Consider the following 115,343-nt stretch of genomic DNA (forward strand, 5'->3'; position numbering starts at 1 on the left):
TTAAAGGATGATAGATATAATAATTACCCTCCCTACGATGGGTTAATGGAACTTAAAAAAGCAGTTATAAGGTACTATAATCAGGTTTACAGCGTAAGTCTAAGTTTGGATGAAGTAATAATTCTTATAGGATCAAAAGAAGGTATAAGCAATATAATACCAGCTGTATGTGATATAGGGGATTGTGTAATAGTGCCTGAGCCTGCATATCCTGTTTACAGTACTTGTTCAAAACTCTGGGGTTGCGTGCCATATACTGTAGCCCTAACACAAAACAATGGATATATGATGAATCTTGAGGTCATCCCCGAAGAAATTGTTAAAAAATGTAAGCTTATTTTTATAAATTATCCCAATAATCCAACAGGTGCAGTAGCGAGTTCTGAGTTCTATAAGAGGATTATAAAGTTTTCTTATGATAATAATATTGTTTTATGCAATGATTCAGCATATAATGAAATAATTCAAGTAAATAAAAAAAATATAAGTCTTATGCAATATGATTTAAAAAGGAAATGCGTAGAGTTTGGAACTTTATCTAAAACATACAATATGACAGGGTATAGAATAGGGTATGCTGTAGGTAATGCTAAGGTAATAAACTCTCTTTTAAAGATAAAAAGCAATTGTGACTCTGGTCAATTTATTCCAATTCAAAAGGCTGCTATTGCTGCTCTTAATTTAGAACGTGATTATATTCATAATACAAGAAAAATATATGATGAAAGACGTGAAGTTGCTAAAAGTGTTTTGCTACAAAAGAATGTTGATTTTTTTGATGCAGAGGGCACTTTTTATTTGTGGTGCAAAACACCTAAAAATTATACAACAAATGAGTATTGTGAAGAATTATTGGAGAATTATGGGATTGTGGTTACGCCTGGAAATGTATTTGGAAAACTTGGATACGATTATTTCCGTATAGCATTGACTAAAGATAAGCTTATTATTGAAAAAGCTTTAAAATCTCTAAAAAAATGTGGTGATTAATATTATTATTGGTATAATATAAATTATATAGGAAATATTTTAATATAAGGATGAGCTGTTTTTAAAATAAGTCGATTTATAATTTGATAACATTTCAGAAGGAAAATATCCTACTTATATAAGTGGGAGGTACATACTATAACAAAGAGAAAACTTCAGTAGAAGTATAAATTCCCTTCTGAATTCGTTAATATTGAATCACTTAAGTGAGAATTTAAAAGTATTTTTTTTATATGAAAATCGTAATAAAGTGAGAACTTATAATTTTAGCTTGAAACTTAGGTGATAGTTTATGTATAATTATAAAGATTCACAATGAACATTGGAAGGATGCGTTGTTATGATTAGGAGTATGACTGGGTTTGGAAGAGGAAGTTGTGAAAAAGATGGTAAAAGCTTTACCATAGAGATTAAAAGTGTCAATCATAGATATTTCGAAACTAATATAAGAATGCCTAGAGTATTAATAGCGTTTGAGGATAAAATTCGGAAGATAATTGGTGAAAAAGTAAAAAGGGGAAAGCTTGATGTTTTTGTAACTCAAGGGAATTATGATAAGGAAGATGTTGAGGCTTATTTGAATGAAAAATTAGCTGAAAGCTATATAAACTGCTTTCGAACATTAAAAGATAAATATAATCTGGATGGCGACATTCTAGTTGACACAATAGCTAGATTGCCGGAGGTAATAACTCTTAAACAAAAGGAAGAAGAGGGTTCAGAAACTTTTGATCAGATTGAACAATCACTAAAAAAAGCTCTTGAAGCTCTTCTTTTTATGAGAGAAAGAGAAGGCCAAAAATTATTAGCGGATGTTATCATTAAATGTGATTTAATCAATGGGTTAGTTGAAAAAGTCAAGGAAAGAGCACCGTTTATTGTTTGTGAGTATAAAGAAAAACTAGTTCAAAAACTAAATGCTTTGCATAAAGAAGTAGGGTTTGATGAGAATAGAGTTGCCATGGAAGTTGCAATTTTTGCTGACAAAGCTGGAATTGATGAAGAAATTGTAAGATTAAATAGTCATATAGAGCAAATGAAGGAAACTTTAATTTTAGACGAACCAATTGGCAGAAAGCTTGATTTCATTATTCAAGAAATGAATAGAGAAACTAACACTATAGCATCAAAAGCAAATGATTTAGAAATTTTAAATACAGTAATTAATATGAAAAGCGAAATAGAAAAAATTAGAGAACAAATACAAAACATAGAATAAACAGGAGGCACACGATGAGTATAAAATTGATAAACATAGGTTTTGGGAACATTGTTTCAGCAAACAGATTAGTAGCCATAGTTAGTCCTGAATCGGCTCCAATTAAAAGAATAATTCAGGAAGCGAGAGATAGAGGTATGCTAATTGACGCCACTTATGGAAGAAGAACCAGAGCAGTTATTATAACTGATAGTGATCATGTTATTCTATCAGCTGTTCAACCTGAAACTGTTGCGCATAGGTTATCTGTTAAAGATGATGAAAGGTTAGACGAGGTTGATGAATAATGAGGAGTAAAGGACAGCTAATTGTTATTTCAGGCCCTTCTGGTGCTGGTAAAGGGACTGTATGCAAGGCGCTTCTCGAAAAAAACAATTTTTGGATTTCGGTCTCTGCGACTACAAGAAGCCCAAGAAGCGATGAAATAGAAGGAATAAACTATTATTTCATAACTAAAGAGAAATTCCTAGAAAAAATCGCATTAGAAGATTTTCTTGAATACGCAGAGGTTTATGGAAATTGTTATGGTACTCCTAAATCTGAAGTTCTAAAAATATTAGATGGCGGTAGGGATGTAATACTAGAAATAGATATTCAAGGCGCACTTAAGGTGAAAAGGGCTTATCCAAGTGGCTTATTTATTTTCATTCTTCCACCGTCTATGGAGGAATTGAAAAATAGAATTACAAATAGGGGCAGTGAAACGCCAGAGTCCTTAATTACTAGATTTACATCGGCGCATGAAGAAATTAGTTTTGTATCAAAATATGATTATGCAGTTGTAAATGACACTGTAGATAATGCTTGTGAAAAAATTCAAAGCATTGTAATTGCAGAAAGATGTAGAGTCGATAGAATGAATGGAGATTTTCTAAAGGAGGAAATTAGTAATGAATAATTCAATGATTAACCCATCAATAGTAAATTTATTAGAAAAAGTAGATAATAGGTATTCGTTAGTTGTAGCAACATCAAAAAGAGCAAGACAAATAATAGAAGGTCAAAGCCCACTTGTACAGGTAGATTCCACAAAGCCAGTTACTATATCTATACATGAAATTTATGAAGGAGCTATTGTGGCGATGACAACAAAAGAAGGAATAAAATAGTATGGAAAACAAAAAGACAGTAGTTATTGGTGTAACAGGTGGGATAGCAGTATATAAGGCTTTAGATGTTATTAGTAGATTAAGAAAAGAAAATATTTGCGTACATGTTATCATGACTAAAGCGGCGTCGGAGTTTGTAACCCCTCTAAGTTTTCAATCTATGAGTCAGAACATTGTCATTCATGATATGTTTGATGAGCCTAAAGCATGGGAACTACAACATATATCTCTTGCTAAAAAAGCAGATCTATTTGCTGTAATTCCAGCAACGTCCAATATAATTGGTAAAGTTGCAAATGGGATTGCAGATGATATGTTAACTACTACTATTATGGCAACAAAGGCACCAGTGATTTTTGCTCCAGCAATGAATGTCAATATGTACAATAATCCAATACTGCAAGGTAATATTCAAAAGCTTAAGGCTTTTGGATATGATTTTATTGCGCCAACATCAGGAAGACTCGCCTGTGGGGACATAGGAGAAGGAAAGTTAGCACAAACTGAAGATATTTTTGAAGAAATCATGAGCAAGTTGTATCCTATAAAAGATATGAAAGGCACTAAAGTTTTAGTTACAGCTGGGCCTACAATTGCGCCTATTGATCCTGTAAGATTTATAACAAATAGGTCAACAGGCAAAATGGGATATGCAATTGCGAGAGAAGCTAGAGATAGAGGGGCAGTTGTAACTTTAGTATCTGGACCATCTGGTGAAAAAACACCTTTTGGTATAAATGCCATAAAGGTTAATACTAATGAAGAGATGAGAACTGCTGTAATAGATAATTTTTACGATAGTGATATAGTTATAAAAGCAGCAGCTGTATCTGACTTTAAGCCTAAAACATACTGTAGTAGCAAAATTAAGAAAAGTGGAAATGGATTAAACTTAGAATTTGTACGTGATAATGATATTTTAAAAGAATTAGGATCGCTTAAGAAGAATCAAGTATTAGTGGGTTTTGCAGCTGAGAGTAATGATTTGCTACAAAATGCGCAATCAAAACTTCTTAAGAAAAATTTAGATTACATAATTGCCAATGATATAACGGGAACAGATATTGGGTTTGGAACTGAAGATAATAAAGTGATTATTTTAAGCAAAGACAATAGTCCAATAACAATAGACAAAATGCCAAAAAAAGAAGTTGCTAGGGAATTGTTTGATTTAATAAATAAAAAGCGCTAATGCGCTTTTTTATGTTATATAAAATCATAAAATTAAAAGGGTGATTAAGTGTATCAGTATGCTGGAGTTGTGGTGAATAATGATTCGGTTCAAGTGGATAAGGTTTTTACATATAAAATACCTATTAGATTAATAGGCAGTGTCCATTTAGGATTTAGAGTTAAAGTGCCATTTGGTAGAGGAAACAGGACAGTGGACGCTTTTGTATTGGAACTTTATAAGCAATGTGAGAATGTGAAGAATATTAAGGAGATAACAACTATATGTGATGAAATGCCACTCCTTAAAATAACTGATATTGAACTTGTAAAGATTATGAAAAAAAAATACCTTTGTACATATTTGGAATGCATAAAAGTTATTATTCCAAGAGGTATAACAAAAGGTATAAAGAATAAGACGATGCAAGTATTAACTGCGAGCAAGGAACTAGAAGGAAAATTTTTAAATGAACCTTACAAAAATATTTATGAGATAATACAATTAAATAATATGAAATATAATAAGACTGAGTTCAGTAAAAATTTTAATAAATCACTGTCATCAATAAATACAATGATTAAGCATGGATTCTTAACCACGCAAGAGGTTATAATTAATAGGTATAGCGAAAAAAACTATTCTAGGTATGAAGAAAAAACACTAAATGAAAGACAACAGCAGTCAGTTGAGTTTATAATAAATTCTAAGGCGAAAAAATTCTTGATACATGGAGTTACAGGTAGTGGAAAGACTGAGATATACATGAATTTAGTTAGTTATATGTTAAAAGAGAATAAGCAGTCTATAATACTTATACCAGAAATATCGTTAACCCCACAAATGGTTGAAAGGTTCAAAGGTAGATTTGGACGTGATATAGCAGTTTTTCATAGTAGGCTATCAGATGGTGAGAGGTATGACGAATGGATGAGAGTAAAGCTCGGAAATGTTAAAATTGCTATTGGGGCAAGGTCAGCTATATTTTTACCTTTTGAAAACTTAGGATTAATTGTTATAGATGAGGAACATGAAGCGAGTTATAAATCCGACAGTAATCCAAAATTTGATGCTCGTGAAATAGCTTATATGAAATGTGAACTAGAAAATTGCAAATTAATATTGGGGTCAGCTACTCCATCTATTGAAAGTTATTATAGGTCTACCATAAAGGAATTAGAATTAATTACTATTAATGAGAGGGCAGATGGTGCTGCCATGCCAAAAGTAGAAATCGTTGACATGCGCGAAGAGTTAATGAATAACAATCGTTCAATATTTAGTAAGCCACTGCATGAGGGTATTATTGAATCTCTAAGCAGAAACGAGCAGGTGATTTTGTTTTTAAATAGAAGAGGTTTTTCGACCTTCGTATCCTGTAGGAAATGTGGTTATGTTTTCAAATGCAAAAAATGTGATATATCATTAACCTACCATAATTCAAGTGAATACCTAACTTGCCATTATTGTGGAGAAAAAGAAAAAATAAGTAAAACATGTCCTAATTGTGGAAGTAGTTATGTTAAATATTTTGGAGTTGGAACAGAAAAAATTGAGCAAGAAATTAATAGGATTTTTCCAAGTGCAAAAACTCTAAGAATGGATTTTGACACAACTCGGAAAAAAAATTCTTATGAATATATATATAATACCTTTAAAAATAAACAGGCAGATATTTTAATTGGAACTCAGATGGTTGCTAAAGGATTAGATTTTAAAAATGTTACTTTAGTAGGAGTAATAGCTGCGGATTTATCATTGAATTTACCGGATTTCAGGGCTTTTGAGCGGACGTTTCAACTACTTACTCAAGTCTCAGGAAGAGCAGGTAGAGGTAAGAAAGAAGGCAAGGTAGTTATCCAAACATATAATGCTGACAATTTGACCATACAGTATGCAGCGGAGAATGACTATGATAGTTTCTATAAAAATGAAATCATGATGAGAAAAGTTATGGACTATCCACCTTTTACAAGTATTCTAGTCATAACTATGAGTTCTGAGGATGAAAATTTGTTAATAAAAAGTACACAAAATGTTGGTGAAAATTTAAAATATAAGATTAAAAACAATGATAAAATTACATTGCTAGGTCCATGCCCTTGTGGAGTTTCAAAAATTAAAAATTTCTATAGATGGCAAATTATAATTAAAGGAAATATTGAACAAACAATTGCAGAGGAAATAAAAAAATCGGTTTATGAATTGCTTAAGAATGTTTATACTAGTATACGAGTTAGTATAGATATTAATCCAAGTAACATGATCTAACAGCACCTTTGGTGATAATTAATGACAAGGAGGTTTTCGTATGGCTATAAGAACGATTAGAACCTATGGCGACGACATATTAAGGAGAAAAAGTAGAGTGGTAGATGAAATTAACCCTAGGATTCTATTATTAGTTAAAGATATGAAAGAAACTATGTATAAGTCTAAGGGAGTAGGGCTTGCTGCACCGCAGGTTGGCATTTTAAAGAGGATAGTAGTTATTGATGTTGGTAATGGACCTATGGCAATTATTAACCCACAGATTGTAGAAATACAAGGTTCACAAATAGACAATGAAGGTTGTTTAAGCATACCAGGAGTACAAAAAAATGTAGATAGGCCAGAAACAGTAAAAGTGAAGGCATTAAGTGAAAATGGAGAAGAGATAATAATAGATGGAGAAGGTCTTCTTGCAAGAGCACTCTGCCATGAAATTGATCATTTAGATGGGATATTATTTATAGACAAAGCAATAGAGGGTGAGGAAAAATAATATGAAGATAATTTTTATGGGTACGCCAGAATTTTCAGTGCCATCCCTTTCGCAACTTATAAATGAATTTGAAGTTTCTGCTGTTTTTACTCAGCCTGATAGACCAAAAGGAAGAGGTAAAAATTTAGCAATGTCCGCTGTTAAACAGTTAGCTGTGACTTATAATATACCGGTATATCAGCCTTTAAGACTCAGAAATAATGAAGAAATGATAGAAATGATTAAAAACTTAAAACCGGATTTTATTGTAGTAGTAGCGTTTGGACAAATCCTTCCAAAGGAAGTGCTTAGTATTCCTAAATATGGATGTATAAATCTACATGCATCTTTATTACCCAAATATAGAGGCGCGGCTCCTATAAATTGGTGTGTTATTAATGGTGAGAGTAAAAGTGGAAATACAACAATGCTTATGGATGTTGGTCTTGATACAGGTGATATACTTTTAACAGAGGAAATGGAACTGCCAGGTGTTATGTCTGCGGGAGAATTGCACGATATTCTTATGAATAGCGGAGCACAACTTTTAGTTAAAACAATAAATGGTATAGTAAGTAACGAAATAGAGCCAGTTAAACAGGAAAATGAATTTAGTTCATATGCTTCTAAGTTAGGCAAAGAAATGGCAAAGATAAATTGGGAATGTAGTAATGTTAATATTCATGATTTTATAAGAGGATTAAATCCATGGCCAATTGCATATACTCATTATGAGAATACAGTAATGAAAATATATAAGTCAAAAGTAATAAACGAACAATCAAATAAAATGATTGGAAGTATTATAGAGGTTTCAAAAGAAGGATTAAAGGTAGCGACTGGTAGTGGTGTTTTACTTATTGAAGAGATACAATTTCCGGGTAAGAAGCCTTTAAAAGTAAGGGATTATATAATAGGAAATAAGATAAATGAAGGTTCGATTTTGAAATAAGAAGGGGTGAAATAATATGCTTTTTTATGATAATACTATGGTTGTATTATTGCCAGCTATAATTATATCAGGCTTAGCACAACTTAAAATTAAGTCTTCATTTAGTAAATACTCAAAGGTAAATAGTGCAAATGGATATACAGGGGAGAAGGTAGCTAGAATGCTACTTGATGATGCGGGGCTTTTTGATATACCAGTGGAAATAGTAGGTGGAAAGCTTACTGACCATTACGACCCTTCTAAACGAGTTATGAGGCTCTCCAAGGAGGTTTATAATGGGACAACAGTTGCAGCTATAGGGGTTGCGGCTCATGAAACTGGGCATGCGCTTCAAGACAAAGAAAAATATGCGCCTTTAAAAATAAGGAACGCTATAGTGCCAGCAGTTAATTTTAGTTCTAATGCATCCTGGTTACTATTTTTAATAGGAATAATTTTAAGTGTACCTTCTCTAGTAAATATTGGAATTATATTATTTTCAGCAGTGGTAGTATTCCAGTTAATTACCTTGCCAGTTGAATTTAATGCATCTAGTAGAGCACTTACAATTTTAGAATCCAAAAGTATACTTTATGGAGATGAAATAAAAGGAGCTAAAGCAGTATTAAGTGCAGCCGCTATGACATATGTGGCTGCAACACTTATGGCAGTTTCTCAGCTTATACGTCTTGTTCTTTTAAGTCGCGATAGATAAAATCAAATAGAAAATTGAGGTAATAACATGAACAATAGTAGGTTAGTAGCAATTGTAGTTATAGAAAAAGTAATAAATGAAAACGCTTATTCTAATATAGTTTTAGGTCTGGAACTTAATAAATCCGATTTAAATGATAAGGATAAAGCGTTAGTTACAGAAATAGTTTACGGTACTTTAAAATATAAATACACAATAGATAAAATATTGAGCAGTTTTTTAAAAAAAGGCTTTGAAAGGGTAGATAGTTTTGTTTTAAACATATTAAGAATATCAATATATCAAATTAGGTTTTTGGATAAAATACCAAGTTTTGCTGTGGTTAATGAGGCTGTAAACTTAACAAAAAAGATGAGTAATGTAGGAGCGGCACAATTTGTTAATGGAGTACTTAGAAACTATCTAAGGGGCGACACCGCGGTGTATTATAATGAAAAAAATGATATTGAAAGATTATGCTTTGAGTATTCCTTCACTAAGGCTTTAGTTAAACTCTTTATAAAGCAATATGGGATTGAAAGCGCTGAGAAAATTCTAAGTGGCTTAAATCAAAAACCTGATGTTACAGTTAGAGTTAATACTCTGAAATTAACTTATGAGGAAATATGGGAAAAACTTATAGAAAATGGGTATAATATAGAAAAAGGCTATGCGTGTTCTGAGGCAATACGAATTATTAAAGGGAAAAATATAGAGAATAACCTTTTATTTAATGAAGGAAGTATAACAGTCCAGGATGAAAGCGCAATGCTTACAGCTCTTTCTATGGACCTTTTGCCAAATCTAGAAGTATTAGATCTTTGTAGTGCACCAGGTGGAAAGACAACACACATTGCAGAAATTATGAAAAACACAGGACATATTTTTGCATTTGATTTACATGAAAATAAGTTATCATTAATAAAACAAAATTTAAATAGAATAGGAATTGTAAATACAACTTGTGATGTTATGGACGCTACAATTTATGATCCAAGTTTACTTCAATCTGCAGATAGGGTACTTATTGATGTACCTTGCTCTGGTCTTGGAATTATTAGAAAAAAACCTGAGATAAAGTGGAGTAAACATATAAAAGACATAGAAAATATAATTCACACACAAAGAAAAATAATGGAGAATGCTTCAAAATACATAAAAAAAGGTGGAGTACTTGTATATTCAACATGTACCCTTAATAAGGAAGAAAATGAAAGCAATATTGAATGGTTCCTAGAGTCTCATTCAGAATTTAAGATTGAACCAGTATTTTACGGTGAATTTGATAATATAAACTATAGTGATAAAGGGTATGTTACTATATTACCTAATGAATACATGGATGGATTTTTCATAGCCAAAATTATAAAATCATAGTAGGTGTATAAAATGATAAATATATTAGATATGAATTTAGTAGAGTTAAAGCAATGGATGAAAAGTAATGGGGAAAGTGAATTTAGAGCTAAGCAAGTATTAGACTGGATTTATAAGGGAATATGGGAATTCGAAAATATGAATAATATTCCGCTCAGTATAAAAGAAAAGTTAAAAAATAATTTTTACATAGGAATACCTGAGCTCGTAGAGGAATATACTTCAAAACAAAATGATACAAGAAAATATCTTTTCGCTTTAAACGATGGTAATTTAATTGAATGCGTTGTTATGAAATATAAACATGGGAACTCTATATGCATATCGACTCAAGTTGGATGTAGGATGGGATGTAAATTTTGCGCATCTACCATTGGAGGAATGATTAGAAATCTAACTCCAGGGGAAATGCTAGCTCAAATAATGAAATCACAGCATCTAATTAATGAGCGAATTTCTAATGTTGTATTAATGGGAAGTGGGGAGCCATTTGATAATTTTCATAATGTAATAAAATTTCTTGAAATTGTGAATTCAGAAAATGGGTTAAATATTGGTCAAAGACATATAACTATTTCTACCTGTGGTATCGTACCAAAGATTAAAGAGTTTGCTGATATTAACTTGCAAACGACACTGGCTATTTCACTTCACGCATCTACGGATGAGATTAGAATGAAGAGTATGCCAATTGCAAATAAGTATTCTATTGCAGAAATTATTGATGCATCTAAATACTATATAAATAAGACTAATAGACGCATAACTTTTGAATATGCTCTTGTAAAGGGTCTTAATGATAGCACGCAAGATGCAGAAAAATTAAGTGTATTGTTAAAGGATATGTTATGCCATGTTAATTTAATTCCAGTTAATGAAATAGAAGAGAATGAATTAAAAAGATCTTCAAATGATGACGTTGCTGAGTTTAAGAGGGTACTTGAAACTAATAATATCCAGACAACAATAAGGCGCGAAATGGGCCTGGATATTAATGCGGCTTGTGGTCAACTTCGGAGAAGCTATATTAAAAGTGAAAACTTAAATGAGGGGGTGTAAAAATGCTTGGGGTTTTATCTGATGTTGGAAATGTTAGAAAAACAAATGAAGACTCGGTAGGCTATTTTGAAGATACTGATTTTGGTATTTATGCTATAGCAGATGGTATGGGTGGTCATAATGCAGGAGAAGTTGCAAGTCAGCTAGCTATTAAGGTTATAATAGAATATATAAAGAAGAATCATCATGGTTTAGATCTCAAAGAAGTGCTTTCTGAAGGAATAAAATCTGCAAACAAGAAAATTTATGACATGGCAAGTGGTAATGATTCGCTTAAAGGGATGGGGACAACTATAACAATCTGCTTTAAAAAACAAAATGAAATGGTTGTTGCAAATGTAGGTGACAGTAGTTGTTATATTATTGATAATAACAAAAAATTATTAAAAATTACAAGAGATCATTCTTTGGTACAACAGCTTTTAGATAATGGTACTATAACTGAAGAAAAAGCTAGAACTCATCCGAATAAAAATATTATTACAAGGGCACTTGGAACAAATGAGTTAGTAGAAGTTGATTTATTTGATGTTAATTTGACCAATATATTCAAATGTATTTTATGCACAGATGGCCTTACTAACGATGTGACTTATTCTGAAATGTATGATATTATTATTAAAAATGAAAATGACAATATTTCTAGCTGTAAAATGTTGGTGGATTTAAGTAAATCTAAGGGTGGACGCGATAACATATCGGTTATCGTATTTGAAGGAGAGTGCAGAGATGATAGGAACCATATTAGGGAGTAGATATGAACTCCTTGAAAAAATTGGAGAGGGTGGAATGGCGATAGTTTATAAAGCTAAATGTCGTTTGCTCAATCGTTATGTTGCTGTAAAAATATTAAAAGAAGAATTTTCAAATAATATAGATTTTATGGATAAATTTAAAAAAGAGGCTTCATCCGTAGCTAGTCTCTCATCAAATAATATAGTTAATATTTATGATGTTGGACAAGAGCGAGATATTAACTACATTGTAATGGAATATATAAAAGGAAAGACTTTAAAGGAAATTATACTTGAAAATGGTAGTATGAATTATGATCAAATAATAGACTATGGAATGCAAATTGCAAAAGCACTTGAGTGTGCTCATAAGAATAACATTATACATAGAGATATAAAACCTCATAATATTTTAGTGACTGAAGATGGAACGGTTAAAGTTACAGATTTCGGTATAGCAAAAGCTGCTAGTTCTGTAACTATAACTAATACCAGCACAGTGATGGGATCAGCTCATTATTTTTCACCTGAACAAGCTAAAGCAAGTTTTGTAGATTGTAGAACAGATATTTATTCTTTTGGAATAGTTCTTTATGAGATGTCTACAGGGCAAGTACCTTATGATGCAGAAAGTCCTGTATCAGTAGCATTAAAACATATACAGGAACAAGTTGTGCCACCTAAGAAAATAAATGGTAATGTTCCTGAAAATTTGAACAAATTAATATTAAAGGCTATAGAAAAAGAACCTATAAAGAGGTATCAAACTGCGAATGAGATGTTTTTAGATCTGCAGAGAATACAAAAGAATAGTTCATATACTATCGCAACAAATAGCATGGAAAATGAATACACTAGGGTTATGGCAGCTGTAAATGTAGATGACTATGAAAAAGAAGATGATCATGAAGAAGAAAAAGAAGAAGTAGTAGAAAAAGAACAAGTAATTAAAAAACCGAAGTCTAAAAATAACAAAAAAAATAAAACGATAATAATGGCTTTTGTTGCAATAATTTTATTGATTGTTTTAGGTAGTGTTGCGGGAGTCACATTAAAGAACTATCTTACTGACAAGCAAGTTAATGTGGCAGATAAGATATTCGTGCCTAAAATTATTGGCTTAGATAAGGTAGAGGCAGAAAAATTAGTTGTAGAAAAAGGCTTGAATTTTGTAGTGGCTGGAGAAGAAAATAGCGAAAAACCCGAAGGCGAGGTACTGTTATGTTTTCCTGATGAGGGAACAGAATTAAAGGCTAAGGGTGAAGTAAGAGTTACGGTGAGTAAAGGGCCTGCAAGTTTCATAATTCCTTCTGTCAAGGGGACTGATAAAGCTTCGGCTACTGCTATTATTGAACAAAATGGATTGGTGCTAGGAAATGTAACATCTGAATTCAATGATTCCATTGCTAGTGGTTTAGTAATAAGCCAAAACCCAGATCCGGGTAGTTTAGTTCAAAAAGGCGATAAAGTAGATTTAGTAATAAGTAAGGGTGTAGAGATTAAATTAACAAAGGTTCCAAATCTAAATGACGTATCTTTGAATGATGCAGAGAGAGTATTGCAAAATGCAAATTTAAAATTAGGTGAGCGACACCCGGTGGTAACTCATGATAAGTCACTTGATGGTAAAATATTCAATCAAAGTATTGCTGCAAATACGGAAGTTACGGAAGGTAATTCTGTAGGAGTTAATTATTACAAGTATGAAGAACCTAAAAAAGAACAATTTGATGTTCCAGACTTTAAGGGGAAAACTGTTAAAGCAGCACGTGAGTCAGCTGCACAATCGAATATAAACATAGTAGTTTCTGGTAATGATGAAGATATCATTGAGTCGCAAGACAAGGAGCCAGGGACTAAGGCAAATGTTGGGGATACTATAACTTTAACATCTAAGGCTGCGGAAGTTCCAGTAACTCCTGAAACACCTCCAGCAACAACTGAAACACCCCCAGCAACAACTGAAACACCCCCAGCGACTCCTCAATAAGAATAAGTAATTACAAGATATATGAAATATATTCAAAAATATTAAATAGAAGGTAAATGGTGAGGGATATATGCAAGGAGTAATCATAAAAGGTGTAGGCGGGCTATATTTTGTAAAAGTTCAAGACAAAGTCATAGAATGTAAGGCAAGAGGGAAGTTCAGATATACTGGGCTTTCCCCTGTTATTGGTGATAAAGTGGAAATAATGCTTGAGACAGATGAGAGCAAAGGTGTAATTGAAAAGATTTTTCCAAGAGAGACTGAGATGATACGTCCAGTGGTTGCTAATGTTACTCAAGCTTTTGTAGTTTTTGCCTTTAAACAACCTGACTTAAATATGGATTTGCTCAATAAATTTCTAGTGCTTTGTGAACATTACAAGTTAAAGATAGTTCTTTGTTTAAATAAGTTGGATTTAGTTGAGCAAGTTGATGAGGGCCTTATAAAAGAATTAAAAAGCGTAGGATGTGACATAGTATTTTTAAAAGCAAAAGAGGGTGATGGACTTTCTGAACTTAAGACTAGAATAAAAGATAACATTACTGTTTTTTGTGGACCGTCTGGAGTTGGAAAGTCAACTATACTTAATAGTATACTTGGAAGAGAAGCTATGAAAACTGGAGATATAAGTAAAAAATCGCAAAAGGGTAAGCACACTACAAGGCACAGTGAACTTATTGAATATGAAGAAGGATTTTTGTTAGATACTCCAGGATTTTCAGCCTTAAGTTTAGATTTCATTGAGAAAGAACAATTACAAGATTGTTTCCCGGAATTTGAAAAACATAGATGTGAATGTAGGTTTTCTAATTGCATGCATTATAAAGAACCTAACTGTAGAGTTAAGCAAGCTGTAGAAGATAATGAAATTTACAGGGATAGATATAAATTTTATATAAAGACATTAGAAGAAATTATTGCTAGGGGGAATAAAAAATGATAAAAATATCACCATCTATACTGTCAGCGGATTTTTCAAGGCTAGGGGAACATATTAAGCAGCTAGAAGCGTGCGGTGCTGATATGATTCATATTGATGTAATGGATGGTATGTTTGTACCTAACATTTCTTTCGGTATTCCAGTTATTAAGAGCATTAGAAAACTAACAAAATTACCATTTGATGTGCATCTTATGATAGAAGAACCGTCTAGATATGTAGAAGACTTTGTAAATTCGGGAGCTGACATTATAACTGTCCATTATGAAACCGATAGGCATATTGATAGAACTATTAATTACATAAAAAGTTTTGGGATTAAAGCGGGTGTTGCATTAAATCCTGCTACACCTGTAGAATGCATAAAACATTTAATGAGTAATCTTGATATGGTACTTATTATGTCAGTAAACCCTGGATTTGGTGGGCAAAAGTATATTGAATACTGCTCGGATAAAATTAAAGAAGTTAGAGATCTTGCAGATATTTATAATAAAGACATTATGATTCAAGTAGATGGTGGCATTGATGTAGGTAATATTCAAGAAGTTGTTAATAGTGGTGCTAATGTTGTTGTGGCTGGGTCGGCAGTATTTAAGAATGATGAAATTGAGAAAAACATAAAAGCATTAAGATTAGGTATTTAACATGAAAGTCATAATAATCTCAGGAGGAAATCCACCATCACAACAATTACTCATGAATGAAATTACTGAGGATGCATTTTTAATTGGAGCAGATAGTGGTGCCAATTGCCTATATGACTATAATATAAATCCTCACTTACTTGTAGGAGATTTTGATTCTATTGATAAAGAGGCCTTGGATTATTTTAAAAAAAATAATTCTATAATAGATATTTATCCTACAGAAAAAGATTTTACTGATACTGAAATTGCAGTTAAAAAGGCTTTGAAAATGAAACCAAATGAAATAGTATTATTGGGGTGCACTGGAAGTAGAGTTGATCATCTGCTTGGAAATATTGGAATGCTAAAAAGTTGCTTAGAAAATGGCGTTAGTGCATGCATTAAGGATGAAAACAATAATATTAGGTTGATTGATGCCGGGACTTCATTAAGTGGCACCGTAGGCGATATATTCTCGGTACAATCTTATGGCGATGAAATAATAGGATTAACTATTAAAGGCGCAAAATATCCTTTAAATAATTACAATTTGAAAATTGGACAGAGTATAACTATTTCAAATGAGTTTGCAGGACCTCAGGTTCAGCTTAAATTTAAATCTGGAACGCTGATGATAATATTATCATCAGATTAATACTTCAATTAATAAATATTTTTATGCGCAAAAAAAGTATATATTACGTATAATGCATTGAAGCGAGCTTTAGAACTTCTTATTTTATTTTTAATTAAGATGCGTTAAGGAAAACATATGGTTGAGTAGAAATCGAGTTTATGTTTTTAACAGATTAATTAAAAATAAAATTAGTAGTTATTAGCGAAGTGAATGCATTAATAGTAATATATACTTTTTTATTTTTTATTTTTGGCAATATTATTGAAAGTAATTCATATAATAATATTGGAATACTTTGAGAGGGGATTAACTTACGAAAAGGTTTTATAAGTGTTTAGAAAAGCAGCTTGGAGTAATCATTGCATGTTTAGGCATAGGAATCATAACAGTAGTAATAGTCCCATTTTGGTGGTGGATAATTGTTGTAGGAGGAGGAATTGTTTATTATGGCTTTACTATAATGGATCATAACCATCATTGTTAGTGAGGTTCAGATAGATAGTGAAAGTTAGAAGAAATTTTACGGATTTCATGTTTGGGAGGTAAGAGAGATGAAAATTATGGCTATTAAGTTACCGAGATTTATATCTCGAATAATTAGATTTTTTTTAAAAAAATAACATAGAAAAACTCAGTTATTACAAAAAAAATCAGTTTTTAGAGGTGGGTTTAAAGAAAACAGCTTTTAAAGCTGGATTTAAATAAAAAATGCAGCTTTAAAAGCTGCATTTTTATTTTTTAATTATATAGCACGTTGGACTTTACCTGAACGAAGACATCTAGTACATACATGTATAGATTTAGGCGTTCCGCTAACTATAGCTTTAACTTTTTGAATATTTGGAGCCCATTTTCTTTTTGATTCACGGTGTGAGTGACTATATTGGCTACCTGAAATTACACCTTTATTGCATATTTCGCATTTTCTTGACAATGAAAACACCTCCTTGACTACGAAGAAAAAAATCTTCTCAATTGAAACACGCATAATTGTAACATGAATATTACTACTCTTGCAAGTTAAATAAGAAATTATTCGTAACTAAAGCAATTATAAAATTAATTTTGTTGAATAAATTAGTATTATACTATAAAATAATCTATATAGCGGTATAAGGAGGAATTAAAATGAAAGGTAACATTGCAAGAGAGAATGGTAATATATATTATTCAGAGGAAGCGTTAGCAAACATAGTTGGTATTTCTACAACAGAGTGTTATGGAGTTGTTGGGATGGCACTCAAAGATGCCAAGGATGGATTTTGGCAATTGATTAAGAGCGACGCTTTAAATAAAGGAGTTAAAATTAATTCTAAGGAAAACCAACTATTTATTGAATTATTTATAATAGTTGAATATGGCACGAAAATATCTGTAATAGCAAATAATATAATTCAAAAAACAAGATATAATGTTGAAAATTATACAGGACTGAAAGTTGCAGCAATAACCGTAAACGTCCAAGGTGTAAGGGTCTAGGGAGGTAGCAATGGAATACTTAAAAATTAACGGACAAAATTTTCGTAATATGGTAATAAATGCATCTAATAGGTTAGAAGAAGAAAAAGAATATGTAAATTCGTTAAATGTATTTCCTGTTCCGGATGGAGATACAGGTACTAATATGTCAATGACTTTTAAAGCCGCAGTGCAAGAAATTGAAAGTATGTCAACTAAGTCTATTGCTGAGATATCTCAAAAACTAGCTAGGGGCGCGCTGATGGGCGCAAGGGGTAATTCAGGTGTTATATTATCACAAATATTTAGAGGCATTGCAAAAGGGCTAGAAGGCGTAGACGAAGCTACTTCTGAAGAATTGGCTAAAAGCATTTTAGAAGGTGCCCATTTTGCGTATAAGGCGGTTATGAGACCCACTGAAGGTACGATTTTAACTATTATTAAAGCTGCGGGTGAAAGTGCAGTTAATAGCGGAGCAACTGAAGTAGTTGCGCTCATGCAAGAAGTTTGCAAGTGTAGTGAAATTATGCTAGATAAAACTCCAGATATGCTTCCAGCATTAAAACAAGCAAAAGTAGTTGATGCAGGTGGAATGGGACTTTTAATATTGTTTAAAGGAATGCATGAAGCTCTAAGTAATAATATGGAATCTCTAATTAGCAAATCGGAAAAGAAAAGTACAAAATCACAAACAAAAACACCTGCAGCTTTAGATATGCCTGTAGACATAAAGTTTGGATACTGTACTGAATTGTTAGTTATCGCTGAAAATGTTGATGCTAATGAATTAAAGAGATATTTAGAAAAGTTTGGAGACTCAATGGTTGTGGTTTCGCAAGATGAATTTGTTAAAATCCATATACACACAAATGATCCAGGGGTAGTGCTTTCAAAAGCAGTAACACTAGGGGAACTGTCTAAGGTGAAAATTGAAAATATGAGAGAACAACATAGAAATTTATTAGGCATTGCGGATGAGAAAGTTGAAGGACCAGTGAAAGAAAACATTATTGAGAATAAAAAATATGGATTTATATCTGTTGCGCTTGGAGAAGGAATTAAGAATATTTTTGAGGATTTAGGTGTGGACGTTGTAATAGAAGGCGGCCAAACCATGAATCCAAGTACACAAGATATATTAGAGAGTATTAATAAAGTTAATGCGGAAAATGTATTTGTATTACCTAATAATAAGAATATACTTATGGCAGCGCTGCAAGCGGTCGAACTGTCAGATAAAAATGTAATTGTTATTCCGTCGAAAACTATCCCACAAGGAATAACTGCTGTAACAATGTTTAATCCAGAAGTTAGTGTAGAAGAAAATGAAAATATATTAAAAGAAGCAATAAAAAATGTTGCAACAGCTTCTGTAACATATGCAGTTAAAGACACTGAATCTGATGGTAATCTAATAAAAGAAGGAAACATTCTAGGTTTAATTGAGCAAAAAATTAAAGAAGTTGGAACAGATATTTATAAAGTTTGCGAAGATACTATAGACAGTATGGTTACAGAGGATAGTGAGCTTATTACAATTTTCTATGGTGAAGATTGTATAATAAGCGAAGTGGAAGAATTTATTTCTGCCCTAGAACACAAATATCCGAATTTAGATATTCAACATTATAATGGAAAACAACCACTTTATTATTTTATTGCGTCAGTTGAATAAAAGCCTTAGGGCTTTTTTTCTTAGGTATTTAATGTACCTTAAAGATTAGTAACGAACAAAACTAATATTAAATCATCTCCTGCGGAGCTGCAACATCTTCGCAGAAGATGCATTGACGACTTCGAAAGGAGAGTTACCCCTTTGTAAACCTCTGGAGTAGATAACAATTCTCAATTGTTATTCCCACCACTGAAGTTTGCTATCTGTTAGGGTATGCGACTCCCACTTATAGAAGTGGGAGTCTTTCCTTCTAAAATCTCGTTAAAATCTTATTTTTGGAGTGGTATAGGTGGATATTCATAGCGATATAAAATATATAAAGGGCGTTGGACCTAAAATGGCAGAAAATTTGAATAAGTGTGGAATTTTTAACGTATTAGATCTGATATTATATTTTCCACGAGATTATGAGAATGTATCTGCGAATAAAAGCATTCTGAAATGCGCGGAAAGTGAAAAACTCATTGTAGAGTGTACTGTGCTAAATATATTAAAAGATGTTAGGTTAAAAAATAATAAAACTCTTTCTACCATAGTTTTTTGCCAAGGGGATAATAGATTCAAAGGTAAATGGTTTAATCAAACCTATGCAAAAAATAGTTTTAAAATTTCAAATAAATATATTATCACAGGCAAAGTTAATAAATTCAGGGAAGAAATCACAATTATGAATCCTAAGATAGTAAAAAATACGTCTATGGCTACAAATAACATTATTGCCAAGTATCCACTTAAAAATAATGTTACAAATAATTTTTTTAATAAAATTATATCTGACGTATTATGTGATGTTGAAATAACGGAGAATTTGCCTAAATGGCTTGTGGAAAAATATGATTTTTGTTCTTTAGATAATGCTGCTCGAAATATACATAGCCCTAAAAGCTTAGAACTCCTTAATAAATCAAAGAGAAGGCTTAAATTTCAAGAATTATTCACTTATTCATTAAAAATATTAATGCTAAAAGAGTTTATAAAATATCATAATAATGGTATTCAATTTAAAATAGCACCAGAGCTTATAATCTTAAAGGAGCAACTTCCATTTCAGCTTACTAAGGCACAAAGTAAAGTTGTAAGAGAAATTCTAATAGATCAAAAGAAGGATATAGGAATGAATCGAATGGTGCAGGGAGATGTTGGAAGTGGTAAAACTATAGTGGCTATAATTACTATGTTTAATGTTGTCAAAAATGGGTATCAGGCATCTATGATGGCACCAACTGAAATCTTAGCAAAGCAACATTATGAAGAAATTCAAAATGTATTAAAAAATTTTTCACTAAAAATACAACTACTAAGCGGAAGTGTTACAGCAAAAAATAAACAATTAATTAAACAGGAGTTAAAAGATGGAACCATTGATATTATTGTTGGAACTCATGCACTTATTGAAGATGATGTAGAGTTTAAAAACTTAGGAATGATTGTTACTGATGAGCAGCATCGTTTTGGAGTATCACAAAGAAATAGATTTTCTAATAAAGGTAAAAACATTGATATTCTTGTAATGACAGCTACCCCTATTCCCCGGACACTCTCTTTATATTTATATGGTGATTTAGACGTATCTATTATAGATGAATTACCTCCAGGCAGGCAGAAAATTGATACAAGCTATGAAAGTATGTCCTATAGTAAAAAGGTGTATGAATTTGCTTTAAACGAGATTAATATGGGGAGGCAAGTTTACATAGTTTGTCCATTGGTGGAAGAAAATGAAGAGATGAAGTTAAGTTCAGTCGAGAAGCTTTACGAAAAATTAAAAGAAGAATATTTTGACTCTATAGAAATAGGGATGATATATGGTAAAATGCCAAGTAAACAAAAAAATGAAATCATGGATAAATTTAAACTTGGAGAAATTAAAGCGCTGATTGCAACTACAGTAATTGAGGTTGGAGTAAATGTACCAAACGCTACAGTTATGATAATTGAAAACTCAGAAAGATTTGGAATTGCACAACTTCATCAACTTAGGGGACGAGTAGGAAGAGGAAAGCATAAGTCATATTGTATACTACTGGCGAATATTACAAATAATATAGTGAAAAGAAGATTAGAAATACTTATAAAAAGTAATGACGGTTTTTTTATTGCTGAAGAAGATTTAAAAAATAGAGGCGCAGGAGAATTATTTGGCATCAAGCAGCATGGTGAATCAGGGTTGATTTTATCAGATTTAATTGAAGATATAGATATTTTAAAACTTGCAAATAGTGAAGCAAAAAAGTTAATGCAAAGTAGTAATGTTGAAGACGTTAAAATAAAGGATGCAATAATAGAAAAAATCGAGCAAAGTTCTAACTACATTTGTTTTAACTAAAGAAAAAATTTCTTTGTATAAATTATATATATATGTTAAAATATTATCGAAACTGGCTTAAATGGAGGAATAAACATATGAGAATTATTTCAGGAAGTGCAAGAGGAAGAAAATTGTTGTCCCCTGTAGGGATGGGAACGAGGCCCACATTAGATAGAATAAAAGAAGCTATATTTAATATAATCCAGGATAGAACACGAAATGCTGTAGTCGTGGATATGTTTTCAGGTACTGGTAGCTTAGGTCTAGAGGCCGCAAGTAGGGGAGCTGAGAAATGTTATCTAATTGATATGGGTGATACTACATTTGATATGTTACAAAAGAATGTAGATAATTTAAAGTTTAACGATAAATGCAAGTGCTTAAAAGGTGACACATATAAATGCATGCAACAATTTGCAGATGAAAAGATTGTGTTTGATTTGATTTTTATAGATCCACCATATGCTAAAGACATGATTCCACCTGCTATTGAGATTATTGCATCAAATAGCCTTTTAAGGGAAGATGGGTTGATTGTTTGTAAAATAGATTCTTCAGAAGAAATATATGAAGGAAATTCTATTATTCAGCTTTCCGATTTAAGAAAATATGGTAATACTACTGTATTGCTTTACAAATATAAGGAACTAATAGTTAAGAATTATTAGTTCCTTAAGAAAATACATGAGGGTAACAATTTATAATTGTTACCTACCTCAGAGGAAAACGTGGAGGAATAAGATGAAAAAAGCAATTTGCCCTGGAAGTTTTGATCCAATAACTAACGGACATTTGGATATTATTAAGAGGGCGTCTAGAGTTTATGATGAATTAATCGTAGGAGTGCTTGTTAACCCTGAGAAAAAATGTCTCTTCTCTGTAGATGAGAGAATAGAACAAATAAAAAATGTAGTTAAAAATTTACCCAATGTACGCGTGAAGAAGTTTAGTGGTTTACTTGTTCAACTAATGAATCAAGAGGGCGCTAGTGTCATTGTGAAGGGACTCAGAAGTGTTTTAGATTTTGAATATGAGTTTCAAATGGCATCAATGAATAACAAATTGGATCCAAGTAAGGAAACTGTGTTCATGATGACAAAGACAGAATATAGCTATATAAGTTCCTCTTCAGTTAAACAGGTTGCAATGCTTGGAGGATGTATTGAAGAATTAGTACCTGAGGAAATTATTCCAGATATTATTAGGAAAATTAATTCTAAATAGGGGGGAAATATGGATGTTATAAAACTTTTAGAATACCTTCAAGAAATTGTTGAAAGTTCTTCTAAAATACCTGTTACAGGTAAGGTGGTTGTAAATAAAAGAGAAATATTAGATATAATTGATCAAATTATGAGTCATTTGCCAGATGAGTTTAAAAAGGCTCAGTGGATTTGTGATGAAAAAGAAAGAATTCTTGTTGATTCAAAAAAACAAGCTGAAATTTTTGAAGAAGAGACCATTGATAAAATAAGAAGAAGAGTTGAAAAGCAAGACTTAGTTAAAGAAGCACAAACTCGAGCTGAAGAAATTATAGCATCAGCTCAGAGAGATGCTAAAATTATGAGGCTTGGGGCTAAAGATTATGCGGATGAAATATTATCCCAATTAGATAAAGAGATTGAATTAAAAGGTCAGAAAATGCTTCATAAGATTAAGGGCGATGTTCAAGATTTTTTAATATCTCTACAAGGAGAAGTTACGGATACCACAACTTCAATAAGAGATAATGTAAAAGAGCTAAGAAGTATGAAATAGTTTAACTATATTTATAAGGAATATCGGGATAAATAAAATGATTAATATTAAAAAATATAAATTACTAACTTTATATATACTTACATTATTAAAAGTAAAAACCGATGTAGTATGTAGAAAAATACAATATAGAATCAGCGTTAAAATTGAGGAAATTATGCCTTGAATAAACTTTCGAGCAATGTATTTTTTTATTGAGACATCATATTTATAGGTATAGCTATAAACTTGAGAAATTATAGACAAACCACTAAAAGCAATTAAAAAACTCAAAACTGGAAGTTTTACATACAGATTTGAATTACTAGAGGATATTAAATAGCATCCGTTAGTCATCTCTAACATTCCTAATAATAACCCTTCTATAAAATTCCCAGAACAGCCAATAATTAAAGAAAACTTATTAAGGGCAATGTGAAATATTACATTGTCTTTAATTAATCCTGTTATTACGGAGAATATTACAATAAAACCACCGATATTTAAGGCATTCTTCATGGCATCTTCAATACTGTTTTTCAATATCATGCCAATATTTGTGGTGGGTGGATGGTTTCTTGAAAAATTGTCACCTCTATTTTTAATTTTAAAATAAGAATCTTTTGAGGGAATAATAAATCCCATAAACATGCAAGAGAGAATATTAGAGAGTATTAACATATAACCAATTTTAGCATTTGACATCATAGAAGCGCCCACTGCGCCTATAATAAAAAGTGGGCTTGCATTAGAAGCTATATTTAGCAATCGTTCACAGGTATTTAAATCAATTATATTTTTTTCGTACAAATCGCAAGTGTATCTCGCACCAAGGGGATAACCACATAGTAAACTAACTAAAAGAGCAAAGTTACATTCTTTTGGTAGCTTTAAGGGTTTACAAATTAGATTGCCTAACAATTTAGAATAAATATGAATGCCGTCGTAGCTTATTATAATATTTATTACAACTAAAAATGGAAAAAGAGAAGGAAAAATTGAATTGAAAAACAATTTTGCACCAGAGATAGTGTACTGGATACAAATATTAGGAGCTATTATTATTTGTAGAATAAAAAGAGAACAAATTAATGTTATTGATAGATTTATCTTCAAAGCTTTAAATAGTTCAAATAATAATAATATTATGAAAATTAATAATATAATTAATAGTAATTTCAATGTTAGACCCCTTTTTAAGTATTACTGTATTAAATATATTTAAATTTTCATAAATTTATGTGTTGGAAACACTAATTTTAAATATAATAAATGCTACTATCTATTTATGATAGCAGCATTTATTTTTACTTTATAATTATAGGCGATATCAAATAATCGCTATTATGACTTATACTACTATTTATAATGCTATAAGCCCTTGTAGACTGAGTATCTAGTTGCATGGTGTCATTGCACTTTTTAGGAATTTTAGTATAAAGCGGAATGCTACTGTTTGATTTTATAGATTTTAGAATTGACTTTCCATTTGAGTTAAATCCTAAAATTCGAGCATAAGGACAAGGCATTGATCTTAATTTTTTAGTATCAAAGATATCAAATCCTATAAAATATTGACATAATATTCTACTAATGCGAGTGTAAGTGTAGCGTTTGCTTTTTATATTGGCCAGTGCACTAGAGTAACTTAAACTATTTTGTAAGGAGCTAATAATCCTATTATCAAGACCCTCAGATACGTCTGGTAAATTTACTAAAGAATTTTTTGATGTAGCAGATTTATGTTTAATATACGGGAACATGGAATCTTCAAATGTAAATTCATAATTTTTCGAGTATAAGTTTTGAAGTTCAGTTAATACTGAACTTGGGATATGACCTGCAAGTTTTATTAAAGAACCATTTTCTTTCAAAAATTTTCTTATAGCTGTCGCGCTTGAAAATTCATTATGTAAAAGATCACTGTTATAAGATGCACCTTCTCTTTTTAATGTGTAAGGTGTAATAGAACTTTTTAACTTGATTAAGCTTTTACAATACTCTATACCTAGTATATTATTAGGTGAATTTAGGCAGTTATCTAATAATAAGTCTGATATGTCCAATTTTGAATTCATTAAATAATCATAAAGTGCATTAGATCTTGCTAAAGGGTAAGTGATACCTTTTGATAAATAAGTTTTTAACAGTGATTTAAATTCAATAGGTTCTTGAAGTAATATATTGGAAATATTATATAAATCATTAATATTTCCATGTTCACTACCAAAGCAAATATTATCCACTACTCCTAAGCTGTTTAGAAGACTTACAGCGCCAAAGGAAAAAAAATCTGCTGATGACACGCTGTAGATAGTTGGTAGCTCTATTACTAAATCTACTCCGTTATTTAATGCCATTTTAGTTTTTGTCCATTTGTCTATACTTGATGGAATACCACGTTGAGTAAAATTCCCACTCATAACACAAATTAAGGCATCACAGTTTGTGAGCTCCTTGGTTTTATTAATATGATATACGTGACCGTTATGTAATGGATTATATTCAACAATTATACCTGAAATATTCATTAAATCACCTCATGAAAGCTCATGTGCACTCTCGGAAACTCTTAAGGTACTGCTAACTCTTGATTCATTTTGCTCAAAAATCAACTTCACCTCAAAAATTCGTGGTGCCTCATATTGTACGAATAACCTAGAAAATTTAAGCTATTCGTATTACTTTTAATCTTTTTTACTTAAACATTGTGAAATAAGACTTGACAGCTAGTAAAAATTCGCAAAATTAAATATGTATATTTTTTTACATTATTTCATTTGCGAGGAGTGTTTTTATGTTAACTGTTAAGGTTTCTCATTCTCAATATCAATATTTTCTTGAAACATTTTTAGAAAAATTCTATATTCAAACCAATCAACAAATCACTTTGTTTGAGCGTAGTTCACAAATAACTAAAATCTGGTCTACCGACCTAACCGGAATTGTCCCTCTAATAGAAAGTACTTACTCTAAATCTAATCAAGGGGCTCCGCCCAAAGATGCGGTAGCATTACTCAGGTCACTTATTATCATGGCTTATTGTAAAGAAACTAGTATATCATCTTGGGTAAAAACATTACGTTCAGACCCTTTCTATTCAATTTTATCTGGCTTTATACCCGCTTGCTATTCAGACTCTAAAGCCGAAGGCATACATGTTGACCGAATTCCTGGTGTAGGTACTTTTTATGATTTTATGGATAGGCTGATTCATAAGGATAAGATCCTTAATAAATCCAAACTGCGTAAAATTAAACGTAAACCACGTAAAAAACAAAAGAAAAACCAAAAGATGAATAACTCCAAGTCTGGTGTAGTTGACCGTTTAGTTAAAAGAATCTTAAAATATGATAATTCAAAGCTCCTTGACAGAAGCGAATCCAAAATGAACAACATACTTAAAGAATTATTTGTTATTCCTTCTTTATCAATGGGTATTTTGGGCGATCCTTCTAAACTAAATATTGCTGGCGACGGAACCTGTATGCCAACACAGGCTTCGCCTTACGGTAAAAAAGTTTGTGATTGCAAACTTAAACCAGGAGAACATTGTGACTGTTATCGAAAGTTTACCGACCCCAGTGCTAGCTGGGGTTGGGATAGCTTTAATGAACATTATTACTATGGTCATACCTATCACGGATTTACTGCCTGTGATAGCTTTTACAGCCTACCTATCCATATTAAATTTGTTAGCGCGGCACGCCATGATGCTGTTACTGGCGTTTATGCACTTAAAGAACTTGTGGATTTATATCCTGAAATTAAATTTCATTCTGTAGCCTTAGATTCTGCTTATGATGCTAATGCTTTTTATCTTTTATGCATGCATTATGGAATAAATCCTATTATTGATTTAAATTCACGTTCTTCAAAACCTTCATCAAATAGTGAATTTGTTAAACTTGATAAGAATGCTATTCCACACGGAACTGTTTGTGGACATCAGCTTCGTAATTGGGGAATTATTAGTAAACAATATAGACATAAATGGTTATTCCCAGTTCAATGTGAAAACTGTGAAAAATGTCCTATGAAAAGCAATAAATCTTATTACACTAAAACATTAGACAACCCAAGGTATTTCACTCCAATATTAAGAGGTTCAAAACAATGGAAATCTCTTTATAAAAGACGTTCAACTACTGAAAGATGTTGGGATAGAATAAATAACAATTTTCATGCTGAAGATGCAATTATTTATTCTGTTGGGTGTAGAATAACAAGGGTATTTCTTGGTGCATTTTGCTGTTTCATAGATGCTTGGGCATCAGAAAGATTAATAGCCCTTGCCGATATTTTCCCAACTCTTAAAAATATAGCTGCGTAATTTAAAATAAATTTCAATTCAATAACCAGCCTACGGCTTTTTTAAAATAGTGTATAAAAAAGTCTTTTTGTCATATCCGTAATTAATTCAAATATAACTTTTCATTCAAATAAGCACTTTTAATACTTAAATATGGAAATTGTTAATTATTGTTTTCCGACTATACTAGCTCATATAAATATAAGCTAATAATTTATGTCTAAAGAGAAACCACTAAAAATAATGCAATAATTATATTCTGAAATGTCGTTAAAACTTATATATATTATATAATATAAAATGAATTAATTAAAGTACATATATTTCAAAAAAGACAAAAAGGATGAAAATTAAGAATATTTAAAATATAATATATGTAAATGATTTTGTAGTTTTATGTTGAAATGTATAGGGCAAAGGGTGTATATTATTATTGTATATTAAGTTGATAATAAACGAGAGGGGCAATAAGAATGGCATTTATAGCTAGAATGTGTAAATTGGCACAGGCAGATAAAAAAAGAATAGTACTTCCAGAGGGAGAAGAAGAGAGGACTATAAAAGCTAGTGAAATCATCAAAAATAATTCACTAGCCGAGGTAATATTAATAGGAGATAAAAGTGTAATACAAGCAAAAGCAGCTAAGTTATCAGTTAGCATTGAAGGTATAGAAATTGTAGACCCAAAAACTTCTGAAAGAACTGATTTTTATGCAAAGGAATTTTATGAGATAAGAAAAAATAAAGGAATGACTCTAGAAAAAGCGTCTGAAACAATGCAAGATTGTGTGTATTTTGGAACTATGATGCTTAAGATGGGAGAAGCTGATGGAATGGTTTCCGGAGCTGTACATTATACAGGAGATTTACTTAGGCCTGGAATGCAAATTATTAAAACTGCACCAGGAATTAAGATTATTTCAAGTTTCTTTATAATGGAATTGCCTCACGATGAATATGGAGAAGATGGACTGCTTTTATTTGCAGATTCCGCTGTTAATATAAACCCTAATGCGGAGGACCTAGCAGCTATAGCTATTAGCACTGCAGATAATGCAAGATTGTTATGCGATTTTGAACCTAAGGTTGCAATGTTGTCTTTTTCAACTAGAGGAAGTGCAAAGCATGAATTAGTTGATAAAGTAGTAAATGCTACTGAAATTGCAAAGAAGGCTAGACCTGATTTACAAATTGACGGAGAACTTCAGTTAGATGCAGCGATTGTTGCTAGTGTAGCAAAACAAAAAGCACCAAATAGTACTGTAGCTGGAAACGCAAACGTTTTAATATTTCCAGACATACAATCTGGAAATATTGGATATAAATTAGTGCAAAGATTTGCTAAAGCAAAAGCTATCGGACCGGTTTGTCAAGGATTTGCAAAGCCTATAAATGATTTATCAAGAGGATGCAGTGTGGATGACATAGTTAATGTTGTTGCAGTTACTGCGGTTCAAGCTCAAATTCAAAATAAACTTATATAAAACATATAATTTAAATATATATTATTAGGAGGAAAATTTAATGAAAGTATTAGTCATAAACTGTGGAAGTTCATCACTTAAGTATCAATTAATAAACATGGAAAATGAAGAATGTTTAGCACTCGGATTAATAGAAAGAATAGGAATGGAAGGTTCAAAATTAACGCAAAAGGTTAATGGGGAAAAATATATTATTGAAGAGACTATGAAAGATCATACAGATGCTATTAGATTAGTAATTGGCGCACTTGTAGATTGTGATCATGGTGTTATTAAAGATTTATCAGAAATAGATGCAGTGGGACATAGAATTGTTCATGGTGGAGAAAAATATGCAGAATCAGTTATAATTAATGATGAAGTGATGAAGAACTTAGAAGAATGTGCAAAACTTGCACCACTTCATAATCCAGCTAATATAATCGGGATTAATGCTTGTAAAGCATTAATGTCTAGTACGCCTATGGTAGCTACATTTGATACCGCGTTTCATCAGACAATGCCAGAAGTTGCATATATATACCCACTTCCGTATGACCTTTATACTAAACATGGTATTAGAAAATATGGATTCCACGGAACATCTCACAAATATGTTTCAGATAAAGCTGCAAAAATGATGGGTAAAGACATAAAAGATCTAAAATTAATTACTTGTCACTTAGGAAATGGAGCAAGTATTTCTGCAGTGCAAAATGGTAAATCAGTAGAAACAAGTATGGGATTTACTCCACTTGAAGGAATAGCTATGGGAACTAGATGCGGAAATATAGACCCAGCTATAATAATATATATAATGCAAGAATTAAAATTAACAATTGATGAAGCTAATGATTTAATGAATAAAAAATCAGGCGTTTTAGGAATATCAGGGGTAAGCAGTGACTTTAGAGATATAGAAGATGCTGCATGGAAAGATGGAAATCATAGAGCACAGTTAGCGCTTGATATATTTGTCTATAAAGTTAAGAAATTTATAGGATCTTATGCTGCAGTAATGGGCGGAGTAGATGCAATTATATTCACTGCCGGACTTGGTGAAAACTCTCCAGAAACAAGAGAAGATATATGCAAGGGACTAGAGTTCTTGGGAGCAGTCTTAGATAAGGCAAAGAATAAGATTCGCGGAAAAGAGGCAGAAATAAGTACAGAAGATTCTAAAACTAAAATACTTGTTATACCAACAAATGAAGAATTAGTAATAGCAAGAGACACGAAGGCTTTAATAAAATAAAATTATTGCTAATGTCTATAATAAATAATTCTTGACTTTTTACTGTATTGTTTATATAATTAACTGTGTTTGATGTAAGTAAAAAACTATTTAGTTAGGAGGGACGCGGAAGCTTTGCTCGAGCTGTGTATTTTTTTATACAAGGTATAAAGATTTTCTTTATATGAGAAGAACTAGAACTAAATAGTATTTAGTTTTTCAGAGTGGATAATATGGTAATAGACGTTTCAGAATTATTTAGTAATAAAAACAAAAGAAAAGAACTTCATTTAGATTTGGAAAAAGATAAGTTTTTCTATGATAATGAATTTGTACAATTTTCTAAACCAGTTAAAACGCATTTAATTTTAAAATCTATCGATGATGAAATAGATTTAACTGGAAGTATGGAGACAGAACTATTACTTGCTTGTTCTAGGTGTCTTGAGACTTTTTCTTATTCAATACATATTGAATTAAATGAAAGATTGTCAAAAACTCTAAAGAGTGAAGATGAGGATATTATTTTTATTGAAAATGATAGATTAGATTTAAATGAAATTATGGAAAATAATATCATTTCTATGCTGCCTATAAAAAAACTTTGTAATAAAGATTGCAAAGGGTTATGCCATCATTGTGGAATCAATCTAAATCATAGTGCATGTAAATGTGCAATTGACGATGTTGATCCAAGGTTGGCAAAACTAAAAGAACTGTTTTTAACTGATTAAGGAGGTGTTACAATGGGAAATCCTGCTAGAAAATTTTCTAAAGGTAGAAGAGATTCTCGAAGAGCGCAAACATTTAAACTTGGTTTACCAGGAATAGTTGAGTGTCCTCAGTGCCACGATATGAAACTTTCGCACAGAGTATGTAAAAACTGTGGATATTACAAAAATAGAGAAGTTGTTTCAATGGAGCAAAAATAAAAAGGAAAGTCGAAAGACTTTCTTTTTATTTTTTAAATACAATTATATTTGTATTCTGGTATTATTAATACTAGAATTATTTGCGCACTATGGTATATAATATAAACAAACAAATAAATATAAATAAATATTTATTTGTATTTATTTGTTTGTTATAATGCACATTTAAAGTGAGGGTTTAAAATGGTAGTTGTTGTAGATGGAATGGGTGGAGATTTTTCTCCAAATGCTGTGGTTGAAGGTTGCATCGCAGCTATAAAAGAATATGATATAGATATAGTAATAACTGGTCCTGAACAATTAATTCGCGAAGAACTAAAGAAGTATACTTATGATTGTAACAAAATAAAAATTGTTGATGCTATAGAAGTTATTAGTACAAATGAACATCCTGTAATGGCGGTTAAACGCAAAAAGAATTCAAGCCTCGTAAAAGCATTGAATCTTGTGAAAAATGGAGAGGCAGATGCTATTATTTCAGCTGGAAGTACAGGTGCTTTTTTAGCTGGATGTACACTTATAGTAGGAAGAATAAAAGGTATAGATAGACCGGCTCTAGCACCAATAGTGCCAGGTAAAAAAGGCCCCTTTATGATAATTGACTGTGGAGCAAATGCAGAATGTAAACCTCATTATTTAGTGCAATTTGGACTTATGGGGAAAACATATTTTGAAAACATTTTAAAAATAGCTAATCCATCAGTAGGTCTTGTGAATATAGGAACTGAAGAAGAAAAGGGTAATGAACTTTCAAAATCAGCTCATAAACTATTAAAAGAAGCAGATTTAAATTTTGTAGGCAATGTGGAAGCTAGAGAAATTCCAACTGGAGACGTCAATGTTATAGTTTGTGATGGGTTTACAGGAAATGTAATTTTAAAGCTATATGAAGGTGTCGTTGCTAGTGTATTTGATTTATTAAAAACAAGAACAATGGGATCCTTCAGAACTAAATTTGGAGGAATGCTATTAAAACCAATTTTTAAAAGCTTTAAAAAGGATTTCGACTATAAAGAATATGGCGGAGCTGCATTTCTCGGAGTAAATGGGATTTGCATAAAAGCTCATGGTAGTTCAGATTCTAAAGCTTTTAAAAATGCAATTAGACAAGCTACAATATTTTATGAAAATAATGTTGTAGATAAATTAAAATTAGAAATTGAAAAATTATCTCAGCAGGAAAAGAACATAAATGAGAACTTGTAATAATTGTTAGGTATAATATAGAAAGGTAAGGAGGTGAGTATATTATGTTTGAAAAAATTAGAGCGTGTATAGCATCGCAATTAAGCATAGATGAAGAAGAAATAAAAATGGAATCATCTTTTATGAATAATTTAGGCGCTGATTCTCTTGATATCGTAGAATTAATTATGGCACTCGAAGAAGAGTACGATATAGAAATTCCGGATGAAGATGTTGAGAAAATTGCGACTGTTGGCGATATAGTGGAATATATTAAAATTCACTCAGAAGAGTAACATAAGGTCCCGCAGTATTGCGGGCCTTTAGCTTTTTCAAACTTATTTTTGAATTTACTATAAAAGTTATCTTTCTAAGATAACCAGTAAATGTATTGTTTTATTTGTCAGGCTAAGTAAATTGAATAATAAACTTGAAGAATCTTGCGAATGAAGAAAACATTGTTTAAATAAACTTCCGAAAAGGAGGAATGATTATGAAGTACGATATAAAATTACAGGAACTTGAGAAGGAACTGAAATTGAATTTTAGTGATAAAGAGTTATTGAAAACAGCAATAACCCACAGTTCCTATGCAAATCAGAAAAAGAAGGTTGAATTTAATGAAAGGCTTGAGTTCTTGGGCGATTCTGTATTACAACTTGTAATATCCAAATACTTATACAGTCGCTTTACGGAAAAACCTGAAGGATACTTAACTAAAATTAGGTCCCTAATTGTTTGCGAAAATTCGCTGTGCGATATTGCAAACGTATGGGAACTTGGAAAGTACATGAACATGAGCAAAGGTGAAGAAATTACTGGTGGTAGAAATAGAGTTTCAATATTGGCTGATTGTGTTGAAGCAATAATTGCTGCTGTATATTTGGATAAAGGAATAGAATATTCTAATTCATTTATACTTAACAACTTTAAAGAAATCATTGAGAAAGCAATTAGCAACGAGATAGTTTTGGATTATAAGACTAAGCTTCAGGAAATATTTCAGCAGAATGGGGAAGTAAATATTTGCTATGAACTTGTGAAATTTGAAGGGCCACCACACAAGAGAAAATTTTTTGTAAGCCTATTAATAAATGATTGTGTAAAAGGCTCAGGGCAAGGTTATAGTAAAAAAGAAGCAGAGCAAAATGCAGCAAAACAGGTTATGATGAATCAGGAGGATGTGCATGAGTAATTTGCATTACATTATTCCTATTTTCGTTCCACATGAGGGTTGCCCACATGATTGTGTATTTTGTAATCAAAATAGCATAACAGGAACATCAACAAAAGTTGATGCAATGTATGTGGAGCAAACGGTAAATGAATATTTGAAAACAATAAATAATGATGATGCTATTATTGAGGTATCATTTTTTGGAGGAACTTTCACAGCTATAAAAATGGAAAAGCAAATAGAACTTTTAACTGTTGCTAAGAAATTTAAAGATGATAATAAAATAAAATTCATTAGATTATCTACAAGGCCAGATTATATTGATGATAAAATATTGAGCAATCTAAAAAAATACTCTGTAGATATTATAGAACTCGGAGTACAATCCCTTGATGAAGAAGTGTTATTAAAGTCTGGAAGAGGTCACACTGCAAGTGATGTAGTGAATGCTTCAAAACTTATAAAGCAGTATGGTTTTGTTTTAGGACACCAAATAATGATAGGCCTTCCAGGAGATAATATAAATAAAGATATAGAGACAGCCAAAAGAGCGATTGATCTTAAGCCAGATATTTGTCGGATATATCCGGCACTTGTGATTAAAGATACACCTATGGAGAGCATGTATATAAAGCAAGAATTCAAACCTTATTCATTAAGTGAAGCAGTAAACATAAGTAAGATTATTTACATTATGATGGTAGCAAACCAAATAAATGTGATCAGGATAGGATTACAGCCAACTGTTGAAATCTCAGAAGGCAATGATTTAGTTGCAGGTCCATTTCATCCTGCATTTAGAGAATTAGTTGAAGGCAGTATATATAATGATTTATTATATGATGTTATAGTGAATAATTTTAAAAGTGACACGGGCGTTAATAAAGTTTTAGTGAAAATAAATCCAAAAGACATTTCAAAACTTTACGCTAATGGCAAAAGTTTTTTTTATGGCATAAAAAAACAAATAAAAACAGTTTCAATAGAAATATCCCAAGATATTACCATTAGCCGTGGAAGTATTAGTATATCTAAAGAAGAAAAATGCATTATTATGACCATACATGAGTATGTGTCCTCAAAGTATAAAGAAGGATTTTAATTTGGTGTATAGAATATAGTGTCTATCCTTGCACGTTAAATAAAGTATATATTACGTTAAATTATTTGTAGTAATATATACTTTATTTATATTAAAGAAAAAAATAAAAATATGAGGTGAATTATGAAAAAGAAGACAAGAGATAAATATACAAAGGTATTCATTTATAGTATAGTTGTAATTTTTATTATAGGATTTATATCGCCAATGCTATTTAGGTAAAATAGGAGAGTGTTTTAATGTTCTTAAAATCTATTGAAATAAGAGGATTTAAATCCTTTGCAGATAAAACAGAGTTAACATTCACAAAGGGAATTACAGCAGTAGTTGGACCAAATGGAAGTGGTAAAAGCAATATATCTGATGCTGTTAGGTGGGTCCTCGGAGAACAAAGTGCACGAAACTTAAGAGGAGATAAAATGGAGGATATTATATTCGCTGGCACACAGTTTAGGAAACCAGTTGGCCTGGCGCAAGTTTCCTTGACTTTGGATAATAGCGATTCTGGACTTGACATTGATTATTCTAATGTTACAATCTCGAGAAGATTATATCGTTCAGGAGAAAGCGAATATTTAATAAACAATACATCTTGTAGATTAAAAGATGTTCAACAGCTTTTTATGGATACTGGTATAGGAAAAGAAGGATACTCAATTATTGGTCAAGGTAAAATTGATGCTATTTTAAGTGGTAAAACTGAGGAAAGACGAAAATTGTTTGAAGAGGCTGCAGGAATTGTTAAGTTTAAAACAAGAAAAGAAGAAGCAGAAAAGAGATTAGATAGTACAGATCAAAATTTGATTAGAATAGAAGATATTTTAAGCACTTATGAAGAAAGACTAGAACCATTAATGAATGAAAGCGAAAAGGCAAAGAAATTTTTAAAACTTTTTGAAGAATTAAAAAGCAAAGAGGTTAGCATAATTATTGACTCCATTAATAAGGTTGAAGAAAAAATTAAAAGATTACACGATGAAGGCACTGAATTAGATGGCGAAGTAATACAAAGCACAGAGGGAAAAACCCAATTTAAGAAAGATGTTGAATACTGGAACAGTGAATTTGAAACATTTGAAAATAAAAACCAAGAAGAAAAACAAATATATTACAACAATAAGTTGATTTACCAAAATAATGTCTCTGAAATAAAGATTCTAAATGAAAGAATAGATAATTTAGCAAAAGCAATTGATAAAACATCAAATGAGAGCGATATTATTCGTAAAAATTTATTAGAATTTAAACGCAATAAGGATGTATCAGAAGATTCTTTGAATATTATAAAAAATACTCAAATGGAAATAGTAGAAAAAATTCAATATGAAGAAATAAAAATTAAGGGTATTGAGGGAAATATAGCGATTGAAAGTGATGAAGCTAAAACTCTTAAGGAAAAAGAGCAAAGTAGCATTGACAAAACTATTGAATTTACCAATCATCTATTAATTTTAAATAATAACATGGATATCTCTAAAAAAAGAATTGATACTTTGAAAAATAACATTGAAAATTTCGACAATTCAATAAAAATCAATGCGAATACAAAAACAGTATTTGAAAGTCAAATGGAAGAATTTAAAGATAAAATAGTTCGCTATGAAAGCAAAGTTAGGGATAATAAAAAAGAAAGCGATAAATTACAAAACATTCTAACATTTAATGAAAGAACTATGAAAAATTGTAATTTTAAAATTAATAAAACAGAAGCTAATTTTAATGTACTTACAACTTTGGAAAAAAAGCATGAAGGTTATAATAAATCGGTAAAAAATTTGATGCAACACGTGAATGAAGGTAAAGTAGGAAATATTCGTGAGTGTTTTGTACTTGGAGAAATTATAAAGGTTGAAAAGAACTTAGAAGTAGCTATAGAAATTGCTTTGGGGGGATCTATATCACATATAATAACTAAAGATGAAACCGTGGCAAAATTATTAATAGATTTTTTGAAGGCAAATAATCTCGGAAGAGCAACATTTTTACCTTTAAACATAATTAAGGGTAAAAAACTTGCAATTGATAATGAAACTAAAAACAATCCTGGATTTGTTGGAATGGCAAATGAATTAATAAGTTATGATGAGAAATTTAGTGAAGTTATTGCATTTATTTTAGGCAGGACAATTATATGTAAAGATATGAATTCGGCCTTCCAAATATCTAAAAAAAATAATTTTAGATATAAAATCGTTACATTATCAGGAGAAATTATAAACGTTGGTGGTTCATTAACTGGTGGAAGCGTATATTCAAAGACTTCAAGCATAATTGGTAGAAAAAGAGAAATAAAAGAGTTGGCTAAGGATTTAGATATGTTAAAAGATGAATCACTTATTTACTTGGAAAAAATAAAACAAAGCAAATCTGAAATTTTAAGATTAAACGAAGAAAACTTATATTTAAAGGATAAGGCTCACTTTGAAAATATTGAAGTAACGAAGATGGAAGCTAAAGTAAGTTCAATAATAGATGAAACAAACAGATTAAAAAACAATATAATGGCTCTAAACACTGAAAAGTCATTAGAAGAGGGTAAACTTGAAAAGGGAAATAAAGAAATTGATGAAAAAAATGAATCTGTTGTTAGATTTATTCATGCGAAAGATGAAATACAACAAAGTCTTAGCAAGGTTGATTTTAAATTAAAAGATAAATTGCAAGAAATTGAAAATATAAAAGAATCAATTATTGATGCTAAGATAAAAAAAGCTCAAATTGATGAAACAATACATAATAAGGGCTCTGAAATTCAAAGATTAAATGATGAAATATTGGTATATAATGAAAAAATAATTGTATTTTCTAGAGAAATAGAAGAATCCATGAAAAATAAAAACAAAAATTTATTTTCAATTCAAAGTGCCGAAGTAAAAGTAAAAGAAATAATGAATGTACTAGAAAAAACGGAAAAAAAATTTGAGGACAATGAAATTAAAAGAATTAAAATTAAAGAGCATATAAAAATAAGTGTGGAGCATTTAGAAAATATTTCGCAAGTGCTAGAAAAAATTGAAAAAGAAATGCACAAATGTGAATTAGCTCTTGCAAAAGTTAAAATGGAAAAGGATACTTACTATCAGAAATTGAATGATGACTTTGAATTAACATATGCGGAAGCATTGCAATTTAAAAATGAAATTGAAGACATTGATAAGCTTAAAAAGGAAATAATAGCACTAAAAGCGGCAATATCAATGCTTGGTAAAATTAATGTAAGTGCGATTGAAGAATATAAAGAAGTTAAAGATAAATTCACTTTTATGAATGGTCAAAAAGAGGATTTGGTTTTAGCCAAAACCGAATTATTAACTGTAATAGGTGAAATGACTGAAAAAATGAAACAAATATTTGCAGAAAATTTTATTATACTAAGACAAAATTTTAATGAAACCTTCACGGAATTATTTAAGGGTGGAAGTGCGGATTTAATACTTACAGAAGGCGACGAACTTACTGCCAAAATTGATATTAATGTTCAGCCACCAGGGAAAAAACTTCAAAACATAAGTTTAATGTCTGGTGGAGAAAAAGTTTTATCCGCAATAGCATTATTATTTGCAATATTAAAGATGAAGCCAACACCTTTTTGCATTTTAGATGAAATTGAAGCAGCACTTGATGATGCAAATGTAGTTAGGTATGCTGAATTTTTAAAGAGATTTTCGGATAATGTTCAGTTTATTATAATAACTCACAGGAAGGGAACAATGGAAGCTGGAGATGTATTATATGGGGTTACCATGGAGGAAAAGGGAGTGTCAAAAATAGTATCTGTGGATTTGAATAAGTAAAAATATTTATAATAATTATTTTGTTACAAAAAATAAACAAGGAGGAGTAGAAATGTTTGGAAATTTTTTTGGAAAATTAAAAGACGGACTAGCAAAAACAAGAAATAGCATCACAGAAAAAGTCAGTGAGGTACTAAAATTAGCCATTACAATTGACGATGAATTATATGAGGAACTAGAAGAAATATTAATCACATCAGATATAGGGGTAGAGACGTCTATTCATGTCATTGAAAAGCTTAAAAAAAAGGTGAAGGAAGATAAAATAAAAGAACCGGAAGAAATCTGGCCATGTTTAAAAGAAGTTTTGATTGACATATTAGGTGAAGATGAAAACCCAATACAACATGCAAATCTACCGGAGGTACTTTTGATAATTGGGGTTAATGGTGTTGGTAAAACCACTTCCATTGGTAAAATCGCTGCATCGCTAAAAGACAAGAAATATAAAGTTCTTATTGCTGCAGCGGATACGTTCAGAGCGGCAGCAATTGATCAGTTAGAGATTTGGAGCAGTAGAGCAGGCGTGGAATTAATAAAACATCAAGAGGGGTCTGATCCTGCAGCTGTGGTTTTTGATGCTGTTCAAGCGGCCAAAGCAAGAAAAGTTGATGTGCTAATTTGTGATACGGCAGGTAGGCTACATAATAAAAAGAATCTTATGGATGAATTAGCAAAAATAAATAGGGTAATTAAGCGGGAGTATAGTGAGGCCCATATGGAAACTTTATTAGTAATTGATGGTACAACAGGACAAAATGGAGTTGAGCAAGCTAAACAATTTATGAAGATATGTCATATAGATGGTATAATACTAACTAAATTAGACGGCACGGCTAAAGGTGGCGTTGTAATATCAATAAAAAATCAGCTTGATATACCGGTTAAATATATAGGCGTTGGTGAAGGTGTAGATGATTTACAAGAGTTTAATTCAAAAGATTTCGTAGAGGCTTTATTTTAAAATGTAGATCTAAGACACTGGTTCATATAAAAATATTGACCTGTTAAGTAAAACTACTTGACACTGCATTTAAAATCTGATAATATATGACTTGTGAGCAAGGTGATGAAATGGAAAAAAGATTTGAAATTTCTTTATTATTAGATTTTTATGGTGAATTGCTTACTGAAAAGCAGAGAAACATAATGGATATGTATTTTAATAATGACCTCTCTTTATCAGAAATAGCAGAGATAAATAATACTAGCAGGCAAGCTATTCATGATACCATTAAAAGATCTGATAATGTGCTTTTAGTATATGAAGAAAAATTAAAGTTATTAAATAAAAATCATGAACTAAAAGAAAATTTAAAAAACATTGTATCGGAATTAGATAACTTACAAATTAATATAAAAGATGAAAATATAAATAAGATTATATGTGATATAAAAACCCAGATTATTGAAAACATTTAGGAGGTTTATTATGGCTTTTGAAGGGTTATCTTCTAAGTTACAGGATACCATAAAAAAATTAAAAGGTAAGGGTAAGCTTTCCGAAAAAGATATTAAAAATGCTATGAGAGAAGTGAAATTAGCATTGCTTGAAGCAGATGTTAACTATAAAGTAGTTAAAGATTTTGTGAGAAATGTTAGCGAAAAGTGTTTAGGTAATGGAGTATTAGAAAGCTTAACACCAGGGCAACAGGTCATCAAAATTGTTAATGATGAGTTAACTGATTTAATGGGTAATTCAGAAAGTAAGTTAGAGTTTTCTATAAATGGGATAACAGTTATAATGCTTGTTGGTCTTCAAGGTGCCGGTAAAACCACAATGGGTGGGAAACTTGCCCTTTCACTGAAACGAAAAAACAAAAAACCACTATTGGTTGCTTGTGATGTATATAGGCCAGCTGCAATTAAACAATTGCAGGTAGTAGGAAAACAAATTGATGTTCCGGTTTTTACCATGGGAGAGAATGTGAGTCCCGTAGATATAGCAAAAGCATCATTAGACTTTGCTAAAGATAATGGTAATAATGTAGTTATAATAGATACAGCAGGAAGACTTCATATAGATGAAACTTTAATGGAGGAACTTCAAAATATAAAATCAAGTGTTAAACCAAGCGAAATAATGCTTGTTGTAGATTCTATGACTGGTCAGGATGCAGTTAATGTAGCAGATAGTTTTAATTCACAGCTAGATATAACTGGAATAATTTTGACTAAGTTAGATGGTGATACAAGAGGTGGTGCAGCTTTATCAATTAAAGCAATAACTGGTAAATCTATAAAATTTGTTGGTGTTGGTGAAAAAATGAATGATTTGGAAGTTTTCTATCCAGATAGAATGGCATCAAGAATACTTGGTATGGGAGATGTGCTTTCATTAATAGAAAAAGCACAGGAAGCTATAAATGAAGATGAAGCAAAAGAACTTGGAAGCAGAATGCTATCTCAAGAATTCAATCTAAATGATTTTTTAGCAATGATGCAACAGATGAAAAAGCTTGGACCATTGAATAAATTGGTTGAAATGATGCCAGGTGTAAATAAAAAAGAATTACAGGGTGTAGATTTGTCTCAAAGCGAAAAAGAAATGGGAAAAGTTGAAGCTATCATAAAATCAATGACTATATCAGAAAGAACACATCCTAGTTTAATTAGTGGTTCTTCTTCTAGAAAAAAGAGAATTGCTAATGGGTCAGGCACATTGGTACAGCAAGTAAATAAGCTGTTAAAAGATTTTGAAATGGCAAAGAAATTTATGAAGCAAGCAAAAGGATTCCAAAAACCTGGTAAAAAAGGTCTGTTTGGTAAAATGCCTTTTTAATAAAACTACTTGAGCAATGATTAAATTTAAATTTAAGGAGGTGATTATACATGGCAGTTAAAATAAGATTAAAAAGAATGGGTGCTAAACATGCTCCATTTTATAGAGTAGTAGTTGCAGATTCAAGAGCTCCTAGAGATGGAAGATTTATAGAAGAAATAGGATACTATAACCCAACAACAGAGCCAACTACTATTAAAATTGATGTTGAAAAAGCAACTAAGTGGATGAAAAATGGTGCACAACCATCTGATACAGTTAAAAGGTTACTTAGCAAAATAGCAGTCAACTAGAAAAGTTTGTAAGTAATGAATGGAGGAGTTTTCCATGAAACAGTTACTTGAAGTATTGGCAAAGTATTTAGTTGATAAACCAGAAATGGTAGTAGTAAACGAAGTAGCACATGAGCATGCAGTGCTTCTTGAATTATCTGTAGCTCATGAGGATATGGGAAAAGTTATAGGTAAACAAGGTAGAATAGCTAAAGCTATTAGAACGGTTGTTAAGGCAGCTGCTGTTAAAGAAAATAAAAAAGTAGTTGTTGAAATAAAGTAAGAGTTAGGTTCTGCCTAACTCTTATTTTAATTAAATTTTGAGTTTTAGTTATTTATATAAGTGATTTTGAAAGGAGGATTTTAAATGGAAGATTTTATGAGCGTAGGTAAGATAGGTAAGACACATGGCTTAAAGGGTGAAGTTAAAGTCTTTTCGCTAACTGATAGTCTTGAAAGATTTAAAAAATTAAAAAGTGTGTATATTGATGGTGAAATTAGAAAAATTGAAGGTTGCAAACTTCAAGCAGCTAACGCAATACTTAAAATTGAAGGTATAGACAGCATAGAGCAAGCAGAATTGTATAGAAACAAGTACTTGATGGTTAAAAGAGAAGATGCAGTTGAACTGACTGAGGATAGCTACTATGTGGCTGATTTATTAAATTGCAATGTTTTCGAACAGGGTGGAGAAGAGCTTGGAAAAGTATATGATGTTCTTCATACTCCGGGTAATGATGTATATTGGGTTAAGGGAAATAAAGAAGTGCTAATTCCAGTGCTTAAGGATATTATAGTTAGTATAGACATTAATAAACGCGAAATAATAATTAAGCCAATAAAAGAATGGCAAGAATGAAAATAGACATTTTAACTCTATTCCCTGAAATGTTTGATATTTTTAATTATAGTATCATTGGAAGAGCCATAGAGAAAAATATACTGGAGATTTCTCCTCGTAATATTCGGGACTATGCAATAAACAAACATAAAAAAGTAGATGATACTCCTTATGGTGGAGGAGCAGGTATGGTAATGCAAACTCAACCGCTAGTTCACTGTATTAATGATGTTAAATTGCATAATGGTGGAAAGGTAATATTTTTGGGGCCACGGGGTATTACTTTTACCCAAGATATTGCAAAAAAGCTCAGCGCGGAAAAAGAATTAATATTTGTATGTGGACATTACGAAGGTATTGATGAGAGAACCTATGACTATATAGATATGGAGATTTCTTTAGGTGATTATGTTTTGACAGGTGGAGAAATGGCATGTATTCCTATAGTCGATAGTATTTGTAGATTAATTCCAGGGGTATTATCTTGCCCGGAGAGTTTCACAGAGGAATCTTTTTATGATGGCGTACTAGAATATCCTCAGTATACAAGACCAGAATGCTTTGAGGGTAAAAAGGTCCCAGAGGTATTGACATCAGGACATCATGAAAACATACGAAAATGGAGAAGGGTGCAGTCACTCTTAATAACTAAAGAAAAAAGACCAGATTTATTTCAAAAACTTAATCTTACGAAGGAAGATAAAAAACTATTAAGTAAGGCTTTTGAAAGAAAGCAATAAGTATAAATGTACTAGTTATACTGACTAGTTATTTTTTACAGGTGGTTAATTAATTTCCAGACAGTTATTTAAAATTAAAAATATCTTATATATAAGCATAAAAAGTGTTTTTATGTTGATATATATATTTTTTTATGATAAAATATAGTTTGTGCTAGTACGGACGGTCCTCTGTTATATTATAATAAGCATGAACGTCACAATAAAATTTTAGGAGGGAATGCACATGTTAGAAATTATAAGAGCAATAGAATTAGAACAAATCAGAACTGACTTACCAGAATTTAGTGTAGGTGATACTGTTAAGGTTCACATCAAAATTAGTGAAGGTAACAAGGAGAGAATCCAAGTATTCGAAGGAACCGTTCTTAAAAGACAACACGGCGGTTTAAGAGAAACTTTCACAGTAAGAAGAGTAGCATCTGGTGTTGGTGTTGAAAAAACATTCCCAGTAAACGCTCCAGTAATCGAGAAAATTGAAATTGTAAGACTAGGTAAAGTTAGAAGAGCTAAACTATTCTACTTAAGAGATAGAGTTGGTAAGGCTGCAAAAGTTAAAGAAAGAATGAGAAAATAAAATTGGGGCTGAAAAGTCCCTTTTTACTTTTAAAGATAATTAAACTTAGGTGTAAATATTCTTCATAAGTTTTCAATTAAGTAATTTAAGTAGATTAAACTACTTTAGTAGTTTATTAAGTAGGTGAATATATTGACAAAAGAAGTTTTTGCAGTAGTAAAATCTATAGCAATTTCACTTTTAATCGCTGTATTTATTATAAATTTCGTATTCCAAATAGTTACAGTGAGTGGTGAATCTATGGTTCCTACGGTGCAAAATAATGATAAATTAATAATTGAGAAAGTATCATATAGAATAACATCGGCTAAGAGAAATGATATTGTAGTAATAAAGTACCCTGCTGATATAAGTCAAAGAATAATAAAAAGAGTTATAGCAGTTGCTGGAGATAAAGTTAAAATTAACAATAATATATTGTACATAAATGATGAAATTATCAATGAGCACTATAAAAATGAAAATTTTATGGAAGACTATGATGAAGCTTTGGTGCCACAAGATTCAATTTTTGTCCTCGGAGATAATAGAAATTTCAGTAAAGATAGTCGCAGTAGTGATGTTGGGTTTGTAAAACTCAATCTGTTGGAAGGAAAAGCGGTTGTAAGGCTTTATCCGTTCAATAAAATGGGAGGGATTAAATAGTATGGCAATGACAATAAATTGGTTTCCAGGTCATATGGCTAAGACAAGAAGACAAATAGGAGAGAGTTTAAAACTTGTTGATGCTGTAATAGAAATTAGAGATGCAAGAATCGTTAAATCAAGTGCCAATCCACAGATCGATGAGATATGTAAAGATAAGCCTAGAGTAATTTTACTAAACAAAAGTGATCTAGCTGAAGACAAAGTAACCAAAGACTGGATAAAAAAGCTTACAACTGATACTATAAAGCCATTGGCTGTAAATTGTATTACAGGTCAAGGTCTAAAAAGTATAAAGATTACGCTTGATGAGTTATTAAAAGAAAAGCATGATAGACAAAGAAAAAAAGGATTAGTTAACATAGTTACGAGGGTTATGGTAGTTGGTATACCTAATGTTGGTAAATCTTCTTTTATAAATAAATTAGGAAAAAATAATATTGCTAAAACTGGTGATAGACCGGGAGTTACTAAAAGCAAGCAATGGATAAAAACTAGCTTAGGTATAGAATTAATGGATACTCCAGGTGTATTATGGCCTAGATTTGAAGACGAGACAGTTGGACTTAATTTGGCATTTACAGGTGCTGTAAAAGATGAAGTCATAGATATAGAGGAATTAGCACTTAGATTAGTAGAAAGACTCCAAGTTAATAATGGACAAAGGCTAATGGAAAGATATAAACTTGATGAGATTATGGAGAATCCTTTAGACAATCTAGATAATATTGCTAAAAAAAGAGGATCAGTGATTTCTAGAGGTAATATTGACTATAATAGAGTCGCAGTTATGCTTTTAGATGAATTTAGAGGTGGGAAATTAGGACCTATATCATTAGAAAGACTAGATGAAGTTTAAATTTTTATATAAAAAAATCATATGCAATCCCTATTTGAAAACAGGTAGGCATTTTAAAAAATAAATAGAGCATCTTAAAAAAATGTTAGTGCTATACTTGTTTTTTAAGATGCCTAAATAACACTATTAAGAAATAGTAAGGAGACAATACCATGGAATTTAATATTAAATTTTCAAACATGAGTTACAAGGAAATATCTACATATATGTTGAGTTTAGAGAATACTGAAAACGTTTTCTTTGATGGCGATAAGCAAATCATATCTAATATGCTATTACAAGACAACAGGAAAACCGTTCAAAAATTAGGTATTAAAATGTCTAGAATGATTGAGCTAAAAGAAAAGGAAATTCAGAGAGTAAAAAAAATGTACGAATTTGATAGAAGCTTTGGGGACTATAAATATGTTGCTGGAGTAGATGAAGTTGGAAGAGGCCCTTTAGCTGGACCTATAGTTGCAGCAGCAGTAGTATTAAATTTAAAATCAAACGAGGATAGAGATTTAATCTTAAGAGCTAACGATTCTAAAAAATTATCAATATCTAGCAGAAAAGAGCTAGCTCATATTATTAAAGAAAAAGCCTTAGCCTATAAAATTATTGCTATCGACAATAAAGAGATTGATGAAAAAGGCATTGGGTGGTGCAATAATCAAGTATTTATAGAATGCTACGCGGGGCTAACTATTAAACCGGAATTAGTATTATCAGATGGTTATAAAATAAAAAACTTTTCAGATTTAAATGAGTTTGTAATAAAGGGGGATACATTAAGTATAAGCATAGCGTGCGCTTCTATAATTGCAAAAGTATATAGAGATGAACTGATGGTACAGTATCATAATGAATACCCAAATTACGGATTCGATAGAAATGTTGGTTACGGCACAGAAGAACATGTGCTTGCAATAAAAAAATACGGAACTATTCAAATACATAGAAAAAGTTTCTTGAGAAATATTTTAGATGAAAATAAAAATTAAAGTATAATTTAATTTTTATTTTCATCTAAAATTATAATTGAAAAGCGTCCTCAATATGATTAATTAAAAAATTATTATTATCACTATTCAGCATAACTTCTACAACATCAAATCTGAAATTATAGTTAATAATATTTTTTTGGGAAATATATACCTGAGCTGTTTTATAAATTTTCTTCTGTTTAGAAGAAGTAACCGATTCAGCGGGTGTTCCATAATTTATCCCATATCTAGTTTTCACCTCTACAAAGCAAATATAGCCTTTATTTATTGCTATTAGATCTATTTCACCACATTTGCATCTGAAATTTTTATCTAATATTCTATATCCTATATTTTTTAAATAATTTTCTGATATATCTTCACCAAGTGCTCCGATATCTTTATTGAAAGTTTTCATTCTAACATCCTTCCATAAATCTCTATATATACTAATATAAATTAAAATAGATTAAAAATCAATATAATGTTTATAAATTCAAAAAGTCTTTAGATTGTATAATCTTCTAGTTTGTACCTCAATCCATTTATCTATGCTATGTATTAAAATAAAATTAGTTTAGAAAATATTTATATATATTATGTTCTAATATCTAGAAAAAGGAGTAACAATTAAAGTAAATGAATTTATTAAAATAAAGGAGATTTTATGATAAAAAACATTTCTTATAAATTTAGGAATAGATTTTTTTCGAAATTTAAGATTGGAAAAATAATAATTAGCATTATTGTAATGGTAGGTGTAGTTATATTCTTTCCGCATTTTTTTAGAAATACTTATACAGTAACCATTGCAAATAAACGAATAATAAGACGCGATAATATTGATAGGTATTTAATTTATGCACAAATGGAGAATGGCGATATAAAGGTATTTGAGGATGCTAATAGTTTATTAGAATTTAAAATTCATTCTGAAGATGTGTACTGGGGATTGACAATTAATAGAAAATACGAAATTAAAGCATATGGCTTGAGTATACCTTTATTATCGTATTATCAAAATATCACAAAAATTAAAGGGTTAAATAGGGAAAAATGAAGTTATATATTGATTCATTGTTACGATATCAATTTTTGTTCTCTTTTTATTTCATGAGACATACATTTATTTTATATATTTGTGCATATTTATACAGTGAGTTAATGCTCTTGCTTTTTATTAGGCATGATTACTTTAAACTGTCATAAAATTCTTTTTTTATCATGGAAAGCAGGTTGTTATCAGTAATAACATCGTACCCAGTACAAGCGAGTGCCGTAGCCCCTATAATCAAAGAATTATGGGCCTTATGCGTTATTGTTGCTTTAGCCATTTCATCGGTATGTAAGTTCAATTTTGGGTTCCCTATTCCAAGCAGAGGGTGTATTGATGGTACAATGTAACTTACATTTCCCATATCTAGTGAGCCGATATTTTCTGGTGGGTTGATATCTGTTATACCGCACATTCTCAAGTTTTCATTAAATGCATCAGATAAATTTTTATTAGTATTCATATCATCAAAAGAGGGCTCATACAAGCTGATTTTTACACTCGCTCCAGTCATGAGTGCGGCTCCATTTGCAATGTTTTTTACCTTTTGTATCACTTTTTTAAGATAGGCCTTTTTCTGGGCCCTTATGTAGAATTTTGCAACAGCCTTATCGGGCACTATATTGGCAGCTACACCACCTTCGCTGATAATGCCATGTATTCTTACATCTGAAGTCACATGTTGTCTCATTGCATTTATACCATTGAACATTAATAGCACTGCATCCAGTGCGTTGATTCCATTTTCAGGTGTGCTTGCAGCGTGGCTTGACTTTCCTGTAAAATCAAACTCAAGTGCTTCCATAGCCAAGGATGATCCACTTGAACATGTCTTGCCATACGGATGAATCATCATAGCAACATCAACATTGTCAAATACTCCTTGTTCAACCATATCAACTTTCGCACCAAATGTTTCTTCAGCAGGGGTTCCATATACTTCTATTTTCCCACCAACTTGGTCTATTACTTTGCTTAAAGCAACGGCCGCTCCAGCACTAATTGTTCCTATCATGTCGTGACCACAGCCATGTCCTATTCCTGGTAATGAATCATATTCACACAAAAATACAATGGTTGGACCTTTTAGGTTACTGTCATATATAGCTTTAAATGCAGTTTCCCTGTTTGCTATATTAATATCGACTTTGGAAAAATGTTCTTCAAGAAAAGATGTTAATTTTTCAACCGCTTTAAATTCCTCACAACCTAATTCTGGGTTATTATATATATAATCATTTATTTCCAATAGATCTTCTTTTATATTTTCAATTTCATCAATGATTTGATTTTTCATCTTGTTATACTCCTTTGTTCTTAGACTTATATAATATAATAATTAAAATAGTTGTAACATTTGCTGTATTTAAAATGGGAAATATGCATAATTATACGGCGATTAATATTTTTTGTTAAATGTAAGTATGCATGATACATTTTCTGTGTTCACTTTATAAAGTTAATTGGGCATAAAGTATAAAAGAATTTTTAAAATGTAGTTGTAATGGAAGGTAGAAGCAATAGAGCTGGAATTGGTTGAGGTTAATCATTATTTAACTATATTTAGTAACGATATAAATTTGTTCATCCGGCTGTACCCCTACAAAAATCACATCTTTGATATTATCAATATTTCTTGCTTTTAATTGTGCCATTACCCAATCCTCATCTTTTTGAATTAAAGGTAAGTGTGAAGATAAAATATTCCCATCTAAAACAATGTCTACCATCATTCCAGTTTTAGATTTTTTAATATTCATATCTCCAACGGTTACTGTGATTTGTTCTGCTTTTTTCAAAACACTAAGCTTACCATCAGGCTCTAATATTGCTATTTCTACGTCAGTAATATAAAAAATATCTTTATTCCTTAGTTGCATCAATAAATCACCTATATTGTATCTAGCCTTCTTCATATTCTTATAAATAGCTTTTCCTTTATCAATGATTAATAATGGTTCACTATCTATTAATAGTCTTAATTTAATATTTTTAAAAGTTATTTTTGAAATGAATATTGTAAGAATACTCCATACTGCAATGGAAATAATGATATCAAAAATTCCAATATTTTTATTTACAGCTGCCTCTCCTGCAATAGAGCCTATTGATATGCCAACTATATAATCGAAATATGTTAATTGAGATATTTGTTTTCTTCCCATAGCTCTAGTAAAAGAAAGAAGACCAAAATACGTAATAATTGATCTAAATATTATTATTAAATGGTCATTCACGGTAACACTTCCTTATTAATTACTACTTATATTATTGACAGTTTTTATTAATTTATAATTTTTATTTTGATGGTAATAGTTAGTGAAATAATGTTTGTTTATTTTTCATAATAAAATTTCAGCTTCTTGGTAAACATATAAGTATAAAAAAATTTAAATAAGGAGGTAATTTAATTATGGAAAATAAAGAGAAAAAAGGTGCTTTTAATAGCTTAACAGGTATGATAATAAGATTTGTAGTAACTTCAATTATATTAGCTATAACGTCATTTTTAACACCAGGTTTTGTACTTGTGGGTCTACGGTCAATTATATTAGCGGCGGTAGTTATATCTTTAATAGATTATTTAGTGGAAAAACTTATGCGCGTCGATGCATCACCTTTTGGGAAGGGAATAAAAGGGTTTGTAATAGCGGCTATAATATTATATATAGCGCAATTCCTAGTTCCTGGGATGAGAGTATCTATGATAGGTGCAATATTTGCTTCAATAGTCATTGGAATACTAGATGCTATACTACCAGGAAGAGCAATATAATCGCTGGAGTGAGAGCATTAAAAATTGAAATTTATAGTTAGTACATTTTTGTAATAAACAGCAAATAATAAATTATATTTGAATATTGAATATTTTTAAAATGGTTAGGAGGAGCTTATGCTCCTCTAAACCATTTTCATCACATTAAATCAATACAGATACAATATTATTCACCCGTGACATGCACAAACTACTTTTATATTTTTTATAATCTTTTTTTTAAAATTTGTGACATAATTTTTAATGTACATATTTTTAGTTTGTAAACACAAAATAAAATTGTTCTTTTATTCTTAAAGGGAGGAAGTAATTTTATGGATGAAAAAAATGATGTATGTATTAATAATCAATTAAAATCAAAATCTTATTGGATTGATTCAACTAATGAAACAAACTATAAAGCTTTAGAAAAAGACGTTAAAGTTGATATAGCAATAATAGGGGGAGGTATTACAGGCATAACAACTGCTCTCCTTTTAAAAAATGAAGGGTTCAAAGTTGCGTTAATTGAAGCAGATAAAATAGCCAAGGGAGCTACAGGGCACACCACAGCTTATATTACTTCACAACATGATATAATATATAGTAATTTAATTAGAAGTGTGGGAATTGAAAAAGCTAAACAGTATGCAGATGCTAACGAAGGGGCAATAGATTTTATAGAATGTATGGTAAAAAAATATAATATTGATTGCGATTTTTGTAGGCTACCAGCATACATCTATACAACAGATGAAAACTATATAGATACTATTAAGGAAGAAGTAGAAGCGGCTAAAAGGCTAGGTATAAAAGCAAAATATGTTGAAAAGTTGGATTTGCCATTTTCAATAAAGGGTGCATTATGTTTTGAAAATCAAGCCCAATTTCACCCTAGAAAATACCTCCTTGAAATTGCTAAAAACATTTCTAGCAATGATTGTAACATATATGAAAATACCAGAGCTGTAGATATTGAACATGATGATTTATACACTGTAATAACAGACACAGGCTTTAAAGTAATAGCTCCAATAGTTGTTTTAGCTTCACATTTTCCTTTTTATGATGGGTTAGGGCTATATTTTGCAAGGCTTCGACCACAAAGGTCATATGTAATAACTGCAAAAATAAAGGATGAATTGCCAAAAGGTACATTTGTAGATGCAGGGGAGAAAGGTTGGTATTTCCGTTCACAAAAGTATAAGGATGCTCAGATGATAATTATCGGGGGCCAAGATCATAAAACTGCTCATGGTGGTGATATGATAAAACATTATGTTAATTTAGAAAAGTATGCTGAAAAAAACTTTAGTATTGAAAAAATTTTGTATAGATGGTCGACTCAAGACTATATAACAATAGATGGTGTGCCATATGTAGGTAATCTTACTTCTTCATCAGAAAATATTTATGTTGCTACAGGTTATGGTGAATGGGGAATGACAAATGGAACAGCGGCTGCGAATATACTAAGGGATATTATAGTTAATAAGGTAAGTCCCTATCAAGACGTATATAATCCATCGCGTAATATTTCAACTGATGGGATTAAGAATTTTGCTAAGGAAAATTTTGATGTTGCAAAGCAGTTAATAAAAGGAAAACTTCAGGTTGGACAATATAATATTGAATTAAAAAATGATGAGGGAAAGATGGTAGAGATTGATGGAGAAAGGTATGGAGCATATAGGGATAAAAATGGAAAACTGCATATAGTTGATATAACATGTACGCACATAGGTTGTGAACTGAAATGGAATAGTGCGGAAAAATCCTGGGATTGTCCTTGTCATGGATCAAGATTTACTTTTGAAGGTGATATTATAGAAGGCCCAGCCGTTAACAGGTTAAATCACTACAAAGGAAATGATAATATGGAGTGAAAGATCCAAGTCAAAATTCAACAAGCTTCATCTATAAAATTAGTATACTCCATACAATAATGGTATGGGGTTATTTTACGGTGAAATCCTTCTCTGATTTATTGCGCATCAGAGCTTTGGATTCCACAGTTTCATCAAAAGTATTTTTTTTGAAATAAAAATTGTTGTAAAATATTATTTTTATAATCATTTAAAACATTTATTCTGAATATATTATTAATTATAAAATAATAATTTAGGAGCATGTTATGATATCAAATCAAAAATTTATTAATCAATCTTTAGAGTTAAACCTATTCTTTCTAAGAATAATGAAGGAGCACTCCATATTTTTGGAGGCAGCATTTGTTATAAAGGATAGGAATTTAATCAATCAAGCAGATGCCTTTAAAAATGAATTTACTAGATTGCTTTCACATGCAATATCATTGTCTGATGGAGTAATTCCTGTTAGGGTATTAAAGGCAAATGAAATTTCGACTAAATATACAATGGATGCTGAGAGGGCAACTCAATTTGCTACTGGAATTTTTATAGACTCAAGCGTAACCGCTATGGAAAATTCATTAGTACCTGGAATGAATAATATGAACCCATCCATGCTAACTGAATATGTTTATGCGCTGAATTACAATTCTATAGCAGCGACTAATATGATTGCTAAATTCAAAGCCAAACTTAAAAGCGATGTTTTATCCTGCAAGGTATTTACTACCTCTTATCCATTGTTAATAGATCATATACTTAGGGAGGCAATATTCTTTGCAACGTTATTAACAAGATTACAAAATGGTATTGAGATTGATGTGCAAAGAGATATAGTTGAACAGGAAACCTTTTGGAACAGAATAATGTCAGAGCATTCTTACTTTATTAGAGGGTTATTAGATCCTACTGAAGTGGAACTATTCAATATATCAAATAATTTTGGGAAAGAATTTGAAACACTAAGAAAAGAAGCATCTGCTGTGAATAAATCTTCATTAGAGTTATCTGGCCTTACGGATAACACTTTAAAACAAACTATTAAGATTAGAGACTTTAAGACTCAGGCTACTGAAGGGCTCTTAAATTGTAAAATCAAGTCAATAATTGTTCCGCTTTTGGCAGATCATGTCCTTAGAGAAGCCAATCACTATATAAACCTTTTAGAGTTATTCCGTGACAAGTAGAACATTTAATATGTTAAGGACATAAAAAATAAAATAAGAATCATATTATACATGTATAATATGGTCCCTATAAGGTAGATATTTAAAAAAAAGGCGTAATTGTCTCAAAGTTAATTGACTCTACTTTGTAGGGTCTTTTTGTCATAATTGTATTGAACCACATGGATAGCCAGGAATACGAGAAATTAATTCCATAAATGACCTTTCCCCACTGTTTTCCCTATGCCACTATAAATCAAATATTTCTTAAACGCAACAAGAGGAGGTCTTATTAGGGGAAGTAATTTATGTATAATTATGGTTCTTATAATTGAAATTATGTTATAGTAAGTATGTAAATGAAGTATAATTTAGAAATACTTGTTAATATTTCTAGGGTATTATTTATATTATACGAAGGGAGGATGTCCAATGGAATTAACAGTTGGTATATTTTTGTTATTATCGGATGTGTAATGCTAATAAAGCCTAAAGCAATGTGGAAAATTGCAGAATCATGGAAAACAAAAACTAACGCAGAACCTACTGATTTATATATGGTAATTATACGGATAGGTGGTTGTATTTTAGTTATAGGTGGTATTTTTGCAATTTTCAAAATGTAATATTTTCTAAAAACACCAACTAAGGGAAGCTAAAGGGATTCCCTTAGAAATTGCCATGTTTTCAACACTATGCTTGTGACTAAATAATATATATAAAGTAAAATAAGAGTTATATTATATTTCTATAATATAACCCAGACCGTTGACAAACATAAAATGTAAAACACTCTAATTTAAAATTGGAGTGTTTTTTTCATATTCAAAAAGGATTTTAGGACATCAATGTCGAATATATATAGTATACAAACTTTATAATTCGGAGGGCATTATTATGATTAATGAAAAAAACTTCACACAACAAAAACTAGAAATGGTGTATTTAGAAGATTTAGTTCCTAAAGACCATATTTTGAGAAATATAGATAAATACATGGATTTCTCTTTTATAAGAGAACTGACTAAAAAATATTACTGCTTAGATAATGGAAGACCTGGCGTAGATCCCATTCTACTTTTTAAAATGCTGTTTATTGGGTACTTATTTGGAATAAAATCTGAACGACAACTTGTAAAGGAAATTGAAGTAAATGTGGCTTATAGATGGTTCCTAGGGCTAAGTCTTACTGATACTATTCCAGATCATTCAACAATTAGCCAAAATAGACGTAGACGATTTAAAGGAACAGATGTGTTTCAAAAAATATTTGACGAAGTAGTATTTAAGGCTATAAATCTTAAGATGGTAACCGGTAAAATACTTTACACAGATTCTACACACCTAAAAGCAAATGCTAATAAGCGAAAGCTTGTGAAAATTGAAGTTGAAAAAACGCCGAAAGAATATGTAGCTGAACTTAATAAAGCAGTGGAAGAAGATAGAATAAACCATGGTAAAAAACCTTTAAAAGAAAAAGAACCTGTTACCAAAATAAAAGAAACTAAAGTTAGCACAACCGACCCCGACAGTGGATATATGATGAGAGATGGCAAGCCGGAAGGCTTCTCATATTTAGGCAGACATAATATAATTACTGATGTGTATGTTACTCCTGGAAACATAAATGATGTTGATCCTTATATCGATAGATTAGATGTGCAAATAAAAAAGTTTAATTTTAATACAAAATATGTTGGTGCAGATGCTGGTTATGCTACAAATCTTATATGTAAAAAACTATATGAGAGGGAATTAAAATCTGTAATGGGATACCGTAGGTCTCCACATACAAAAGGAATGTACACAAAAAATAAATTCCAATATGTTAAAGAGCAGGACATTTACGTATGCCCTGACTTAAGGGCTTTACATTATAAAACAACAACAAGAGAAGGATATAAAGAATATGTTGGTAATGCAAAATATTGCGACATATGTCCAAACAGAGCTCAATGCTTTTCTGCAAAAAGCAAGTTTAAAACTATTAGAAGACATGTTTGGGAAACGTATAAAGAAGATGTTGTAAAGTTCACCAGAACAGATAAAGGCAGAAATATATATAGAAGAAGAAAAGAAACTATAGAGCGAAGCTTCGCAGATTCAAAACAACTGCATGGGCTTCGCTATTGCCATATGCGTGGATTAGAAAATGTGCAAGAGCAGTGTCTGCTTACAGCAGCAGTGCAGAATATGAAAAAGATAGCTAGCCTGCTATCTTTAAGGTTTTTTGATTTTCTAACTAAGAACATAGTTGTTATTTTAAATTTATCCATAACTCAAAATGCTATCGCATAATTGCATGTAAAAAGCCCAGTATAATAAAAAAATTATACTGGGTTTGTAAACAACCTGAGTTATATTATATTTCTATAATATAACCCTTATTTATTTTCAAATTATGCCTGCCGCTTTTATAGGAATTAAAGGGTTTTACATTCTTTTATAGAAGTTAAAAGAGTGGGAGGTTAGGGTGTGGATGTAAATGCTTTGAGGGATATAAAGAATTTTATGTATTGTATTACGGGCACTATAACTCATTTTATATAATAGCAAAATTATGAAAACTTAATAATTTAAGAAAGGTTTGATTATTTTATGAAAAAATTATTTAGCGTATTTGGCCTCTTGGTATTACTTATAGGTTCAGTATTTATTACTTATAAAATACATGCTCCGATTAAAATAACAGAGACACAATCTTCTGTAGATAAGACTACAGATAAAGAAAACATAATTCAACCTACTGCGAGTGAACTCACGCTACCTCAAAATTCCTCGGACACAACTACGAAAAAAGCTCAAGTCATTTATGATATTTTAGGTACAAGTAGTAGACCTACAATCTATCCCGATGCAGCAATGACAAAATGGAGAAAAAATGTAGTGAACTTAGCTAAAAAATATCCTTCTGACTTATATATTAATGGCCAAAATGAAAACAAGGTAGTAGCACTTACATTTGATGATGGTCCAGACCCCGTAAATACTCCTAAAATTATTAAAGTATTACGCGAGAATAATATTCAAGGCACTTTTTTCTGTATTGGTAAACAAATCGAAGCATGCAAATCCATAATTAAAGAGGCCTATGAAGATGGAAATGTAATATCAAATCATAGTTGGGCTCATAAAGACTTCGCCACTATTAATGCAGCTGAAATTAGGAATGAAGTAACTTTAACTGAAAATGAAATCAATAAGGTAATAGGAAAAACGCCTGCATTAATAAGAGTACCCTATGGTGATACAAATGATGCTGTTCAGAATTCTTTAACAACATTAAATTACAAAAACATAATTTGGTCCACCGATACCTTAGATTGGGAGCAATGTGAAGTTGATAATATTGTTAAAAATGTAGTTGAAAACGTACGTCCTGGAGAAATAATCTTAATGCATTGTAATGAAGATAAAAAAGTCACTACCGAGGCACTGCCACAAATTATTTCAAAGCTTAAAGAAATGGGATACAGCTTCGTTACTGTTGATAAGCTTTTAGAGATATCAGCATATAAATAATTAAAACTTAACTGGATGTCAATTTGATTTAGTCAATTACACTGTATCCATAAGATATCAGGATCATATGCTACTATTTCTTTGATAATTCATTTGAGCACCTCAGCCTGAAATAAATTCATAATGATTAACAATAATAAATACATTATAAAAGTATATGAATATTATTTAAAGGAGAGTCTATGCATAAAATAAATAATATAGGTAAAAGTGTGCCTAGAAAAGAGTCTTTAGATAAAGTAACAGGTATGGCTAAATATACCAATGATTATCAAATTCCAGGACTTTTATATGCAAGAATGATAACAAGTCCTCATGCTCATGCAAAAATAAAATCTATTGAATATGCAGATTCATTAAAATCTCCAGGAGTTAGGGCGGTAATAACAGGCAAGTACTTTCCGCAGCTTATAGGATCAACTATTATTGATAGACATCCTATTGCAATAGATAAAGTAAGATACAATGGTGAACCCGTGGCGGTGGTGGTGGCTGATAGCGAAATCGAGGCTGAAAAAGCGGCTTTGCTTATAAAAATACAGTATAAACCTTTGCAAGTTGTAAATTCTCCTGGCGAGGCTCTTAAAAAAGATGCCCCATTGGTTCATGAAAATCTTGGTCAATATACAATTATAGATGATACGCTGTCAGAAGCTAATACAAATATTGCTAACAGAACTAAAATAAGAAAAGGTGATATTAGAAAGGCTTTGGATAAAAGTGAGGTAACTGTTGAAGCTAGCTTTTCTTTTCCGCCCTCAGATCATGCTGCTATGGAAACCAGGTGTGTACGGGCAGAAATATTACCGGATGGTAGGGTTATTATATACTCTGCTTCTCAGGCACCCTTTGTAATAAAAAAGCTTATAAGTGATTTCTTTAAAATTGACCCTGGTAAGGTTATTGTTAATGTACCTTTAGTAGGTGGGGCTTATGGAGGTAAAACAGCTGTACAGCTAGAATTCATTGCTTGTTTGTGTTCAAAGGCGGTTGGAGGAAGACAAGTTAAACTTACAAATACAAGAGAAGAAGATATGATTACATCTCCAGTTCATATAGGTCTTGATGCAAAAGTTAAGCTAGGATGCACAAAATATGGGAGGCTAACTGCTGCAAAGATAACATATTTATTTGATGGAGGTGCATACTCAGATAGAGCGGTAATTATAAGCAGGGCAGCTGCTATAGACTGTACAGGGCCATACAATATTGAAAATGTATGGTGTGATTCATTGTGTATGTATACAAATCATCCTTATGCTGCAGCTTTCAGAGGCTTCGGTCATGCGGAGCTTACATTCCCAATAGAGAGAATAATCGATATACTAGCGGATAAGATTGGGATGGATCCTTTAGAATTAAGATTAAGAAATGCAATATTACCAGGGGATACTAGCCCTACTCAAACTTTACTCACTAGAAGTAATTTGGGAAATTTACCAAAGTGTATTGGAAGGTTATCTGAACTAATACATTGGGAAGAGGGAAGAATAGCTGAAACCGAGGATGGTAAAGTGAAGGCTAAAGGTATAAGCTTCTTCTGGAAGAATTCAAATACAGCTTTAAATGCAGGAGGAGGAGCAATTCTTACCTTTAATCCGGATGGAAGCATTAATCTTATTTGTGGTGCAGTTGAAATGGGGCAGGGAACTAAAACAGCTTTGGCACAGATATTAGCAGAAAAAATGAAAATGGATGTAGATCAAATCCATGTAGTGATGGATGTTAATACTCAGACATCTCCAGATCACTGGAAAACAGCTGCAAGCAGGACTATTTTGCTGATTGGTAGAGCAATACTTAGAGCAGCTGAGGATGCCATTGATCAACTATGTATAACAGCAGCTATTCCTTTAAGGTGTTCCACCGATGAACTGGAAGTTGGTTGGGGAAGAGTATTTTTAAAAGACAATCTCCAAATAGGAATAAAAATAAGTAAAATAGCATTTGGCTATACCTATCCCAATGGAAATTCAGTTGGAGGACAGGTTATTGGAAGAGGAAGTTTTGTTTTAAAACATCTAACAGGATTAGATCCTGAAACTGGCAAGGGTAATCCAGGTCCAGAGTGGACTGTTGGTGCAACAGCTGTAGAAGTAGAATTTGATAAAAAGGAATATACCTACAAAATTACAAAGGCAGCTTGTGTTATAGATGCAGGGAAGGTTATTAATCCAGCGATTGCAAAAGGTCAAATCTCTGGTGGTATGAGCCAGGGATTGAGTTTTGCTAGTAGAGAAGCATTTTTGTTTACGGATAAAGGCATTATTCAGAATAAGCAGCTAAGAACATATGAAATTACGAGATTTGGAGAAACTCCAGAGTATCTTGTAGACTTTATAGAAACTCCACAAATAGACGCCCCATATGGTGCAAGAGGAATTGGAGAACATGGTGTAATTGGAATGCCAGCAGCGCTTGCAAACAGCTTATCTTATGCGGCAAATGTCCCCCTTAACCAATTGCCGTTAACTCCTGAGTTCATATGGAAAGCAAAAGAGGGAGGACAATAATGATTGCATTGAATTTTGAGTATTATAAACCTGATTCATTAGATGAGGCAGTAGAACTGTATCACAATCTTCGCCAGAGCGGTAAGGAGCCTTTATATTATTCGGGTGGTACAGAAATAATCACTATGGCAAGGAGAAATGATATATCTACAAAGGCAGTAATAGACACTAAAGGAATTTCTGAGTGCAATGTATTTGAAAAAAGAGGTGACCAGCTAGTAATAGGAGCTGCAGTTACACTTGCTCGCATTGCCGAGAATAAATTAATCCCATTCCTAAGTAAGACAGCAAACTTTCCGGCAGATCATACATCGCGTAATATGATAACTGTAGGAGGGGATATTTGTGGCAAAATCATATATAAGGAAGCGATTTTAGGCCATTTAATTGCAGATAGCAATGCAGTTATATATGGAGAAAAAGGTAAAAGGATAGTTCCAATAAATCGTGCTTTTAATCAAAGTCTTCAACTGGAAAAAGGAGAATTGCTTTTTCAATTGACAACAGATATGAGTTATTCCGATTTGCCTAATATATGTATAAAGAAGACCAAACAAGAAAAGATAGGGTACCCTTTAATTAGTATGGCTGCACTTAGTAAATATAATAATATTCAAATGGCATTTAGCGGGGTTTGTGCTTTTCCATTTAGGTCTATAGAAATGGAAGGGTATATAAATAACAAAAATATTTCAAAGGAGGAAAGGATAGAACAGGCGATAAGTCATTTGCCTGCTCCTATACTAGGCAATATGCAGGGTTCCTCTGAATATAAGAAGTTCGTATTAAGAAATTTACTAGATTATACTTTGGAAATACTGGATGGTGAAGGGAAATGATATCATATATTGAAACATCAGAAATAGAACTCAATATTAATGGGGAAAAGAGAAAGTTAATTATTAGGCCTGCGGATACCCTACTTAGAGTGCTTAGAGAACAATTGGGACTAACTGGAGCAAAGGCTGGGTGCGAAAATGGAGATTGTGGTACATGTACTGTACTCTTAGATGGATTGCCTGTTAAATCATGTATTATGCTAGCTGTTGAAGCTATTGGACATAAAGTGACCACTATTGAAGGCTTAAAAGAAGAGCCAATTCAAAAAGCTTTTATAGATAAATGGAGTTTTCAATGTGGATATTGTACTCCAGGTTTCATAATGAACTGTTATGGACTTATAACCATTCACCCGGATGCAGATGACGAAACTATTGAGGAATGGCTTCAATCCAATATTTGCAGATGCACGTCATATGAAGAGATTAGAGAAGCTGTAAAATCAGTATTACTCTTAAATAAAAAATGAGGGTTATGTAAAAATTAACGGAATAAGTAGCATGGTATCTAAGTTTGGATGCGTTGTCTTAGGTCAGATTTAACCCAACTTATAGCACAGGTAAAGTTATTATGCCTGTGTTTTTGTTTTTTGTTTAAAATAAAAAGCTTTAATGAACTAAATTATATGAATAATGAGTTTACAGAAAATTATTTTGTCAATAATTATGAAATAGAAGGAATAATAAAGGTTAAGGTGATAATATGGCAATACAAATTATGTCTGCTGCTTTTACAGGAATTAAAGGGGTTATAGTTACTGTTGAAATTGATATCACTCGAGGGTTACCTGCTTTAAACATTGTTGGACTTGCAGATATTGCAGTTAAAGAATCAAAAGAGCGAGTACGTTCTGCAATACTAAACTCAGGGTTTGATTTTCCAGTAAATAGAATAACTATAAATTTAGCACCAGCAGATTTGAAAAAAGAAGGTTCTCTATTTGATTTGCCTATAGCTATAGGGATACTTCTGGCAACTAAACAAATTATTGTTAATGATATTAACGATTACCTTTTTATCGGAGAATTATCTTTGTCTGGAAAGTTAAGGAAAGTAAGAGGCTCATTACCTGTGGTTATGGAAGGAATAGAAAACGGAATTGAAAAATTTATTGTTCCTAGTAACAACGCAAAAGAATGTAGTCTTGTTAAATCTGCAAAGATATTTCCTTTAGATAATTTAAATCAAGTAGTGAGTTTTTTAACTTATAAGGACTTGTTGCCTTATAAGAAGTGCAATGATTTAGAAATATTAATAAATGAAGAGTTAGATTATGAAGACGTTATGGGACAAGAAAGCTCAAAACGTGCTATTGAAGTAGCTGCTGCAGGAAATCATAATTTACTTATGTATGGTCCACCTGGTTCAGGTAAATCCATGATGGCTAAGAGAATTCCTACTATACTACCATCTTTAAGTCAAGAGGAATCACTTGAGGTTACTAAAATTTATAGTGTTTCTGGAAATCTTGGTGATAATGGAGGGATTATTCTGCAAAGACCGTTTAGGAGTCCGCATCATACTATATCACGAATTGCTTTGGTTGGTGGTGGAAATAAGTTAATACCTGGAGAAATCTCTTTAGCACACAAAGGAGTATTGTTTTTAGATGAAATATTAGAATTTAAAAAAAATGTAATAGAAATACTAAGACAGCCTTTAGAGGATAGAAAAATTAATATTTCAAGAATAAATGGAACCGTAGAATATCCATCAAACTTTATGTTTGTAAGTGCTTTAAATCCATGTCCTTGTGGATATTATGGATCTTATGAGAAGCGATGTAGCTGTAGTGATTATGAAAGAAGAAGATATTTGAGTAAACTATCAGGCCCACTACTCGATATAAATGGTCACACACAGACCTAGATATACCATATGTTCGTTATGGGGTTGCTAGAACTAAAACCTTTAATGTCGACATATATATTAATATATAGGGTTTGACAAATTCATTGGTTATGTTAATAATATAGTTAAGGTATATGCTTGGCAATGATTATTTAGAAGTAGGTGACATGATAATGAATTTATTTAAAGGACTAATAATATGTAAATCATGTGGAAAGAAATTTAATGGAAAACAAGAGGGGAAAGCATATAACTATGTGTGCGGAGGATATAAAAATTACGGATCCTCGTATTGCCAGAGAGTCGTTGTCCATCAATCTGATATATTACATATAATAAAATTGCATCTGTATACAGATATTATATCAGACGAGATTATCAAACAACATATATCCAGGATAGAAGTAAGTGAAGAATTAATTTCTATATTTTATAAAGATGGAAGTATTTCTACTTGGGATCATTCTCTCCTCTCAATTTAATAATTTTAGGTCGAAGAGTTTTACAATAAATATTGGAAGGGGAGAGACAAAATTGTATTTATAGATGTATAATTTACCCTAAAAAGGTACATAATATAAATAAAGTTATATGATATAAACTAGCAATCATATTAAAATTAGCGAAAAAAATAAGGATACATAGTAAAGTAGAAATTAATCTACAATATTATATATCCTTATTTTTTTACATAGTAAAAAGGAACCATAAATTAATATGACTCCTTAAACTTCTTTTAAAATTCATCTTTTATATGATGTTAAACACATCTATTTTTCATAGGTATATTTGCTTGTCCTTATTGCTATACTGCCTATACAGACTCCACAGGAGCTTCTACTGCTATTGTAGCTGGAGTTGCTATAACTTCTATGACATTCTTTTTAAAGTCATCACATATCTGTTTATTAATTGCATCTAATTCTGTAACACTAAGTTCTGGAATTAATTGTAATAATCTACTGTCCATTTCAGCCTTCTTTTCTAATCCAGATTTAGAAATTTCTTTAAATTCTTGTTCTAATACTAAAAACAGACCTTGAGCTATCGTAAGTCCACGATTATAATTTGAGATACCTTTTTCTGCAACAGTTTTCTTTTTCTTTTCCTCCAAATATTGCCCAACCTTAGCTAATACAAATGCTGACACCAAGCCTAGTGCTCCTAATGCAAAATTTACAAATTGACCGATTAATTGTTCTTTCATTATTAATTCCTCCTAGTATTTTATTATTACTTGTATACTTATATTTATTTTATATAATCTACAGAAACCCAGCCACCATGATTCCCATAATAAGTTTCATAGAAGTTTCCAACCTTTCTAGCTATTTGAACTGTATCCCCTTTATTATAGCTACCGATAATACTGTAGTTTGTTCCCGCACCTGACCTCACATTTAAAACGCTTGCAGTAACTATTCCTGTTTTTGGAACTGAAGGATTTACTACAGAAGGAGTTATTGTGCCCGTTGCGTCTTTTATATAATCACAACCAACCCATGCTCCATGTTCTCCAAAAAATATACTATAAAAATTACCAACCTTACCAGCAACTCTAACTTTATCGCCATTTTTAAGAGTTCCTACAATAGAAGAATTTGTGGTAGCGTGTTCTCTAATGTTTAAAACGGAAGCCGTAACAACGCCATTTTTAACGGAAGTGTAAGTAGAAGGTTTATCTACAGGAGGTTGAGGCGTAGAATTATCTATTACATTACCATCAATGCTTTGTGCTAAAATTTCTGCTATTCTGTCTATTCCTACTTTATTGTATATATCTGAATCTGATTTGTTATCACAAAATAAAATTTCTGCTAGGCAAGTTTGTCCTTTTATTGCTCTTGTATCATGAAACCCTGTACTAAATTTCACACCTCTGTTGGATAATCCTAAAGAAGATAAGTTTTTGTTTATATTGTTGCCTATTTCTATTGCCATCTTACTATTAGAACCATAACACCAGCATTCTACACCATGAGGTTGACTAGTCTCCGACGCATTCATGTGTAAGGGAATATATAGTTGACAATTATTAGCGTTTGCCTTGTCTGTTCCTTCACTTAATTCACCATTCACTGACCCGCTATTACTATTACAATCTATAACGGTATATCCTCTTTGTTTTAGTTTTTCCATTAACTTATAAGAAATTTTCCTAACCTCTGCTTGTTCATTTAAATAACCACAAGCACCAGTACAATTTGGTGAATGTCCACCTCTAACACCTATTATCATTTTACTCATTAATAATCTCTCCTTTTATGTTTATTATTTTTTTTATTTGACAAGCAATATTTTTAATGTTAATATAAAAAATATTGAGATATGAAATTACATTTGCAACTTTCATCGGTGGCATTTATAATGGATTATCTCTTTTTTAAAATTATTCATTTGCAACCTCACACCTCAATTCTTTTAATCTATTATTAAAATACAAACTTCTCAAGAATAACTGTAATCAATGCGAATAATCCTAAAATTACTGAACTATATAGCGCAAGCTTCCCTTTTGTTACTTCTGTTTTGTTTTTATTATTATTAGACATAGCTTCTAAAACCCTAGTTAATACTGCATCTTGAGACGTGAATACTTTATCAAACAATTTCTCATTCTTATCTCTTGAAGCTCTATCTAATTCTAAAGTTAAAGCTTTTTGTTCAGCTTGATTATGCTTTAAATTAGAGAACTCAAGTGTAATTTGCGTTTTGTGTTCCTCAAGTAATTTTATTCTTTTATCGTGATCTTCTTTTGCTTCTAACAGTTCTTTAAATTGATATTCATGAAGGGCGTTTATGCATTTTTCTTCTGCCATTATAAATTTCTCCTCTCGTTTTTAAACATTGGATTCCACTTCTTTCCTTAGATTCTAGTTAATCTGTAAATGCCTCATCTGCGTCGTCAGTATCTTCACGAATTACATAAATTTTTGTGGTTTCTACGCTCTGATGACCCAATAATTTTTGAGCAGTTTCTAAAGTTTTTCCTGAATGTAGCACTAAATTTGTAGCCCGGGATTCTCTAAATAAATGTGGATGTACTCTTCGACCTACAATTGAAGTGAACAAAGTATTGCACCAATAATTAAAATTCTGTGGAGGTCTTCCATGAATACTCCCTTCGCTTCCTGTTATAAACATATAAGGGCAATCATCTTCTCCACGAACTTCTATCCATTTCTTCAAAGCTTCCATAGCTTCTTCTGAAAACTGCAATTTTCTTATTTTACCAAGCGAACTTTTGCCTTTGCAACGGATATCATGGGTTCTGTATGAGCACACTTCTATTGCTGTTTCGTTTCCTTGATCATCTTTCACTTTAACTTTCGATATTTTAGGAGAATAAGTTATTACTTCTTTTAGGAGTAAAGAACTTTCTGTCCTACGACATGCTGTTGAATATGTGAATTTTAGATAAGCTAACTTTTCCCATTCTTCTAATTCTTCTAGTTTGTCACATAGATTTGTATATTCTACTGGAGTTAAAGGTTTTTTAACATTTACTTCTCCAAGACTTGGAACTTTAATTCCTTTATTAACAAAATTTCTAAAAGTAGGATACTGAGTTTGGTAATAAAGCATTATATAATTATTCAATGTACTTACAGCAGCTCTCTTGAATCTAATAGCGCTTTCACCTAAACCATTATTGAACAGCCAACTTTGAAATTTTTTATAATCCATACTTTGAATCTCATAAAGTGGTTTATTGTTGCAATATTCTCTAATGTAATTTATCCAGATACGAAGTGATGAACGATATTGTGGTTTAGTTTGTGGAGACAATTCGTCACTACTATCTATAAATTCTTCAATTATTTGCTTATTGTACTCATTGCATAATTCATACACTTCTTCTGTCATGTTCTTTAATTTCTTTGCCATATACAAATCACGTCCTTTTACAGTATTGTTTATTTTTTTACATAATAAAAAGAGACAGGAATTAACCTATCTCTTACTTGTTTTTTAACATTTAAAAGAGTTATTTTAAAAGAATACACATTATTGTTTGATTGTATAATTCTATTTAAATCATTTTGCCATATTCTTGTTTTACTCTGCTATCACACATTTTGGCATAAATTAAAGTAGTCTCCATCGAAGAATGCCCCATTAATTTTTGTAAAGAAGCCAAATTCCCTCCTCGATTAATAAATTCACAGGCATAGCTATGCCTTAAGATATGTGGATATACTTGTCTCCCAATTTTACTAACTGTACCTATATTCCCAATTGCATTCTCTACCGATCTTTTACCTAATCTATTTATTGGGAATTTGCTTGTAACAAATAGAGCATCTTCATTGTCTGTTCTATCTTTTAAATATTTTTGCAATAAGACTTTACATCTAACAGAGAAATAAACCTTACGTTTTTTTGAACCTTTCCCTATTACAAACAAACTTCTTTCGTTCCAGTTTATGTCACTTATATTTACAGAATAAACTTCACTCAATCTGCATCCAGTGGAATAAAAGAACTCTAATAAACTTGCTGACTTAGATGTTATTAATTTTGGTACTATTTTTGTGCAAACATTCCTCATTTTCTCTAGTTCTTCTTGAGTCAAGGCTTCTCTTACATTATTATCTTGAGGTGGTGTGGGGATTGATTTCATTGGATCTTTTTCTATCATTTCTTGATTAGTCAACCAACTGAAAAAAGTTTTTAATGTTGTGACCTTAGTGGCATATGTGTTCTTTTTAACTTTACCAAAGAATGTTGATAAATATCTTCTGCAATCAAATGTATTAATCATATTCATTGGTTTGTAAATTGTTTGTGAAAACTTCATTATTTCCCTTTGATATCCTTTTAAAGTTACTTCAGCTAATCCATCTAGCCGTCTTGTAACAAGATACATGTACAATTTCTCTTCCAATATTGCAAGACTAGATATAATAAACATATTGGAAAGCCAGTCTAGTATTTCCTGTTACTTCAATGATTTTCACGTTTCCAGAGCTATACATTGTCATTACTCCAACACTGTTCGTAGTACCATCATTTACGTGAACAGTGAATATGGAAGTATTTTTTGGTGGATATGGTAGTACTAGTAATGTTGACCCTCCTGCTATTGTTCCGCCATTGCAATTTACGGTTAAAGTTACTTTATTCCCTTCTCTAACATATTCATTTATATTGTCAGGAGTTGCAACCCAACTGTTAGAAAATGTTAATGTCCCTTTTTCTATATAATTTTTTAATAAGCTTTGATTACCACTTGGCAACACGTCAATTGTTGTTGGAACTGGAATCATTTTTATAATAGCACTACTACTTTGCATGTCGTATACGGTCGGACTAATAATATACGAGTCAAAGCTAGAAATAGTATGAACTAAATATATATTAACTGTATTAACATCTGTTTGAACCGATACTAAACTATAACTTCCAAAAGAGCTATCGCTATCATATGCTATCGTGGATGAAAATTTGGTTACTACGGTCGATGCATCTAATTTAAAAATCTTTATTACTGCCAATCCAATTTTACTACCTGGGTTACCGTTACTCATCCCTGCTATTAAGAGCGATAGAGTAACACCTTGGGATACAGCACTAACTGTAACCGTAGCTATTTGACTATATCCTTTAACAGTTCCATCAACTTTAATTGTATTTTTACTTAAAGTACTAACATTTCTGTTAACCAATACGTCTTTAACAGGGTATGTTATAGTAGTGAAATCACTATAACTAAACTTAGAAAATGGCAATTCTTCTATAAATCCCTTATTGTCCGCTCTTGTAAATTGTACAAAAATAGATTTACCTGCTATTTTACCTTTTACGTATATCGTTAGGTATTCATCCTTTAACTCTGCAACGCAATCTAAATCTAAATTTTCGGGTGTTAAATCCTTAAAAATTACTAAATCTACTCCGCCATTTCTATTTGCTGATACATAATATTCTTTAATAAACACTTGTGTTTCATCATAATGGTATATTTTAAATGTACAACTAGCGTGTGTATATTGATTATAAATATAACTTGTTGTTTTTAATCTAAAAATAGGTGCATACCCTGTGTATGATGCACTCCAATTACGTGTAACCAAATCATTTTGTAATAATACATTATTCATTTATATACACTCCCTTTATATATTCCGATATAAGTTTTTTTACTGGTGGGAAATTTACCGAATACCACACCCACACTTCTTCAATCCCACTATCCTTTAGATATTCAAATAATCCATATAAGAATATAGACTGTGCCATACCATTTGAAATCGTCATAGTATCCCATGTATAATTAGAAGGTTGTAGTAAAGCTTCCCAATAATCCTGTGTTCCTGCTTCACTTATTATTATAGATTGGTTAGGGTATTGAGTTTTGAAGTATTTTATCCAACCTAACGTTATATTTGCTACCCAACCATAATAGCCGTCCTCAAAAGTTGTATTAACGCCCTTGTTAGATATTGGTGGATATAAATTTACAAATAAACAATCACTTGCACTTTTTATACTACTTGGTAAATTATCAACTGCGTTAAAATCAGAACAACTAACTCCAACTTTATACCCTTTACTTTTTAGAGTTGTAAACATATTTAATATATAACTTTCGTATCCTGCATCTCCACAAATTTTAGGTGATTCATTTATAATAGTAAAATATTTTATTCCATAAGTCTGAAACGTGTCTGACAACAAAGTTATATCTGATGTGTGAGCTGTTGCCCATTTCGCTTTATCAAGCGTAAGCCAACCATCTTCTGCATTTTTAGTATGATATTTTATGCAACTTACTCTAAGCCCCAAACTTTGAGCTTTTTCAATTAAGTATTGTATTTTAGACAAACTTTCGCCTAAGCTCCATGTATTAGTAGTTGAATTGTAAACTTGATGAACGACTACAGGCATAGAATCAAATCCCAAATCTTTATAAATGTTTAATGAGCTATCTATTTGTCCAGTTGTATAATTACCATCTGTATCACTTCCTACTAGAATAAATGGAGATATCCCTAATCGTGGTTTAAATTTTCGTTGCGTAATATCTGCTATTTGTTTCGCCGTTTCAGACAATTGCGAATCAATTTTTTGCACCTGACCTATTATTTTTGTTATACTCATAATTAATTCCTCCTTTTTTTATTATATAGCGATTATGATTTACATTATTGTTTTTATTTGCACGTAACACTTAATTTTCGGAGATTCTGTTGAAACATACTTAGATGTTTCAACAGAATAAAAATATGTTGTATTATCAATCATTAAAGGTGTACATGGCATAATGCCAATGCCAGCATACTTCTGTTGAACGCTTGTTTAACATTTTTGCAAGTCAGCACAAGTTTATTAGTCGACCATGTAGCCAACACAAAATCATTAACAGTTTTGTCTGCATTGTATACGTACTCCACGCTAACAGTTATTGTATTAAAATTAGTGGTGATATTATCTTTTAGTGTGGTATAGAAGGACATTGGGCGGTAAGTTAAATCAGGGTCAGCCGTTAAGGTGGAATAGTCGCTACCAATACTAATTGTATCCATGTATTTATTACAACATTTAAAGTTAGTTATTGTTAGACCAACTACGTAAGTTACTTAATTATAAAATCTAGTCCTTTTGACCACGTTAAGCTAGGAATAACCGTTCCCAATGCATATCCTCTAACTATTCCATAATAATGTTTTTTATAATTATCAGTTGACCATATTTGATTAGGAAAACGATTATATCCATTGCTAAACTGTGTAAATCTGCTTATAACTTCAAGTTTTTTAACTGAATTATATTGTGCAACCATGCCATCTACGACACCGTTTAAATTCATAATCCCTCCACCATCTAGTTTATCTGCTACAGTTGTAAATGTTGGATAACTTAAATAATCGAAACTTGGTTGCACACACGTCAATGCAGTATAAAAATAATCTGTTTTAATTGTATTATTTGTAATACTAAATCGCATTTCTACAGTTCCATCAATTGAAAAATCAAAAGTTGAACACATATTTGCCTTTGCTAATAAAGTTGATACTTGAGTAATTTGGAACTCTTTGGTTAACCAAAACGCCCCAATACCTATACTTGACATATCTATAGAACTATCATTATAAACATATGACATGCCTAGATTGTCATTGAAGGTACATATTGCATTCGAAACAGTTTCGCCACCATGATAACTACCTATCCACTTATCTGTGTCCATATCATGAAAAGCATAATCATTTGCGCCTGAACCATTTATAAAATCTTCAGAGGTAGGAAATACTTTAAAATTGTTTACCGCTTGTGATTCATCATAGTCTTTTAAAAGCGAAAAATTGAAACATATAGGTCTTAATTTTCCTGTACCACTATTTTTTAAAGTTACTTTATATGTTTTAGCAGATTTACAAAATGGAATTGGAATGTCTATAAAAATATATTCACCACCAGCTAGATTCGAATTTAATTCAGTAAGGTCAATAGTTTTGGTTAATATATCATTTAATGATATATCTAACGCATTAGTTGAATATTGGTCAACTACCAAAGCTAATGTTATTTTTTTCTTTGCCCTTGATGTCATGTTCCAACTTGCAGAATCAGCAGGAGCAATATTCCATAACGCTAGTCCGTTTTGACCTTGACTACCAAAAATTCTAGAGGTATTTGCATTTGTGGTATTTGCAAAAGACGAATCATAAGCACCCATTATCCCAGGCGCAACTACTTGAGTTAAATTTCCACTAATAGGTGCATCCCACCAATAAACAAAAGCATCGGCCACCTTTGTCACTTGTTGTATTCGCGTTAAGTCCCATATACCGCCTGTGTCTCCAACATTACCACCACCATCACCTTTTTTTAATACATATAATACACATTGTTTATTAGCAACTTGCACTATGTTATATTCTGTATCTGATTTTTTATAAATTATTTTGTTGGAACTTGTCATAATGCCTTGTTTTGGTGGTCTACTCGATTGTGCTAATGCTTCATATTGTTGCGGAATATCAGCCAATTGCGCATCAATAGAACTTAATTTTTCATCTAATTCTGGTAACATAAATTTTTACCTCCCGTATATTTAGTAAAATTTGTAAATAAATATTTATTTATTATTTTCATAATTTCTCCTTCCTATTTACCATTTTTAGATATTTTAAAGTATAATTTTTGACCTAAGTCTAATGACCAACCAATTAAATTAATACTTTTACTGTCTGAGCTTATATCATAATGACTACCAGTTCTTAACAGATTCCCATACCTTAAGCTTGTTACTTCTAAGAAATCCTTTGCTTTGTCATATCCTTTAATTCCGATTATAATATTTGTAGCATTGTTAACAGTTGCAGTTGCTGTATTTTCTAATGTCTTTTTATTTGAAACTAAGGTCTCAAAATTTTCTAGTCTAGCATCTACACTTGGGTAAGCTATTAATAGTGCAGTAGAATTCCTTGCATTAACTATTTCTGTAATGTTATTATGAACTATAATTGGAGCGTCTGGAGATTCTGTAATATTAATCCACTCTGCCCCAACTCTTTTCTGAAGGCCTGTCCTATTTAGAAAAATTATTTTATTTTCAATTAGCTCAGAAGCATTTGTAACAAAATATCCATCTCTTTCTATAGTTGTTTCAAAATAGTCGAATGAGCAATCATCAGAATACCATTGTTCTATGAATTTTGTACTGCTACCTATAAATCCCTCAAATAAGTATTCATTAATTCCGATTTCTTTTATAATCCCAACATTTCCTTTAGCATACATTTTACCTAATAATTTCATATTAGTCACTCCTCTATTTTTTATGTTTTTTAAATTCTAAACTTACCCGTTTATATTGATTTATAAATGGGTAAAATAAAAAGAACTAAGAAAAGTTCTTTTCGTGATGTGTTATTTAATTTTGTATTTACTTTAGATTATTATCCAATATCATACTAGACAAATAAATTGTAATATTGAATTTCCCCACCGTAGCTTTTACCATTTATACCTCTTAATCTCATGAAAACCACCTCTTTTATAACATTATTCTATATAAAAGGTGAAATTCCTTCAATTTACATATATAAATCTTTATGCGCTTTTATGCTAGAAGGTTTATTTGTAACACAAGCCCACCCTTTGCAACCTTTTTCTCCACACTTACAATGCAATGTTACAAAATCTACATGATAAAATTCTAAAGTTATATTTGATTTTTTACAATATTGCTCTTCAAAATTTTCTTTTGTCATAAAAACACCTCCCGTTATTTGTATATCATTATATTATACGTTAATTCTAAAAAAGTGAACACATAATATATATGCGTTCATTAGTTATGTCGTCATATTATCCAAGCCCGAGGTAAGTGTGTCTAATTTTTGATCTAATTCTGGTTTCATAATTTAATCCTCCTTAATATTATTGTTTAGTTGTTACATATCTTTTAAAATACTTATTTTATATTTTTTAATAGCATAAATTTAATCCTATTGCCTTTTTCTAGACTCCATGAGACCAAATCTATTGACACATTATTACTATTTTCTGTGTAATGACTTCCCTTTGTTAGCTCCTCTCCATATTTACCTGTTACTATCAACTGGTCATGACTTGGATTGAAACTTAACAAGTGAGTGCAATTTGTAGTCAAACTTGCTACCGCTACAAACTCAGCAAAGAAAACAGAAGACAAACCATCTGCCCCTTTTGATGAAAAGCTTCCGAATAAACTCATAATTTAATTCACCTCCTATATAGCACCTATAAAGTTAAAGATAATATTTGCTTCCACTATCACGAAAGAATGAATCTCTTTATCTACCTCATCTGATTCAAATCCTTGTGATGCTCTCAGATAGATTAGATTCCCATTATTAATTTTGATGTGACAAATTTGATCATTTCTAAATGAAAATTTGTATGCTGCTAATCCACTTGGAATTATTTCTAAATTTGTAGTTGATGTTTGCAAATTTGGTGAGCCTATAAATGAACTTCCTAATCTTCCCATTGATTATTCCTCCTAAAATTGATATTTTTTTCTTGCTGTATATCCTTTAAATCCTGCACTATTACATATTCTCACCTCATTTTTAACTTTAAAATACTGTTTTTATTGTGTTTTTGGACATAAAAAGAGAAAGCCTAATCGGCTTCCTTAATTGATAATTTATTTATTAACTTTTTATTGATACATTTTAATTTTATATTTTTCACAACTATATTCTTATATTTTTTGAAAATCACAGCCAAGTAAACAGGCACCAATACTCCTAATATAACATATATAAACCAATAAGATTCAAGTTTATAACCAAACCACACACTTCCCAATAACCCTAAATCACCATGAGTAAACTTTAATATTACATAATTGATTATAAAGAATACAAACAAATGGTTTATCATAATACTTAATGTGTTCTCACCAATTTTGTATAATATATCATTGTCTTTAAGAATCTTTGATAAGGCTTTAGATAAAAATAAATATATATAAATTGCAGTAATACCAACTACAAAAGGTAAAACTATATATCCATTGAAAAGTCCCCATACTAAACTATATGTTATATCTTTGAAATTCATTAATAAAATAACTTGTATGATAAGCACAATCAATCCCACAACGGAATTAAATATATTTCTATTTTCATTTTGCTTATAATAAAATCCTAGATAATAAAAGAATAAACCAACACAAGTCCTTATTAAAATTAGTATAAGTGGTTTATTTGCAAATGTAACATATTTGGCCGTATATGTTCCTAATATTCCTATTGCAAGGAAAAATATAAAATGTATGTGTATATTTTTATTTACCTTTTTAATGTATTTATATATTATTATAAAAGCTATTTGTATAATTAGTAAAGCTATCATAAACCATGAAGCTAAAAACAAATGAAATTGATGTCCGTTTTCAAATGGTACGAGAAAAAATGACCTTAAATTAGGTAAACTTCCTAATAATATTTTATACTTTTTATAGAGTACAAAAGTTACTATCATATAAAATAAATTGAATGCAAAATATACTGGGATAGTCTTCTTTATTTTTTTAATTATATAAACTAAAACATTATCCTCATATTTTTCTTTGTAAAAATATCCCGATGCAAAAAAGAACACTGCCATGTGAAAACTATATACTGGAAACCACGTAAATGGATCATATTTATGACCGATAACTACAAATATAATACCTAAAGCTTTTAGAATTGTCATTTCCTTATTTTTCAATTTGTTTCCTCCTAAATTTAAACACCGTTATATTATATAATAATTATGAAAGTATTGCAAATTTGTCCTTTTTCATGTAATACATAATTTTCTATAAACTTATGATGCTATAGGAGGAAATTGATTACAATCGTTTTGTAAATGTTTATTATTCATTTTATAATATGAAGTATTAAATGGGTTTAAATTTGAATCCATGACCCTATTGTTGAACTATATATAAGTTCTATTGCATCATACATACCCATCATTAATGTTTTAACTCCAGCACGTAATTTTACATTACTATAATATGGGGCTAGACTATCATCATTCAAAGTTATTGATGGAACTCCATTATTTATAATTGTCATTCTTTGTCCATTAAAACCATCCTTTATTAACCTACTTGCCATAGTTACATTAGATTGACTAGAGATGTATGCAGTTCTACACCAGTATGGTATTGCATCATATTGATTTAAAAATTCTTTTCCATAGACTATATCAGTGTCAATATTATCTATGGAGTTATTTTCATCAGCACTATCAGTATATCCCCCTGCTATTTGGTAACTCATACATCGTCTATTATTTTTGATTTTAACATCTCTAGTTATACATTTTCCTTGAGTTACTAGAGAAATTTTTATCGAACAGGAACTTGTAAAGTCATTATCGTAAATTTCGAGTCCTTCAAATAATGTACCTTTTTCTAAATCAGCTGTAGACGGATTTCCTCCGTCTACATTATTAGAAAAGCTTCCATATGAAGTTGCTTCAATGCCATAATTATTTAAATTCCCACATATAGTATTATTATGAACTTTTATAGCATTAGATTTGCCTTCAAATACTGACTCACCGTAAGCTAATATTTGAGCTGAAACCCAAATTATACTATGTGACTGTCCTCTGAAAGTATTATCGTGAATGTCAATATTTGTATTAGTTTCAAATCTTATATTCCCCGTATCAATTTTTGTAGTATCTCCAAATGTATTGTTATAAATTTTCCAATCTTCACAACCATTTACCCACATATTAAGAGAATTACCGCTAAAATTACAACCAGTTATTTTTACTATATTTGTTGCCAATGGCCCAAATGCAACTCCTAACACATTTCCGATAAAAGCACAGTCTACAATATTTACATCGTGATGGAAATTGTTACCTCCCCACTGACCACCAATGCCTGTATCTGTTGCTCCTATAAATATACTATTTGTAACATTTGTATACGAGCTTCCAAGAGCTAAAGTATCATTTTGACCTGTTGTATCAACAACTATTTTGTCTATTTTATTTTTATAAGACTTATTTTCGTCTCCCCATACAGCTATACCGCCACCAGAAGAATGATAAACCATAACATCTTGAATTTTGCTATTATTTACGTTTTTAAAAGTAATACAATATATTCCATTCGGTTTATATGCTGTATTTTTTTCCATATTACCATTCACAGATAAGTCAGATACTGTTATAAAAGTATTACCATTAATAGCGTCTTCATTTGTGATTACGGGCACACTACAATCATTACTAACTTTCAGAGTTGTAACTCCTTTCCCTCTGCCTAATAATCCCACATAGGAAGGTAGTAATATTGAGGTATCATCTGCACATAGCAATTCTCCTATTGGTAATATTACTGTACCTTTCCCATCGTTATCTTTTATGTGATTTATGGATAATTGTATAGCTAGTGTCCAATTTGCCATTCCTTCTATCCAAAAATTCTTTGCATAAATTGCTATATCAGTTAAAGCTGAATCAACTTTTTCTATTTTTGTAGTTAAATTATCTATATTATTTTTAACATCACTTTTCACGATTTCTAATTCTTTACCAACCTGTACTATAGTTGTTGGTTTTCCCATTATAGAACCTCCTTTGCATATCATTGTTTAATTGTTGTATTTTATGTCACAGCTATTTTTGTATAATTAAATGTAATAATCGGGTCTAAATTATCGCTCGATATTACTACTGATTGCATGTTCTTACCATTTAAAATGTATCCTTTAAGTTCTTTAGCATTATGAAAATATGTCCCTGCATTTAAATCTGTAAGTATTTCAGGAACTTCTAATTCTATACCATTTTCATCCACATATTTTATAGTTATAGAGCCAATAATAACAATTTCTGGTGGGTTCAATCTAAGATTAATCGCATCTACTGTTACACTATTTGCTGCTATTAAAGATAAATCTGTAGGTAAGACTACAAAACTTTCTTGAACATTTGATTTTGTTACAATTCTAGTAACATCATCTATAACGTTGTACGCAAAAGTAATTGTTAATCCGGAATTTCTTATCATTGTGTTATGTCCTATATATTCGTTCATTCAATTTCCTCCTCTAAATTTGTTCCATTGTATAATTCTTTAAATAGCGACTTATTTAGTAAGTCCGTACTATCATTATTTAAACAATTTAATAATATATTTCTTTCGTTTGGGACTGTCAATTTCTCGTTTAAATTATTTGTATATTCCAACTTTAAATTTTCAAGTCCTCGTCTCTTTCCCATAATGACCCATGAAAATTCGATATCCTTATCCGCAGTAATTACAAAATATCTTGGAGTAATTGTCTTTTTCCAATTGCAACTCTCGTTTGGATTAAACTCAACTTTATATTCTTCATCACCGATACTTTCTAAAACAATCGGATTAATTGCTATCACACATTCTCCATTAGTAACTTTGCCAAATCCATGATCTCCCAACATTGCATCTCCAAATTCAAAAGAATGAAATAGTCTTTTGCCAAAATTCTTAGTATCTTGAGTACAATTTTTAGAACCTGAAACAGCTAAGTTAATGCATTCTAGTGAATTGATTCCTTTTATATTTCCAAGTTTAAAATTAACATTTCCATAAGAATTTGTGACTGTTTCAGTAATTTCTAACCCTGAGTTTCCAGTCCCATTTGGATAAATGTTTGTAGGAAGTTTTATATCACATTTCCTAACATTGTCATAAGCTTTGTTATTTATGGTTATTGCTTCATCAAAAGTTTTCCCGTCTAGGTTCCTCATCCCTATTTTAGTTGAGCAACCTAGCTCTGAAATGATATTTAAACTAGGGCTATCAGTTTTATTACCACCTGGATTAATTCCTCTATCTGTAGAAATAGACGCTATTTTTAGTGATGTCTGTAGAAAATCGTAAAGGTTTATTGAGTGTCCTTCAATCTCTATTGCTGGGGTTGGTGAATTTCCACTCATAATCTGAATCAAACCAGCAGTATTATTTTCTCCACCGATTGTTAAAACCCCAATTAAATGTGCCATATTTATTAAAGCATTAGCGTTTTGGTTCTTGTCAATATACATATCTGATAGATCACCCATTGGGGCTGTTAGTAAGACTATATCACCAACTTTTAAAACAACACCAGATTTGTTAGCTATATGCGTGAATACTGTTGAGCTAGTTCCATAATTGCATTCTACATCTGCGTAAATATCTGAGTACACTTGCATTACTTTGCAATAGAAATATTTTGGCATATTCATAATACTTATTTCTTGTTTTACCAAAGATCTAATTTCTGATATAAAGTCATTCATTTGCCTTAAATCTGCTATTTTTTTCTGTTCCATTCGTCCACCTTCTTTTAAGTTGAAGTATTTGTTGTTTCTCTATCCATAAAATCTATCGAATCAGAATACAAGAATGCAGTAATTGTCATTGCAGTTTTAGCCGTTAAATCTAGGTTAAACTGCTGAATAATAAATTTTATATAATCTAATCCGATAGAATAATCTGTTACCAGAACTGCTTTGTTTGTCTTTATCCGGAATAAAGTTTTGCTGCTAATGGATATTGTCTCTTGTACACGCCTAGCTTTTATTCCTTCCATAACTGCATGTTGATTACATAAGTCATTATTATATAATTTTGCATTTGTAATTACAGGCATAGGCTTGTCTCCTATTAATTGTCGTCTTGTGTTAGAAGTTAAATCGTCATTAACATATTCTCCTGTGTATACATTTCCAGAGTTCATGCTTGCTCCAGTTACATAAATATGATTGAATACTTTAGAAAACTGCATTGTTCTAACTCCACCCATATATGAGTTTTCTTCCGTACTAAATGTATGAATTGTCTCAACTACATTTGCATCCCTAAATTCTTGGAATACAAAATGTCCTGTATCATCGTAGTATCCTTCTCTTGAATAAACATTACACAAATCTCTAATAATAGTCCCATATGTTGCACTAGAATCCCAGTGGAGATCAAATGGCGCAATATCTGGAAGTGATTGTAGAATAGGGACTTTCTTATCTCCTACCATTAATAAAATACTTCTTATAGCATCATCAATTCTATTTCCCGATGGGATAGTATGAACATGACCAATTGGAATTTGTAATAATGCAAATTTATCATCAACTTTTATGGAAACTGTTTTATTTGAACCAGTACTAGTTATAGTAGGGTCATTATTGTGTACTACAAAAATACCTTCTGGCTCCCAATATTCATTATCTTCTTTATCTTTATATCCTAAATATAGTTGGAATTTAAACCCCATCCAAAGTGAATCTACCCCTGGTAAAAAATCTTTATTACTATTATCTAATACTAGTGACAAACTTCTCTTAACTCCAGTGGAGGAAGAGTCAACGGTTAAAGAAGACCCATCAAGTGGCATTTTAATTAAAGAACTTTGAACCGATTCATCCTCATTTCTTAATACCTCAATTCGGCATAATGGAATAAGAATGCTTTCGTCTAGCATCTCTGTATGTTCCTCACAATCCGTTATAATATATCACCTCCTAGTATTGTTTAATTGTTATTCTACTTCTCCAATTTCTGTATAATAAATTGTCACATCGCAATACTGATTTTTATTTCCATTATCTTCGCCTATTTTAATATCATCATTATATTTCACATCAACAGTCGAACCTGAGCCTTCACTCATAATTTTTATAATATCTCCATTTCTATTTTTAAGATATTTATATTTCTTATCATGTAAGAAATTTGTTAAATCGACCACATAATCATTCCAAGCAGCTAGACCTTCAAAATCATAAATACCTTCGATTGTAGGGAAATAAGAGCTTGTAAATGTTCCAGATCTAAAGTTTCTATTTCCAACCACAACAGTATCAAATTTTGTATAGTTCTTTAAATACGTTACATCATTATTCACAGTAATTTTATCAGACGATAAGTTTAAGTCGAACATATATGTTTCTACATCAGAATTGGTTTCTGGGTCTTTACTATCTGCATTAGAACTGATAAGGTAATATCCATAAAAGCTTGTCTTTATTTTGTCAGTAACAATAGGTTGGCTGATTTGTGAATCAGAATGTGCATATAATAAATATTCATATTCTGTATTCCCTCTGCATTTATAGTCTGTCCATGATTTTACACTGACAGCTAAATCGGCTAACTTAATAACTATACTATCTTGGTATTTCCTTCTATATAAACTCCAGCTTGTAGGATTAGATGTCATTCCAAACACATTACTTCCATCAACTTCTCTATTATCAAAATTTGCTAAAAATTTAACATCAGGAGTCCAACTCGGTAGCGTACTTACACTTGTATTCAAAATTTGTATATCTGTCTTTTCATAATTATGTATCATTATATTATATAAAATACAATCTCCATTAATTGTAAATCCAACGTGAGATTGAATAGTATTTTTTGCAGTTGATAGAATCGTAGATGAACTCATTAAAAACCCATTTATTATTGCCATAATATTATCTCCCTTTACTTGCCGATAGCAGTATAATTAGGGGCATATGAACTTCCTGCTGTTCCAAGTCCTACACATGTGCACCATTTACATCCAACTTTTGTGATATTATAGAACCCGAAGGACATTCCAAGCCCACCAGCATCTGATCCGGTAACTTTTGAACAAACTTTTGGAAACGGCGTTTTAAACACGATATCACCAGTTACTTGCTTTCCGTTTGAAGTCATTTTTACAGGTTCTGCATAACCCCAAGCCGTTATGCATCCATCGAGAGCCTTATTCCATCCTTCTGTATAATCACTTTGAATATCACTCATTTCTCCTTGCATTACGAAAAAACTTTCCATAACTAATGCATTATTTTTTACTGCATTGAGTAAATCGGAAAACTTCTCTATGACTTCTGAAGCGGTTCCTTCTAGAATCATTATTCCATTTTCTGTAGTCTTCATTATATCTCTCCTCCTTTTATATTATTGTTTAATTATTCTCTTGAATCATAAAAGCAATTGGAAAATCATACATATCTTCAAGACTAATATCATAAATATTCTTAACTAAGTTATAGATATTGAATTGTCTAATAACTACTCGATCTGCTAATAAAGTAAAATAAAAAGGATTCTCCGTTATTTTAATTACCTCGCTATAATCAGTTATTCCATTAATTGTCGTATAAAATTTTTGATTACTTAAATCATATCCAAACTTATAAGTTCCGTCGTTGAAAGAAAATATTATTCCATTACAATTTTTTTGTAGTTTTGTACTAAATGGTAAAGTAAAAGGGAAATTTACAACTGTAGTGTTATAATTCAAAGAAGCCCCAGCCTCTAGTTTTAAAGCAAGATTTCCAAACTTTATAAAATTATCCACATAACTATGTCTTCCATTAATTATTCCTGGGTTTAAACTTATTTCACCCCAATCAATTTGCACAGCTGATTTGTTAGGAATTTCAGTTGCAATAGGTTTATTTGTTACTCTCAAACTTGGATAATTGACATTAAAAAGATTCTCAGTAGTTAGTGTCATGCCTAATCCACCAGCAATATTTTGTGATTCAGCCTCTAATTCAACTACATAACTGTTCGTAGTATTAAGCCCGTCAAAATTGTATTGTAGATACGAGCTAAATACATCTTTTGATTCAAATATTAATTTCTTTGTCGTTTTTATTTTAAATCACCTCTATTAGTAAACTCTATATACTATTTTTTCATCTTTTAAAAGTGCCCATCCATTTAAAACTATTGTTTTATTTGTTGTATTAATTGAATAATGGTCTGGTGTCTCTAATGGAGTGCTTTCAAATCTTATATCCATGTTAATCTTCGCAATATCTACTTGAGAAAGTATATCGGGTGATATTGGAATTGCAGATATATTGTTTGTAGGTGCTGTATAAACTTGGATATTTTTTAGAACATCATTGGACTTATCAATATCTCTGATATGTTCACCAACTGTAGCAAATACTTCTCCGTTAGCATCTATTCTACTATCTATTACCTCAGTGTCTTTTGTCCCGTCTCCGTTGCTTGCAATTATGTTTGCTATTTGATTTTGTACATCTATCACTTCTTGAAGAGAACTGTTCGCAGTTAGTTTCGCCAAGTTAGCTATTTCCAAAGCAAGGCTAATATTCGACGATGCAATATTGGATGTATCTATAGCTCCAGCTATTTTCACGTCTTGTTTGGAAAGGTCTTCAGTATTTGGGACTGCTATATTAACTCCATCTACATTTCCCACGTACAGACGTTTCGTATCCACTGCTAAAACTGGCTCTCCTGGCAGAAAACTTACTGCGTTTGCATCTAGTCCTATCTTAAATTGTATTAAATCTATCTCTTTCTTTGATAAAACTGAATCAATTACTGCCATTTATATCCCTCCTTTACTATTTACTATTAAAATGAGCCCCCTGTTATTTTGAAACGATTTGGGATATCACCAAATGTACCTCCATAAATAGATTCCCCATTTTGACTTTGCCCTATGAAGCCACCATGGACTTGATAATGGACTGATGATAATTTATATTTATATCTCTTTATAGGAATATTTTCCTTTTGATTATAATCACATTTAAATACAAAGTCCTTACTTGCCAAAGTGTCTGGCACATTTAAAATGGCCGTTGGTGTACTCATATTAGTGAATAACATTTCACCACTTGAAACACTTTCGCCGCCATTACTAGAATTCCAATATATTAATTGCCATTTTAAAGCTCCACGAGTAGTAACTGTTCCTCCTTTTAATGTATACCTAAACACTTGCTTGTCATAAAGCATAACCGGTAGTACAGTCTTGTTTGATATTTTTAGGCTTTGAAAATAAACAAATGAATTACTAGATAAATTACTTTTATCCCCAGTAATCACCATTTTAATTGTATGACTTGAATCAGTTAAATCAGTATTTATATATGCCGAAGTATCCATGTTATAAACTGGAGAATATAAATCTACATTTTTACTTAACACTCCATCAATATAAATATCCACAGTTCCAGAATCAGGGGTCATGTCCATATATAATTCAACTCCGTTAGAAGTAAATGTATATTGAATATCATCTCCTTTTACCTTAGAGTTCTTTGAAGCACTTGTATTTAATACATTGAAATAATCAAATTCTATACCCGCTTTTGTCGAAGCACTATATTTATCTCCTGTTACTAATACTTTTATTATGTGACTTCCATAAGCTAAGCTATCAATAGAATAAGCTTTTTCTTTAAATTTATAACCTGTTGAAAGATAGGTATCCACAGTTCCATAGTCAACTTCGTCGATAAAAACGTGAAATATTCCTTTATCTTTTCCTTCTGTAAAATAACATTCTATCCCAGTTCCTACAAATACGAATTGGAAATAATCATTTGCAGTAGATGATTGGTGAACCGAATTATTATAATATCCTGACGTGGAGCTTGTTAATGTTATCCAATCGTTTCCGTAGTATTGAATATTGGAATTTGAATCATCTATAATTTGATTGGAATTTTTAGTAAATATACCAGAATATTTGATGTTAGGATCAGTATTCAAAATTCTTGCGCTACTTCCACTATCATATTTAATATTGTTATCTGTATCTAAAATTAATAATTGATAGGAATCGATTTGTAAACCATTTACAATACAAGAAAATTCAGTATCATAAGATAGGTCTCTGCATACATTATGGGGAGATTGCTTTGAAGATTGATAAATTGTATTAATTGCCATATTTTCACCACCTTTTATTATTGTTTTTTAATGCAAAAAGAGGTGTAATAATAAAATTACAACTCTTTTTATATTTGTTTATTTAGTTGTCTCTTTGTGTGTGTGAAACCTCTCTCATGGTGTTCAGAAAGCCATCAAAATTTCCTACGTTTGGTAATTCCATATTGGCAATATGAATAATAGTGTCGCCTTTCCCTACAGGTGCTACTGTCACATTTAATTTAAGATTAGACAAATCTGGCATATTAGTATTAGGCATGATACTAGGTATAACATTAGGTATTAGAGCGCTTGATTTTAACTTCCCCAAATTCATCAAATCCGGTGGCAATATTGCACCTTTACTATTTTTATATGGATTTTCTGATTTAGGAACAATCATTTCGCCCTCATGCACCTTCGTAATTTCATCCTCTACAATATATCTTGAACCAACTGCATATCCTTTGTAACTGCCTCCATTTTTAAGAGATTTAATTCCAGGAACGTTATCTATGCTCCCGTATCTAGAAATCATATAACGAATAGCAGAAATTGCGTTATCTACAGGATCTAATATATCCCCATGCCCATTCATCATGTGCGTCTTGAAGGTTTCGTCTATCATCTGCATTAAACCTTTAGAGGGATGTCCGTTTTGAGCATTAATATCATAGGTATTAATATCCTTGGGATTTCCACTAGATTCGTGCATTGCAATTGTTTTTAATGCTTCGAAGTTACTCATACTTGTCCCAGTTGCCAACATTGCTGTTTTTATCCAAGAATCTAAATTACCACCTACAGTTTTTGTAGTTTCCTCTATAATTCTTCTTGCTCCAGCATAGTCACTCCTTGAATCTAAATCTGTTATTTTTATATTTTGTCCTGTGGCTGGGGCTTGAATAAATTTACCATCTCCAATATACATTCCCTCATGATGTGGCGATTGAGGATCTCCGAAGAATACAATATCGCCTGGCTGTAAATCTTTCTTAGCTACGGATTTTCCTTGTTTTACTTGGTCATAAGTTGTTCTACCTATATCTACACCTAATTGCTTATATACATATTGTACCAATCCTGAGCAGTCAAACCCTCCAGGAGAAGCCCCACCCCATACATAAGGTGTTCCAAGATATTTCATGGCTTCCGTTACTAATGAACTTCCCATTACTCCACCTGCACCACCAACCATACCTGCTACTTTATTTGTAATAAATCCTTCTATATCAGCTTGTGTCATTCCGTTTATCAACCCTTGCATTAAATACTCACCGATTTTAAACATGACTTTTGAAGGACTTGCAATACCGAATCCTTTATTAAATTGGTCTATAATCTTTTTTGTAAGCTCATCAACAATATCTGTCATGACTTTTGAACTATCTGTTACACCTTTTCCTAATTCATTTACTAATCCTGTACCAGAATTATAAGATTTTTTTACAAAATCATCAATTCCAGTTCGTATTTTTAGTATCAAAGAATCAACAGGGATTGTAAGCAACGCTTTGTTTGAAGCAACAGCATCCCCGATGTTTTTATCAGTATTTTTACCAAAATCTTTCGAGTTATTTACAAAATTTTGTATATCAGAGGTAATTTCTTTTACTAGATTTCTAACAGGATTTTTAACAAATGCATCATTAGCAGTTATGGATTTTCCTATATTCTTGTCAGTATCAGAAGCATATTTAGGTGAAACATCAACAAATTTTTGTATGCTATCATCCACACTAGTGAGTAAATCTTTAACTGATTTTGTTGTATCATTTTTATTACCCGTTAAAATATTATCTAAAATCTTACCTGAACCATTATTGACTGGGTTATTAGCTGGATTGGCATAAGTTTTTAGATTATGAATTGGAACAATATTGTTATTTAACTTATCGTTAGAAATAACTTGATTCCCTTTAGATAATCTTACCCTCTCGGGGCCGTTTTCACCAACTAAATATTCACCGTCTTTTGGGACATAATCTGTTCCATTAGCATAACCGGTTAGTTTAGCTTGTTTATCTTGTTCTGCTTTAATTAAATCATTGAGCCTGTCCACTTTAGATTTATCAATATCATCTGATTTCGATTTAGCAATCTCAGTTTGTGTTGCTTGTAATGCTTCTTGCGCAGACTTAACGGCAGATTGACTTGCTTGATATTGCCATTTGCCATTTACAAAGATTTTGTCAGTTTTTTGCTGCTGTGCGTCATATAAATTCTTTTGTTTGTCTATTAAATCGTTTTGTTGCTTTAACTGATCCGTAATTTTTGATTCTGCTGTGGCTTTTTTATCAATTACTTCAATTTGCTTTTGATAAGATTCAATTACCTTATCAGATGCTTTTTTGATGTCTTCTATAATATGCTGTCTTATTTCTACAGCAAGACTAGATTCAGTTTCTTTAATTTCAAGTAATTTATCATTCATGTCAGAAACTTGCTTTTGAGTATATTTACGACTTGCTATCTCAGTCTTTATATATATTTCTCTTTGTTTAGCGATATCCATTTCTTGTTTAAGAGAAGAAAGTATCTCACCATTTAATCTGTTACCTGTTTTTGAATCAGTTGTTATGGATAACTCATTTTTAAGAATAGACATTTTTTTAGATACAGAATTGACTCTGCTATCATATTCTTTTAATTTTGATTCAAAAATTTGATAAGGAATTTCTGTTAGCTGAGTTTGAAGCTCTATTATTTTCTGTCGTGCAGAAGCGACTTTGCCTAATAAATTGTCAGAACCAGAATCTATGGTGCTTTCGTCACCAGAACCCGATATATCATTATTCTTCTTCTCTTTATTTGCGTTTGCGGCAAGTCTTTCTAAAACTTTAGCATTAGCTTCATTTGTAGCAATTGATTTTTGTTGTAAGGCTATTTCTTGTTCGATAATTCCTTTTTTTGATGCAATCCCATTTCTATAATCTTCAGAACTTTCGTTAAGTTTTGATTGGCTGGCTTCAAGTCTCTGCATTTTTGCGTCAAGTGAAGCAAGTGAATTTTCGTAATCTTTATTTGCGTTTGCGGCTTGTTTTGTTGCATTGGTGAGGATTTTCTGTTGTCTTGTTTGCTCTTTTTTTGATTCAGCATCAGCTTTGTCTTTCTTAGATTTTCCTTTATCTGTCCCATTATAATAATCAGCACTCATACCCTTGAAGTCTACTTTAGGAATTAATGAATTTAGTGAATCTGAAATAGCTTTATTCTTAGCCTTAATCTTCTCTGCCATTCCATTTGCCTTTTCCATCGCCTGTTTTCCACCGGGGGAGTTAAGTCCTATTCCAGAAGAGTACAAGTCTCCCACGAGTTTATTGCTATCAACTTTTCCCTGAGCGTCAAAATAATCTGCCCAAGCTCCTGCAATCATCTTTATGGTTTCTGCCTCAAGCGCAATCTTGGCTTCAGCTAAATTTTTACATTTCGTAAAATCCGTTTTATAACCTTCAGTTTTAAGATTGTTTAGCAGGTCATTATTTTTACTTATAGTATTATAGAAATTTGCGTCCAACATCATAATATTTTCATAAGTAGTTTTTGCAACATTTTCTTCATTTCCTATTGCTTTAGAAATTTGCTCGTAAAGTTCCTTTGTATTGCCAAGATAAGGAGCTAATTCTTTGTGACTAGCAATTATTTCATTTGTAGTATCGGCTGATAAAGAACCATTATCATCTATTTCTTTTGAAAATTTATTATAAGCTTGTAGTTTGGAGATTGCATCAGCGTAGGATTTATCTAGTGCTTCTAAATCGGCTAGTGCTTTTGCTGCACCGACCCCTGCTTTAGAGGCTGCGTCTTGAGCAGACGTACCAACTCCATCCATAGAAGCCTCTATTTCTTTTAAAATCTTATTGAACAATTCAAACTCTGTTGCTGGCATAGTCTTTTTTAAGCTACTCTTAAGAGAGTCTAAAGCAGTCTTCTGTTTATCAATTTCTTCTGGAGTATGACTTGCTTTTTTATTAAAGTCATCTACCGATGCGGAGAATTCAATAAATCCAGTATTTTTACCTAATTCTACTAATGAGTCTGAGTAACTTATAATTTTATCTTTACTAACATTCTCTGAGTTACCCATTTTATCAAAAGCACTTATTATTCCATTTGCAGAAGCACCCGTGATTCCAGCTGCAACCACTCCGTCTTCGGCTAATTTCTTGAACCATGCAGAGTAAACAGCAACTATATCTTTTGATTTAGTCATGCTGTTATAAGCTTCGTCTCTAGTTTTATTAGCCTCTTCTAACACAAAAGTGTTTATTGCTTGAAGATCTTTTGCAGTAAGTTCACCTTTGACTCCTAACTCGACCATATATTCTGCTTTTTTAATAGCATACGCTTTTTCGTAATCATCACCACTGCCTTTTGCTACCTCTGATGACGAATTATAAATATTTTGTTGTTTTAATGAATTATTCTTTGATTTATCATAATTGCCTGCCGCATCCTTAATTGCTTGTTTTACAGCTGCTTTATCTATTTCTGCATTATTTTTCTTCATTGCCGACGTTTGTTGCTCTATAGATAAAGTTTGATCTCTTATTATTCCAGAAGAGTCAGGTAATGATTTATTTAATTGTTTTACAACTTCTCCATATCTCTTTGTTTCTTCAGCAGTAAGATTAGTTTTTTTTGCTAATTCCTCATGTTCATTTATTAAATCGTCTATTGAACTAGTTTTACTATTTATAGAATCTAATGCAGCTTGCATATCTTGGACTGCATTTTTTTGTTTTTGGACATATGATACTATTGCAGTAATGGCAACAGTTAATACAAGAACTCCGGCTAACATTGCTGCTTTCATAGCCCAAGCTCCCATTGTAACAGCCTTCTGAGAAGCATTCAAAGCTGCATTCGATGCAGTTTGACCTGCTGTGCTTGCTGTAGAAACATTCAAACTAGCACTCGTTTGAGCTATTACTAGATTGTATTGTTCTTGTGTAATAATTTTTTCCTTTAATAAAATATCAGCTTGTGCTTGAGTTATTGACCCAGAAGCAACTTGTCCTTGTAACCCAGCTTCATACACAGAACGTCTTCTTAAAGCTAAGTTATACTCCTCTTGTGTTATCATTCCTGATGCTAATTGTGTTTGTAGTTCTGCTTCTGTAAACATACGTTGTAAGAGTTCAGCTTTTCTTCCTTGCTCAGATAAAGTTCCTTCTGCAATTTGAGCAGACAAACTAGCTTCTACTTCAATCCCTCTTGTGAGACTTGCTTGAAGTCCAGTTTGTGCAGCACTAAATATATTCGTGCTCGTTGAAGCCAGTCCTAATTTCGTTCCAACTACTTGCAATATACCAGCAGATTCTGTTGCTGTTATACTTCCTGCTGCTACTTGCGCAGACAAACTAGCGGATGCTGCTTCATAAGCTTTTGCCGCAGTTGTGGATTTTTGAAATCCTCCAGTGAGAGAAGAAAAACTATTAATTCCTACTTTATCTAACATTTGAGTGAAATTCATACCAGATACTATTTTGAAGCCTGAAGAAAGTGCTTTGACTGCAACACTAACTTCAAGTAATGTGAATAACCATTTTTTCATTCCTGGGTCTGCTTTAGAAAGAGCTTGAGCAAATGACGTTGCTCCATTAACTATACCTTTTAGTGAAGATAGTAATCCAGCTTCACCAATAGTGAGATAAAGTTCTTTAACTGAGGCTTTGAAAATCTCAACTTGTTTCGCATAAGTTTGCATAGCTTTCTCATTTTCTTTTGCAGAGTATCCTACCGAGTTAGCACTTTCTTTTGCTATTGTATCTATTTCACCCCAACCTTTGGCGAGGATAGATATATCATTCTTCCTCCATGCTCCACCCATCGCATCTAATATATCATTTGAAGATTTTGTACCTTCTCCAAACTTATCTAGTGCCACATTAGTTTGTGTCATAATATCCTTAAAATTATTAAAATGCTCTGCGTCTTTCATAACTATTATACCGTAGGATTCTAAAACTTTAATCGTATCAGGTCTTAAAAGTCTTGTTTCCATCGTTTTGATTGCATTTCCAATTTCTTGACCAGATTTTTGAGTTGCTTCGCCTAAAACAACAGTCATGGCATTTAAATTATCTAAATCAATTCCTAATGCTTTACTACTTGATCCACTCTTTTGCATAGCTTCTGCCATATCATTTGATTGGACAGCATATTTATCTCCTAATTTATTCCAACCATCAATAATCTTTTCTGAATCTTGAAAACTCATTCCCAATTGCTTAACGGCACTTACTAAGTAACCTGTCATCTCTGTAGCACTAGTTATTTCTGTTGTATTTAACCCTAACATTACAGATTTAGACATCCCCATTAAGTCAGATTTGCTACTAACTCCAGCTCTTGCCAACTCTGTCATTGAATTCTGGACTTCCTTCAACGGCAGTCCGAATTCTTTAGAATATTGAACTGCGGCTGCGCCATATTCTTTTAATTCGTTGTTGGTAATATTTTCTAATGTACGAGAAAGATCATTTAATGATTTTTCGTAGTCGGAATTCGTCGTGATTAGTTCTTTTATACTATTCCTTAATAAATATATATTAGCTGCGGCAAATGCATACGCTCCAGATATTTTTACACGATCCATCATAGCGTTGCCAGGCGAACTACTTGACATTGCCAATTGTGTTTCACCACTTATCTTAGCAAGTTGTTTGCTCATAGCATTATATTTTTGACTAGAAGCCTCTTCTTGCGTGTATGCTTTCAGGCTTGATAAAGCTCTTTTCTCATTATCTGCAATAATTCTAGCTGTAGCTTGCTGTCTAGCTTGGACTTCTTGATTAATAACAGATTGTATCCTTTTCACTTCATCCGTATATTTTTTAGCTTGTGTAGTAGCTTCTACCCTAGCAGTCCCTTCTAAATGTAACGAAGATATTAAAGCCGTAGTTCTAGTCGCTAGGTTATTTAAGTCCCCAATTCTTGCTTTTTCAGTAGAATTTAATCCCAAATAAGATTGTTGTACTTCTTTTAATTTACTTTTATAACTGTCTAAATAAGCAGTAGTGTTCTGTCCACCTGCTCTTTTCTGAGCGTCTGCTTGAGCCATCAATGTCCTAGTGGTACTTTCTGATGCAGTTTTATAAGCTAGTTGTTGACTTTGGGCACTCTTTAAAGCAGCACCTTGTAACCCATATTTATTAATTGTATTTTGTACCTGAACTGCCATGCCTGCTAAACTGGCAGAAGTCGCTTTGCCTTCAATATTAACTCTTTGATATGCTGTTGCTATTTTTAGTAATTTAGCAGCAGATTCGTCAGTTACTATTTTTGTAGTAGGTTGACCTTCTGTTATAGTACCATCCTTATTTTCAGTAATCTTTTTTGTTGCGGCTATTTTTCTACCAAGTGCATCATAGGATTCTATGATAGTTTTGTTTGCAGCTATTTTTGCCTTGCTATCAGCCAAAGCGTCAACTTTAGATTTATTATAAATCTCCGTTGTTTTCTGTTGTACTTCTACTTGTTTCCTTCCTAGCTCATCAATAGCTTTTAAAAAACCTTTTAAGTTGCTAGTATCTACTCCAACTTTTGTCATATCTTCAAGACTTCTCTTAATTAACTTTGTGGACTCAAGAAGTTTTGTCTTTGTTTGTGGGTCTATTATATCTAAATTTAATTTCTTTATGTTAATACTTGATAATATCTTATTAGCTTCTGTAGCATTGGTTCGAAGTAAATCCAGACCAAGGCTTAATCGTCCAATTAATTTTTCATTTCCTATTGCCATAATAGTGCCTCCTTATATTTTTACAAAATAAAAAGACGACTATTATTTAGCCATCTTTTAATATCATTGTTTAATTGTTGCGATTTGTTTGTATATTATGTAAAAAAAGCATATAATCATTTTAGAGGTGATTATTTTGATTGGTGTGTTAATATTTGTAGCAATATTATATATTGTCTTTTATTTCTTTTCTAAAGAAATATTCATGTTTATGAGCTTAGTTATATTTTCATTAATTTGTAGTGTTATTGCTTCTATGCTAGGAATACCTAGTGATAGTTTACCTAGTGTTATAATGGTAACTCTTTTTTTGATTATAGGATCAGCTATAATTACAGGTAGAATTTATAATAAAAAGTTAGATTATAATAAAAGGGCAGAGTTTAAGAGAGAATATGAAGAATATAAAAAAATAAAATTAGTAATCGGAGATTTAAAATTAACTGATCCTAAATATAGTATAGAATACCAAAACGAACATATTTCAGGATTAGAGAATGAAATTAAAAAATTCTTACCACAGAAAAAATATTGTGCTGTTAAAATATCCGAATGGAAACAAGACATAAAATTAAGCAAAATGTATCTTGAGGTTTTAGAAAATAGAGAACCAGAGCAAGGATCTAATAATATCTCGCAAAAATTAACTAAACTATTTAACAAATAGTATAAACTTTTGCCAGGTATTATATTTTAAAATAAATATTTTATAAGATATTTGTTAAAAAAATAGGAAGACGATTGTTAGTGTCGCTTCCTATTTTTGTCTATTTACTCTGATCCATAAAAGCTAATGCCATTTCCTTTGTCATTCTTTGTGGCTTGGAAATTTTCTTCTCTGAATAGTTCATTGGATTTGCTGCATTGACTAACTCTGAGCCATCCATATTGCTATTCCCTAAGATATGAGAAATACTATCGAAACTAAGTTTTAATCCCAACTCGTTTATACATCTTTTATAGTCTATATAATAGAACTCATCAAGATCCCACGGCCTAAATCCGCAGTGAACGACTAATAAAGAACATCCTCTGTCTAGGGTTATTCCTTCACTGTCTCCACTGCTGGATCGTTTTTTATTTCTTCCTCATCTAAAATTTCATTTAGGCGTTTTGTTATGTCTAAAATTCTATTCATTGTGGGTGAATCTAAATTATCATATATTTCTTCATTAATTTCATCTTTGTCAAGAACTGCTTTGAGTAGTCCTTTTACAATGTCTTCAGCATCTAAGAAGTTAAAAACTTTTGCAAAACCGACCTTCTTAATCGTCATATAATTTGCATAAAAACCCTGTTTCATGTATTTTACTTTTACTGGCTTAAGCTCTGTAGCCTTTCCTACGATAAGAATTTCATTATCTTTTAATTTGATTTCTTTTTCTACTGCCATTTTCCTTCACTCCTATATTATTATTTAATTGTTGTTGATATGTTCAATTCAAAACCACGTCTACTTCAGTTGTTAATATGCTCATTGCCGTGCTCCTTTTAACTCCAAATATATAAGAAGAGAAGAGCAGGGAGTTATCTGCATCATCGGTTAATTACTTCCGACTTATCTTCTCTGTAAATTTTTTAACAGTATTGTTTATTTGTCAATTGTTATTGTGTATTTGTTACACTACTGGTAAAAAAGTGAAAGCCCAGGCATTACCGTCCTCACGTCTTGGATCTAATCCTGTCAAAGCAATATCAACTGGAGAATGTGACTTATAAGCTCCACCTAATTTATTGTTTTGATTAATTTTTGCCTTAAATATAGTCAATTGACCATAAGCAAAAATCGCTGAGTCATCTTCTTCGCTTTCAAAAATTGGGAATGTCATTATACAACTTCCACTCTTTGGTACATCTGTAGTTTTTACTTCAAGACTAACTGCTGTAGCTGGAGTTAATATATCATATATTGGTTTAATTTCTGTATTTACAAGAACGTCGGTAAAAAACTGCACTGTAGTAACCTTATCAGCTATTGTAACTTTAAAAGTTTTAGTAGCAATAGGATCAGTTGTAACCTCAGTGAAACCATCTATAATTAATGACTTGGGTACTATTTCTTCTTTAATTATAATTTCGTTTGAGTCTGTGACACTATAAATATTACCAAATCTTGTGTAGTTTTTAGCTCCTACAGTCGTTTTACCGCCTGAAGATAATGCAAGTTGTGATAAATCCATTACTGCATTTGAGATTTTAATTTCTATTTTACTTGATTTTGGAATCTCTGCTAAAGCAAGAGCTGACCAACCACCTGAGATTGAAATGTTATCTGAAGAAAATGTAATTTCGGCCGTTGTAGCACGATCAATTATAAGGTTACCTGCTTTAGTTTTTATTAAACATTGTGGTACATCTACCACAAATCCTTGAATGTTACTCATTAATATTCCTCCTGTTTTTTAATATTATTATTTAATTGTATATATTTTTGTATGAAAACTGTATATACATTCTTACAAATCCAACTACCGAACTCGCTAATTCATGTCTAGCCTCTAAAAAAAGATTTCTGTCGTTTACTCTCTCTTTACGAAATATCTTAATAACTCTATCCACAATTTGATTCGATTTACGTTCAAAGCCAGCGACCCTATCTTTGTCTGATGGAACATAAACTTCAATTACAAGATTATCTTCTTTAACAAAAGGATTCATTCCAATAGGAGATTGTGGAGAAGACCTAATTATCAATCTACAAATACCAGTAGTGGTTATTGCAGTCGAAGTATAAGCCTCAACAAAATAATCTTTCATAAGCTTAGTGTAGTCCCCTCTTTCTAAAACTGGAATTAGCATTTGCTCCTTCAATATATCGTCGTGCATCAAAACTTTCATTACTGCACCATAAAACTTAGCTGAAGCCATTTTATATCACCTACTTTACAATCAAATAATTACTAAAATCTATCTTAGCGATAGCTGCATCAATACCTTTGTCGAAATATGTTTGTGCCATTATACTTGAATTCCCAAATATGTTTGTCCAAAATAAAGAACCTTTTTCTTCTAAAAAAGGTAAGGGAATCCTTTCTTCTGCATTACTTTCTTTCCATGTTCCTGAATCAGCATCATAAACTTGCTCTCCTGGTAAACTGTAAATAGATTTTCCTTGACGAGAATTGTGATAGAACTCAGAATTTAGATATTCTTGTAGCCAAGGATTAACAGATGATGATTGCATTTTTTCACCTGTCCCGAATTCAACAGCCATAGCTTTATACAAACTAGGGTCAGACTGGTCAAGTATTCCTACCTCACGAACTAATTGACTAGCTACAGCAACAGACCTCCAGCGTAAAGCATCTATTACATCCAAACCCCATTGAGTAAAACTTGGGTTCTTGTTAGACATCATGGATATTTCGCCAATCATAAATTCCATCAGGACTTTTGCTGTCTTGTCCATTTGAATATTCAAATTCTTGATAATATCATTAATTAATCTATTCTGATCAAACTGAAGTTGCGTTTAAACCACCTTCTCTGCATTAAAAGTCAATATTCCATAATTCTCACTAGTATTAATATCAACTTGACTATAATCTAAATTTATAACTTGATATTTACTTCCATATAAAGCGAAAGTATCACCAATGATTATATTCTTTGTATCAACATTAAATTGAGTATTAACTGATATAGAATTATTTGGAACTATTCCAATCCCGCCTGAACTTGCTTTAAATTCAAAACCTCCAACTAATGTAGTGCAATACATATCACTAGCTACAGTTTGATCTCCTTCTTCAGTTAACACATTTCCATCACCATCATAAGTAGCCTCTTGATATCTTAATATGCTAATTTTAGTATTACAAGTTCCAACACTCAGTTCAAAACATTTTGGAAATTCATTTGTTACTAGTTGGTTTATTAAAAGTGTCTCATCTCTATATTGTAGATAATCTCCCATTTTCAAATTAGAAGTTAAATCTGCAAAAACAACTTCATCTGCTAAGACCTGGTTATTCTTTGTTCTGTAATTAACTTTATCTAACCTAACTTTTATTATATTTAGTGGATTAAAATTAACTATTGCATCAGAACCTAATTGATCTAAAGAGTCTGAGAAGTCCTTTTGTAAGTTTGGCGGTATATAAAATCTCACTTTTATAACACCTTCTTATCGTCTGCAAAAGTTAGATTTTGAGGTAATCTCTGTAAATGACCTGCTAAACTTAAAACATTTTTTCTTAATATGTCGTGTCCGATTAAATCGAGTTTGTAATCTTCCATTGAATATAAAAGACTCATTGTTTTACTTGCCAAGTAATCAAAGTAGTCTTGAAATTCATATGTCTTTTCATTTACAATATCCATGTCTCTATCTCTCGTAGTAATGTTTACTTTCATAATTATGTCACCTGCTTATGGGTGAATTTGAAAGCTAGTTTTGATAAACGGGCTTCTAAGTCTTTTACATTACCATCAATCGACTTGAAAACATTACCTGAACCAGTAACACTCAGAGCGTTAGTTGTGTAACTTAAAAGGGTAGTCCAAAAATTCTTGATCTGATTTAGAAACTCAATCTGAGAAGCTACTAAAATATATTCCTGTTCGGTTAATGTGCAAATTCTATTTACTTCGGATGAGGTTTCGTTATAATCTATATCCCAAGTTTCAAGACCAGCATCAACATATAATCGTTTAGCTCCGTCTGTAACGAAAGATAAATAATCTGTATCGTCAAGGACTATTGGAGTTTCTTGAAATCTCATTGTTATTTTCAATTTGTCCTTAAAATCAACTAGCGATAACATTATTATTTATCTCCTTTACTTCTAGAATTACTTTATTTAATATTTGTACAACATTTTTAAAATCCCAATATGGAATCTTTATCAAATTAATGCCCTTGTCTCTACAATATTGTTCTTTTATATTGTCACTTTTTACAACATTCCCAAAATTAACAATAGCTCTTTCCATTGAAATTCCACCAAAAGTCCTAGGTTCGTAATGTTGTTGCCCTTGATATTCTATAGCAAATGAAACATTTGAATCATTGTCTAAAACAACAAAATCAAATGGTAGCTCGTTAATATTTCTGCAATCTGGGAATTTATGTTGCCAATCATAATTAACATTTAAACTTTTTAACACTTCTTCTACTCTTGTTTCTCCGTAAGATTTATTACAACTTGCACATCGTCTTCCTTGTAGAAAATCTCTTGGAGCAACAAAATATTCTGTTGCACAAGATATATGTTTCATAAGTATTGGAGTACCACTAATGATGTATTCTCCTAAAACTTTGTAATCATTACCAACTAAATCAAAAATCTCTTGTTTGAACTGTTCAGTAGTTTTTTTATTTTTACCAAAACAACTAGGGCATCTTTCTCCTGCAAGAAAAGCACTGGAGTTAACTTTATATTCAAACTTACATTTTTCATGTCTAAGTTTTATTTTAATATTACTGTTGATATATTTACTAAGTAATGAATATTCATTTCCAACTCTTCTTTTCATTTTCTCAATAAAAATATCTTCTCCATAATTTGTTATTATGCTACTACAAACTGGACACTTTTTATCTCTTTCAGTAAAATTAGTTGGTTTTTCCCAAAACTCATATCCACATTCGGGTACATTGTGTTTAAATAATATTTTATCCCTACAATTCGTATATTTAGACAAAAGAAGAAATTCTTCTCCTATTGATTTTTGATACTCTTCCTGAGACATTGTATTACTTTTTGTTATTTTTTTACTAACACATTCTGGATTAGAGCAACAATGACCATTCAAAAAATTTGAAGGGAGGACATCCCACTCATTCTGACATCCGGAATCGTTGTGTTTTACTTTAACTTTGCTTGTGCTATTGGTATATTTTCCTGTAACCGAATATTCTTCTCCGTATAAATTAAATACTTTTTCACAAAATTGTTCATGTGTTATGGAATTCTTACGCTTTGGTTTTAAAGGAGTGACTTGATACTCTTCTAGGGAGGTCATGATATATCACTCTCCTATTTAACCACTTTTTTTGATCTTGACTTTACAACTTTTACTTCTTCAACTGGTTCAATATCAGCTAATTCTATTTTCTTTCCAACTATTTCTTCAATCACTTTCAATCTTGTTACACTTAGATCGCTTCTCTTAGCTACTTCACCGATTCTAGCAATAGCAAACATTTCTGTTACTCCCGATAGTTTTTCTTTTATCTCAGAAGCAGTTAATTTAAATATTTCTTCAACTTCTTTGTCTGTTAATATATTAGGATTCTTTCCTTCATATCCTAATGATACATTTATTACTGAATCATCAATTACGAGTTCTCCAGAGCTAAATAAATCATAATCAGAATCTAATTCCCTAACTTCTTCCTCATTTAAATAGATAAATGAATTAGGTCTAACTTGTCTATGTTTATTCCATTTTTGACACAACAGGCCTACATTATATAGGTTATTGTTTAAAACTTTTATACTTTCTTTCATCTTTCCCTTATCTCCTTCTAGTTAAAATTTAAGAGGGAATAATCCCTCTTACTGCTATTTTGCATTATAAACACCCATGTATAATTCTGAACCTACAACTTTCGCTCCCACAATCTGTCCCATCATTAGGTCATAATCCCCTGTGGCGAAATCTTCCTGTTCTCTCATATAAACGTCTCCTTCAAATTGAACCTTAAGTCCTCTTTGAGAAGCGTCTCCACCTGAAAGAATATATAGAAGATCTTTTCTTAATAGCTTGTTAGTTAAACTACCTCTAAGTAGAGGATTTACTAATTTAATAACATTTGCAGTATTAAATGTACCAATGAATCCGTTAGCATTATGTTCTAAAGCAAGCTGCTCTGGTAATTTACCATTCCAACCTGAGATATTGTCAAGTAAAGATAATTTTGAAATGTCTCCAAGTAAACTAACTTGACCAAATTCTGAAAATGTATTGATTTGATTTTTTAGAAGAGTTTGATCAATTCCAGTAGCTGTCTCGTAATTAGGACTTGCTAGAACTGAGAAGGCATTAAATAAAACTGTTTCTAACTCTTTAGTTATAGCTTGATCCATTTTTTCAGCAGATAGCATAGCTATTCTGTCAAAATTTATTCTTCCGGAAGCCATATCCATAAAGGAGATTGAAGGTCTAGTAGTTATGTGTTTCGTGTCCATAGTGACATATTTCTTGCTTAATGTTCCTCTATCACCAACCACACCTTTTGCAGTCCACTCAGCGGAAGTAAGATCTGTTTCAATCTCAAACTGTTGCTTAACATTTATTCCTGTTCTTGCTACATCAGCAAAAGACTCAAGATAATTAGTTTTACCTCTTAATATTTGATTTGTTACTATAGTTGTTATTTCAGCTAGTTCTGTTCTTATACCCTTATCTTTTGTTTCAATATATTTTGCAGATAAATCTTTTAATACTCCACGAGCTTCTGCTAGTTCTGGGGACTTAGAATCCACCTCTCCTTTAGCTTGTGCAATAAATACGTCTACTTCTTTATAAACTGTTGCCATATTAATATTCCTCCTGTTTTATCATATTATTGTTCAATTGTTTTATATTATTGTTTAATTGTTTAATTTCGATTAAACTGCTGTTACTATACAAACTAAAGCTTCCTCGCCATCATAACTTGTAACTTTTTCTGTTATTGTTGCTTGGAAAAGTCCTTCTACGTTAGCTTTTAATTTCCCAGCGGCAGAAATCATTACTACACTACCAACTGAATATGTGCTAAGAGCAGCTTCTAGGGAAGTTGTTACAAATTTACAACCCATTTGTAGTTTATGCATTCTTACTGAAGCACCGATTGCAAGTACGAAATCTTTGTCAGCCTTACCAAATTCTATTGGATAGTCTATATCGCATTGTACGAAATATACATCTCTTAAAGCATCTTTTCCTGGGACTGCTACTGTTTTGTCTGTGTAAGTAGGTGTTACAAACATACCTCTACCTAATCCTGCTGCTTTCGCAGTAAAGCCACCTTGTGTTGCATATAAACCATTTTTAACTAATCCGTTCATTTAATATTCCTCCTATTTTTATAATATTATTGTTTAATTGTAGATAAAGATTATAGATCATATTTTGATCTTAGAGATCCTGAATCTTCGCTGCCCGCAATTTTCACATTATCTGTTATCCTACTAGCCATGTTTACTTTTGATTTCTTGCCTGGAGTATTAACACTTGCCATAGCAATTTCTACTACTTTTGAATTTAATTTTGATTCATCAAGTGATTCTAAAGATTCAGCCATTTCTACCATAACTTCAGCGGAAAGTAATTTACTGAATTTTTCCTTAAGAGCTGTTTTCTTTCCAGCAAGTTCAGTTTTAGATTTCTCTGCTACGATTACATCATAAGCTGCTTTTGCTACTTTCAATTCAGCTATTTCTGTGTCTTTTAAGATAAGATTTTCTGAAAGAGAAGTAAGCTTACCGTTTAATTCTGCAATCTCTGCTTCCTTAACTTTAGCTGTATCTTCTTCTTTCTTCTTAGCTGCCTCATCTTTTGCTGTTGTGTCCTTCTTAGCTGTATCTATTTGTGTATCTTTTTCTTTGAGCTTTGCATCCTTTTCTTTAATTGTTACATCTTTTGCTGCTACTAGTACCTCTAATTCTGCTATTGTCACTTTATTTTCCTCCTCTTTTTTTATATAAGTTTTATCAACATCGTATATGCTTGATATCGTAACTTCATTATTTGATACGTTATAATCAATCTTTATCAAATTCCCGGTCTCATAGCTCTTTAAAATTGCGTAATCTATACCAAGGTCTTTACAATCATAGCTCCAATAATTATCTTCAAGCTTTATTTTTAATTGATTAAATAATTTAATCCTTACCTGTTCTATATCCAACTCAGCTAAATTTATTTTTGATTTTTCAAACATATTTTCTACGGTAAATGTAGTTTTATTTCTTTCCAATGTTTGTTGTTCACCTCCTTCAATGGGATTGGTTAATTCTGCCACAAGAGCAAACGCAGTGGCTGAAGTGACGGCTGGGTTAGAAACGATACTGTAAGCAAACAAATAATTTTCGTCGCTTGCATCTACAGACGTTATTTCCCCTGTCTTCTTAGAATCCCCGACAATAATTTCATAAGACACATTCAAATTTTCATCATCATACAATTGATGTATAACCTCACAAGCTGTATCAAATTCTTTAGGCACACGAACTTGTCCACATAATTCCAAAATCCCATCTTCGTTATTTTGTGTATAGAATTTAACAAAGGAACCAATCATTTGATTGGAAAAAGTCTTAGTTCGTGTATTAAAATTATGAGTAAGAGCGTTGGTCTTTCCAGCAATTAGTTTGTTGTAGTCGACTTTTAGTGGTATTCCAGAATATGATTCCGAGTTATCAGAAATGTTTTTTATGAATTTTTCAGAATACTGGACATTATTAAGGTTAGGTAACGTATCCAGCAGAACAAAATCTATTACCATATATAAATTTGATATTGATTGTTCTTCTGCTATGGAGATGATTCTTTTAGCTTGACATTTCATTTTGTTTTTCACCATATATCACCTCCTTATTGTGTTAATTATTAGATTATTTTGTGCTAGGTTTAGGAGCTTTATTATCTGTCGGAGCTTTAGTCCTAGTGTTGTCAGATTTAGCGGGAGCCCCCGTACCTGTTTCTCCATTACCTTGATTGTTGAAACTAGGCGGTATTGTAAATGTATCATCTAACTTGTCTTTGTTCTCTTTTTCTCGTCTTTCCTTTTCCTGGCCAAAATCGAAGGACAAATTGTCTAAAACGGTTTCTCTACTCAAGAGCCCGTGTTCATATAAGGCAATTACCTCATCTTTAAAGCTTGTGTCGTTAGCCAAGTTTACAGGGTTAAATAGGAAATTCGGTGTTTTGAGACTGCTAATACGCCATTCTCCCGCCCTTTTTTCTATTATCCATTTAACAAATTCACAAACATTTATCTGATTTTGAATAATTCGTTTTTCTAAATTATTCACGTTCACTTGTGCACTACTAAATGAAGAATGAGCGCTATCCCCAGTTGCAATTATTGCACTTATTCCTGCTGCTGAAAGTATACTCGCATTAACTGTTGCGTATTTATCGGTAAATAATTCTTTTGAATCTGTTTGAATCCATTTTGCTGAAACGTTCCAAGCCACAGTGGCCATTGGAAACCCAGAAATAGCATCTTTGAATATTTTTCCAACATCTTGTAAATCTGTACCAGTAACAGTTTTAGATATGTCTTTATCTCCAACGTTGATTAATAAAAACCCTTTTTGTCCAAGATTAAGTTGTCCATTTTCGTACTCGCTTATAAGGTTCTTCTTATTGAATGCTTTTAAACAAGCCGTTCCTACGGGCATTGCATATTTTTCGTAACGACTTTTTAAATCAGTCAAAGAATAGACGTTATCTGGATTTAATTGAACCCAGAGTGTCATATCTCTGACCCCTTGTAAAATCTCAGGTGGATAACCTTCATAAACTTTGAGCAAAGTATTCACAAAATCTTCTTTTGCTACAGTAAACCTCGTATTGGCATATTCATTTATTTTATATTCCAATATAGGTTGTCCATTTATTCCGATAGAACTAACACGAATCCTATGGGATGGTAAAATATCAAACCATTTTCCATCCCGATCATAAATATAACATTGACCATATAAATTTATTTCATAAAATACATCTCTAAGAAGGTCATTTAAGCCTATCTCTTCAAAATAAGTAAGGTATTTTTGTTTTATTTTTTCACTGGCTCCATGTAGTTTCCAGCCGGAGGAAGTACTAAAAGGAGTTAATACTTTTTTTATGATTGAATTAAAAATCTCATCGGCCTCTACAAAATAATTCATTAATTCATAGATCTTGTAGATGTTTTCTTGCTTGTTTCTCAAAATTTTCTCTACATTATAGCCTTTTAAGTCCCCAGTTGTAGTATAATTTTTATTTTGATAAATACTGACAATACCTTTCCCGGCACTTTCGGTTTTCATATCTGCTCCAAATGAATATTCTGAAGGCTTATCAATTTGTTTTTTTTGAGCAATTACTGTTTGCCTTTTTCTTCGGCTCATTTAATCACCTCCTATATATTATTGTTTATTTGTTCTAAAATGTCGTAGCAATTCCCCATACTGTGTTTTTAGGCCTATACATTTTTTCCTTATTCTCATCTTCCAACTGTTTTATATAAATAAACAATTGTGCAAAACATGTATACCTATCTTTTCTAAATCCTGGCTGTATCTTTTCAAATATATAATTTCCATTTGCATTTTCTCTTTTACGGATATTAAGTATTTCATAAACTGCTGCTTCGCAATCCATAATTACGGCTTCCTCTTCTATTAGAACACTTCGGTCTTTTTTTTTCTTACCATCTTCATCTACTTCAGCTTGCATTATTTCTCTATGGTCTGCTAAAGATTTAGGAAGTCTAACATTTCCGTTTTGAAAACATACCTTTAAAAAATCTGCCATTTCGTTATTATATTGATTTGTAGGAATATGACATTTTAATATAGGTAATGCATTTGGAATATTCTTTTTTCTTTCGTCGTCAGGGTCTACAAAGGCAGGGTATTCTCTATCATTAACCGTAAAAGCAGAATCTAAGAAATCTGGGGCTGCTCTTCCAAGACCATTTATGTCAATCATTATTTTCTCTATAGAAGGCCATTTTAACCATAATTCTCTTATTTTGTCGCATATATCAGAAAGGCTTATACCCTTATATGTCTTTAAATAAACTAATTCTTTCCAAAATGTACCATCAGATTTTTCCTTTAATTTAACTATACAAATACAAGTATTATCTCCAGACGCAGCTGATGTGTCAGCAGGGTCAACGGACATGACATATCTACTCTTACTCCCTTTTGGCTGTTGTATCTCAATATGGTCTAACGTCCTACATTTCTCAATTTCATCGAATTTAAAGTAAGCTGAGTCATCGACTCCGACAAAAATCGACCCCCATTCGTAAGCGAAGATACTTGTTGGTAGAGTTCTTCTTTCGTCATCAACGAATTCTTTTTTAACATATCCATTTCTGATTCCAGCTGCATAATTAAGAGCAACTGCGAAATGTCTTCTACTTCCATTTCCCATTTGTATTAAACTATCTTTAAATTTATCAAATAGGGTGCAGCTTTTAAGATAGGCCGAACTGATTTGTATGACCTTGGTGTTTACATCAATAAAATCCTTATGACCTAGTTTTCTCATTCTAAACCAATGAGGCCTATTCCATTGAGTCATAGGTTTTATTATTTCTCCTAATATCTTTGCATTAACTAATCTTGATTCATCCACAACTACGATACCATATCTCCTGCCACGAGCTCCATCAGCTGTTCCGAATACACCAAACGTTTCAATATATGAACCTGATTTAAAGTGAATTCTAGCTTCGCTTTTATTCATAGTTATTGGATGTATAATCTCTCTATTTACATCTGGTATTTGAGCAGAAAAATCAACAATATACTTCAAAATTAAGGCTGCTTGCGCCAAAGTTTTTGATGCCACACCGATTTTTTCCTCCGGCCAAAGTATTGCAAGTCCAACTAGACAAGCTGCTAATAACCAAGACTTACCCATAGAACGAGATTCTATAATTACACTATCATCACAATTACCAATAGCTCTAGCAATAGGTTTTTGAAAATCAAATAAAGTAAATCCTAACACTTCAAGAAAAATATCCAAATGGGTTCTATAAAACTGCAATAGTTTCATTGCTTCCTCTGGATTATCAATGTTCTTCTTTTTAGTTGGGTTATAAGCAGATTCGCTTTGTGAGTTATCGAAGCCTCCACTTTGATTCGTTTGTTTCTTATGACTAAAATTAATCGCCATCGTCTAATGCTCCTCTCAGAGCTACATGACTATGTGCGTACTCTTCTAAAATAATATCAACATCATCTTTAGGAAATTTGATTTCTACTGCTTCGAAGCCCATTTCTTCAAGCCTTTTCCACGTCTCCCCGAAACTTCCTAGGCCGGTGTTAGAATTCTCAGTTCTAGTCTTCTGATTAAACTTGGCGCTAGTACAAATAGAATCATAAGTAGCAACTGCTTCTTTATAACGTTTGTCGGCTCCTGTCACTCCTTCAAGATATTCTTGTCTAACTCTACGCACAATTAACCCACTAACACAGGCGTTCGATGCGTATTCAAAATCGTTCTTTGTTTTCAGATCATAGTCATCTTGAAATCCTTTATATTGCTCCTCAAGATAAATAAGGTCAAGTTCAGAAAACTTACCGCCCCATTTTTGAGAATATTTTTTCTTATCACCTGTGTCGTCATATTCAATACTGTCTTCATCTAACTTGTCTTCTGAATAACCCAATGGATTATTCTCATCTGGAATATACAAATAATACTGTGTTTGATTGTGTTGGCTAAAATATGTGTTTATAACTCTTTGATTAAATTTAGTTATCCTATCTTTTTCATTTAAAGAATCAAAATCAACATCACCTTTAAATATAGTCTCTGCTTTTGCTACTGCCCAATCCCATAAATCATGTCGAAATTGTCTTCTGTTTGATTCACAGTATTGCTCCATAGTTAGCTTATCTTTGACGTACGCCTTTACACATTTTGTACACCAAAAATTATGTCCATTGCCATCTTTATTATCTTTATTTACATAAAAAGATGGCAATTTCTGAGATTTGTTACATGCAGTACATTTTTGAATTAGTGTAGCCATCTTTCCACCTTCTTTCTTATATAATATTATTGTTTAATTGTTTATCCAAAATTTTTTCAATATTATCAAAATCCCAATACCAAATTTCTAGTAAATCTATTTTATTATCTCTAGCATATCCTCGTTTACGTTTGTCGTGCTCTTGTTGTTTTTCTAAATTCTGTCTCATATAATAATTACCATTACCATCATGAAATTCACCTTGATATTCTATAAGTAAATTGTATTGAGGCAGATAGAAATCATACGACAATAAGCCATTGTTGATACCTACGAGATTTTTAAAAGTTTTTTGTGATTCATATTTAATTTGATTTAATGTTAGATGTTTTTCAATACATATTTCACCTTTGGAGTATTGACACTCAGGACATCTAAAATCATAAATATTGGAATTATTTATCACTCTAAGATAATTATCATGTTTTCCATTTAAACATTTCCACCAAACTTCTTTATTACTCATAGGCGGATATTCATATGGTGATTTTTTATTCTTTTCTGACCACAGATGTAATAATCCTTTATCTTCTAATAATTTGCCTAACGAATCTAGTGGATGCAATTTATTAGGTCTATTTGAACAATATGGACATCTGTTTCCACATATAGAAAAATTTCCGATTTTAATCATATAATCCTCATGATAATCTTTTTCTTGACATTTTAAATATACTTTGTTCCCGCTAGCATATTTTATTTCCCAAGGATTTAACACGTTTTGATCAGACCAATACTTGTCCAAAAAATCTTCGCCTAAATTATCAATACCCCATTGAGCAAAAGATACACAACCAACACAATCCATTGTGCCATTATGACCACTTGAAAAATCAAGTATACTTTTTAATTCACTTTTATGAACTCCTTTTTGACATTTGAAATAATACTTTTTTTTTGTACTATAATTAATATCAATTGGTTTTACGTCTTTATTTTTAGAATAATCCCATCTATTTAAAACATCTTCTCTTTTATTCTCTATACACCACTGTTCAAAAGATTTACTCTTTTTTAATCTAGTTAACCTTTTATTTTCTTGCCCATATAATTTTAAAGAACATTTTTTACAAAAATATAACCCATTTTCTTTTATATATGATTGATAATTTGGCCAACTAACATCTATTATTTTATTGCATTCGTCGCATTTTACTTGAATTTTAACATGTGCTCCTGATGTCAAATCTTCAACTTTTACTTCAAATTCGTCTCCCATTTTAGTAAATTTGTAACCTTGTGAAGTATAATGAAGTTTTGTTCTTCCACACCATTTTACTTTTACCGTTTTACTAATTAACATTTTTATAATCTCCCTATATTTTATTTCCCTATATAAAAATATAAATAAAAGGACGGCGCTATAGGTAACGCACTAAATCTTAGGAGCTACCCAAGACTTTCCTTCTACTCTGTGAACCAAAAATATCCACACCAAGACATATCCGCAGATATGCCTAATCTAAATACTAGTTTTAAACAGTATTGTTTCTTTGTTAATAAAAAATGGGGAATGGTTTGTTCTTCAGGGAGTAAACCATAAAAAGCTCCTCTTGGAGCTGAATCAGAGCTATGATCTCTGCACCTTTGCCCTACAAGGGGCAATGCTCTACCAAAATGAGCTAATTCAGCATAATATCTGCAATTAGAGAATATTCATAATCTAATTGCAGATTAAATTTAATGTTTTGCACTAAGGCAGCAACTCTCCCTATGTCAGATAAACACAGATTTTTGAATCAGAAATTAGACCACCTACACCTTTCTACTTATAGAATCGTATCGCAATGATACAAGTAAGGACGTATACTAATACTAATTATTTATATTTAACGGACTAAAAATCACCGCTAATAACATTTTGAGAAATTGCTTTATATAATTCTGCTGTATCTGTTTTTCCTTTTTCATATATAAATCTGGCTAAATTACGAATATTACAGCCTAAACATCCACCATTTTCGATTTCTTCAATTGTTCCTTCAATTAATTCATCAATTGATATTTCTTCGTCTTCATCAAACTCATCATCACAACCTGAACAGCCTTCACATTCTCCATCGCAGTCTTCTTCAAATTCTTCTTCGACTTCTGTTCCTGCCTGAAGTATTTTCTTTAATTCGTCTAATGCTTCTCTATCTGAAATTCCCTCAAAATCTAATTTACATTTACACATAATAAAATCTCCTTTTCGGCTAGTAGCCGTCATATTATTGTTTAGTTGTTGGTTGGAAATTAAAATAATTTTATATCGTATTGAGTTGTTTTACCTTTATTTTTTTCTATAATATAGACTCGGGCTCCAGCTCTACTAAATTTCTTAATCATAACCGAAAAATCATCAATGCCACAGATAGAAGGAACACGCATAACTTCAATATCCCCAAATGGACTTAATCCAACAGTTTCTGTTTGTCCTTTATGCAAATGGCCTGTTAAAAATAAATCTACTCTTTCATCATACATAACTTTAAAACTTTTTACATCCTCGATTAAACTCTTACCTTCGCCATGCATAACTAAGATATTCATTCCAAATACGTCAAAATAACTGAATGGAAGCTGATTGTCATTAATAATTACATTGGGATTACTTTCTAATCTAATAGATAAAAACTTATCAATCAACCTACCTACATTTTCATTAGGAAAGTCGTGTGCAGATTTAGCTTGTAGTAATCTCAAACCATCATGATTTCCATAAGCAGAGTGGTAATCAATTCTTACATATTTACTCAACTCGTTAATCCATTGGCTCATGAAATCAGAATAAGCAATAACACTATCAATAACACCAAGTTCTAATGATTTAAGTTGTGAAACTCGAAGCATACCTTCAATCATATCTCCAAGTGAAACCAATTTAATCTCAGTAATATCTTCTTTAGTAATTATTGCTAACGTATCATCAAAGATCTTCCACATTCTCTGTTTAAAGATTTCTTCATTATACTCATTGATAATATTACCCCGTAAATCCTTTATAACTCCTTGTTTACCAAGATGGGCATCAGCTAAAGCAACCAAAGCAACTTTCTCATATTCTATTGGAGTAATATGTTCTGGTATAGGTAATGGCTCAACTTTTAGAACTGCATTCTCAACATATTCTAGGAATAATTCTATTCTTGAATCTTCTCTTAGTTTTCTGTTGTATTCTAATTTTGTAGTTTGAAGCTTTTTTCTTGTCTTATCCAGTTCCTGAATTTTAAGATTTATTTCATCAAGTATTGCATTCTCTGGCATTTTTTTAATTACATCAGTTTCTGAAACTTCTAACAATCTCTTAATACCATAGAATCTTTTTCTAACTTCAGATCTATTAAAGCAATTACCTTCACCAAAAACTAATTCGCTTAAATCTTCGTAATCTAAGGCTATTGTTTTGTCGACAAGTTTTCCATAGACGATTCTTTTTATGTATTCAAATTCACTTTCGTTTTCTCTTTTAACTAAACCATCCATCACCTTCTAAAACTCCCTCCTTCATCCCTTATAAATAAAAAGACAGAGGAGATTATCTCACGATAGCTCATGCCTTTATTTTCTAAACTTCTTCTTTATTTTGAATCGTTATAGTAACTTCTTTACCGAGTAAATAATTAAGTTGACTAAATTCCATTGTTTCGAGTGTACCTTCTTTTAGATCCTTTACGGTTATTCCATTCTCAGATATCGAGATTAATTCCCCTTTGAGATTTACCTTTGTTAGTGCAGTATTTTCGTATTTAATCATTAATAATTCCTCCTTTATCCCTTTATATACATTATTGTTTATTTGTCGTTAAAAAATATATACAGTTAGGGTAGATTTCAACTACCCATATTAACTGCCTCAAATTCATATACACCTGTTTATCGTCAGAGGTGTGCGGACATAAACAACATTATTATTTATTTGTTAAGAAAAATAGATCTCTGTTTTTGTGTATATATAGTCTACTTCTCCCTTAGAGACCATCCATTTTTTGAACAGAATGGGGCTATGACTATAGTTACTAATTTTTTTATAAAATAGTAAGGCTGTAAACCGTTGATATAACTAGGCTACAAAGATATGGTCGCTTCAAAGTTTTTTTAGTTTTTCTTTATTCTTGTGCCAATTCTCCAGTGTTTTGATTCTATTTATTTCCTTACTACATTCTAAACAATACTTTTTATTTGATGTATTATCCTCTATCCTTTTCCCGCATATTTCGCATAGCACAGTATCTTTACCTATACTTTCTACTATATTATATTCCAAATTCTCAACCATAATATCTCCAAAACATTCCCACAAAGTAGTTTTAAAACTAGACTTCTTATAATGATATAAATATTCAACTAGTACATCTATTATATATTTAATATTATCTGTTACCAGCAATATTTCAGCCTTTATTCCTTGATACAAAGACAGAGCATTGTTTTCTTCATCTTCTCCAGAGGTATGCATCATAAAGTGTTTCCTTAAATCTAATTCTTCATATTTTTTTATAATTTCACAATCCATTTCAATATCTTTGTCATTCATGAGCATCTTATAATCAAAATCTCCTAATTTAGCTGATTTAAAACTTATATTAGGATTTGGAATTATCTTTTCTAACTTATTAACAACACCATTGGTTGAGTCTTTAACTTCTGTTTTTAATTTATCCTTGGCATATATAAAAAAATGAGGAACCTTAGATTTAGTATAACCAGTAATTAGTTTCTGCTTTTCAGGAGGTCTTGTTGGCTTGTATAAAGTTTTTGCGTAATCAATAACAAAATTATTTTCCATGCATAATAGCTTTATGGCTTCTAAATTACTGTCATCACTGTCCCATATTTTTGATATGTTATTACTATATAAACCTATATTCCCTCCAGTATAAGCAGCTTTTAATCCATTATAGATACTTCTATTGTCTATTATTGCTGCACCAGCCTTAGCCATATTGTAATAAAGAGGAACTATTCCTTTCATATTTCTTTCAGCGACTTCTATGATAGTTTCATCTGAACAAACTAGGCTCTTGTCTCCATCAACATCGAATTGCAATATTTTGGAAATTAAATCATGACAGCTTGTATATATAGCATTTGTTGTAAACCACCTGGACTTTTCTCTATCTACAATGTTGGTTCTTACTGCGTGCTCTTTATATAAATGTGGACTACGCAGGCAATCAAGTTTTGGGATATCTCTATATATTCTACATGAAACTTCTCCGTCTTTTAGTAAGCCCATAGGATTTTTGTCACCTAAAAACAAATATTCACAAAAGGCATATAAATCTGGGCAAAGGAAAGTATACACCCCGTTTATATCAACTTTTCCAGCCCTCGCTTCTTTGACCATACTCTTTTTAACTTGTTTTAATATCTCTTTGCTATAAGTATCATTTAATAATTCAGGATAGACTTCTAAAGCTTGTTGCACGTAATTTTTATTGTTGTTGGAAGGCACTACACCTAGTACTTTTAACATAGTTTTTCTGTCTCTCCCAATTTTCATTATGTCAGTCTTCGTAATATTACAAACAGATTTTAACTCTTTATCAGTCATATCTACCAATGTTTGGAGCATCTGATAATTTAATTTTGCGTTTCCAAAAACACCTTCTTCCTCATTACATTTTCCTGCTTGACACTTATATTTAATGAAATTCTCACAATACTGCTCCCAAGAGTCATAATATTTCCACATTTTAAACTGGCTCTTTGTAAAGATAATTTCAATACCTTCATTTAAAATATCATGCTCTACTCCATAAATGTCCTTTACTAATCCATGATTTCTAGTTGGGTCTTTTTTATTAGCTTCTCTAATAAATTTATCAAAATAAAATGATATTAACAATCCTTTAATCCAAGGGGCTCTTATCATTTTATTCTTTTTACTTAAGATCATCATTCCACAACCGTCAGTGTGAGGGATAGGAACATCCATAAACTTTCTTTCAATTTCATAAGTCTTATCGTCAATATAATCTACTAACCCATGAACCATTGTTTCCATATCTTCTACAACTATTGTTTTAGTTATATCAAAATCTTCCCATAAATCAGTAGCACTGTTGCAGAGGGCTAAATAAGCTAGGTATTTATTAATATTTACTCCACCACGTTTATTTATATCTTCTACTGAAAGGCCACAAGTGATGGTATTCCAGTGCTTTTCTAAAATACGCTCTTTGATAAAAACAGTTTTCTTTGTCCTAATTTGACCAGCACTTGCAGTAAACACTACATACTTTTCTCCATCATGCAAAAATCCATTAAGTATTATATCTTCAGTTATCTCAAAAAAATATGTTTGAACAATGAGAATGTCTTCAGATAAAATTCCTTCTGGCATTTCCATAATTCTAGTCAAAGTAGAATCAAACATAGAAATTATGTTATATTTATTTAAAGCTTCTTTACGTAGAGCTCTTATACCAGCGTTTTTAGAAAACTCTTTGTATAATTGGTCTTTTATATCTTTTATCTTTTTATTCAAATATCTTAGGTTCCTAGTTATTTTAAACACAAAGTCGGTGTTTTCAGTTTTTGATACTTTTATCCTTAATTGTATTAGTCTATTTCTAATTCGATATTGCCTGCTTAAACACCTATGGATCATCATTTCTCTATCATTATAGAAAGATGATGTGTCCACTGAATATATATTTATTTGTTTAGACATTGCCATAGAATCCCTCCTCCAAATATTATTGTTTATTTGTCAACTATCCGAATAAAAGCTTCTCTAATTCCCTTAATCTTTCTTTGCTTATATGAAATTCTCCATTGTCAATATGCTTACCATTTTTCTTTAACTTATCTATCTCACTATGGCATGGACATGGAAGTTCAACATCTCCTAAATTAGTAGCTATTCTACCTTCTATTTTAGAAGGTCTATTGCATACCATTACTCCCTCATTCTGATCTCTGTAATCACAATTCAAACAATTATATTTTTTATTCTTCATCATTTTCAACCCCGCTTATTTCCAACATTCCTGTGAAATTATCTATCTCAACTTGTAGCTCTGCTAATTTCTTTACTATGTCTTTTAAATCATTATTATCAAGGACTATCTGATTTCCGACAGCTTTTAAAGCTGAATCAAGTTTTGTATAATATCCTATATCAACCATGCTCTCTTTTCCAATGTTCTCGATTTTCGTCATGTGAGAAGCTTGTACCACCTTTTTCTTCTGTAATATATACTGCCTCTCGTCGCTTATAACTCTGAAATTACCATTACCTAATTCTAATACCATTTAAATATTCCTCCTTAACCTTAACTCCTCATATGAGTGAGTGGTTATTACCTTACTCTAAGCTATCCTAACCTCTGGGTATACAATTATAGCTAATAATACGTCCCATAGCTCACAGGAGAGTATATGACTACAAAAGCAATACCACAGCATAACATTATTGTTTAATTGTCGAGAGGATGGAAACAGGTTCTATTTATTTTCTCTTTACATTTAGTATTATATAACATTATTGTTTAATTGTCAATTAAAAGTTTCTAAGTTGAGACTTAATTGAGTTTGATATGAAATATTTATGACAATCCCACTTTGTCCTAGCAAAAGAAACGTATTGCTTTTGTTTATCTGTTGCAGGGTCAAATTTCCACGTTGCATCTTTATAAGCAAAACTTTTTGGGTTCTTAATATATTCTTCCGTAAACTTAATTGCTTCTGTTACATTCTCAAAAGCATCAATATACTCTACTGATTTATTTTGCTTAGTTGTTGTGACCTGGTAGATAATAAATTCTCCACCAGTGGATTCAATTGCATAATGATTATCTGAGGATTCTGATACAGCATAACAGTTTACATTACATTTAAACCAATCATACGCTACATTCTCAAAGGCTAATTTCATTTCTTTGTTAAATAGTTTAATTTGTTTGGCTACCAATTCTAATTGTAAGTCTCTTTCTTGAATTATTTTTTCTTTTTCAACTTTCTTAGCAGCATCTTCATTTTTCTTATCTTCTCTTGCCTCAGATAACCTCTGGCCTTTCTTGAAATCCATATCAAATAAATTATCCATACTCATAAGATCATGAGAGGAAGAAACATCTAGGAAGTCCAATACTAGGCAATCTGTCTTATAAGGAGCCAACCTGAGTCCTCTCCCTAAACATTGTACGAATAGGACTTTACTCTTTGTAGGCCTTGCAAACGCTATACAATTTGTATTTGGATCATCAAATCCAGTTGTAAGGACTCCAATATTACAAAGTACATTAATTATACCTTTCTTATAATTATATAAAACTTGATCTCTTTCCTTTTGAGATAAGGTAGAATCTATACTGGCACATTTAACTCCTTGTGATATAAACTCTTTAGTTAAATCAGTAGCATGTTCTATTGATGTACAAAATATTAAAGTGTGCAATCTATCTCCTGCGAACTTCTTATAAGATTTTACAATTAAATCATTCCTATAATCCGTATTTACCGTTTTGGAAAGCTCTTGTAAATTAAATTCTCCAGCAATACTTCTAACTCCGGCTAGGCTTGTCTTGGTAGAAATTTGCATTACTTTGGGTTCACACAGATAATTATTATCTATCATATATAAAATGTCTTTGCTATATAAAATTTCTTTGAATACTTTAGATATATCTTTACTAAAAGGTGTAGCTGTCAATCCTATCACTTTACTCTTGGAAATGTCTAATTTAGAAAGTATCTTAGAAATTTGACTACACGCAACATGTGATTCATCAAAAATTATTGTGGAAAAGCTCCCATAAGCTATCATCCTCTGTATTCTAGTAGATTTCCCATTACTGAGGGATTGTCTAGTACTGACTACAATCTTATTGCTAATTTGATCTAAGGTTCCCTGGACAGAGCCGATGTCTAGTGTGTTATCTGTTTCAAGTAGTTTATCAATCGTCTGCTGCCTGAGCTCTTTACTGATTACTACTATTAATGTTCTTCCTGGATTTCTAGCAGCGACATCAGACATTATAATTGTCTTTCCACTTCCTGTCGCTAGCACAACTAATGATGGTAAGTTGACTTTCATATTGTCTATTGCTTCAATACATTCTTTCTGATATGGTCGTAATTCATATCCCATAATTTTATCTCCTTTTCTATAACATTATTGTTTAATTGTTACGTAAAATATACCCCTTATAGGTATGTCTGTGAACCCTTTATTTATGCCTAGCCTAATCCATGCTAAAAACCGTACATGGATTTTAAATCTATACCTCTAACCGTACATGGATTTTAATTTCATGTGCTGTTTTTAACATGGATTTTTATTTTCATGTCAGAAACCCTACATGAATCCGTGTGATATACAGTATACTTACATTTAACTTACATCTAACTTAACATTAAGACTTAATAATTAGGTTCATAACTGAACCTGTCTTCGTCAAAGGGAAAAATAGAAAAACCAAAATACATAAATATCACTCTTCAACTTTTACTTTGATTTTTACTTTAAATGGTACAGTATATTCGTTAGGACAGTAGGAATATATTTTTTTCATATCTTCATTGTATCCTATCATTGTATTTCTACCTTGTTTCATTTTGATAATTTTATCGTCGCTTAATTTATGGGCACACGTATGAACTGTGCTCTTATTCAATCCCAGATAAGCGCCTATAACAACTTCTGACATGGTAGCAAACCCTTCGCTAGTTATTGATCCAAAGAGGGGATGATGGTTCTTAGTAAGAAAACACAGAACTAACCAACTAGAGGAGCCAATAGATTTGCAATGATTTAAGAATATCTTCTCAGGGATTAACTCAAATCCACCTTCCATATCCATATAAGATTTCAGACTTATCGTTATAGTATCTTTATTCTTACATTTTGATAAATCATCATCACAAAATATAATTTTGTTCTTCTGTAATATTGCTAAGTATTTATTTACAGTTCTTTTATCTAATGCTGAAAGTTTCATAATCTGGCCAACCCAAGTTGTAGCATAGTTTTCTCTTTCTAAATATATCAAACATGTGAGAAGAGTAAATCCTATTGGTTTGATAATATAGATAAGAGAAGTTTCTGGTTCTTGGTATTTTCCATATAAAGCATTTTGAATTTTTAAATACTGTTTCATCTGTGATTCTCCTTTGCTATTTTGTTTTAGTATATTTGTTAGAAATTTAACCTGACATTTATATCATTTCCTTTCTTATAACATTATTGTTTAATTGTCATCTCGTTTGTTATTATATACATTATACATAAAAAAGACAACCCTATTTTAAAAATCATGTAATATTTTTTACATAGATTTATTTTTCATGTAAAGTCAGAGAATAGGACTTGCTTAATTTTGAGAAGTACTTATAGAGGATATATATAGAAAAAGTTTGAACGTTAATATAGCCCCGGGTACTGTATCTATATACTAATTTAATTATGCGTAATGATACTCCCTCCTAGTAGAGTCATAGAGATATGGTTAGGGTAGAGGTCTAGTATTTGTATACTTAGATTTTAGATTGCTTGTAGGCTGTTTTATAAAAGAAGAAATAGGGTGTGGTGTTTTGGATGAATATTTAGGATTTTGGGATAAGCTGAGTATTGGTAAGTAATAGATATGAGTAGGGGAGAATTAATGAGTTTTATATGAAAAGCAGTGAGATTTGATAAGAATCGGTACGGAGTGTACGGGAATAATTACGGTACGCAGCTACGGTGAGAGGAGTTTTTAATAGGTCTAAAATGTGAGATTGAAAGCAAATGAAAGATAGAGGGATATAATAGAATGATTGTCCGTTATTAGTTCGTGTAGATGGATGTATTAGGTTAAATATGAGGATTTAGTTTATTTTATGCAAAAGTGGGTGTAAGCGTTGGTATCACTAGGTTTGAAGGGTGTTAAATAGAAA

The 115,343-nt window shown here is 31.4% G+C and carries 110 protein-coding genes and 1 pseudogene (1 of these 111 only partly in view); 58 read left to right on the top strand and 53 right to left on the bottom strand.

The genetic code is table 11. The features are described 5' to 3' along the window. The 17 genes from ACWJKP_RS08270 to ACWJKP_RS08350 all read left to right on the top strand — a co-directional run. Window positions 1–990, top strand: partial view of an aminotransferase class I/II-fold pyridoxal phosphate-dependent enzyme gene (locus ACWJKP_RS08270; protein ID WP_462961486.1) — the 3' portion only. 243 nt of this gene lie to the left of the window's left edge; the window shows 990 of its 1,233 coding nt (coding positions 244–1,233); the start codon falls outside the window, past its left edge; the stop codon is at window positions 988–990. Between the two features lie 340 nt (window positions 991–1,330). After that, window positions 1,331–2,209, top strand: coding sequence for a YicC/YloC family endoribonuclease (locus tag ACWJKP_RS08275; RefSeq protein WP_165413680.1), 879 nt, complete (start codon window positions 1,331–1,333; stop codon window positions 2,207–2,209). Window positions 2,210–2,223: 14 nt separating this feature from the next. Further along, window positions 2,224–2,496 (top strand): extracellular matrix/biofilm regulator RemA, encoded by a 273-nt coding sequence (gene remA / locus ACWJKP_RS08280; RefSeq protein ID WP_165413681.1) that lies wholly within the window; start codon window positions 2,224–2,226, stop codon window positions 2,494–2,496. Further along, window positions 2,496–3,107 carry a guanylate kinase gene (gene gmk, locus ACWJKP_RS08285; protein WP_165413682.1) on the top strand — a complete coding sequence of 204 codons (612 nt, stop codon included), beginning with the start codon at window positions 2,496–2,498 and terminating at the stop codon, window positions 3,105–3,107. Before remA ends, gmk begins: the two co-directional genes overlap by 1 nt. Then, entirely contained in the window at window positions 3,100–3,318 is a 219-nt protein-coding gene (gene rpoZ, locus ACWJKP_RS08290; protein WP_165413683.1) for a DNA-directed RNA polymerase subunit omega, read from the top strand. The genes gmk and rpoZ overlap by 8 nt, the downstream gene beginning before the upstream one ends. A gap of 1 nt (window position 3,319) precedes the next feature. Next, window positions 3,320–4,510, top strand: coding sequence for a bifunctional phosphopantothenoylcysteine decarboxylase/phosphopantothenate--cysteine ligase CoaBC (gene coaBC / locus ACWJKP_RS08295; RefSeq protein ID WP_165413684.1), 1,191 nt, complete (start codon window positions 3,320–3,322; stop codon window positions 4,508–4,510). A 48-nt stretch (window positions 4,511–4,558) separates the two neighbouring features. Next, entirely contained in the window at window positions 4,559–6,760 is a 2,202-nt protein-coding gene (gene priA, locus ACWJKP_RS08300) for a primosomal protein N' (RefSeq protein WP_165413685.1), read from the top strand. A 40-nt stretch (window positions 6,761–6,800) separates the two neighbouring features. Then, window positions 6,801–7,253 (top strand): peptide deformylase, encoded by a 453-nt coding sequence (def, locus tag ACWJKP_RS08305; RefSeq protein ID WP_165413686.1) that lies wholly within the window; start codon window positions 6,801–6,803, stop codon window positions 7,251–7,253. 1 nt (window position 7,254) lies between these two features. Next, window positions 7,255–8,184, top strand: a complete 930-nt coding sequence (gene fmt, locus ACWJKP_RS08310) for a methionyl-tRNA formyltransferase (protein WP_165413687.1) — start codon at window positions 7,255–7,257, stop codon at window positions 8,182–8,184. A 16-nt stretch (window positions 8,185–8,200) separates the two neighbouring features. After that, window positions 8,201–8,878 carry a zinc metallopeptidase gene (locus tag ACWJKP_RS08315; RefSeq protein ID WP_165413688.1) on the top strand — a complete coding sequence of 226 codons (678 nt, stop codon included), beginning with the start codon at window positions 8,201–8,203 and terminating at the stop codon, window positions 8,876–8,878. Window positions 8,879–8,905: 27 nt separating this feature from the next. Continuing rightward, window positions 8,906–10,234: a 16S rRNA (cytosine(967)-C(5))-methyltransferase RsmB gene (gene rsmB, locus ACWJKP_RS08320; RefSeq protein ID WP_165413689.1), complete on the top strand. Its 1,329-nt coding sequence runs from the start codon at window positions 8,906–8,908 to the stop codon at window positions 10,232–10,234. 12 nt (window positions 10,235–10,246) lie between these two features. Continuing rightward, entirely contained in the window at window positions 10,247–11,293 is a 1,047-nt protein-coding gene (gene rlmN / locus ACWJKP_RS08325; RefSeq protein ID WP_165413690.1) for a dual-specificity RNA methyltransferase RlmN, read from the top strand. A gap of 2 nt (window positions 11,294–11,295) precedes the next feature. Beyond that, window positions 11,296–12,048, top strand: coding sequence for a Stp1/IreP family PP2C-type Ser/Thr phosphatase (locus ACWJKP_RS08330; RefSeq protein WP_165413691.1), 753 nt, complete (start codon window positions 11,296–11,298; stop codon window positions 12,046–12,048). Continuing rightward, window positions 12,023–14,017 (top strand): Stk1 family PASTA domain-containing Ser/Thr kinase, encoded by a 1,995-nt coding sequence (pknB, locus tag ACWJKP_RS08335; RefSeq protein WP_165413692.1) that lies wholly within the window; start codon window positions 12,023–12,025, stop codon window positions 14,015–14,017. The genes ACWJKP_RS08330 and pknB overlap by 26 nt, the downstream gene beginning before the upstream one ends. Window positions 14,018–14,087: 70 nt before the next feature. Next, on the top strand, window positions 14,088–14,957 hold the full coding sequence (rsgA, locus tag ACWJKP_RS08340; RefSeq protein ID WP_165413693.1) for a ribosome small subunit-dependent GTPase A: 870 nt from the start codon (window positions 14,088–14,090) through the stop codon (window positions 14,955–14,957). After that, window positions 14,954–15,604: a ribulose-phosphate 3-epimerase gene (gene rpe, locus ACWJKP_RS08345; protein ID WP_165413694.1), complete on the top strand. Its 651-nt coding sequence runs from the start codon at window positions 14,954–14,956 to the stop codon at window positions 15,602–15,604. The genes rsgA and rpe overlap by 4 nt, the downstream gene beginning before the upstream one ends. 1 nt (window position 15,605) lies before the next feature. After that, a complete protein-coding gene (locus ACWJKP_RS08350) occupies window positions 15,606–16,241 on the top strand; it encodes a thiamine diphosphokinase (protein ID WP_165413695.1) in 636 nt (211 codons plus the stop codon). A gap of 724 nt (window positions 16,242–16,965) precedes the next feature. Here ACWJKP_RS08350 and rpmB read toward each other — a convergent pair. Next, window positions 16,966–17,157 carry a 50S ribosomal protein L28 gene (rpmB, locus tag ACWJKP_RS08355; protein ID WP_165413696.1) on the bottom strand — a complete coding sequence of 64 codons (192 nt, stop codon included), beginning with the start codon at window positions 17,155–17,157 and terminating at the stop codon, window positions 16,966–16,968. Window positions 17,158–17,351: 194 nt separating this feature from the next. Here rpmB and ACWJKP_RS08360 point away from each other — a divergent pair, with 194 nt between their 5' ends. From ACWJKP_RS08360 to ACWJKP_RS08385, 6 genes are all read left to right on the top strand, one after another. Beyond that, a complete protein-coding gene (locus ACWJKP_RS08360) occupies window positions 17,352–17,702 on the top strand; it encodes an Asp23/Gls24 family envelope stress response protein (RefSeq protein WP_165413697.1) in 351 nt (116 codons plus the stop codon). A gap of 10 nt (window positions 17,703–17,712) precedes the next feature. Next, the gene (locus tag ACWJKP_RS08365) at window positions 17,713–19,356 is read left to right on the top strand and encodes a DAK2 domain-containing protein (RefSeq protein WP_220285908.1); all 1,644 of its coding nucleotides are present in this window, start codon (window positions 17,713–17,715) and stop codon (window positions 19,354–19,356) included. A 289-nt stretch (window positions 19,357–19,645) separates the two neighbouring features. After that, entirely contained in the window at window positions 19,646–21,682 is a 2,037-nt protein-coding gene (recG, locus tag ACWJKP_RS08370; RefSeq protein ID WP_462961487.1) for an ATP-dependent DNA helicase RecG, read from the top strand. Window positions 21,683–21,759: 77 nt separating this feature from the next. Beyond that, window positions 21,760–22,332 carry a 16S rRNA (guanine(966)-N(2))-methyltransferase RsmD gene (gene rsmD, locus ACWJKP_RS08375; RefSeq protein WP_165413700.1) on the top strand — a complete coding sequence of 191 codons (573 nt, stop codon included), beginning with the start codon at window positions 21,760–21,762 and terminating at the stop codon, window positions 22,330–22,332. Between the two features lie 73 nt (window positions 22,333–22,405). Then, window positions 22,406–22,888 carry a pantetheine-phosphate adenylyltransferase gene (coaD, locus tag ACWJKP_RS08380; RefSeq protein ID WP_165413701.1) on the top strand — a complete coding sequence of 161 codons (483 nt, stop codon included), beginning with the start codon at window positions 22,406–22,408 and terminating at the stop codon, window positions 22,886–22,888. A gap of 9 nt (window positions 22,889–22,897) precedes the next feature. Then, the gene (locus ACWJKP_RS08385; protein ID WP_165413702.1) at window positions 22,898–23,422 is read left to right on the top strand and encodes an ATPase; all 525 of its coding nucleotides are present in this window, start codon (window positions 22,898–22,900) and stop codon (window positions 23,420–23,422) included. Here ACWJKP_RS08385 and ylbJ read toward each other — a convergent pair. Further along, the gene (ylbJ, locus tag ACWJKP_RS08390; protein WP_165413703.1) at window positions 23,405–24,583 is read right to left on the bottom strand and encodes a sporulation integral membrane protein YlbJ; all 1,179 of its coding nucleotides are present in this window, start codon (window positions 24,581–24,583) and stop codon (window positions 23,405–23,407) included. The two genes, ACWJKP_RS08385 and ylbJ, sit on opposite strands and share 18 nt — an antisense overlap. Window positions 24,584–24,708: 125 nt before the next feature. Beyond that, entirely contained in the window at window positions 24,709–25,932 is a 1,224-nt protein-coding gene (locus ACWJKP_RS08395; RefSeq protein ID WP_165413704.1) for a nucleotidyltransferase, read from the bottom strand. 266 nt (window positions 25,933–26,198) lie between these two features. Between ACWJKP_RS08395 and ACWJKP_RS08400 the strand changes: the two genes are divergently transcribed. From ACWJKP_RS08400 to ACWJKP_RS08505, 22 genes are all read left to right on the top strand, one after another. Beyond that, window positions 26,199–27,734, top strand: coding sequence for a transposase (locus tag ACWJKP_RS08400; protein ID WP_224578784.1), 1,536 nt, complete (start codon window positions 26,199–26,201; stop codon window positions 27,732–27,734). Between the two features lie 452 nt (window positions 27,735–28,186). Continuing rightward, the gene (gene pta / locus ACWJKP_RS08405; protein WP_165414025.1) at window positions 28,187–29,197 is read left to right on the top strand and encodes a phosphate acetyltransferase; all 1,011 of its coding nucleotides are present in this window, start codon (window positions 28,187–28,189) and stop codon (window positions 29,195–29,197) included. A gap of 40 nt (window positions 29,198–29,237) precedes the next feature. After that, window positions 29,238–30,431, top strand: a complete 1,194-nt coding sequence (locus tag ACWJKP_RS08410) for an acetate/propionate family kinase (RefSeq protein WP_165414024.1) — start codon at window positions 29,238–29,240, stop codon at window positions 30,429–30,431. Between the two features lie 212 nt (window positions 30,432–30,643). After that, on the top strand, window positions 30,644–31,144 hold the full coding sequence (locus ACWJKP_RS08415) for a YceD family protein (protein WP_165414023.1): 501 nt from the start codon (window positions 30,644–30,646) through the stop codon (window positions 31,142–31,144). Between the two features lie 12 nt (window positions 31,145–31,156). Next, window positions 31,157–31,342 carry a 50S ribosomal protein L32 gene (gene rpmF / locus ACWJKP_RS08420; RefSeq protein ID WP_165414022.1) on the top strand — a complete coding sequence of 62 codons (186 nt, stop codon included), beginning with the start codon at window positions 31,157–31,159 and terminating at the stop codon, window positions 31,340–31,342. Between the two features lie 183 nt (window positions 31,343–31,525). Continuing rightward, on the top strand, window positions 31,526–32,548 hold the full coding sequence (gene plsX / locus ACWJKP_RS08425; protein ID WP_165414021.1) for a phosphate acyltransferase PlsX: 1,023 nt from the start codon (window positions 31,526–31,528) through the stop codon (window positions 32,546–32,548). 41 nt (window positions 32,549–32,589) lie between these two features. Beyond that, window positions 32,590–32,823 carry an acyl carrier protein gene (acpP, locus tag ACWJKP_RS08430; protein ID WP_304518712.1) on the top strand — a complete coding sequence of 78 codons (234 nt, stop codon included), beginning with the start codon at window positions 32,590–32,592 and terminating at the stop codon, window positions 32,821–32,823. Window positions 32,824–33,020: 197 nt separating this feature from the next. Further along, entirely contained in the window at window positions 33,021–33,722 is a 702-nt protein-coding gene (rnc, locus tag ACWJKP_RS08435) for a ribonuclease III (protein ID WP_411955884.1), read from the top strand. After that, window positions 33,715–34,806: an elongator complex protein 3 gene (locus ACWJKP_RS08440; protein ID WP_165414018.1), complete on the top strand. Its 1,092-nt coding sequence runs from the start codon at window positions 33,715–33,717 to the stop codon at window positions 34,804–34,806. The genes rnc and ACWJKP_RS08440 overlap by 8 nt, the downstream gene beginning before the upstream one ends. Before the next feature lie 123 nt (window positions 34,807–34,929). Continuing rightward, entirely contained in the window at window positions 34,930–35,028 is a 99-nt protein-coding gene (locus ACWJKP_RS08445; protein ID WP_165414017.1) for a DUF4044 domain-containing protein, read from the top strand. A gap of 17 nt (window positions 35,029–35,045) precedes the next feature. Beyond that, window positions 35,046–38,600: a chromosome segregation protein SMC gene (smc, locus tag ACWJKP_RS08450; RefSeq protein ID WP_165414016.1), complete on the top strand. Its 3,555-nt coding sequence runs from the start codon at window positions 35,046–35,048 to the stop codon at window positions 38,598–38,600. A gap of 52 nt (window positions 38,601–38,652) precedes the next feature. Then, window positions 38,653–39,564, top strand: a complete 912-nt coding sequence (ftsY, locus tag ACWJKP_RS08455; protein WP_165414015.1) for a signal recognition particle-docking protein FtsY — start codon at window positions 38,653–38,655, stop codon at window positions 39,562–39,564. Window positions 39,565–39,674: 110 nt separating this feature from the next. After that, window positions 39,675–40,022 (top strand): putative DNA-binding protein, encoded by a 348-nt coding sequence (locus ACWJKP_RS08460; protein WP_165414014.1) that lies wholly within the window; start codon window positions 39,675–39,677, stop codon window positions 40,020–40,022. Window positions 40,023–40,032: 10 nt separating this feature from the next. After that, entirely contained in the window at window positions 40,033–41,382 is a 1,350-nt protein-coding gene (ffh, locus tag ACWJKP_RS08465) for a signal recognition particle protein (protein WP_165414013.1), read from the top strand. A gap of 50 nt (window positions 41,383–41,432) precedes the next feature. After that, complete coding sequence (gene rpsP / locus ACWJKP_RS08470; protein ID WP_165414012.1) at window positions 41,433–41,675, top strand: 30S ribosomal protein S16; 243 nt, start codon at window positions 41,433–41,435, stop codon at window positions 41,673–41,675. Between the two features lie 34 nt (window positions 41,676–41,709). After that, complete coding sequence (locus tag ACWJKP_RS08475; RefSeq protein ID WP_165414011.1) at window positions 41,710–41,937, top strand: KH domain-containing protein; 228 nt, start codon at window positions 41,710–41,712, stop codon at window positions 41,935–41,937. Between the two features lie 84 nt (window positions 41,938–42,021). Then, window positions 42,022–42,513: a ribosome maturation factor RimM gene (gene rimM, locus ACWJKP_RS08480; protein WP_165414010.1), complete on the top strand. Its 492-nt coding sequence runs from the start codon at window positions 42,022–42,024 to the stop codon at window positions 42,511–42,513. Then, window positions 42,510–43,235 (top strand): tRNA (guanosine(37)-N1)-methyltransferase TrmD, encoded by a 726-nt coding sequence (gene trmD / locus ACWJKP_RS08485; protein WP_165414009.1) that lies wholly within the window; start codon window positions 42,510–42,512, stop codon window positions 43,233–43,235. The genes rimM and trmD overlap by 4 nt, the downstream gene beginning before the upstream one ends. Window positions 43,236–43,461: 226 nt before the next feature. After that, window positions 43,462–43,812, top strand: a complete 351-nt coding sequence (gene rplS, locus ACWJKP_RS08490; protein ID WP_165414008.1) for a 50S ribosomal protein L19 — start codon at window positions 43,462–43,464, stop codon at window positions 43,810–43,812. A 132-nt stretch (window positions 43,813–43,944) separates the two neighbouring features. Further along, window positions 43,945–44,457, top strand: a complete 513-nt coding sequence (gene lepB, locus ACWJKP_RS08495) for a signal peptidase I (protein ID WP_165414007.1) — start codon at window positions 43,945–43,947, stop codon at window positions 44,455–44,457. Window positions 44,458–44,464: 7 nt separating this feature from the next. Then, window positions 44,465–45,316 carry a ribosome biogenesis GTPase YlqF gene (ylqF, locus tag ACWJKP_RS08500; RefSeq protein WP_165414027.1) on the top strand — a complete coding sequence of 284 codons (852 nt, stop codon included), beginning with the start codon at window positions 44,465–44,467 and terminating at the stop codon, window positions 45,314–45,316. A gap of 179 nt (window positions 45,317–45,495) precedes the next feature. After that, complete coding sequence (locus tag ACWJKP_RS08505) at window positions 45,496–46,299, top strand: ribonuclease HII (RefSeq protein WP_165414026.1); 804 nt, start codon at window positions 45,496–45,498, stop codon at window positions 46,297–46,299. 31 nt (window positions 46,300–46,330) lie between these two features. On the opposite strand, the gene ACWJKP_RS08510 is transcribed toward ACWJKP_RS08505, so the two are convergent. Then, a complete protein-coding gene (locus ACWJKP_RS08510) occupies window positions 46,331–46,699 on the bottom strand; it encodes a YraN family protein (protein ID WP_165414006.1) in 369 nt (122 codons plus the stop codon). 249 nt (window positions 46,700–46,948) lie between these two features. Here ACWJKP_RS08510 and ACWJKP_RS08515 point away from each other — a divergent pair, with 249 nt between their 5' ends. After that, the gene (locus tag ACWJKP_RS08515) at window positions 46,949–47,341 is read left to right on the top strand and encodes a DUF1523 domain-containing protein (RefSeq protein ID WP_165414005.1); all 393 of its coding nucleotides are present in this window, start codon (window positions 46,949–46,951) and stop codon (window positions 47,339–47,341) included. A gap of 130 nt (window positions 47,342–47,471) precedes the next feature. Here the strand turns inward: ACWJKP_RS08515 and ACWJKP_RS08520 are convergent, their stop codons facing one another. Beyond that, window positions 47,472–48,632 carry a M20 family metallopeptidase gene (locus ACWJKP_RS08520; protein WP_165414004.1) on the bottom strand — a complete coding sequence of 387 codons (1,161 nt, stop codon included), beginning with the start codon at window positions 48,630–48,632 and terminating at the stop codon, window positions 47,472–47,474. Window positions 48,633–48,888: 256 nt separating this feature from the next. Beyond that, window positions 48,889–49,572: a DUF421 domain-containing protein gene (locus ACWJKP_RS08525; protein ID WP_165414003.1), complete on the bottom strand. Its 684-nt coding sequence runs from the start codon at window positions 49,570–49,572 to the stop codon at window positions 48,889–48,891. A gap of 176 nt (window positions 49,573–49,748) precedes the next feature. Between ACWJKP_RS08525 and ACWJKP_RS08530 the strand changes: the two genes are divergently transcribed. The 11 genes and pseudogenes from ACWJKP_RS08530 (at window position 49,749) to ACWJKP_RS08580 (ending at window position 62,335) form a co-directional block, all read left to right on the top strand. Then, window positions 49,749–50,111 (top strand): phage holin family protein, encoded by a 363-nt coding sequence (locus tag ACWJKP_RS08530; protein WP_165414002.1) that lies wholly within the window; start codon window positions 49,749–49,751, stop codon window positions 50,109–50,111. A gap of 314 nt (window positions 50,112–50,425) precedes the next feature. Further along, window positions 50,426–51,976, top strand: a complete 1,551-nt coding sequence (locus tag ACWJKP_RS08535) for an FAD-dependent oxidoreductase (protein ID WP_165414001.1) — start codon at window positions 50,426–50,428, stop codon at window positions 51,974–51,976. A 248-nt stretch (window positions 51,977–52,224) separates the two neighbouring features. Next, window positions 52,225–53,148, top strand: a complete 924-nt coding sequence (locus ACWJKP_RS08540; protein WP_165414000.1) for a DUF2935 domain-containing protein — start codon at window positions 52,225–52,227, stop codon at window positions 53,146–53,148. A gap of 338 nt (window positions 53,149–53,486) precedes the next feature. Further along, window positions 53,487–53,753, top strand: a complete 267-nt coding sequence (locus ACWJKP_RS08545; RefSeq protein ID WP_224578981.1) for a DUF6199 family natural product biosynthesis protein — start codon at window positions 53,487–53,489, stop codon at window positions 53,751–53,753. A 271-nt stretch (window positions 53,754–54,024) separates the two neighbouring features. Continuing rightward, complete coding sequence (locus tag ACWJKP_RS08550; protein ID WP_224578980.1) at window positions 54,025–55,425, top strand: IS1182 family transposase; 1,401 nt, start codon at window positions 54,025–54,027, stop codon at window positions 55,423–55,425. A 300-nt stretch (window positions 55,426–55,725) separates the two neighbouring features. After that, window positions 55,726–56,649, top strand: a complete 924-nt coding sequence (locus ACWJKP_RS08555; RefSeq protein ID WP_165414685.1) for a polysaccharide deacetylase family protein — start codon at window positions 55,726–55,728, stop codon at window positions 56,647–56,649. Window positions 56,650–56,831: 182 nt separating this feature from the next. Beyond that, window positions 56,832–59,162, top strand: coding sequence for a xanthine dehydrogenase family protein molybdopterin-binding subunit (locus ACWJKP_RS08560; protein WP_165414686.1), 2,331 nt, complete (start codon window positions 56,832–56,834; stop codon window positions 59,160–59,162). Then, on the top strand, window positions 59,162–60,001 hold the full coding sequence (locus ACWJKP_RS08565) for an FAD binding domain-containing protein (protein WP_462961488.1): 840 nt from the start codon (window positions 59,162–59,164) through the stop codon (window positions 59,999–60,001). Before ACWJKP_RS08560 ends, ACWJKP_RS08565 begins: the two co-directional genes overlap by 1 nt. Beyond that, window positions 59,998–60,471: a (2Fe-2S)-binding protein gene (locus ACWJKP_RS08570; protein ID WP_165414688.1), complete on the top strand. Its 474-nt coding sequence runs from the start codon at window positions 59,998–60,000 to the stop codon at window positions 60,469–60,471. The genes ACWJKP_RS08565 and ACWJKP_RS08570 overlap by 4 nt, the downstream gene beginning before the upstream one ends. Before the next feature lie 233 nt (window positions 60,472–60,704). Beyond that, window positions 60,705–61,847 (top strand): annotated as a pseudogene (locus tag ACWJKP_RS08575) (YifB family Mg chelatase-like AAA ATPase); the annotation flags it as partial. Between the two features lie 140 nt (window positions 61,848–61,987). Beyond that, on the top strand, window positions 61,988–62,335 hold the full coding sequence (locus ACWJKP_RS08580) for a recombinase zinc ribbon domain-containing protein (RefSeq protein ID WP_462961489.1): 348 nt from the start codon (window positions 61,988–61,990) through the stop codon (window positions 62,333–62,335). 332 nt (window positions 62,336–62,667) lie between these two features. On the opposite strand, the gene ACWJKP_RS08585 is transcribed toward ACWJKP_RS08580, so the two are convergent. The 23 genes from ACWJKP_RS08585 to ACWJKP_RS08695 all read right to left on the bottom strand — a co-directional run bounded on the left by ACWJKP_RS08585 (window position 62,668) and on the right by ACWJKP_RS08695 (window position 90,775). Then, complete coding sequence (locus ACWJKP_RS08585) at window positions 62,668–63,060, bottom strand: hypothetical protein (protein ID WP_462961490.1); 393 nt, start codon at window positions 63,058–63,060, stop codon at window positions 62,668–62,670. 44 nt (window positions 63,061–63,104) lie between these two features. Continuing rightward, the gene (locus ACWJKP_RS08590; RefSeq protein ID WP_462961491.1) at window positions 63,105–64,100 is read right to left on the bottom strand and encodes an SH3 domain-containing protein; all 996 of its coding nucleotides are present in this window, start codon (window positions 64,098–64,100) and stop codon (window positions 63,105–63,107) included. 185 nt (window positions 64,101–64,285) lie between these two features. Next, window positions 64,286–64,672, bottom strand: a complete 387-nt coding sequence (locus ACWJKP_RS08595; protein ID WP_462961492.1) for a hypothetical protein — start codon at window positions 64,670–64,672, stop codon at window positions 64,286–64,288. Between the two features lie 58 nt (window positions 64,673–64,730). Then, window positions 64,731–65,741, bottom strand: coding sequence for a tyrosine-type recombinase/integrase (locus ACWJKP_RS08600; protein ID WP_462961493.1), 1,011 nt, complete (start codon window positions 65,739–65,741; stop codon window positions 64,731–64,733). A 145-nt stretch (window positions 65,742–65,886) separates the two neighbouring features. Further along, the gene (locus tag ACWJKP_RS08605) at window positions 65,887–66,768 is read right to left on the bottom strand and encodes a tyrosine-type recombinase/integrase (RefSeq protein ID WP_462961494.1); all 882 of its coding nucleotides are present in this window, start codon (window positions 66,766–66,768) and stop codon (window positions 65,887–65,889) included. Then, complete coding sequence (locus ACWJKP_RS08610) at window positions 66,752–67,957, bottom strand: hypothetical protein (RefSeq protein ID WP_462961495.1); 1,206 nt, start codon at window positions 67,955–67,957, stop codon at window positions 66,752–66,754. Before ACWJKP_RS08610 ends, ACWJKP_RS08605 begins: the two co-directional genes overlap by 17 nt. Next, window positions 67,950–68,957: a hypothetical protein gene (locus ACWJKP_RS08615; RefSeq protein ID WP_462961496.1), complete on the bottom strand. Its 1,008-nt coding sequence runs from the start codon at window positions 68,955–68,957 to the stop codon at window positions 67,950–67,952. Before ACWJKP_RS08615 ends, ACWJKP_RS08610 begins: the two co-directional genes overlap by 8 nt. Before the next feature lie 475 nt (window positions 68,958–69,432). After that, the gene (locus tag ACWJKP_RS08620) at window positions 69,433–70,893 is read right to left on the bottom strand and encodes a hypothetical protein (RefSeq protein ID WP_462961497.1); all 1,461 of its coding nucleotides are present in this window, start codon (window positions 70,891–70,893) and stop codon (window positions 69,433–69,435) included. Between the two features lie 74 nt (window positions 70,894–70,967). Further along, window positions 70,968–71,621, bottom strand: a complete 654-nt coding sequence (locus ACWJKP_RS08625; RefSeq protein ID WP_462961498.1) for a hypothetical protein — start codon at window positions 71,619–71,621, stop codon at window positions 70,968–70,970. Window positions 71,622–71,899: 278 nt separating this feature from the next. After that, window positions 71,900–72,076 carry a hypothetical protein gene (locus tag ACWJKP_RS08630; protein ID WP_462961499.1) on the bottom strand — a complete coding sequence of 59 codons (177 nt, stop codon included), beginning with the start codon at window positions 72,074–72,076 and terminating at the stop codon, window positions 71,900–71,902. Between the two features lie 203 nt (window positions 72,077–72,279). Further along, a complete protein-coding gene (locus tag ACWJKP_RS08635; protein ID WP_462961500.1) occupies window positions 72,280–72,561 on the bottom strand; it encodes a hypothetical protein in 282 nt (93 codons plus the stop codon). 15 nt (window positions 72,562–72,576) lie between these two features. Then, window positions 72,577–72,837: a hypothetical protein gene (locus tag ACWJKP_RS08640; protein ID WP_462961501.1), complete on the bottom strand. Its 261-nt coding sequence runs from the start codon at window positions 72,835–72,837 to the stop codon at window positions 72,577–72,579. Between the two features lie 134 nt (window positions 72,838–72,971). Further along, on the bottom strand, window positions 72,972–74,069 hold the full coding sequence (locus ACWJKP_RS08645; protein ID WP_462961502.1) for an acyltransferase family protein: 1,098 nt from the start codon (window positions 74,067–74,069) through the stop codon (window positions 72,972–72,974). A 182-nt stretch (window positions 74,070–74,251) separates the two neighbouring features. Next, on the bottom strand, window positions 74,252–75,934 hold the full coding sequence (locus tag ACWJKP_RS08650) for a hypothetical protein (protein ID WP_462961503.1): 1,683 nt from the start codon (window positions 75,932–75,934) through the stop codon (window positions 74,252–74,254). A gap of 41 nt (window positions 75,935–75,975) precedes the next feature. After that, window positions 75,976–76,407 (bottom strand): MucBP domain-containing protein, encoded by a 432-nt coding sequence (locus ACWJKP_RS08655; protein WP_462961504.1) that lies wholly within the window; start codon window positions 76,405–76,407, stop codon window positions 75,976–75,978. Further along, entirely contained in the window at window positions 76,404–77,669 is a 1,266-nt protein-coding gene (locus tag ACWJKP_RS08660) for a hypothetical protein (protein WP_462961505.1), read from the bottom strand. Before ACWJKP_RS08660 ends, ACWJKP_RS08655 begins: the two co-directional genes overlap by 4 nt. Before the next feature lie 14 nt (window positions 77,670–77,683). Then, window positions 77,684–78,817 (bottom strand): hypothetical protein, encoded by a 1,134-nt coding sequence (locus tag ACWJKP_RS08665; protein ID WP_462961506.1) that lies wholly within the window; start codon window positions 78,815–78,817, stop codon window positions 77,684–77,686. A 57-nt stretch (window positions 78,818–78,874) separates the two neighbouring features. Further along, window positions 78,875–79,807 (bottom strand): hypothetical protein, encoded by a 933-nt coding sequence (locus ACWJKP_RS08670; RefSeq protein ID WP_462961507.1) that lies wholly within the window; start codon window positions 79,805–79,807, stop codon window positions 78,875–78,877. Window positions 79,808–79,821: 14 nt separating this feature from the next. After that, window positions 79,822–80,262: a gp53-like domain-containing protein gene (locus ACWJKP_RS08675; protein WP_462961508.1), complete on the bottom strand. Its 441-nt coding sequence runs from the start codon at window positions 80,260–80,262 to the stop codon at window positions 79,822–79,824. 28 nt (window positions 80,263–80,290) lie between these two features. Further along, the gene (locus ACWJKP_RS08680; protein WP_462961509.1) at window positions 80,291–80,845 is read right to left on the bottom strand and encodes a hypothetical protein; all 555 of its coding nucleotides are present in this window, start codon (window positions 80,843–80,845) and stop codon (window positions 80,291–80,293) included. Between the two features lie 159 nt (window positions 80,846–81,004). Then, window positions 81,005–81,697 (bottom strand): hypothetical protein, encoded by a 693-nt coding sequence (locus tag ACWJKP_RS08685; protein WP_462961510.1) that lies wholly within the window; start codon window positions 81,695–81,697, stop codon window positions 81,005–81,007. Window positions 81,698–81,723: 26 nt separating this feature from the next. Continuing rightward, window positions 81,724–83,049, bottom strand: a complete 1,326-nt coding sequence (locus ACWJKP_RS08690) for a hypothetical protein (RefSeq protein WP_462961511.1) — start codon at window positions 83,047–83,049, stop codon at window positions 81,724–81,726. A gap of 82 nt (window positions 83,050–83,131) precedes the next feature. Further along, on the bottom strand, window positions 83,132–90,775 hold the full coding sequence (locus tag ACWJKP_RS08695) for a phage tail tape measure protein (RefSeq protein WP_462961512.1): 7,644 nt from the start codon (window positions 90,773–90,775) through the stop codon (window positions 83,132–83,134). A gap of 136 nt (window positions 90,776–90,911) precedes the next feature. On the opposite strand from ACWJKP_RS08695, the gene ACWJKP_RS08700 reads away from it, so the two are divergent. Continuing rightward, window positions 90,912–91,442, top strand: a complete 531-nt coding sequence (locus tag ACWJKP_RS08700) for a hypothetical protein (RefSeq protein ID WP_462961513.1) — start codon at window positions 90,912–90,914, stop codon at window positions 91,440–91,442. 375 nt (window positions 91,443–91,817) lie between these two features. Here the strand turns inward: ACWJKP_RS08700 and ACWJKP_RS08705 are convergent, their stop codons facing one another. The 24 genes from ACWJKP_RS08705 to ACWJKP_RS08820 all read right to left on the bottom strand — a co-directional run bounded on the left by ACWJKP_RS08705 (window position 91,818) and on the right by ACWJKP_RS08820 (window position 114,565). Further along, window positions 91,818–92,168 carry a hypothetical protein gene (locus ACWJKP_RS08705; RefSeq protein WP_462961514.1) on the bottom strand — a complete coding sequence of 117 codons (351 nt, stop codon included), beginning with the start codon at window positions 92,166–92,168 and terminating at the stop codon, window positions 91,818–91,820. A 226-nt stretch (window positions 92,169–92,394) separates the two neighbouring features. Further along, complete coding sequence (locus ACWJKP_RS08710; RefSeq protein WP_462961515.1) at window positions 92,395–93,159, bottom strand: hypothetical protein; 765 nt, start codon at window positions 93,157–93,159, stop codon at window positions 92,395–92,397. Between the two features lie 31 nt (window positions 93,160–93,190). After that, on the bottom strand, window positions 93,191–93,643 hold the full coding sequence (locus ACWJKP_RS08715) for a hypothetical protein (RefSeq protein ID WP_462961516.1): 453 nt from the start codon (window positions 93,641–93,643) through the stop codon (window positions 93,191–93,193). A 10-nt stretch (window positions 93,644–93,653) separates the two neighbouring features. After that, a complete protein-coding gene (locus tag ACWJKP_RS08720) occupies window positions 93,654–94,133 on the bottom strand; it encodes a hypothetical protein (protein ID WP_462961517.1) in 480 nt (159 codons plus the stop codon). A gap of 114 nt (window positions 94,134–94,247) precedes the next feature. Further along, window positions 94,248–94,886 carry a hypothetical protein gene (locus ACWJKP_RS08725; RefSeq protein ID WP_462961518.1) on the bottom strand — a complete coding sequence of 213 codons (639 nt, stop codon included), beginning with the start codon at window positions 94,884–94,886 and terminating at the stop codon, window positions 94,248–94,250. Window positions 94,887–94,888: 2 nt separating this feature from the next. Continuing rightward, window positions 94,889–95,131, bottom strand: coding sequence for a hypothetical protein (locus ACWJKP_RS08730; protein WP_462961519.1), 243 nt, complete (start codon window positions 95,129–95,131; stop codon window positions 94,889–94,891). Between the two features lie 2 nt (window positions 95,132–95,133). After that, window positions 95,134–95,541 (bottom strand): hypothetical protein, encoded by a 408-nt coding sequence (locus ACWJKP_RS08735; RefSeq protein ID WP_462961520.1) that lies wholly within the window; start codon window positions 95,539–95,541, stop codon window positions 95,134–95,136. Next, window positions 95,525–96,742, bottom strand: coding sequence for a DUF2726 domain-containing protein (locus ACWJKP_RS08740; protein ID WP_462961521.1), 1,218 nt, complete (start codon window positions 96,740–96,742; stop codon window positions 95,525–95,527). Before ACWJKP_RS08740 ends, ACWJKP_RS08735 begins: the two co-directional genes overlap by 17 nt. A gap of 14 nt (window positions 96,743–96,756) precedes the next feature. Continuing rightward, a complete protein-coding gene (locus tag ACWJKP_RS08745; RefSeq protein ID WP_462961522.1) occupies window positions 96,757–97,230 on the bottom strand; it encodes a hypothetical protein in 474 nt (157 codons plus the stop codon). Window positions 97,231–97,284: 54 nt separating this feature from the next. Beyond that, window positions 97,285–98,262, bottom strand: coding sequence for a hypothetical protein (locus tag ACWJKP_RS08750; RefSeq protein ID WP_462961523.1), 978 nt, complete (start codon window positions 98,260–98,262; stop codon window positions 97,285–97,287). A 72-nt stretch (window positions 98,263–98,334) separates the two neighbouring features. Beyond that, a complete protein-coding gene (locus ACWJKP_RS08755) occupies window positions 98,335–98,775 on the bottom strand; it encodes a hypothetical protein (protein ID WP_462961524.1) in 441 nt (146 codons plus the stop codon). Window positions 98,776–98,825: 50 nt separating this feature from the next. Beyond that, window positions 98,826–100,292, bottom strand: coding sequence for a zinc ribbon domain-containing protein (locus tag ACWJKP_RS08760; RefSeq protein ID WP_462961525.1), 1,467 nt, complete (start codon window positions 100,290–100,292; stop codon window positions 98,826–98,828). Window positions 100,293–100,323: 31 nt separating this feature from the next. Beyond that, window positions 100,324–101,829: a hypothetical protein gene (locus tag ACWJKP_RS08765; protein WP_462961526.1), complete on the bottom strand. Its 1,506-nt coding sequence runs from the start codon at window positions 101,827–101,829 to the stop codon at window positions 100,324–100,326. Between the two features lie 34 nt (window positions 101,830–101,863). Then, window positions 101,864–103,615, bottom strand: coding sequence for a terminase large subunit domain-containing protein (locus ACWJKP_RS08770; protein ID WP_462961527.1), 1,752 nt, complete (start codon window positions 103,613–103,615; stop codon window positions 101,864–101,866). After that, window positions 103,605–104,477, bottom strand: coding sequence for a hypothetical protein (locus ACWJKP_RS08775; RefSeq protein WP_462961528.1), 873 nt, complete (start codon window positions 104,475–104,477; stop codon window positions 103,605–103,607). The genes ACWJKP_RS08770 and ACWJKP_RS08775 overlap by 11 nt, the downstream gene beginning before the upstream one ends. 16 nt (window positions 104,478–104,493) lie before the next feature. Beyond that, window positions 104,494–105,780, bottom strand: a complete 1,287-nt coding sequence (locus ACWJKP_RS08780) for a zinc-ribbon domain-containing protein (protein WP_462961529.1) — start codon at window positions 105,778–105,780, stop codon at window positions 104,494–104,496. Window positions 105,781–106,314: 534 nt separating this feature from the next. Next, window positions 106,315–106,653 carry a hypothetical protein gene (locus tag ACWJKP_RS08785; protein WP_462961530.1) on the bottom strand — a complete coding sequence of 113 codons (339 nt, stop codon included), beginning with the start codon at window positions 106,651–106,653 and terminating at the stop codon, window positions 106,315–106,317. 59 nt (window positions 106,654–106,712) lie between these two features. After that, on the bottom strand, window positions 106,713–107,945 hold the full coding sequence (locus ACWJKP_RS08790) for a hypothetical protein (protein ID WP_462961531.1): 1,233 nt from the start codon (window positions 107,943–107,945) through the stop codon (window positions 106,713–106,715). 79 nt (window positions 107,946–108,024) lie between these two features. Further along, complete coding sequence (locus tag ACWJKP_RS08795) at window positions 108,025–108,213, bottom strand: hypothetical protein (RefSeq protein ID WP_462961532.1); 189 nt, start codon at window positions 108,211–108,213, stop codon at window positions 108,025–108,027. 330 nt (window positions 108,214–108,543) lie between these two features. Next, window positions 108,544–111,141 carry a hypothetical protein gene (locus tag ACWJKP_RS08800; RefSeq protein ID WP_462961533.1) on the bottom strand — a complete coding sequence of 866 codons (2,598 nt, stop codon included), beginning with the start codon at window positions 111,139–111,141 and terminating at the stop codon, window positions 108,544–108,546. Window positions 111,142–111,178: 37 nt separating this feature from the next. Next, on the bottom strand, window positions 111,179–111,427 hold the full coding sequence (locus tag ACWJKP_RS08805) for a hypothetical protein (protein ID WP_462961534.1): 249 nt from the start codon (window positions 111,425–111,427) through the stop codon (window positions 111,179–111,181). Beyond that, window positions 111,414–111,719 carry a hypothetical protein gene (locus ACWJKP_RS08810; RefSeq protein ID WP_462961535.1) on the bottom strand — a complete coding sequence of 102 codons (306 nt, stop codon included), beginning with the start codon at window positions 111,717–111,719 and terminating at the stop codon, window positions 111,414–111,416. Before ACWJKP_RS08810 ends, ACWJKP_RS08805 begins: the two co-directional genes overlap by 14 nt. A gap of 247 nt (window positions 111,720–111,966) precedes the next feature. Then, window positions 111,967–113,556: a DEAD/DEAH box helicase gene (locus tag ACWJKP_RS08815; RefSeq protein WP_462961536.1), complete on the bottom strand. Its 1,590-nt coding sequence runs from the start codon at window positions 113,554–113,556 to the stop codon at window positions 111,967–111,969. A gap of 343 nt (window positions 113,557–113,899) precedes the next feature. After that, entirely contained in the window at window positions 113,900–114,565 is a 666-nt protein-coding gene (locus ACWJKP_RS08820) for a hypothetical protein (RefSeq protein ID WP_462961537.1), read from the bottom strand. Between the last annotated feature and the right edge of the window lie 778 nt (window positions 114,566–115,343).

The organism is Clostridium sp. CM037 (assembly GCF_055081095.1).

What these genes read in the sequence shown, in the direction of transcription:
- ACWJKP_RS08600 (WP_462961493.1), bottom strand. Translation starts at nt 65,741, where the DNA reads ATGGCAAAGAAATTAAAGAACATGACAGAAGAAGTGTATGAATTATGC.
- rsgA (WP_165413693.1), top strand. Translation starts at nt 14,088, where the DNA reads ATGCAAGGAGTAATCATAAAAGGTGTAGGCGGGCTATATTTTGTAAAA.
- ACWJKP_RS08445 (WP_165414017.1), top strand. Translation starts at nt 34,930, where the DNA reads ATGAAAAAGAAGACAAGAGATAAATATACAAAGGTATTCATTTATAGT.
- ACWJKP_RS08385 (WP_165413702.1), top strand. Translation starts at nt 22,898, where the DNA reads ATGGATGTTATAAAACTTTTAGAATACCTTCAAGAAATTGTTGAAAGT.
- rsmB (WP_165413689.1), top strand. Translation starts at nt 8,906, where the DNA reads ATGAACAATAGTAGGTTAGTAGCAATTGTAGTTATAGAAAAAGTAATA.
- ACWJKP_RS08690 (WP_462961511.1), bottom strand. Translation starts at nt 83,049, where the DNA reads ATGGCAATTAATACAATTTATCAATCTTCAAAGCAATCTCCCCATAAT.
- coaD (WP_165413701.1), top strand. Translation starts at nt 22,406, where the DNA reads ATGAAAAAAGCAATTTGCCCTGGAAGTTTTGATCCAATAACTAACGGA.
- ACWJKP_RS08800 (WP_462961533.1), bottom strand. Translation starts at nt 111,141, where the DNA reads ATGGCAATGTCTAAACAAATAAATATATATTCAGTGGACACATCATCT.
- ACWJKP_RS08740 (WP_462961521.1), bottom strand. Translation starts at nt 96,742, where the DNA reads ATGACCTCCCTAGAAGAGTATCAAGTCACTCCTTTAAAACCAAAGCGT.
- ACWJKP_RS08550 (WP_224578980.1), top strand. Translation starts at nt 54,025, where the DNA reads ATGATTAATGAAAAAAACTTCACACAACAAAAACTAGAAATGGTGTAT.
- ACWJKP_RS08415 (WP_165414023.1), top strand. Translation starts at nt 30,644, where the DNA reads ATGGTAATAGACGTTTCAGAATTATTTAGTAATAAAAACAAAAGAAAA.
- ACWJKP_RS08565 (WP_462961488.1), top strand. Translation starts at nt 59,162, where the DNA reads ATGATTGCATTGAATTTTGAGTATTATAAACCTGATTCATTAGATGAG.
- ACWJKP_RS08710 (WP_462961515.1), bottom strand. Translation starts at nt 93,159, where the DNA reads ATGAGTAACATTCAAGGATTTGTGGTAGATGTACCACAATGTTTAATA.
- ftsY (WP_165414015.1), top strand. Translation starts at nt 38,653, where the DNA reads ATGTTTGGAAATTTTTTTGGAAAATTAAAAGACGGACTAGCAAAAACA.
- ACWJKP_RS08360 (WP_165413697.1), top strand. Translation starts at nt 17,352, where the DNA reads ATGAAAGGTAACATTGCAAGAGAGAATGGTAATATATATTATTCAGAG.
- ACWJKP_RS08475 (WP_165414011.1), top strand. Translation starts at nt 41,710, where the DNA reads ATGAAACAGTTACTTGAAGTATTGGCAAAGTATTTAGTTGATAAACCA.
- rsmD (WP_165413700.1), top strand. Translation starts at nt 21,760, where the DNA reads ATGAGAATTATTTCAGGAAGTGCAAGAGGAAGAAAATTGTTGTCCCCT.
- ACWJKP_RS08315 (WP_165413688.1), top strand. Translation starts at nt 8,201, where the DNA reads ATGCTTTTTTATGATAATACTATGGTTGTATTATTGCCAGCTATAATT.
- ACWJKP_RS08595 (WP_462961492.1), bottom strand. Translation starts at nt 64,672, where the DNA reads ATGGCAGAAGAAAAATGCATAAACGCCCTTCATGAATATCAATTTAAA.
- ACWJKP_RS08735 (WP_462961520.1), bottom strand. Translation starts at nt 95,541, where the DNA reads ATGTTATCGCTAGTTGATTTTAAGGACAAATTGAAAATAACAATGAGA.
- ACWJKP_RS08440 (WP_165414018.1), top strand. Translation starts at nt 33,715, where the DNA reads ATGAGTAATTTGCATTACATTATTCCTATTTTCGTTCCACATGAGGGT.
- ACWJKP_RS08460 (WP_165414014.1), top strand. Translation starts at nt 39,675, where the DNA reads ATGGAAAAAAGATTTGAAATTTCTTTATTATTAGATTTTTATGGTGAA.
- ACWJKP_RS08765 (WP_462961526.1), bottom strand. Translation starts at nt 101,829, where the DNA reads ATGAGCCGAAGAAAAAGGCAAACAGTAATTGCTCAAAAAAAACAAATT.
- smc (WP_165414016.1), top strand. Translation starts at nt 35,046, where the DNA reads ATGTTCTTAAAATCTATTGAAATAAGAGGATTTAAATCCTTTGCAGAT.
- ACWJKP_RS08410 (WP_165414024.1), top strand. Translation starts at nt 29,238, where the DNA reads ATGAAAGTATTAGTCATAAACTGTGGAAGTTCATCACTTAAGTATCAA.
- ACWJKP_RS08745 (WP_462961522.1), bottom strand. Translation starts at nt 97,230, where the DNA reads ATGAAAGAAAGTATAAAAGTTTTAAACAATAACCTATATAATGTAGGC.
- pknB (WP_165413692.1), top strand. Translation starts at nt 12,023, where the DNA reads ATGATAGGAACCATATTAGGGAGTAGATATGAACTCCTTGAAAAAATT.
- ACWJKP_RS08610 (WP_462961495.1), bottom strand. Translation starts at nt 67,957, where the DNA reads ATGAATAATGTATTATTACAAAATGATTTGGTTACACGTAATTGGAGT.
- ACWJKP_RS08820 (WP_462961537.1), bottom strand. Translation starts at nt 114,565, where the DNA reads ATGAAACAGTATTTAAAAATTCAAAATGCTTTATATGGAAAATACCAA.
- ACWJKP_RS08505 (WP_165414026.1), top strand. Translation starts at nt 45,496, where the DNA reads ATGAGTTACAAGGAAATATCTACATATATGTTGAGTTTAGAGAATACT.
- ACWJKP_RS08750 (WP_462961523.1), bottom strand. Translation starts at nt 98,262, where the DNA reads ATGGCAACAGTTTATAAAGAAGTAGACGTATTTATTGCACAAGCTAAA.
- ACWJKP_RS08540 (WP_165414000.1), top strand. Translation starts at nt 52,225, where the DNA reads ATGATATCAAATCAAAAATTTATTAATCAATCTTTAGAGTTAAACCTA.
- ACWJKP_RS08815 (WP_462961536.1), bottom strand. Translation starts at nt 113,556, where the DNA reads ATGGGATATGAATTACGACCATATCAGAAAGAATGTATTGAAGCAATA.
- ACWJKP_RS08655 (WP_462961504.1), bottom strand. Translation starts at nt 76,407, where the DNA reads ATGAACGAATATATAGGACATAACACAATGATAAGAAATTCCGGATTA.
- ACWJKP_RS08555 (WP_165414685.1), top strand. Translation starts at nt 55,726, where the DNA reads ATGAAAAAATTATTTAGCGTATTTGGCCTCTTGGTATTACTTATAGGT.
- ACWJKP_RS08365 (WP_220285908.1), top strand. Translation starts at nt 17,713, where the DNA reads ATGGAATACTTAAAAATTAACGGACAAAATTTTCGTAATATGGTAATA.
- ACWJKP_RS08400 (WP_224578784.1), top strand. Translation starts at nt 26,199, where the DNA reads ATGTTAACTGTTAAGGTTTCTCATTCTCAATATCAATATTTTCTTGAA.
- ACWJKP_RS08625 (WP_462961498.1), bottom strand. Translation starts at nt 71,621, where the DNA reads ATGAAATTATTAGGTAAAATGTATGCTAAAGGAAATGTTGGGATTATA.
- ACWJKP_RS08695 (WP_462961512.1), bottom strand. Translation starts at nt 90,775, where the DNA reads ATGGCAATAGGAAATGAAAAATTAATTGGACGATTAAGCCTTGGTCTG.
- ACWJKP_RS08585 (WP_462961490.1), bottom strand. Translation starts at nt 63,060, where the DNA reads ATGAAAGAACAATTAATCGGTCAATTTGTAAATTTTGCATTAGGAGCA.
- def (WP_165413686.1), top strand. Translation starts at nt 6,801, where the DNA reads ATGGCTATAAGAACGATTAGAACCTATGGCGACGACATATTAAGGAGA.
- ffh (WP_165414013.1), top strand. Translation starts at nt 40,033, where the DNA reads ATGGCTTTTGAAGGGTTATCTTCTAAGTTACAGGATACCATAAAAAAA.
- ACWJKP_RS08785 (WP_462961530.1), bottom strand. Translation starts at nt 106,653, where the DNA reads ATGTGTAAATGTAAATTAGATTTTGAGGGAATTTCAGATAGAGAAGCA.
- ACWJKP_RS08715 (WP_462961516.1), bottom strand. Translation starts at nt 93,643, where the DNA reads ATGGCTTCAGCTAAGTTTTATGGTGCAGTAATGAAAGTTTTGATGCAC.
- ACWJKP_RS08640 (WP_462961501.1), bottom strand. Translation starts at nt 72,837, where the DNA reads ATGGGAAGATTAGGAAGTTCATTTATAGGCTCACCAAATTTGCAAACA.
- rnc (WP_411955884.1), top strand. Translation starts at nt 33,021, where the DNA reads ATGAAGTACGATATAAAATTACAGGAACTTGAGAAGGAACTGAAATTG.
- ACWJKP_RS08770 (WP_462961527.1), bottom strand. Translation starts at nt 103,615, where the DNA reads ATGGCGATTAATTTTAGTCATAAGAAACAAACGAATCAAAGTGGAGGC.
- ACWJKP_RS08730 (WP_462961519.1), bottom strand. Translation starts at nt 95,131, where the DNA reads ATGAAAGTAAACATTACTACGAGAGATAGAGACATGGATATTGTAAAT.
- pta (WP_165414025.1), top strand. Translation starts at nt 28,187, where the DNA reads ATGGCATTTATAGCTAGAATGTGTAAATTGGCACAGGCAGATAAAAAA.
- ACWJKP_RS08665 (WP_462961506.1), bottom strand. Translation starts at nt 78,817, where the DNA reads ATGCTAGACGAAAGCATTCTTATTCCATTATGCCGAATTGAGGTATTA.
- ACWJKP_RS08670 (WP_462961507.1), bottom strand. Translation starts at nt 79,807, where the DNA reads ATGGCAATAATAAATGGGTTTTTAATGAGTTCATCTACGATTCTATCA.
- trmD (WP_165414009.1), top strand. Translation starts at nt 42,510, where the DNA reads ATGAAAATAGACATTTTAACTCTATTCCCTGAAATGTTTGATATTTTT.
- plsX (WP_165414021.1), top strand. Translation starts at nt 31,526, where the DNA reads ATGGTAGTTGTTGTAGATGGAATGGGTGGAGATTTTTCTCCAAATGCT.
- rpe (WP_165413694.1), top strand. Translation starts at nt 14,954, where the DNA reads ATGATAAAAATATCACCATCTATACTGTCAGCGGATTTTTCAAGGCTA.
- ACWJKP_RS08330 (WP_165413691.1), top strand. Translation starts at nt 11,296, where the DNA reads ATGCTTGGGGTTTTATCTGATGTTGGAAATGTTAGAAAAACAAATGAA.
- ACWJKP_RS08780 (WP_462961529.1), bottom strand. Translation starts at nt 105,780, where the DNA reads ATGTTAATTAGTAAAACGGTAAAAGTAAAATGGTGTGGAAGAACAAAA.
- ACWJKP_RS08350 (WP_165413695.1), top strand. Translation starts at nt 15,606, where the DNA reads ATGAAAGTCATAATAATCTCAGGAGGAAATCCACCATCACAACAATTA.
- ACWJKP_RS08520 (WP_165414004.1), bottom strand. Translation starts at nt 48,632, where the DNA reads ATGAAAAATCAAATCATTGATGAAATTGAAAATATAAAAGAAGATCTA.
- rplS (WP_165414008.1), top strand. Translation starts at nt 43,462, where the DNA reads ATGTTAGAAATTATAAGAGCAATAGAATTAGAACAAATCAGAACTGAC.
- rpoZ (WP_165413683.1), top strand. Translation starts at nt 3,100, where the DNA reads ATGAATAATTCAATGATTAACCCATCAATAGTAAATTTATTAGAAAAA.
- ACWJKP_RS08395 (WP_165413704.1), bottom strand. Translation starts at nt 25,932, where the DNA reads ATGAATATTTCAGGTATAATTGTTGAATATAATCCATTACATAACGGT.
- fmt (WP_165413687.1), top strand. Translation starts at nt 7,255, where the DNA reads ATGAAGATAATTTTTATGGGTACGCCAGAATTTTCAGTGCCATCCCTT.
- rpsP (WP_165414012.1), top strand. Translation starts at nt 41,433, where the DNA reads ATGGCAGTTAAAATAAGATTAAAAAGAATGGGTGCTAAACATGCTCCA.
- ACWJKP_RS08635 (WP_462961500.1), bottom strand. Translation starts at nt 72,561, where the DNA reads ATGAGTTTATTCGGAAGCTTTTCATCAAAAGGGGCAGATGGTTTGTCT.
- ACWJKP_RS08535 (WP_165414001.1), top strand. Translation starts at nt 50,426, where the DNA reads ATGGATGAAAAAAATGATGTATGTATTAATAATCAATTAAAATCAAAA.
- ACWJKP_RS08795 (WP_462961532.1), bottom strand. Translation starts at nt 108,213, where the DNA reads ATGATTAAATACGAAAATACTGCACTAACAAAGGTAAATCTCAAAGGG.
- rpmF (WP_165414022.1), top strand. Translation starts at nt 31,157, where the DNA reads ATGGGAAATCCTGCTAGAAAATTTTCTAAAGGTAGAAGAGATTCTCGA.
- ACWJKP_RS08530 (WP_165414002.1), top strand. Translation starts at nt 49,749, where the DNA reads ATGGAAAATAAAGAGAAAAAAGGTGCTTTTAATAGCTTAACAGGTATG.
- ACWJKP_RS08720 (WP_462961517.1), bottom strand. Translation starts at nt 94,133, where the DNA reads ATGATGTCTAACAAGAACCCAAGTTTTACTCAATGGGGTTTGGATGTA.
- ACWJKP_RS08620 (WP_462961497.1), bottom strand. Translation starts at nt 70,893, where the DNA reads ATGTTACCAGAATTAGATGAAAAATTAAGTTCTATTGATGCGCAATTG.
- ACWJKP_RS08775 (WP_462961528.1), bottom strand. Translation starts at nt 104,477, where the DNA reads ATGGCTACACTAATTCAAAAATGTACTGCATGTAACAAATCTCAGAAA.
- ACWJKP_RS08275 (WP_165413680.1), top strand. Translation starts at nt 1,331, where the DNA reads ATGATTAGGAGTATGACTGGGTTTGGAAGAGGAAGTTGTGAAAAAGAT.
- ACWJKP_RS08650 (WP_462961503.1), bottom strand. Translation starts at nt 75,934, where the DNA reads ATGGGAAAACCAACAACTATAGTACAGGTTGGTAAAGAATTAGAAATC.
- ACWJKP_RS08660 (WP_462961505.1), bottom strand. Translation starts at nt 77,669, where the DNA reads ATGGAACAGAAAAAAATAGCAGATTTAAGGCAAATGAATGACTTTATA.
- ylqF (WP_165414027.1), top strand. Translation starts at nt 44,465, where the DNA reads ATGACAATAAATTGGTTTCCAGGTCATATGGCTAAGACAAGAAGACAA.
- ACWJKP_RS08810 (WP_462961535.1), bottom strand. Translation starts at nt 111,719, where the DNA reads ATGGTATTAGAATTAGGTAATGGTAATTTCAGAGTTATAAGCGACGAG.
- ACWJKP_RS08545 (WP_224578981.1), top strand. Translation starts at nt 53,487, where the DNA reads ATGAAGTATAATTTAGAAATACTTGTTAATATTTCTAGGGTATTATTT.
- ACWJKP_RS08630 (WP_462961499.1), bottom strand. Translation starts at nt 72,076, where the DNA reads ATGACAAAAGAAAATTTTGAAGAGCAATATTGTAAAAAATCAAATATA.
- ACWJKP_RS08510 (WP_165414006.1), bottom strand. Translation starts at nt 46,699, where the DNA reads ATGAAAACTTTCAATAAAGATATCGGAGCACTTGGTGAAGATATATCA.
- ACWJKP_RS08570 (WP_165414688.1), top strand. Translation starts at nt 59,998, where the DNA reads ATGATATCATATATTGAAACATCAGAAATAGAACTCAATATTAATGGG.
- ACWJKP_RS08760 (WP_462961525.1), bottom strand. Translation starts at nt 100,292, where the DNA reads ATGGTGAAAAACAAAATGAAATGTCAAGCTAAAAGAATCATCTCCATA.
- ACWJKP_RS08615 (WP_462961496.1), bottom strand. Translation starts at nt 68,957, where the DNA reads ATGAGTATAACAAAAATAATAGGTCAGGTGCAAAAAATTGATTCGCAA.
- ACWJKP_RS08515 (WP_165414005.1), top strand. Translation starts at nt 46,949, where the DNA reads ATGATAAAAAACATTTCTTATAAATTTAGGAATAGATTTTTTTCGAAA.
- ACWJKP_RS08805 (WP_462961534.1), bottom strand. Translation starts at nt 111,427, where the DNA reads ATGATGAAGAATAAAAAATATAATTGTTTGAATTGTGATTACAGAGAT.
- ACWJKP_RS08705 (WP_462961514.1), bottom strand. Translation starts at nt 92,168, where the DNA reads ATGGCAGTAGAAAAAGAAATCAAATTAAAAGATAATGAAATTCTTATC.
- ACWJKP_RS08590 (WP_462961491.1), bottom strand. Translation starts at nt 64,100, where the DNA reads ATGAGTAAAATGATAATAGGTGTTAGAGGTGGACATTCACCAAATTGT.
- ACWJKP_RS08580 (WP_462961489.1), top strand. Translation starts at nt 61,988, where the DNA reads ATGCTTGGCAATGATTATTTAGAAGTAGGTGACATGATAATGAATTTA.
- ACWJKP_RS08675 (WP_462961508.1), bottom strand. Translation starts at nt 80,262, where the DNA reads ATGAAGACTACAGAAAATGGAATAATGATTCTAGAAGGAACCGCTTCA.
- ACWJKP_RS08560 (WP_165414686.1), top strand. Translation starts at nt 56,832, where the DNA reads ATGCATAAAATAAATAATATAGGTAAAAGTGTGCCTAGAAAAGAGTCT.
- ACWJKP_RS08605 (WP_462961494.1), bottom strand. Translation starts at nt 66,768, where the DNA reads ATGTTTATTATATCTAGTCTTGCAATATTGGAAGAGAAATTGTACATG.
- coaBC (WP_165413684.1), top strand. Translation starts at nt 3,320, where the DNA reads ATGGAAAACAAAAAGACAGTAGTTATTGGTGTAACAGGTGGGATAGCA.
- ACWJKP_RS08685 (WP_462961510.1), bottom strand. Translation starts at nt 81,697, where the DNA reads ATGGCAGTAATTGATTCAGTTTTATCAAAGAAAGAGATAGATTTAATA.
- rlmN (WP_165413690.1), top strand. Translation starts at nt 10,247, where the DNA reads ATGATAAATATATTAGATATGAATTTAGTAGAGTTAAAGCAATGGATG.
- ACWJKP_RS08755 (WP_462961524.1), bottom strand. Translation starts at nt 98,775, where the DNA reads ATGAACGGATTAGTTAAAAATGGTTTATATGCAACACAAGGTGGCTTT.
- remA (WP_165413681.1), top strand. Translation starts at nt 2,224, where the DNA reads ATGAGTATAAAATTGATAAACATAGGTTTTGGGAACATTGTTTCAGCA.
- ACWJKP_RS08680 (WP_462961509.1), bottom strand. Translation starts at nt 80,845, where the DNA reads ATGACACTAACTACTGAGAATCTTTTTAATGTCAATTATCCAAGTTTG.
- gmk (WP_165413682.1), top strand. Translation starts at nt 2,496, where the DNA reads ATGAGGAGTAAAGGACAGCTAATTGTTATTTCAGGCCCTTCTGGTGCT.
- rimM (WP_165414010.1), top strand. Translation starts at nt 42,022, where the DNA reads ATGGAAGATTTTATGAGCGTAGGTAAGATAGGTAAGACACATGGCTTA.